The organism is Desulfoconvexum algidum, from assembly GCF_055382125.1.
In genome coordinates this window covers 6,750,309-6,865,651 of sequence record NZ_AP042394.1, presented here as the reverse complement: position 1 = coordinate 6,865,651, position 115,343 = coordinate 6,750,309, and the positions used below count along the sequence as shown (strand labels likewise).

Below are 115,343 nucleotides of genomic sequence, written 5' to 3'. Positions count from 1 at the left end.
AGCGTTTGGCCGATCCCGGGGACATGGCCGGGTCAAACCAGGCCCTGGTGAAAATAGAGGATCACACCCGGTTCAAAATCTGTTTTGATATTCCACAGTCTGAAGTATCGTCGATCAAACCCGGGATGGACATTGTGACAAAATCAGATCCAAATATGGATCTGTCTATTTCCCGGGTCCATCCTTCCTTGAATCAAGACAGAACCCTGACCGTGGAGTGCGACACTGATGGAAATCCGAGACTCTGGGCCGGAAGCACTTTACGGGTGGCCGTTGTACTCAAGACATTTAAGGATCAGATTCTGGTATCTGAAAACAGTCTGGTGCCCCTCCCGGACGGTGGACATGCCGTATTCATAGTTGAAAACCATCTTACAAAAGCCGTGCCTGTTACTGTTTTTGTAAGGGATAACGGATGGGTTGCAGTTAACGGGGTGGAACCGGGCACCCAGGTGATAGAAAATACCTATCTGGGGTGGAATCGCCTGGCTGCCGGCCAATTGGTTGAGGTGCTGCCATGAGCCTACCTCAATTATCTCTGAAGTATCCCTACCTTGTCCTGGCCCTTGTTCTGATTCTAGTGGTCATGGGTACCCTGGCCTATGTGATAGTCCCAACGGATCTCTTTCCTGAAACCGTGCCGCCCCAGGTGGCTATTATCACCGTTGCGCCTGGTGTTTCGGCCAAGGATATCGCAGATAAGGTCACCCGAAATATTGAAAAAGAACTGGGAAGTCTGGCCGGATTGAAGCGCATCTCATCGGTTTCCCGGGATGAGGTATCGGCCATCACTGCGGAATTTTTATTCAGCAAACCCATGGGAGAAGCTGTCATTGATGTACAAAATGCGGTGGCCCGGGTCAAGGGAATCCTGCCCTCGGATATCCGGGAACCTTTGCTGTACCGAATCACCGACGCCACCCGGCCCTTGGTAACATTGGCCCTAAGTCCCGGGCCGAACAGCCTTAAAACCCTGTCCGACATCAGGCTTTTGGCAAAAAACGATCTCAGGGACGAAATTATGGCCGTCCCCGGCGTTGGGGATGTCCAGGTATTTGGCGGGCACACACCTGAAATTGAAATTCGGGTGGACCGTGACGCCCTGAGCCGGCACAATATGAACATTGCCGATGTTATTTCCGGGCTGGCCCGGCAGAATGTGGCCGCCCCCGGCGGCATCGTTTACGGGGCCCGGCAGGAATACCTGCTCAAAGTTTCCGGAGAGTTATCCGGATTACAGGCCCTTAAAGAAATGCCCCTTGCTGTTGATTCCGGCAGCCAGATCCTTTTAAGGGATGTGGCACAGGTCCGGGCCGGCGAATCAGACCCGAGAAGCCGTTACCACGGGAATTCAAAAGAAGCCGTGGCCCTTAACGTGCTGCGGCCGGAAAAGGGACATACCATCAAAACCCTTGCCGCATTGAAACGAGCCCTTCCCGGCATCAAAGCCGATTACCCGGATATCTTGTTTGAGATTACCGATGACCAGCAACCCCTCATAGACCTCAATGTCCGGGGCATGCGTTCTTCCCTGTGGCAGGCCATGTTCCTGACCATTCTTCTCATCTTTGTTTTTCTGGCAGATCTGAGGGCAGCGGCCGTTGTCGGTGCGGCCATACCACTTTCTTTCCTGGCAGCTCTCATCGTTCTCTGGATAAGTCCCTACACCTTAAACATGGTCACTTTGTCCGGATTAATCGTGGCCGTAGGAATGGTTGTGGATGCCTCCGTGGTGGTTCTGGAAAATATCCACCGCCATCATAAACAAAATAATTACACAGATGCCGTAAAGGCTGCATTAACCGGTGCCGGCCAGGTAGCTATGCCCATCACCGCAGGCATGCTGACCACGGTGGCAGTCCTGGTACCGGTAATTTTCACAACAGGATATACCGGACGGACCATGCGTCCTTTAAATATCACCATTGTTTCGACACTGGTGGCCTCCCTTATCGTTTCTCTCACTGTAATTCCCATACTGGCTGCCCGATTTTTCAAGGGACCGGACAAGGTTTCAAATCGGGTCCGTTATCTGCTTAGCCCTGTTCAAAAGGGAGTGAATTTTTTGACCACTGGCTACGAAAGGCTGGTCACACTGGCCCTTAAGTATCGGTGGGTAACCGCGATTATTCTTCTGGTTTTCATGATCTTCAGTCTCCGGGTGGTGAAACCGTTACTAGGCGGGGAACAAATGCCGCCAATGGATACCGGGATTGTCACCATTCAATTTGACACAGACTCCTCAGCCAGGCCCGAAGAGGTGAACGCAACGCTTTCGCAGATTGAAGCCATCTTGAACCAGCATCCTGCCGTATTGACCATCTCCTCGGTGGTGGGGTCTGAACCCGGAGCCGTCAGTTTCGGCGGCGGGAAGGCAACGTCTCAGTCGGCAAATATTACGGTCCGGCTGACCCCGAGAACCCAACGGATTGAAACCATTTGGGAAATTGAGGCACAATGGCGGGAACAGCTGAGCAAATTGACCGGGCTGCGGACTTTTCGGGTCTCGGAATACGGTGCCACACCCGTCTCCACCACAAAGGCACCCTTTAATGCCATTCTTTCCGGGCCTGATCCCGTTGTATTAAACAATCTGGCTGACAAGGCCATGGATTTGCTCGATGGAACCCCGGGACTCATGGATTTGCGTCGATCCTGGTATCTTGATAAAATTGAACAAAAAATAATCGTCGATCCGCATTTAGCCGTATATTACGGAACTTCTCCTGCTGAAGTAGCCAGCTTTTTGCGCATGGCAGTGCAGGGGATTGTGGCCACCACCATGCGCCTGGACGGATTCTACGATCTCCCGGTTCGGGTTCGATACCGGTCGGATCAAGTTGACGATCTCGGACGATTGGAAGAACTCTCCGTGCCCACCCGGTCAGGTCCGGTCCGACTGGGAAACATGGCAAAAATTATCACCCTTCGAACCCAACCCTTCATAACCCGGGAAAATCAACGAACCACCATGGATATTACGGCGGGAAATTACGGGTTGACCATTGCCCAGGCCACAGCTGCAGCAAAAAAACGTCTGGCTTCCTTGTCGCTTCCCAAGGGGTATACACTGGACATTGCAGGGACTGCCAAGGATATGCAGGAAACCCAGGTCAGCCTTGGAAATGCCCTGGTGGTGGGCTTGGCACTGCTGTTTATTTTGCTGATGGCCATGTTCAAATCCCTGGCCCATCCAATAACCATACTCCTCTCCATCCCCCTGGCTGCGGCAGGCGGCATATGGGGTCTTCTTTTATTTGACAAACCGTTTTGCATGCCTGCCCTGATGGGATTCATTCTTCTGGGGGGAACCATTGTAAACAACGCCATCCTGATGCTTGATTTCATCATAGAAGCCCGGAAAGAAGGCCTGGGGAAAGATGAGGCCATTTTGCAGTCTGTCCGGTTGCGGTTGCGGCCTATCCTGATCACGGCTGTTTCCACAATGGTGGGATTTTCCCCACTAATTTTTGAGACCGCCGTGGGCCTGGAGCGAATGAGTCCCTTAGGAATAGCTGCCGCCTCTGGGCTTCTGGTCGGCACAATTGTGACATTGGTGGCTGTGCCGGTTATCTACTCACTGTTGGATTCCCTGAAAATCTGGCTGGCCCAAATCTGGAACAGGCAAAAGATAGCCTCAGGCACCAGCGCCCTTTTGCTTATTTTCGCTGTGTTCTGTGCGCCTGCCAAAGTGCAGGCTACAATTTTTTCAGATTCCTTATCCCTGGATGAAGCGGTTCATATTGCACTGGAACATAATCCAGAACTTGAAACCGCACGGGCCGAAATCGATTTGCTTCAAGGAGGGGTGATGCAAACCGAGGCTGCCGGAGGAATTCACATGAATCTGATAGGACAGACAGGGTGGTCGGAAAACAAGCATGCCCAGGTTTTAGGGTTAAGTTCAATGGAACAAGGATTTGCCAATGTACGGTACCAGGGAACACTTTCGGCGAGCTGGCTGTTAACTGATTTTGGGAAAACCAAGGCCCGGTTACGGTCTGCATTGACCCTGCACGAGGCAGGCCTCGCCCTGGAACACAGGAAACAGCAGGAAATCGTATTTGCGGTTTCATTGCAATTTCTTAAAACCATGACCATCCGAGATCTGTTGGAGGCAACCTGTGGCACCCGGGACAGTCTGCAGGCATTTGCCCAGTCAATCCGTTCACAGATTGCAAAGGGACGGGCACCGGAGGTGGATGCTTTGAAAATCAATATCCGGCTTGCTGAAGTGGAAAGTCAATTGGCAGAGTTAGAAAGAAATTTACAGGTTTCACGGTCGGCCCTGGCAAGATTGATGGGAGTCGAGGAGGAATTACCTGCCCTTGCCGCCTCACCCATGGCCGACATTGAGGCTCCAGAGCCCGAGACTCCGAAACCCGAAGCCCCGGGTATTCCAGACATGAAAAATCGTCTGGACATAAAGGCCCAGGAGTTGGTGGTCCAAGCTGGCCAAGAAAAAATTTTAGCCGCTGAACGGGAGTTTTTGCCCAGGGTGGAATTGTTCGCCAATGCCGGCCTTTACGGCGCAACAAACCCTGAAACAGGAACCGGAGAGGTGGATGATGATCCGTGGAAAAACGATGTTTCCGGTGGAATTCGAATCACCCTGCCGCTGCTGGATAATGGTCTGCGTACGAGTAACCTTGCCATATCCCGGGCCGAATTTGAAAAAAACCGGGCCGTGCTGCGGTCCAAACGGTTAGCCGCAAGACAAGAAATCATCGTTGCCCGGGCCAGTGTCACTAGCGCCCGTGTAAAAATAAACCTCACTCAAAAAACGATTACCCATGCCCGAAAGGTTGTTCAAATTGAACAACTCAAATACCGGATTGGACGGGGAACAAGCGCCGAAGTCCTGGAGGCTGAAACCGCTTTGCTAAATGCCAAAAGTCTTTTCAGGCAGGCCAATCGGGAACTTTCCATCGCCCTCCTGGCGGAGCGCCTTGCCCTGGGGGAAAAAACTTAAACTTCTGAATGATGCATCCAGTCCCACAAAAACTCTATTTTTCCACACATTTTCATCACAATAAACCTTTAATTGTTCCCTATGCTATTGTAGAATGAAATGGATTTTTACTTTCTGTTAGAGACTATTTTCAAATTAAAAAAATATAAAGGAGGCAGGTCATGGTTGGAAGCATTGGAAGTACAAACAATCTTATCAGTATGATTTCGACAAATTACCAGCAGAGCCAGGCAGGTTCAACCGCGTCACAAGGAGTTGGCGCCCCGCCACCGCCTCCACCGCCGGAAAATTCAGACGATCAGTCAGTGGATCCCCTTGGCGTTTTTTCCACGGTGGATTCAGATTCAGACAGTTCCATATCCGAAGATGAATACAATACCTTAACAGAAGGTATACTGGAAGTGACCGGCAGCCAATTAACCAGCAGTTTTGTTGACTTTGATACAGATGGAGATGGTCAGTTGAACGGTTCTGAGCTGAAATCTGTTCTTGATGAAGCCGGATTTGCCCCTCCCCCACCTCCCCAGCAGGTAGTGGACGCCTATGAAGCACAGAGTGGAGGAGATTCCACCTACCAGGTTGAAGGTGAAGATATGATGGCACAACTTTTAGAATACCTGGAAACGCGGTCAAGCGATTTTGATATAACCGCTTAAAAAATCAGCATAACTCTAACCGGATCACTTGTAACAAGGATCCGGTTAGACAAGAGCAGGGACAATTCCTAGGATAAAACCATCTTGTACCCGAACCCATAGGCAGATTGTATAACCTTCTTCCCTGGAAGATGAACAGCGATTTTTTTCCTTAAATTTTTGATGTGAAAATCTATGGTACGTTCATACCCATCAAAATTGTATCCCTGGACATTTTCAATCAATTGCGCCCTGGAAAAAACCCGGTTGGGGCTCCCTATTAGAAGAGAAAGTATCTCAAATTCACTGGGTGTCAGGTTCAACTCATTTCCCTTCACCACTGCGATGTGGGATGTTTTGTTTAATTGGATGGGACCGGCGGATAACACCTCATCATTTGAAGTGTTATGGAGGGTTCTGCGAAGCACGGCATTTACCCTGACAACCACTTCCCTGGGGCTGAAGGGTTTACATATATAATCATCGGCACCCAGTTCAAATCCTATAATCCGGTCAACTTCCTCCACCCTTGCCGTTATCATTATAATGGGAACCTCTGAAAATTTCCTGACTTCCCTGCAGATTGTTTTCCCGTCCACATAAGGAATCATGATATCCAGAAGGATCATGGAAGGGGTTTCTTTTTTGACAAAATCAACCACTTTATCACCACGATCCAGCAAAGAGACCTGATACCCCTCCCGGATAAGATAATCTCTCAGGATCTGGGCAATCTCCGGTTCATCTTCGACAATCAGCAAATGTTCATTGGACATAATTCATCCTTAAATTAATTTTCATGTAAAGGGAGTTCAATTTTTATCTTTAAGCCGCCTAAAGGGGAGGGAAATGCCTCAATGGTTCCCCTATGATGGATGATGATCTGTTTGGCAATGCTTAATCCAAGGCCGCTTCCTCCCGTGGCCCGGTTTCTGGACTGCTCCACCCGGTAAAGACGATCAAAAATATATTGCAAGGAATTGTCCGGTACCCCAGGTGTTGAATCTTCAACATAAAGTGTCAGCCGGTTTCCTTTTATGGTATGGCTAATTTTTAATGTGCCCGGCGAATCCGTATATCGAAGTGAATTTTCAATCAGATTGCTGAAGACACGGCTTAAAAGCCTCGTATCCCCTTTAATGTCCAGCCGGTTTTCTTTTTCCCAGTCTGTTTGAATCTTTAACTGCTGCTGCTCAAGACGGATAAGAAAGTTATCAAGACATCGGGTGATGAGTTCAAAAATGTTGACAGGTTTCAGGTTAACAGACAGATTTTTTGAATCGGCCAATGAAATCAGGTGCAAATCATTAACCAGGTTTCCCAATCCCAAAATATCCCCATGTAAAGAATCCAAAAGGGCCGGTGTCATCACACGAATCCCATCCTGGAGCGCTTCTACCTTGCTTCTGATGACTGCAACCGGCGTCCGTAATTCATGGGAGATATCTGAAATCCAATTTTTTCTCAACGTCTCATACTGCTTAAGCGTTTGTGCCATGAGATTAAAATCATTGGCGAGCCCTCCAAGTTCATCGGTTGAACGAACCATTATCTTTGTATTAAAATCAAAATTTCGCATGGCTTTTGTGCCCTCGACAAGGTCCCGGATAGGCGCCAAAAGATGCCTTGACATGATATAGGAAAGAAAAATGGCCAGGATAAAGATGCCCGCGCCTATGGTATAAAAGGAATTGGTTTGCCTTTCAAGAAACTCAAGCTCAAGGGGCTTATTCATTTCAGACCGGTTTTTCAATCCCAGCCACCCAATGGTCTGATGTGTGGTCTGGGTGGAAAGAACAATGGGCTGGTAGGTAAATTTATCATGGGACTTATAATCATCGCCTGCCACATATTGCTTGTCTGCGTCAAAGAGGCACAGGCGGCTGTTAAGCGTATCAGGATTCATGGGTTTGGGACCGTTCGAAAATGAGGGACCGGGCAATCGATTCAAAGGGGGCGGTTCATTTTTTCTTAGCGGATGATCAAACATAGGGGGGTGATTAAGATCCGGCCCCATGTGGCTGGGGCGTAACTGAAATAAAAGATCTCTCCAGGCAGTGTTGTTGTGACGAAAATCATCCCACCCATTATTTTGCTGATAATTTTGTTTTAGCGACCCCACTATTTTTGTCAGTTTATCAAACTCTGTATTGTTCACAAAATTCATAAAATTATTCCGGATGTTAATTTTGGCAACACCGACAACCAGAAACAAAATTAAAAAAGAAGTAATGATAAATGCGATAAAAAATTTATACTTGAGTTTCATCTATTAATTTTTTCCCCTGGCATTCATAATTGGCGTTATTCAATGAATAATCAACATCATTTTATAGGACCGTATCCTCACTTACCTCTATATTATTAAACAAAAACAAAACAGGTTCAAGCTTTCCCGTGCATTCCTCTATTTTTCCACATATTTTGATCTTCTGGTTCACATAATCAGAGGGTACTATATCTCTAAATTAGGAACAACCTAAAGAGGAACCGTAACATGTATATGATTCAGGATATAAAAAAGCTCGGCCCAATGATGCAAGAAATAAAAGGATTTATCCTATTGACGGCAATTTTGATGATTCTGCTGGTTTTGGCCATGGTCATTACCTCTTCCTTGATGAATGCAATTGGAATGTATCTTCTCTTTTGAAGTACCCACGAGAGCAGGGACATCAGAACAGTTTTTTCAGCAATTGGACACAGACAATGACGGACAGATTTCCAGGGAGAACTTCCCCGAGGCACCAGGAAAGGAAAATGAAAAAAATGAAAAAAACAGATGAAATGTGGACTGGATTCGAAAGACGCCGATTTAGTTATACGGCGTATTCACCGGAAAGACGGGGAGGTGCAAATGGACACAAAAATGAACCACAATGCGTTATCAAGAGAATTAGCGAAACTACTTTAAAAAAATATGTTGACAGCCTTTTGGAAGAAGCGAAAAAAAAGGAGATAACGGCGTCGGAAGTTTTATCTAAGCTACCGGCATCGGTATGGCTGCCCTTTCAGTGAATAGTACACTAATTCATCCAATAGTTCTATGGGTTCATCCTCAGCTTTAGCACCGATTAGGCGGATTATTTCAGAGGCTATTTGATTATTGAAAGGAACCTTATAAAAATTAAAAATTGATTGACATAAGTCCTCTTTGTTTTCAAAGGACCAAGTAGCATTGAAGATTTCGAAATCATGAATTATTAAACCACTATCTTTGATCGTTTTCTGCGCATTTATTAACGCCTGATTCTCGCTGCTAACCAATGAAAATGCTCGTTGGATTTCTCCTTTGATCGTCGGTTCAATAATTATTATTTCACCTTCTGCTTTCAGTATTCTGATCGCTTCAGCAATAGCAGGTTCACTTTTTTGATGATGAAGGGATAGCGTAAAGATAACAAGATCAAAAGAAGCGTCTGAGAAAGAGAGGTTTTCACCAGAAGCTATTTGGAATGTCACTCCCGGTATATTATCTTTAGCTTCTCTGATTTTTTTAAAATCAGGTTCTACAGCTATTAATTTTTTGGGTTTGTTAGCTAAAAAAGAGGTTATGCGACCGTTTCCACATCCAACTTCAAGTACAATTTTATTGCTAAGACAGGTGAACTGTAAAATTTTATCTGCAATGATTTTGCCACTATTATCTTTCATTTCATCCCTTAAAAAAATGCCGGTGATATTAATTCAGAATATGGACTATTCCAGGTTATTTATTGAACAATAAGCGTATAAAAAAAAACGAGTAAATGCAAATTAATTGCATCAAAGTTTTTTTTCAAAACCGCCAACCATAATAGATAATACCCAGTATTCATCCTCAGGAGAAAGGATAAATTTGAAAAGAATCAAATCCGATGTACCTTTCGATTCATGGTTTTTAAAAACTGGGAAAACATGCTAAAAAAAATTATAGGTCCTGGCAATCTTTGTCCCATCATTTCTAAATAATTCTGGCCTATAATAACAGGTGTCCAAGAATTGCTGCTGATCGGCTTGGCAGCTTGACTTCCCAGTCAAATTCACATATGAATATGGCTTAGATTTGAACAACATTGGGATATAATTGGCAGGTGCAGCTTCTGTTCCCTTGAGCCTGAGCGAATCCCATGAATATATCCGTTCCAGATGGTAAGGATAATAAAATGAAGATAAATTTTTGCAGCTGTTGCGGTGCACCCATGGAAAAAAAAATCCCCCCTGATGATGACCATCCGAGGTATGTCTGCACCCAATGTAGCCATGTACACTATGAAAACCCCAAAATGGTGGTGGGGTGTCTTCCTATTTTTAAAGACCAAGTATTGATGTGCAAGCGAAATATTGAACCCCGAAAGGGAAAGTGGACCCTGCCGGCCGGGTACCTTGAAAACAAGGAATCTGTCCAGGACGGAGCTCTTCGGGAAACCCTGGAGGAGACAAGGGCCCATGTCAAGATCATTGACACCTATCGATTATTTAATATCGTATTTGTGGATCAGATCTATCTGATATTCCGGGCCCAGATGGAAGATGACCTCTTTGGCCCCACCAGCGAAAGTACAGAGGTGAAATTGTTCAAGGAAGCCGATATCCCCTGGGATGAAATAGCCTTTGAGGTTATCCGACAGACCCTGGTTGATTTTTTCCAGGACCGAAAACAAGGGGCCTATCCATTCAAAATCAAAGATCTGAAACCAAGCCGCTTACAAGATCTCAGGTAATATATCAAACCGGTCAAAGGGGGGCATAATACAGGCCCCGGAAAACAGTTCTTTCGCAAGTGATAGCATTTGCCGGGACTGTTGGATGCCGGTGGCAACCGGGTCGTTGGCGGCTGCCATTTCCCTTTGAAGGGCAGCGGGCACGGCAATGCCTGCCACCTTGTTGTGGAGAAAGCTGGCATGCCTATGGGAAAGCAGGGGTAAAATTCCCATGATGATGGGGATATTGATATGGTTTAGACCCTCCTTAAGTCGCTGGGCGGTTTCCCTGTCGTATACCGGCTGGGTGACGATAAACCTTGCCCCGGCAGCAGCTTTCCTTTCAATTCGATGGATTTCATTTTCAAGCCCGTCCACCTCCGGCCGAAAATCCAGTACAGCACCTGTACAAAGATCTGCCTGTGATGCCATCTGGATAAGCTCAAAGACATTCAAATCATTGATGGTGGTAGTTTTGTTTTCTTTGTTCCGGGCAGAAGGGTCTCCGGTGACAGCAATAATGGTATCAAGCTCCAAAGCCTTGGCACCCCACAGTTCTGCCTGAAGTCCCAATCGGTTATGATCGCGGACCGTGAAATGGAGAATGGCAGGTTTTCCGGTTTTTTCCTGGAGCAAATGGGAAAAAACCATGGCAGACATCCTCGGGTTTGCAACCGGGTTTGACGCCACGCTGAATCCGTCAAAGGCAAGTCGGGTAAGCGCATCCAGCTTGTCCAGAAGTGCCTGACCATCCGCTCCGGCCGGCGGGACCACTTCCAATGTGATTTTAAACTTATTTTTGCTGGAAATTAAAAATGACATAATTTTCCTTTCTTAAATTTAATTAGGATATATTTAGTATGCCCAAAATTTGTTTTCGGGTCAAATAGTATTCGAAGCAAAAGAGGGAGATTGCCATTGTTTTTTTAATTATTTTATTCTTGTGATAAAATTTGTCTAATGATATTGGTTTAATTATTAGATAAACCTTTCTTGATATAAAACAACGATTTCGAATACAAAATAATGGGATTTTTCAACGGTTACTAAGGTTAGGGTTGAACCATCTCTATCAGACAATAGTATCTAGCTTACAGGGGGTAATTTTGGGCTTAAGCTATCGGATGCGTCTTGTTATCGTTTGCATCAGCATTTTTGTGATGGTCGGACTAGGATTTTTATTCAAACGTTTATTGCGCCCTGATTCTTTTGGTGTTTACGGTCCTTATCGGGCAGACGCCATTAATGAAGCACTTGAGGTGCCCATTCGTCACGGTACCAATGATTCTTGTTTTAAATGTCATCCCTTTGAAGCCAAAATTCACAAAGCCGGCCTTCACAAGACCATTTCCTGTGAATTTTGCCACGGGACCTATGCAGATCATGTGGAAGGGGATAAAAAAACAGGCACCCTGCCGGTAAAAACCGGAGACCAGATCACCACCCTTTGTCTGCGGTGCCACAACACTGAAATCAAGGCAAGGTCGGAAGCGGTCATCAAGACCGTTGCCATGCCGGATCATCTCAGGGACCAGCAGGTTAAACTCACCCACACTTGCAATCAATGCCACCATGTTCATGCGCCGCTCAAGTATATCAACCGGGCGAAACAGATCACAGGGCTTATGGAGAAAGGATAATGAAGATAAATGATCCCTCCCCGGACATGAAAAAAAGATCCTTTTTGAAAAATGTACTCAACGGCACCATTGCCGGTTCCCTCTACCTGGTCTATCCCATGGGAGCCGGCAGTCTTGAGACACTGGAACAGATTCCGGGTATAGGGGACGGGGCCTATGATATTCACGCCCAGGAGTTTACCTTTATCGTCGACATTACCCAGTGTATCGGATGCGGGTCCTGCTGTGTGGCAGACAAACGCGAATACAATGTGCCCGACGGCAACTATCGCACCTGGGTGGAACGGTATGTCAAGGGCTTTTCTGATCAGATTTATGTGGACTGCCCCAACGGGGGGCTGGACGGTTACCAGACACCTAGGTCTGATATCAAGGAAGAGATTCGGGACACCTTTTTTGTGCCCAAGCTGTGCAATATGTGCAAGGACGCCCCCTGTGTGCAGGTGTGTCCTGTCGGCGCCACCTTTATCACCCCGGACGGGTTTGTTCTGGTGGATGAAAAACGATGTGTGGGATGTGCCTATTGTATCCAGGCCTGTCCCTATTCCGTCCGGTTTATAAATCCTGTTACCCGGGTGGTGGAGAAATGTACCTGGTGCTATCATCGGGTCAGAAAGGGACTGCTGCCAGCCTGCGTTGAGGTGTGCCCCACCGGTGCCCGCAAATTCGGCAGCCTTAAGGATGAAACCTCAGAGGTTTATAAAATTCTCAAAGGACCGGGCGTTCTGACCGTTCTGAGAAAAGAGATGGGCACCTGGCCCGCATTGTACTACAAGGGTGCCAGAATGGAGGTGGTCTGATGAATACCTTGCTTGCATCCACCGGAATGGTTTCCGATTCAATGGGTCCGGCAAACATGCTGCTGTCCAATTTTGTATTCCCCAATGACTTCCATGTCCACTGGAGCATGATGATTGTTTTGTACCCCTACATCACAGGGCTTGTGGACGGTGCCTTTATCATAGCCGCCCTGTATTATCTTTTTGATGTAAAAAGCCTGCGTCCCGTGGCAAGGTTTTCTCTCTTGTTTGCCCTGGCATTCCTTGCCATTGCCACCCTTCCGTTGCTCCTCCATCTGGGACATCCCGAGCGAAATCTGAACATGCTGCTGACCCCAAACCCCAGTTCGGCCATGGCAGGATTTGGTTATATTTATGCCGTGTCCATGGGGGTTCTGGTCTTTATAATTCTCTTTGTTTATCGTCCAGTGCTGGTGGAACTTCGGTCTACCTCCAAGGGCTGGCTCCAGATGCTGTACCGGGCCATCACCTTTGACAGCATTGATCTGTCCGATGATGCCTTAAAATTAGATGCCAAGATAATCCGGTTTCTAGTGGCGATAGGTATTCCCATTGCCGCTATTCTCCACGGATATGTGGGCTTTATCTTCGGCGGGGTCAAGGCCGTTCCCACCTGGTCCACCCCTCTTATGCCGGTAATTTTTCTTTTTTCAGCCTGTGTCTCAGGGATATCCGCCATCATCCTTGCCTATATTATCATTCGCAAATTTAAATCCCTTTCCATTGATAATGGGTGCATCATCACCATGATCAAAACCCTCACCGGTTTTTTTATTCTGGCATTCTCCTTTGAAATGCTGGAGGTCTTTTCCCATTCTTACTTAAAATCAGGCTACCATCACATGGTGGAGGGCCTTTTAAACGGGGTCCTGGCAAATTCTTTCTGGTTCTGGCAGGTCAAAATCGGGTCGGTTCTTCCCCTCTTGGTCCTGGGTGTTATGGGAATCTTTAAAATGAGATCCTATGTTTACAATTTTCTGGCTGCAGGGGTCTCGGCCATATTGCTGGTCCAGGTGCTGATCATGCGCTGGAATGTGGTCATCGGCGGTCAGCTCATGAGCAAGAGTGCAAGGGGATATACCGAATTCCATCCCCTGTGGTTTGATAAGGAGGGAATCATTGCCGTGATCGTTGTCATGGCCGTTCCCTTTGCCATCCTCTTTGTCCTCGGGAAAATATTTCCCTTTTGGGCAGACGACAAGGAGGGGTAAGTTTAAAATATAAGGGGTAACCACAGACCAAAAAAAAGGCAAAAAGACCGGGAAGGGAGGTGATTTGGGGCGTTATTTCAGAGGCGTTGCAGAAGAGCGGTGAGGGCCGTGGGGCTGCGACATACACCTAATATTTTTGGAGGAATGTGATCATGACTTTTTTAAGGTCATTCTTGGTGTTTACAATTTTGTGCATTTTTACGGCAGGGACGGCACTGGCATTGACCGAAGAGTCCTTTGACGTTAAAAATCCAAAAGTTCAGGAAATGAACAAAAAATGCATCACCTGTCATTTAAAGGAAAACAAATCCATCGTCATGCAATGGGAGAACTCTGCCCATGCAGCTGCCAAGGAAGGCCAGGTGGGGTGTTACAATTGCCATGCGGCCAACGAGGGTGATGAAATGGGGTACCAGCACGAAGGTGCCTTTATCAAGGCCATTCTTTCTCCCAATGACTGCGCCAAATGCCATGAACCTGAGGCAAAGGAGATGGCCATTTCCCACCATGCAACCGCCGGCGAAATCATGGCATCCCTGGACAATATGCTGGCCGAAGTGGTGGGCGGCATGCCCAACAACAAGGGGAATATGGCCAGCGGCTGCTGGCAGTGCCACGGGACAGTGGTTTCCCTGAAGCGGGACAAGGAGGGCAAACCCCTGCGGTCCAAAACAGATGCCCCCCAAATGGATTACAATACCTGGCCCAATTCCGGGATTGGCCGTATCAACCCCGACGGCAGCAAAGGGGTTTGTAATGCCTGCCATTCCAGGCATGATTTTAGTGCATCCCGTGCAAGACAACCGGAAAATTGCGGTAAATGTCATCTGGGTCCGGACCATCCCCAGAAAGAAATCTATGAAGAATCCAAACACGGCATTGCATACTACACCGCAGAAAAAGGCAACACCCCCAACGGCATGAATATCTACAAGGACGGTTCCTGGGTTTTAGGGGATGACTACCATACCGCCCCCACCTGTTCCACCTGCCACATGGGCGCTTTTGTCAAGCTCAACGGCGCTGTGGCTAAAAACAGCCATAACGTGGGGGACAGACTTTCCTGGAACCTGAGAGCCCCGGTTTCTTCCAAATTAAACCGGGTCACTTTTACCGATGGGTCGGTGACCGATGTCACCGGTGACATACCGCCCCGCCCAGGTCAGACGGCAATGAAAAAATCCTATGTCCGTAAAGGAGACAGGCTCAAAAAGCAGGTTGAAGAAAAAACAATTGCAAGTGTTGTTTCCTGGAAACAAAGACGGGAATCCATGCAGGAAGTCTGTAAATCCTGCCACGGCATCAACCATGTCAAAGATTTTTATTCCCAGTTCGATGACCTGGTAAATCTCTACAATGATAAATTTGGGAAACCAGGCCTTGAAATTGTCAAAATGCTGAAAAAAGACGGTATCTGGAAAAACAGCGGATTTCAGCACAAAATCGGTTATACCTGGTTTGAGATCTGGCACCACGAGGGCAGACGAACCCGGATGGCAGCGGCCATGTTTGCACCGGATTATACCCATTGGCACGGGTTGTATGAGGTCTCCCGAAATTTTTACCAGGAGTTCTTACCCGAGGTCCAGGAAATGGCAGACCATGCCGGTATGGGCGAAAAATATAAAACACACATTGCCGCCCTCCTGGCAAAACCCGAGCATCTATGGATAAAAACCGGAGGATCTGCCGAGACCATGAAGCTCATTGAAGAAGAAAATAAGCTGCGGTATAATCAATAAGCCAATAGATTATTTTGCAAAAGAAACAACACGTATCCCAGGCAGGAAGATTGTTACGGGTCTTCCTGCCTGGCTCATTTAAGCAAAGGATATTATGGGTAAAATATCGGGTATAATCGCTGTATGTTCAGCCCTGTTTTTCATGGCAGGTGTTTCAAGTGCACAGGAGCAGGATCAACTTTTCAACCAGGTTGAAAAATTGAAGATCCAACGGCAGGGATATGTGCTAGGGGGCCAATTGACAGAGGATCAGCAGGCGATAGCGGCCAAAAATCCTTTGGAGGCGGTTTCCAAAAAGGTGTTTAAATTCAGGGATAAAAACCTGAACATTGTGGCAGACAAGGAAACGCTTCGAGTGCTTGTCATGTTTGAGCAGTTTGAACGCTTATCCCAACATCAGGTTCAGGGCAAGGTCGGAGAATTGTTCATGGCCTATGAAGACCCAACAATATCCGCCCATGACAAGGTGGTCTACTGGGCCTGGGGCAAAAAGGAAAAATTTACTGCTGCCCAGTTTGACATGGCCAGGGAAAAAAAGAAACCGCTGGCCATTATTGCCACGGTGAAATTCAATTCCGAAATTAAGATCATGGATAAAAATGAAACCCAGGCCATTGGTGATGTCTATTATATTATTAGTTCAGATCCCCTGCTCAAGTTTTTCCATGATAGCTGATTTCCAGTGGCGACCCCGGGTCATTCCCCCCGAAAATGCAGACAAAAGAAACCGATATTTTATAAAATTTTGGTTGAGTTCTCTCGTTTTATTGCCTATGAATAGGTTTTATTTCCTAAAAAGAGAGGGTGGCGGGATGACATGTTTTTTGTCACGATTATTTCTGGTCCTGGGTATGATTTTGACCTTCATGGTTTCCCCTGCATCGGCACAAGATCCCCTCCCGGCTGAGTCGTCGAAAATCACCACTGACACTCCTTTAAACACAGGTGTGTTGCGGTTTGGTATCCATACTTCCAAAATTGGAAGTTTTGATCCGGCTTATGCGAGAGGATCAGAAGATTATACCTTTGCAGACATGGTCTATAATAGTCTTCTCCGATATGTTCCCGGGAGTTCCTCCCAGCTGGAGCCGGATATTGCCATAAAAATGCCGGAATTTGAAATCCAAAACAATAAACAGATCTGGACCATCCAACTGCGCCGGGGCATTTTTTTCCATGGGGGACCCTATAGCCCCCCCTATGAATTGACAGCTGAAGATGTGGTCTATTCCCTTGAAAAAGCAGCGAATCCTTTACGCAATCCAAATTTTGGCGGATATACAGGCATGAAATTTGAGATTCTGGGACCCCATACCCTTGAAATCATATTGGAAAAACCCATGTCACCCCTCTTTTTTTTCCCCCTCATTGCCAACCGGGAGGGGGGCTTTATTGTCAGCAAACAGGCCATTGAAAAAGGAGGGTATGATAATTTCAAACAACATCCTGTGGGAACCGGCCCTTTTATGTTCAGCCGTTACACTGCTGGAGACAAACTGGTCCTAACCGCCAATAAAAATTATTTTCGCGGGAAACCACAGCTTCAGGGAGTTGAAATTTATTTTATCCCGGACAATAAACGTCGGGAAGCCGCCTACAAAAATGGGCTGGTGGATGTGATATACGGGGTGGGGGATCCAGGATGGATTACAAAAATGAAAACCTGGCCGGATACGATTGTGGATGTGTTTGGCCCTGGGGTTACAGGATTGTTTCATTTTAATACGTCCATAAAGCCCATGGATGATATCCGGGTCAGGCAGGCAATTTGCCTTGCCCTGAACAGGGAGCTATTTCTGGCAGCCAGCAGTAAACAGCTGGTCAAAAAGGTCTATGCACCCATGTCCTCTGAGTTTTTGCCCGGTGGCCTTGCCAATGAAAAGATAGTCCACCTGGGGCTGGTAACCGGTACGAATCTTGAAAAAGCAAAAAAATTGCTGGCCCAGGCCGGATATGCCCAGGGTTTTTCCATGGATCTTGTGACATCGGAAAAACGACTTTACCGTAAGAGTTACGAAATTTTACAACGGCAGCTTGAAAAAATCGGTATCACGGTCAACCTCCAGGTAATGGCCCATTCCCAAATGCACCAGCAGATCCGCCAGAATCTGAACGCCATTGTGCTTTATTTTACATTCCGCCCCAATGCAGACGCTTATCTGAGGGGATTTTTTCACTCTGATTCCATTGTTAAAACCGGGATAAAACCCCATACCAATTTTTCCCATTACACCAAAATTGATAAGCTCCTTGACGATGCCCTCAAGGCCATTAGCCCCAAAACGCAGATCAACCTCTGGGAGCAGGCCCAGATCAGAATCCTCCATGACGTCATGGTCTATCCCCTGTTCAATATAAACCAGTGCACAGTTCGAAGAGACACGGTTGATTACGGACATCCTCTGATTTCAACCCTGGCAGGTTACCCCCTGTTTAATGAAAACACCCGGATTAAAGATTAAGGATAGGATTAGCCATGATTAAAATTGTTCTGGATCATTTCCCCTCCTGCACCAGCATTTTACTGACAGAGCCGGGCCGGGATAAGATTTTCTGATCATGAAATCTGTGCTTCCGCCAGCGCCGCCGGTTCGTAAAGTTCCTTGGCAGACGAAACTGTTCCCGTTTTTAAAATGGTTCCCCCTCGTCAACAGGATATCCCTGCGTGCAGATCTTGGGGCGGGCCTGACAGGTGCCTTCATTGTCCTGCCCCAGGGCGTTTCCTTTGCAATGATTGCGGGACTGCCCGCTGAATACGGTCTTTACACCGCCATTGTCCCCCCCATTATTGCCGCTCTTTTCGGATCTTCCCGCCATCTGATCAGCGGGCCGACCACAGCCCTTTCCATTATTGTCTTTGCAACTCTCAGCCCCCTTGTGGAACCCGGCTCTGCCAATTACATTACCCTGGTGCTGACATTAACTTTTCTTGCCGGTATTTTCCAACTGGCCTTCGGCCTTGCCAGGCTCGGCACGGTTCTCAATTTTGTTTCCCATTCCGTCATTGTCGGGTTCACTGCCGGCGCTGCCGTTCTCATTGCCACCGGCCAGATGAAATATGCACTGGGGATACATATCCCCAATGGATCTTCCCTGCTTGCCAGCTGGGCGATCATTCTTAAATCCTATGGCCAGATCAATGGATACGAGCTATCGGTCGCCCTGGTCACACTGGTCTGTGGTGTGGGATTAAAAGCGTACCGGTCCCGCTGGCCAAGCTTCTTAATTGCATTGATTGTCGGCAGCCTGTTCGCTTTTTTCATCCAGGGCAGCGACCATGGGATCAGAGTTCTGGGCTCCCTGCCCGGCCGTTTGCCCCCGCTTTCAATGCCGGACCTGACCCTTGACACCATTCGAATGCTGGGTCCTGGGGCACTGGCCATCGCACTTCTGGGACTCATTGAAGCCTCATCCATTGCAAGGGCCATCACCGTACAGTCAAAACAGCACATTGATGGAAACCAGGAGTTTATCGGACAGGGACTTTCAAATATCATCGGCTGTTTTTTTTCAGGATATGCCAGTTCCGGTTCCTTCACCCGATCCGGCGTTAATTACGAATCCGGGGCAGTGACCCCCCTATCCAGTATTTTTTCAGCATTTTTTTTAACGGCAATCGTCTTGCTCATTGCTCCGCTGACGGCCTGGCTGCCCTTGTCAGCAATGGGGGCTATTATCCTGGTTGTGGCATTCAAATTGATTGATGTTCGCCACATCCGGGAAATTCTAAAAAGCAGCCGATCCGAATCTCTGGTTCTTGCCGTGACTTTTTTGGGGACACTGTTGTTTGATCTTGATTTTGCTATTTACACCGGCATTCTTCTTTCCCTGGCCATATATCTGACCCGAATGTCACATCCTAGGATACAATCGCTTGTCCCGGACCCCAGTGGGCCCCGGCGCCGCATGAAGGATATCGCCGCAGGTGAGCTTCCCGAATGCCCCCAGTTAAAAATTATCCGCATCGACGGGTCCCTGTTTTTCGGCGCTGCCAATCATGTTTCGGAAATTTTTGAAGAAATTGACAGTGACGCACCAAAGGATCTTCTCATTGTGGGACCCGGGATCAGCTATATCGATGTCTCAGGTTCTATGATGCTGGTTCAGGAAGCACAAAGACGACGGTCCCTGAACAAAGATCTGTATCTGTGCCGCCTGAGCCGGGAAGTGCTCAATTTTCTAGAAACCGGTGGGTATCTCCGTGAGCTCCATGGGGAAAATATTTTCCAATCAAAACAGATCGCCATATCCCACATCGTTTCAAAACTGGATCCCGCTGTCTGCGATTCCTGTCCCTATAAAATTTTTAGCGAATGTCCCCGTGATTAATCTTCCATGTCTATTTCCATGGAATTAAACCAATATCCGCTCCCCGAAGCATGATCCAGTTGAATCTGAACCAATTCCACGTGACCCTGCTCAATTTCATAGAATTTTTTAAGGATTTCTTTCACCTGACCCGTGGAATTATCACAGGCTTTTTTATAAAATTGGCTGGTTTCAACTTCCAGGACCAGGGCCGCATTCAAGACCCGCTTGATATCCCCCAGCATATGTTCTGGAATTTTTTCCTTCATACGGCTGACATCCTCATCAACGGCTAAAGAAAGGGCGGGTGCCGGTGCTTTACGATCAATTTCCCTGGCCGAGGCCAACCGATCCAGGCTGTATTCTAAAAACTCCACATGGGATTGTTCATCAGCCGCCAGGTCCTTAAAAAGGTCTTTTCCCCTGGGATCATCAATGGTGTCCACAGCAGACAGGTAGAGATCTCGGATTTTTTTTTCATAGGTAAGCGCACTTTTAAAAATGTCTTGAGAATCCATATTTCCTCCGATATTACAGCGATTCCCGAAAACTTTGGGGATCCGCCAGATTTAAGAAAAACCATCTTCCCGATCATCAGAAAAGAGTAGTCTCATGGGGTAACAATCCTTTCAGGATGAGTGAATACAGCAAAATTGGTTCGCCGGATAAAGCCTGTAATAGTAATGCCCATTTCCTCGGCCAGCAAAACACTCTGGTGGGTGGGTGCCCCCCGGGATGCCAGAACGGGAATGGAAAGCCGCCTTGCCTTGTGCAAAATTTCCGAAGAGATCCTGCCCGTGCTGAGCAGCACAAGCTCCCTGGTATCTGCCTTAGCCATGAGCAGGGTGCCGATGAGTTTGTCCACGGCATTGTGGCGTCCAATATCATCAATGTGAAATTGGGGGATGGCACCCTTCACACTGATGGCTGCGGAATGGACCCCACCAGTATGGTTGTGAAGGTTAGAACAATTCTGGAGCCAGTGCATGGCCGCAATAATCTTTTCCCCGTCAATCCGAACCTGACTGTCAATGGGGTGCCGGGCGGAAAGCTCCATCATGGAGGTGTACATCACCCCTTTGCCGCACCCGGAGGTATAAACCCGCTGGCCGAGCAACTCGGGATCAACAAAGTTTTTTACCCGGACGTCCACCCGCCATTTTTTTTCGTCGCATTCATAGGCAAGAATATCATCTGCTTCTTTAATGAATCCTGAAGTAAAGAGGAATCCATAGGTATACGCTTTTAAATGGGAGGGAGTGCACATGAGAGTGGCAACTTCATGGCCATTGACCACAAAGGTCAAAGGAATTTCCACTGCCACAACCGTTTCTTCCTCAAACATCTGCTCTCGTTTATACCGGGTAATGGTATAAGGGATCATCTCTCCCAGTGGTGTCTCGGTGCTCACTCGTATTTCCCTCGTTTGTCTGATCCTCGTTTGCCGGATCCTCGTTTGCCGGATCCTCGTTTGCCGGATCTTTGATGAAGATTCAATTTACCACCCATTGAAGCCGTTTGCAATAACCTAGCCCGGTACCAAAATTTTATTTACTTTCAATTGCCCTGATACTTGTTTTACACAGGGCAGTATTCTTAATAGCTTTTGACGTTTTTTGTCGAATCAAGTAGGATGGTTTTTCTATGGCGAATAAAAAGGAAAAAACAATCAAACCAATGGGAAAAATTCATATCGCAGCCAGGGGAACGGGGTGGCTTTGTATTGAAAAGCCTGCCGGAATAAGTGTTCACAATGAGCCGGGCAACGATATTGTGTCCATTCTGGGTGCCCAGTTTCCCCACAATGATCCAAAAAAAAACCTGCTTCAGCCGGTCCACCGACTGGACAAGGACACCAGTGGCCTGCTGTTGCTGGCCACGGAATCCGAGGTGCTGACCCGTTTGTCCGCAATGTTTGCCCAGGGTGAGGTCAAAAAAAAATATCTGGCCCTGGTCCATGGAACCTTTGATATGAACGCTGAAACAACCTCTCTCTGGGACACCCCTTTGTCAAAGGAGGCCGGGGGCAGAAACAACCCCGCAGGCAAAGGAAAAAAAGTAACGGCCATGACCCGATACACGCTTCTGGAACACAGCCCCCACTATGCACTTTTGGAAATTGAACTTCTAACCGGGCGCAAGCACCAGATACGCCGCCACGCAAAACTTGCAGGACACCCCGTCACAGGGGACAGCCGCTACGGATCCCAGCGGTCCATCCAGTTTTTAAAGGAACGCTGTAATTACCACCGCCTGGGCCTCCATGCCTTCCAACTTTCATTCCAGGACGAATCTTCACAGGTTTCGATCACCTCGGATATGGTTCCCTTGGAAATGAACGCCCTATTGGAACAGGATCGGGCACAAGACCGGTGAAAACAAGGTCAGTGAGACCTAGGAATCGGCCATAATTTTCACATTGACCCGCCGGTTTCTCGGGCCGTCAAATTCACAAAAAAAAATTCCCTGCCAGGTGCCCAGGACCAGGGACCCATTTTCAAGGGGAATCATCTCCGAAGGGCCAAATAGGCTGACCTTAATATGGGCGGCGGAATTGCCTTCCATGTGCTTAAAATGATCATCCCAGGGGATCACACGGTTGATGGTGTTTAAGATGTCCTTTTCAACGGCAGGATCGGCATTTTCATTGATGGTGATTGCAGCGGTTGTGTGCAGGGAGCAGACATGGACCAGGCCGTTTTGGATCTTGGATTCTTCAACCACGCGACGCACCTGGGCGGTGATGTCGACCATCTGAGTTCTGGCATTGGTTTTTACAGAAATTTGCATTCGCCGATCCTTATGGGAAAACCGTGGGAGGAACAAAAGGGTTCCGTCCCACGGCAGATTAAAGCACTGGCTATTCTCTTACAAGAACTCTGGCAGCATTTACGATATTTTCAGGGGAGAACCCATACTTTTTGAGCACAGTTCCACCGGGTGCCGAGGCACCATATCGGTCAATACCGATGATCTCACCGTTCATTCCCACATATTTGTGCCATCCCATACTGACTCCGGCTTCAACGGCCAATCTTTTTGTCACATTGGAAGGCAGAATTCTTTCCCTGTAAGGGGCCGGTGCCCGATCAAACAATTCCCAGGAAGGCATGGAGATAACAGAGGCCGTAATATTATATTCTTCGTCCAGAATCCGGGCCGCTTCCACACAGATATGCACCTCAGATCCCGATGCCAGCAGCAGCAGATCTGCTTGTTTGCCCGTATCTTTGACGACATAAGCGCCATGGTTTAACTCTCCGTCCTTGTGGGATACATCCAGGATGGGCAGTTTCTGGCGGCTCAGGATCAAGGCGGTGGGAGAATTCATGGTGACCAGGGCCAGCTTCCAGGCAAGGGCAGTTTCATTGGCATCTGCCGGCCGGATCACGGTAAGGCCCGGAATCGCTCGCAGGGATGCCAGCTGTTCCACGGGCTGGTGGGTGGGACCATCTTCCCCCACGGCAATCGAGTCATGGGTAAATACATAGATAAGGGGCAATCTCATCAAACTTGCCACCCGGATAGCGCCCCGCATATAATCGGCAAAGACCAGGAATGTTCCGCCATAGGGCCGGATTCCTGAATGCAGATACATACCGGACATGATGGCGCCCATGGCATGCTCCCGCACACCAAACCGGATATTTCTACCCTCCCAGGCATCTCGTTGAAAAACAGAGGCATTGTTAAGATAGGTCTTGTTGGAGGGGGCAAGATCGGCAGATCCGCCCATGAGCACGGGCAAGGCATCGGCAATGGCATTTAAGACCTGTCCAGATGCTGCCCGGGTGGCGATGGGGCCGTCCTCGACTTTAAATACCGGGATGTTCAGATCCCATCCCTGGGTCAAAAATCCGGAAACGGCATCCACAAAGTGGCCTGCCTTTTCAGGGTAATTCGTTTTATACCCGTCAAAAATTTCCTGCCAGGAATCTTCAAACCCCTGGCCAAAGTGAATGGCTTTTCTACAGTTTTCCAATACCGCTTCGGGCACATAAAATGTTTTGTCCGAAGGAACCCCGTAAAATTCTTTGACCAGGCGGATCTCTTCGTCTCCCAGGGGGGAACCGTGGGCATCCGAGGTGTCCTGCTTGTTGGGGCTGCCATAGGCAATATGGGTGGAAACCTTGACCAGGGTGGGCCGTGCCACGTCATCCTTACCCGCCTGGATGGCTTTTTGAATCGCTTCCAGATCATTGCCGTCTGCCACTTCAACCACATGCCAGTTCATGGCCTCAAATTTTGTCCGGACATTTTCCGTAAAGGCAATATCAGTGGCACCTTCAATGGTGATGGCGTTGTCATCATAAATCAGGATCAACCGTCCAAGGCCCAGGTGACCGGCAAGGGAAACCGCTTCCATGGTCACGCCTTCCATGAGATCCCCGTCACCGCACATGGCATAGGTGTGGTGGTCGATCAACTCCCCGTCCTCCTCATTAAACCTTGCTGCCAGATGACGTTCGGCAATGGCCATGCCCACGGCATTGGCAACCCCCTGACCCAGGGGGCCTGTGGTGGTTTCAACCCCGGGGGTGTGCCCGTATTCGGGATGCCCCGGTGTTCTGGATTCCCACTGTCTGAAATTTTTCAAATCCTCAAGTTCCAGCCCATACCCGAATAAATATAAAAGGCTGTACAGCAGGGAAGAGGCATGCCCCCCGGACAATACAAACCGGTCTCTATCAATCCAGGAGGGATTTTTGGGATTCTGTTTCAAAAATCGTTTGAACAGCACATAGGCCGCAGGCGCTAGCCCCATGGGAGCACCCGGGTGGCCTGAATTTGCACGCTGAACAGTGTCCATGCAAAGGGTTCTAATGGTGCTGACGGTTAATTGGTCAATGTTTTCTCTGGCTTCTGCCATCTTAATTTTCTCCTGTTGTTTAATTTGGGTGTTACTTAATTTGGGTGTTACAAGGCTCTCATGGATTCGGGCTTTAAGCGTATATTTCCTTTAAGGGCCTGTGATATCAATTCAAGTGTTTGTTCTTTGTCCCGGGGCAACCTGGCCCGGATGGGCAAATAATTAGACGCATGGTTTGCATGGAAAAGCCCGTCGGTCAAATGGGTGGCAGCAATCATCTGCCCCAGCTCGGCCAGCATCTCTTCCGGGTTGATGAGGACAAAATCCCCTCGTTCATATTGGTCGTTGAGTTCGGTTCCGGGAACGAGCATCAGGCTCAATGCCCCTACAAAATCTGGATCCATGGCCGACAACACCCTTCCGGTTTCCCGGGCATGTATCATGGATCTCACTCTCCCCCCCAGGCCGACCAAAACGGTCACCGACAATTTGATCCCTGCGGCTTTGACCCGTCGGCCCATTTTAATCATTTTCTCCGCATTGGCCCCCTTGCAAACATCCTTGAGCACGGTGTCATCCCCGGACTCAAGTCCCATGTAAGCAATGTCCACCCCAAGGGCTTTTAATTCTTCAAGTTGTTCATCGGTTTTCATGCCAATCCCCTTGGTATTGGCGTAGAGTCCGACCCTTTCCACCCAGGGCAGGCGCTCTTTAATTCTTTCAAGAATAGGAACCAGTCGCCGCTGGGGGATGATCATGACATCCCCGTCGCAGAGAAACACACGATTCTGGTGACGGCAATTTTGCCTGGCAAATTCAATATCCTTAAAAATAATCTCATCTTTTTTGATGTTGAATCGTTTTTGCCGGAAGGTACCGCAGAAGGTGCATTTATTATGGGAACAGCCCAGGGTGACCTGCAGTAAAATACTGTTTGCCTCGCTGGGCGGGCGGATGATCATTCCTTCGTAGTGCATTTGGCAATCCCCTAAAAAGTCAAAACCTACTTTTAACAGGTATTGGTTGAAAATTCAATATCTTGATTCATTTTAAGGCGGAAGCAAGGTTGCAAGTTGCCCCTTTTTGAGCAACCCTTCGGATCTCTAAAACATCAGGGAAGGATCAAGGTCCGGTGCAGTTGATATAGCATTTGATAAAGATATGCGATTATGGCATTATGTACCAATGCTGGAAAAAAATTGTAAGATATCGGGTCAATCCATGTCCGTAATCCTCAATGACAGGATTAATTAACATGAAACAAGATGGTGGATTAATCAGGAACTGGCAACTTCATCACCTGACGTTACCAGATTTAGAAGGGTTCGAGGAACATTTTTTAGCGACTTTCCCCAACGCCTTGCTTGATCCTGGACCTCTGAAGTTCAGTGGTACGGTTATTGAAGATTCAGCAGGTAGATATAAACCTGGATGGCACATGATCTCATCTTATATCTGCTCAATTGATAGGGAAAGAGGGGTTATTGAAACAATGAATACCATTTACAAAGTTATTGATGAAGGCAATGATGAGCTGCCGGATATGGGTAACGATATTTTAAACGTTTTATACAAAGATCCCAAAAAATAATAAAGTGATTGCTTTATCAACCGTCCCTGTAAGCCCTTAATCAAAATGCGTTGACTTCTTTTCCCAGGGATTATATTTGAGCCCTATTTGTCATTGGGAGTGAAAGCCATTTATGGTGTAATAAAAAAATATCGGAATTAAATCTGTCCGATTCTGAGGAAAACAATGGATATTGAAACACTATTATACGAACGAAGCGAATCTAAATGTGAATTATGCGGTATGGCTGAAGGCTTGGGAGTGTATGAAGTTCCGCCCAGGTCAACAAAAAGTGCCGATGATAGCATTCTTGTTTGTGAAACCTGTCATGAACAAATTGAGGACCCAAAAAAAATGGAGGTTCCTCACTGGCGCTGCCTCAACGACAGCATGTGGAGCCAGGTACCTGGCGTCCAGGTGATGGCATGGCGACTGCTCACCCGACTGAAAGGCGAAGGGTGGCCCCAGGACCTGCTGGACATGCTCTACCTGGACGAAAAAACCCTGGCCTGGGCCCAGGCCACGGGTGAAGGGGAAGCCGCTGACCCGACACTCAAGTATGTGGATTGCAATGGGGTTGAACTTGCCGCTGGTGACACCATCACCGTGATCAAGGATTTAGATGTAAAAGGAACCTCTTTTACGGCAAAACGGGGGACTGCTGTCCGGGGAATTTCCCTGGTGACCGGTAACCATGAGCAGATTGAGGGCCGTGTGAAGGGCCAGCAAATCGTCATTTTAACCAAGTTTGTTAAAAAATCAAAATAAGATTAATAAGATAAACGAGATATGGAAAGACCATGACAGACACTCCCTTTGAAATGGGCCCCATACGGCCGGTGGATGAAGCAGACAGCCTTTTAATCCGTACCACCCGGGGCTGTCCCTGGAACCGTTGCTCCTTTTGCACCCTGTACAAGGGGATGACATTTTCCTTAAGATCGGTTGCTGATATTAAACAAGATATTCTGGCCGCCAAGAATTATTTTAACGGTCATCCCTTTGAAACCTGTTTTCTTCAGGACGGGGACAGTTTTGTCATGGGAACAAAGGACTTGGTTGCGGTGCTGGAATCCCTGAGAAAGGCCTTTCCGTCGCTCAAACGAATCTCAAGTTACGGCCGAGCCCAAACCATGGCCAAAAAAAATCCGGCTGACATGCGGGCGATTCGGGCGGCCGGGTTGAACAAACTTTATTGCGGTATGGAGTCCGGCTCTGCCCAGGTTTTAAAAAATGTCAAAAAGGGGATTACTCCAGAAACCATTATTCACTCCGCCCACATGGCAAAAGAGGCCGGCATGGAAATGACCCAGTTCATTATCCTGGGGCTGGGGGGAAGGGAACTGACCGAGGAGCATGCCATTGAAACCGCAAGGGTTCTCAATGAAATAAACCCCGATGATATCCGATTGCTGACCATTGGGGTGAAATCTGATTCCGATCTTGGCCTGCAAATGGCGGAGGGTCGCTTCACCCTGCCCTCGGAAGCTGAAATCATCAAAGAACAGCGGCTGCTCCTTGAAAATTTGGAAGGGATTGAAAGCCATTATGCCAACCATCACAGTGTGGACCTGCTCCTTGAGGTCAGGGGACAATTGCCCCGGGATAAGGCCAGACTCCTGGCTGTTCTGGACCGATTTCTGGGCCTTGACCCCAAAGATCAGATTAATTTTACCCTGGGCCGACGCCTGGGATATTATCAGCGACTCTCTGACATGGACAATGGGCTCACCTTTGATTTTGTTGAACGCCAGGCCCAAAAAATACGGGAGGGGGATGAGTCCTTTGAAGAAATTTTTCACCGCCTTAGAACACAGGTGATCTAAGAGAGGAGGAAAAGGACTTTTCGGTCTTGCCTAGGAGGCCATTAACTTTTTTTTAAGCCCGGACAGGCGCAGGGATGTTTTGTTGTTTTGAAAGGCAATTTCAAGGGCCCGGCTCGCCCCCACAATGATGACCAGGTGTTTGCCCCGGGTCATGGCGGTATACAATAAATTTCGCTGGAGCATGGGAAAATGGGCTGTTGTAAGCGCAATGATAACTGCGGCGTATTCAGACCCTTGGGATTTATGAACCGAGATGGTATAGGCCAGGGTCAGCTCGTCCAGTTCCAGAAGGTCATAGGAGACAATGCGGCCGTCATAGTCCACCAGCACGCGGCCCTCGGAACGGCTGATTTCGTGTACCAGACCGATATCCCCGTTAAACACATCTTTTTCATAATTATTTTTCAAATGCATCACCTTGTCCCCAGGTTTAAAGACAAGTCCCCGGTTCTCAATGCCCTCCTTGGCATCATTGAGAACAGCCTGGAGCCGCTGGTTCAGGTTGATGGTGCCGGCCTCACCCTTGTGCATGGGGGTGAGAACCTGGATTTCGTCGATGTGGGGAAAGGCTGCCGGAATCCTTTTTGAACACAGTTCCAATATGGTCTCTACCACCTTTTGGGGGGTCTGATTTTCAATAAAATAAAATTCAGACTTGTCCGGGGTTGCCGCCTTAAAATCAGGCATCTTCCCATTGCGAAGACTGTGGGCATGCATGACAATGGGGCTTTCCTTGGCCTGGCGGAAAATTTTGGTCAAAGAGAAAACCCGGACCCGTTCCGAGGCAATAATGTCGGACAGCACATTTCCCGGCCCCACAGACGGCAGTTGAAAGGTATCTCCCACAAGGATGAGACAGGCCATGGCCGGCATGGCTTCCACCAGGTGATACATGAGAAGGGTATCCACCATGGACGCCTCATCCACCACAAAAACATCCAGGTCCAGGGGATTGGTAAAATTTCTATCAAAACTTTGGCTCTCATGGTCAAATCCCAGAAGCTTGTGCAGGGTAAAGGCTTTTTTCCCGGTCACCTCGGACAGACGCCGGGCAGCCCGGCCCGTGGGAGCGGCCAGGACCACGGTCAGGTTCAGTTTTCGAAATACCGTGCAAAGGGCCCGGACCAGGGTGGTTTTCCCGGTGCCCGGTCCCCCGGTGATGACGGCAATCTTCTGCTGCAATATCTGGGTAACCACATCCAGCTGCTCCTGGGACAACTTGACGGCAAGGCTTGTCAATACCTCTTCCACGATCTGGGCTTCACTGATGTTGTAATCAATCACCTTCAAGGTTAAAAGGGCTTTGATCCGGGAGGCGATCCGACTTTCTGCCCTGAAAAGCCTGGCCAGATATACCTTTGTCCTATCCGCTTCATTGGGTTCCGGCGCTTGATCCGAATCCTGGGTGGCGTTTTTGTCGGGAAAAGATTTTTCATCGATCTCGCCATTGGGAACTGCATCGGGAACTATATTGGGCACTTCAACCACCACCTCTTTTGAAATTGTCAACGCCGTAAGAGGGGCTTCAAACAACTCCCTGCCCACCCCTCCCATCCGGGAGCAAGAAGCAAAGAGAAATGATTTCCGGGCATAGACATGGCCCTCCTGTTCCTCGATAAGCAATTGGCAGATCAGACAGGCCGCAAGCCTTTTCTTATCCTCCCGTTCAATGCCAAGCCCCTGGGCAATGATATCAGCAGTCTGGAAACCAAACCCCGGAAGATCCTTTGCAATGAGATAGGGATCTTTCGTAAGAACGTTCAGGGCCTCGGTCCCATAGGTTTTTAAAATAGGTCCGGCATGCAGAGCCCCCACCTGATTGTCCTGGAGAAACTGCATGACCCGCCGCACCGAGTGATGACGGTTCCAGGCCTTTTCGATAAGCCCCTGTTTGGCCTTGCCAATGCCATGGATGGTTAAAAGTTTGTCCGGTTGATTTTCAATGATTTCCAGGGTCTGCTCCTTAAAGGCGTCCACAATTTTAGTGGCAAGCCCCTTGCTGATACCTTGTATCATGCCGGACCCAAGATAACGCCTGATCCCGGCGAGGCTTGCCGGCAGGGTTACCTGGTAGGTGGCTGCTTCGAACTGATCCCCGTATTTAGGATGGGATATCCAGCGGCCGGTAAGACTCAGGCTTTCGCCTGGGGCCACCCCGGCCAGATGGCCGACCACGGTAATGGGATCATGGATACCGTCCACCCGGATTTTACAGACAGTATAATGATTTTCCGGATTTTGAAAGGTGAGGTGGGATAAAACCCCTTTGACGGTAATCATGAAGGCTTCAGGTGGGGGTTGATCCAACGAGCCGCTTCAAACAGATAATCTTCCCTTTTTTGTCCTTTACTCTGCAACGGCATAGGCTCGTTCAAACCCTTCGGTCATGAGACGTTCGCTGAATTGGTTCGCCTCTGTCAGCTTGGCAAACTTGCCGATTCTGACCCGGTAAAACTGACCCCGGTCATCCTCATAGGGGATGATATGGGCATTCAGATAGGTAGCGGCTAATTTTTTGCGATAGGTTTCCGCATTGGTTTTTACCTTAAACGCCCCCACCTGGACGGTGAAATTGCCCTGCCAATAATCAAGGGGTTTAAAGGTGATCGGCTCCTTGGTTTTCTTGGAATAAGCGGTTGCCTTTCCAAGGGCCGTTACCACTACCCGGGCCGTGCCCGGCCCCACCATCCCCAATTTTTTGGCACCGGTATAGGACATGTCAATGATTCGACCCCTGACAAAAGGCCCCCTGTCATTGACGCGCACGATAATTTCCTGGTGGGTGTCACGATTGTAGACCTTTACCCAGGTTCCCATGGGAAGGGTCTTGTGGGCGGCGGTCAGGGCATACATATTATAGGTTTCACCATTGGAGGTTTTTCTGCCGTGAAATTTTTTCCCATACCAGGAAGCAACCCCTTGTTCCACATACCCATGGGCACTGGCCATGGGGGTATACTGTTTGCCTTTTATGGTATAGGGTCTCTGGGTGGCAGGAGACTTGCTGCTTCCCGAGGATTTTACCGGCTGATTCTTTCCGTAATCATAGGGGGCGTCCAGTCGTTTGGAACATCCAAAGGTAAGGATCAGGGAAAAAATGAGCAGGAACACGCCAACTTCAATGGGGGACAGGGGGAATTGTTTTTTTGTCATATATCCAATGCTTTTTTTAATACATCTTCCATTTTATCGGTGAAGAAGACGTCCATATTGTCCTTTATATGGGCAGGCACATCTTCCATGTCTTTTTTATTCCACAGGGGTAAAATAAGGTTTTTTATCCCGGCCCTGTGGGCTGCAATCACTTTTTCCTTTACCCCGCCCACGGGCAGCACCTCACCCCTCAGGGTGATCTCACCGGTCATGGCAAGCCTGGGGCGTACCCGTTTGCCACAAATCAAAGAAACCAGGGCGGTGAGCATGGTAACACCTGCTGAAGGACCATCCTTGGGAATGGAGCCTTCGGGCACATGGATATGGATATCATGATTTTCAAAAAATGTCTCATCCACCTTTAATTTTTCACAATTGGCCCGGATAAAGCTTAGGGCGGTGCTGGCGGATTCCTTCATCACATCCCCCAGCTGACCGGTAAGGGTAAGCCCCTTGTTTCCGCGCATGGCAACCGCCTCAACAAAAAGGATTTCTCCGCCGAAAGGAGTCCAGGCAAGTCCGACAACCACCCCGGGACTCTTGATCCTCAAGGCAAGGTCCGGCATATTTTGAACCGGACCCAAATATTCTTTAATCGTATCCTGGCGGATCACCAGGGCACTCGCTTCTTCCTCGGCAATCTTGGCAGCCACCCCCCGGCAGATCGCCCCGATTTTTCGTTCCAGGTTTCGCAACCCTGCCTCCCGGGTATAACCGGAAATAATCTTTTTAACAGCCCCCGGGGTAAACCGTATCTGGTGGGTCAAAAGCCCGTTGGCCTCCCGCTGCCGGGGGATTAAATACCGGGTGGCAATTTTAAGTTTTTCATCTTCGGTGTACCCGTTGAGTTCCAGCACCTCCATTCTATCCCGCAGGGGGGCCGGAATGGTGTGGAGAACATTGGCCGTGGTGAGGAACATGACATCTGACAGGTCAAAGGGCACATCCAGATAATGATCGGTAAAGGAAAAATTTTGTTCCGGATCCAGAACTTCCAGGAGGGCTGAGGAGGGGTCTCCGTGGTAGGAGGAACTCACCTTGTCAATCTCGTCCAGCATAAAGACGGGATTATTCGTGCCCGCCTGTCTCAATCTCTGGATAATTCGCCCGGGAAGGGCTCCCACATAGGTTCTTCTATGGCCTCGAATTTCCGCTTCGTCCCGGACGCCGCCCAGGGCGATCCGGACAAATTCCCGGCCCAGGGCCTTGGCAATGGACCGGCCCAAAGAGGTTTTCCCCGTTCCAGGGGGGCCTGAAAAACAGAGAATAGGTCCCTTGGAATCTTTTTTTAATTTCCGGACAGCCAAATACTCCAGGATGCGTTTCTTCGGGTTTTTAAGACCATAATGGTCCTGGTTCAAGACCCGTCTCGCTTCGGAAATGTCTAGCCGGTCCCGGGATTTTTCATGCCAGGGCAAAGAGGTTAGCCAGTCCAGGTAGGTGGTAGCCACCACATATTCAGAGGAAGAAGGTTGCATGCGGGACAGGCGATGCAGCTCGCGTTCCGCCTCTTTTAGGGATTCCCCGGGCAGGTTCTTTTCTTCGATCAGGGCCTTATATTCCCGAAGTTCAATTCGTTCATCCTCGGTTTCTCCCAGTTCTTCTCGGATGGCTTTGAGCTGATGGCGAAGGTAATATTCCCGCTGGCGTTTGTCCATGTCTTCTTTGACCTGGTTTTGGATCTTGGATCCCATCTCAAGGATTTCAAGCTGATCATTGACCAGGCGGGTCACCTTTTTCAGGCGGAGGTTGACATCCAGCAGCTCAATGACCTTTTGTTTCTCCATTACCGGCGCATTGATGGTGGAGGCCACCATGTCTGCAAGTACATTGGGCTCCTGGAGGGACTTGATCATATGTCCCATCTCCGAGGGCAGACCCGGTGAAAGGGCAACAATTTTTTCATATTGTTCCACAATATTGGCCATGAGCGCCCGGTTCTCTTTGTTCCGATCGGCATTTCTGTTTTCCATGACCTCAATTTCCGCCTGCATATATTGCTTGCCCGGGAGAAATTTGACCGCCTTGAACCGATCCAGTCCCTGGATGAGCAGCTGGGCCTTCTCATCCTCCATCTTGGACATTCTTAAAATCATGGCCACGGTGCCGATGCGGTGGAGATCGTCTGTCCTGTGTTTTGAGTCCAGATCAGACCGTTTTGATAATAAAAGGCCCAGCATCCGGTTCCCGGCCATGGCTTCATCAATCAGCTCAATGGCCTCCTTTTGAATCAACACCAGGGGCAGCACCATCTTGGGAAACAAATTGGTGTCGACTATGGGTAGGATCGGAATTTTTTTGGGGATGCTGTCGGTTGTTATGTTGGCTGAGGGATGTCTCAGTTCATCCATTCTGATTCCTCTTGGAAGATTGGCTTAAATAAAACCTACTTAAATAAAATCTAGGGAAACATTGCTCTTTCGTTTTATATTCTTATTGAAAAGCTTTCCCAGGGTTAACTCCAGGAATCCGTTGGAAAATAAGGCGGACACCTTTTCAACATCAATGGCGCTTGGCAGATAAAGGACCCGCTCAAACAGGCCGAACTGAATTTCGGCAAGCCGAAAGGTGGCGGTTGGATCCGGGTGGTTGCATTTCCTGTTTCCGGAAATCTTAACGGCCTTGTTATTGACTTCTATAATGATATCTTCCTGGTTCACCCCTGCCATCTCCGCCTGGATAATAATCTTGTTTCTTGTTTCAAATATATCCATCTGGGGCTTCCAAACACGTTTTGAAAAACAGAACATGGGGTTTACCGATTGAAACATCTGCTCAAAGGACTTGTCTTCCGAGGCATGAATTTCAATATTATCCCCAAACCGTATTTCTATATGTTCCATAAAAAACACTCCTGATGACACTGTTATATCGATCATCTGACGAACCACAAAAATACCATCTGGGTGCCCGATTGTAAAGCGCAATCATAAAAATCCAGCAAAATGAATTATTTAGCAAAGACTGGGCCCACTCTGCTGGAAAAAGGTATCAAGGGATTCTCTTGTCAAGAATGGTTCTGATCACCTTGGAAAATTCGTGCAGGGAAAAAGGTTTCTGGATAAATCCGTGGCACCCCTGGCGCAAAAGATTTTCCAGTTTTTCATCCACGGCGTATCCTGTGGTAATAATAAATCTGGTATCGTTTTCGATTGCTTTTATCTGGGTAAATGCTTGTTTACCATCCATTACCGGCATGATCAGGTCCAGTACCACCAATGAAATTTGATCTTTATACACCTTGAACAATTCAACGGCCTCCAGTCCATTGTGCGCAATAATGGGGGTGTATCCCAGTTTTTCAAGAAAATTTTTCCCCACATTTAAAATCTCCTGTTCATCATCCACCAGCAATACGGTTTCAGACCCTTTGAGCATTTGATCCAAAGAAGGTGTTTCTTCCGGAAGATCTTTGATGGCCACCTCGTTGGAGGCGGGCAAAAACACCATAAATTCCGAGCCTTCTCCTCGTTCACTCCTAACCGTGATAAAACCGCCATGGTTTTTTACAATTCCGAAAACAGTTGAAAGACCCAGCCCTCGGCCTTTTTTGTCACTAATCCCCTTGGTGGAAAAAAAAGGATCAAAAATCTTTTTTTGAATTTTTGGATCCATGCCAATCCCGGTATCTTTAATTGATATTTTGATGTACCGGCCCGGAAGGACCTCAAAGGGATATCCATGGTCCTGTGTGATAAAAAGATTCTGGGTACTGATAAAAATATCACCTGCATCTGTCATTGCCTGGGAGGCATTGATAAGGAGGTTGAGGCAGACCTGTTCGAGCTGGGAATGATCCCCGTCCACCAGATGAAGATTTGCTTCAAGGGATTCATGGACACTGATATTTTTCAGGGAGGGCGTGAATATACCCAGGGCCATTTTCACCACCTGGTTGACATCCAATATGGCAACCTGATATTTCCCCCCCCTGGCAAATCCCAGCAGCCGGCCGGTCAGCTCTGCAGCCGTATCCACCAGTTTTTTAATTTGACGGGTGTGGGAGGCCATTTTTTCCACAGCTGTCATGTCGATCTGCATCAACGAGAGATGGCCCTGTATTCCCATTAAGATATTGTTAAAATCATGGGAAATCCCACCGGCCAGAACCCCGATGGCTTCCATTTTCTGGGCCTGCTGAAGCTGGATTTGGAGCGATTTTAATTCCGAAATATCGGTTACAACGATCACCCTGCCCTTTTCCGGATTCCCCGGATACAAAAGAGATGCGCGAATTCGGCAATCAAAGGCAGTGCCGTCTCGTCTGGAAAGCCGTGTTTCAACCATGCCAACATCGTATTTTTCCATGCCCATGGCAAGGAGTTTTCCCACGCGTTCATATTCCCTTTGGGCGGAGTACAAAATTCTGACATCTTTCCCCATAAGGGATCCGACTTCATACCCCAGCATCTCATAAAAATTCTCATTGGCCCAGCCAAGAACTCTATCCCTCATAATCCCGAAACCAGCAGGGGAAGATTCCAAGACAACCTTCATCTGGTCAAAGGACAATTCTGCTGTATCAAAAGAGTCAGGGGTGGTTTGTCCCAAAGATAATCCATGGGAGTCTGATAATGGCTCAGACCCTGGAAGATTGTTCTCAGCACTGCTTTTATGATATCCTTGCGCCATAAAAATTTTCCTGATTTGTTTTCATAAATTGACGGAAGTTTGACTAACTGCTAAGTATAGCAGACTTTTTCCATAATACTAAGGTCAAAATAAAAAAATGCACCCCAAAAAAAATCTGTTCGTTTTAATATCCTATTTTCCGGCCCTGGTCAGCGGATTTTTGCTGACCGCTTCTTTTCCCGATTGTAACCTGTATTTCCTTGCCTTTTTCGCCCTGGTACCCCTCATGGTTTCCATCCAATCCATGACCTCAAAACAATCCTTTTATGCCGGGTTTGTGGCGGGCTTTGGTCATTATATGACCCTGATCTATTGGATTGTCCCCACGGTGACGATTTACGGCGGGCTTCACCCCCTGCTGGGGATGTCAACCCTGGCCCTGCTATGCCTTTATCTTGCTCTCTATATCGGCGGCTTTGCCTGGTTGATGAAACGACTGGATCCCCCAAAAGTTTTCATGCCCATCATGGGTGCCTGTCTCTGGGTAGGGCTGGAATACATCAGAACTTATGCCCTTACCGGGTTCCCCTGGGGAGTTCTTGGCTACAGCCAGTATTCAAACCAAACTCTGGTCCAGATAGCGGATTTGACAGGAGTTCTGGGGATTTCTTTTCTAATTGTGCTGTGCAATCTTACCCTTGCACAGCTTGTTTTGTACCTGGCCCCGTCACTGGCGCCAAGCAAGATCTCCTGGCGGTCAATTTCAATTATTTTGTGTTATACCCTGGCACTTGTGGTGGCTTGTCTGGCCTATGGCAGGGTAAGGCTTCCGGAAATTGACCGCCTGATCCAGGCCGCCCCGAAACCAAATATTTGCGTTATCCAGGGAAATATAAGCCAGGATTTAAAATGGGACAAGACCTTTAAAAATAAAACCATTGAACGCTACGGCAACCTTTCCCTTGGGGTGGCCAAAACAAATCCAGACCTTATCATCTGGCCGGAAACAGCACTTCCTTTCTATTATGGTGCAGACACCCTTTATTCCAACAAAATAGATGTCTATGTAAGAAAGGCCAAAACCCATTTTCTCGTGGGCAGCCCCGCCTTTGAAAGGGGCAAGGAAAACCTGAAGTTTTATAACCGGGCCTATATGCTCAACCCCCTCTCCCTTGTGACGGGCACCTATGACAAGACCCATCTGGTCCCCTTTGGGGAGTATGTCCCATTGCAAGCCTATCTGGCCTTTCTGGGGAAGATCACCCAGCAGGCGGGAAATTTTAGCGCCGGAGACACAACATTTACCCCCCTGTCCTTCAAGGATCACCGAACAGGGGTGCTCATCTGTTTTGAAATCCTTTTTCCCTCCATTGCCCGGGCCTTTGTTAAAAACGGGGCAGATATCTTGACCACCATGACCAATGATGCCTGGTTCGGCGTAACCTCAGCCGCCAGGCAGCATTTTTCCATTGCCGTGCTCCGGGCGGTTGAAAACCGCAGAAGTGTTGTCCGGGCAGCCAACACCGGAATTTCCGGATTTATCGATCCTAGGGGGAGGATTATAGAAGAAACCGGACTCTTTACAACGGCAGCCATCACCCGGCCGGTACCAACCCTGAAAACCATATCTTTTTATACCCGGCACGGAGACCTGATCGGCATGGCGGCACTGGTTGCAATCTGCCTTGGTTTCATGGTAAAAGGAGTAAACAATATCTTTAGGAGAATCCAAAAATGAGTGCCGATTTAAAACAGACCATATCCGCCATCTACACCAAATCAGACCAGCTCAAGGAGTATCTTTGACCTCCCCATAAAAGAAAAGCGGTTCCGGGAACTGGAACATTTTATTGCCAGACCCGATTTTTGGGATGATGCAGACAAGGCCACGGAGCTGTTAAAAGAAAGGACCCTCCTGTCCAACCTCCTTGAAACCTGCCAAAGTATTTCCGACGATATTGAAGAAGCCGATCTGTTGCTGGAGATGGCCCAGGAAGAATCGGACAAGGAAAGCGAGCAGGAGGTGGCGGTTCTTGTGGCAGCCCTTGAAAAAAAAATAAAGAAATTTTCCGTGGAAATTACCCTGAACCATGAAGATGATGCACGGGATGCCCTGGTCACCATCAATGCCGGAGCCGGCGGTACCGATTCCCAGGATTGGGCTGAAATGCTGTTCAGGATGTACACACGCTGGATTGATAAAAAAGGGTACAAATTACAGATCATTGATTATCAACCCGGTGACGAAGCCGGCCTCAAAGGAGCAACCCTTCGTGTTGCAGGTGAAAACTGTTATGGATTTATGAAGGTGGAATCCGGTGTCCACCGCCTGGTTCGAATTTCTCCCTTCAATTCCAATGGAAAACGCCACACCTCCTTTGCCTCTGTTTTTGTCTATCCTGAAATCAAGGATGAAATTGTCATCGACATTGATGAAAGCGAGGTTCGGATTGATGTGTACCGTGCCAGCGGCGCCGGGGGCCAGCATGTGAACAAGACAAGCTCTGCGGTCCGCATCACCCATCTGCCCACGGGGGTTGTGGCCCAATGCCAGCAGGAATCCTCCCAGCACCGGAACAAGGAAATTGCCTATAAAGTCTTAAAATCACGTCTCTATCAATTGGAAAAGGACAAACAGACTCAAAAAATGCAGAATCTCCACGACGGAAAGGATGAAATTGCCTGGGGAAGCCAGATTCGTTCCTATGTACTCCACCCCTACCGCATGGTGAAAGACCATCGCATCGACCTTGAAATAGGGGATGTGGACAGGGTTTTGGACGGAGACCTGGATCCTTTTATCGAAGGGGTTCTATTATCTTGAACCCCATGGATCCTTTTGCTGTCATTGAAACCTATTATCCAAAGGAATCTGCCCTGTATGCGTTGCTGGTGGATCACAGTTGCCAAGTGGCCAAAAAAAGTCTTGAGATCGCCCGAAATCTTGCCCCGCTGTCACCTGACCTGGACTTTATTGAAAAAGCCGCCCTGCTCCATGATATCGGTATCTTCATGACCCGGGCCCACGCCATTGGCTGCGGAGGAAAATTCCCTTATATCTGCCACGGGTATCTGGGCCGGCAGATCCTGGATGAACAGGGGCTTGATCCCGCCTTTGGCCTTGTGGCGGAACGGCATACCGGGGCCGGCATCACCCTGGATAATATCATCCAAGGGGGTTTGCCCCTGCCCAAAAGGGATATGGTGCCAGTCAGCCTTGAAGAAAAAATCATCTGCTGTGCCGATAAATATTTTTCAAAAAGTCCTAAAGATCAGGACAGGATAATGACACCACAACTGATCATAGAGGAACTCTCCAGGATTAATCCAGCACATGGAAAACGGTTTGCCGGATGGGTTGAAGAATTTCATCTTTGATTCTCCAGGCCCATTGCGCATACAATCAGTTTAAAAATTGATCTGCCATTTGATTCCGTAATAAAGGATTTCGGATTCTTCGATTCCGTCCTCATCTTTCTTGTTGTCAATCACGCCGATTTCAGGGACAAAAAAGACCCCGGGAGCAAGGGTGACAGTTGACTGGACATAATAGGAATCCGCAGCATCTTTATTGCCTCCGGCCTGGTCAAGCTCCGCCTCGGTATACCCATATCCCAGCTCAAACGAGAAGGTTTCATTGAGCTTCATCCCCCCCACAAGGGCATATCCCAGGGAGTCGTTTTCGACAAAGGTGCTACCGTCAAAGGTGGGGTCATCATCCGCTGCACAATTATAATTGTAGGGCCCTGTGTTTTGGCCAAACCAGAAATCCGCACCCAAATAAAAAGAATCAAATTTAATCTGTCCCCCCACCGCAAGAATATAACTATCCACATTTTTGGAAATTTTTGTGGCGGTATCGGTTATCTCATAGGTCTGATACCCTCCCTGAAAATCCAGAAAGGCATTGTCCAGCACCAGGCGATAACTGGCCTCAAGTTTTGGAATAATGACTTCGGTGCTGTCTGCCACGCCTCCGTCCCAGGTGTCTGTATTCGGCTGTATGGCGGCAATCTGAAAACCGCCAAAGTTCAATCGGATCATGGGCTGGCGTTTGGCGTCCACATGGCCATAGGGGTCCAGGTTTGTATCACTGCCATAGACCTGATTGCAAACACTGCCACCATCACAGCAGTACCAGCCAACAAACCTAATTTTTTCATCTTTCCTCCCTATCCCTTTTTCATTTTTGCCCCGATATGCCGGATTAATCAAACAGACTCCTTTTAAATATGGAAGATGAATCCGATACCCTAATTACGACCCATAAGATTCTTCCTGAGATCGGCAGATAATTGATGTCAAACTGTTGAAATCTATTGGAAAAATGGCTTCCGATATAGGGGAGATATCCGTTGACCCCATTAATTTATCATATGGCGTTAAAGACTTCAATCGTCGATTTCATTCATCCCCGCCGTTCCGGCCCTTGTATAAACAAAAAAGGGCTGTTATTATAAAAAATGCGATGCTTGTATAATCGTGTTCGTTTAAAACCTATAAGAGGAAAGAGCTGTGCCCGTCGTCATAGAGAATTTAAGAAAATTTGTTGCCCCTGAAATTATCTTTGGGAACGGCTCCCGTTACCTGGCAGGAGAATATTGCAAAAAATTTTATATTGCAAAGCCCATGATTGTCACAGACCCTGGGGTAATGGCAGCCGGATGGACCGACCAGGTGGCCCAGACGCTCATTGACCATGACATCGCGTATATCACCTTTTCTCAAGTCAGTTCCAACCCCCGGGAAGAGGAAGCCATGATGGGGGCGGCAGCATATCTATCGGCCGGCTGTGATGGAATTATTGCCGTGGGAGGCGGATCCCCCATGGACTGTGCCAAGGGGATCGGCATTGTGGTTTCCAATGGGGGGCATATTCTCGATTATGAGGGCGTGGACCGAATCATGGACCCTCTTCCGCCCATGATTTTTATCCCCACCACTGCCGGTACCTCGGCGGATGTTTCCCAGTTCTGCATTATCAACAACACAACAAAAAAGGTAAAGATAGCCATTATCAGTAAAATTGTGATACCGGACATTGCATTAATCGATCCTGAAACCACCACCACCATGGACCCCTATCTTACCGCCTGTACCGGAATGGATGCCATGGCCCATGCAGTGGAAGCCTTTGTCTCAACTGCCAGTTCCAAAATCACCGACGTCCATGCCCTTGAGGCCATCCGCCTGTTAAAAACGAATCTGCCTCAAATTTTGAACGATCCCCATGATATGATTTTACGGGAAAATATCATGCTGGCCAGCATGCAAGCAGGCCTTGCCTTTTCCAATGCCGTTCTGGGGGCCGTGCATGCCATGGCCCACAGCCTGGGGGGTTTTTTAGACCTGCCCCATGGGGAATGTAACTCTCTTGTATTGGAACATGTGATGGCGTTTAATTATTCTGCCGTTCCCGAAAGGTTTAAGGTCATCGCCCAAAATCTGGGGCTGGATACAAGGGGATACAACCAGCGAGAACTTAAGGCGGCCTTGTTTAAAGAAATCAGGTCCCTGAGATATCAGTTGGGCATCTCCAAAAGTCTTGGCCAGGTCCATGTTAAACAGCAGGATATCTCCGACCTGTCTGAAAAGGCACTCAATGATGCCTGCCTTCTGACCAACCCCAGAAAAACCAATAAACGCGATATTGAAACCATTTATGAAGAAGCCCTCTGATAAAAGACCGATGGATACCGCCATTGCGAAGCTCATGGGCTTAGGGGAACGGTCCGTCCAAAAAAGCTATTACCCCCAGCTTCAAAAAAAAATCCGGGAACTTGAAATCAGTGAGCGTCGGTATCGGTTGCTGGCAGAGAACATCTCCGACGTGATCTGGATGCTGGATCTTAATTTGAACATCCGTTACATCAGCCCCTCCATTAAGCCCATATGCGGTTTTTCTCCAGAAGAGCTGGAAGGAACCCCTTTCACCTCCCTGTTGACACCGGACCATGCAACTGTATTTTCAGACCTGATATCAAAGGGGATCAATGAAATCTCCTGTTCTAACGAGTCTCCCCCTCCATCAATGGTGATAGAACTTTTGCAGGCCAATAAGGATGGCAGCACCACCTGGATAGAAGCAAAGGTCTCGTGTTTTTCCAGTAATGATGGATCTGAAAGACAGATCCTGGGGATTTCCCGGGATATCACAGACCGGAAACAGGTAGAAAAAGAAAAACGATACGTCCAGGAACAATTGGTTCAATCCCAGAAAATGGAGTCCATCGGCGCCCTTGCCGGAGGAATTGCCCATGATTTCAACAACCTTTTAACCATTATCAACGGATATGCCGGCCTGATCCTGGGCAAAACAAAAGAAGATCATCCCCTGTTTAAAAAGGTCTTTGCCATTTCCCATGCAGGAAAACGGGCCGCAGACCTGACCCGGCAACTATTGGCATTCAGTAGAAAACAGATATACACCCCCAAAATTTTGGATATTAATGCCACGGTCTCTTCCATGGACAATATGCTCCGCCGGTTGATTGGCGAAGATATTCATGTCCAAACCATTCTGGACAAAAATATCGGCACCATTTCCGCAGACCGGACCCAGATTGAACAAATATTTACCAACCTCATGGTCAATGCCAGGGATGCCTTGACAAGCAGCAGCAAAAAAGAGGTTAAAAAACGGATCACCATTGAAACCGGACAGACCGTTTTTCCCTTAAACGCAGCTAAACGAATGAACCTGGACAACCCGGGCCAGTATATTTTCTTTTCCGTATCCGACAATGGCATGGGAATGGACAGGGAACTCCAGAAGCGGATCTTTGAGCCTTTTTTTACCACAAAAGCCAAGGACAAGGGAACCGGTCTCGGACTTGCCATGATTTACGGCATTGTCAAACAAAACCAGGGCAATATCCAGGTCTATTCAGAACCAAACCAGGGGACCTCGTTTAAAATTTATTGGCCGGCTGCATCCCAGAAGACTGCACCGACAAAGAAAACAGCCCCCAGGGTTGAAAATCTGTCGGGAAATGAAAGGATTTTACTGGTTGAAGATGACACAGAGGTCTGTGCGTTTGCCGCCAATGCCCTCATGTCTCTGGGGTATGAAATCCACAAGGCCTTTAACGGCAAGGAGGCCCTGGAACTAATCCAGGCAGGGATTTTAAAAAAAGGGAATTCGTCATTTGATCTTGTGATTACAGATCTGATCATGCCGGAACTCAATGGAAAAGATTTTATTAAAAAAGCGATTGTGGTAATGCCGGATATAAAGGTGATCTATGTCTCCGGGTATACGGACAATCATATTGTCCACGATGGAATGCTTGAAGAAGGGGTTAATTTTCTGCAAAAACCTTACTCCCAACAGATGCTTGCCAGAATGGTCAAAAAATTATTGGACCGGCCTCTTCCGGAATAATCCAACTGCATTTTATTCAGGCGTTTTATTTTTTAATGCCGATGTTATCCAGAAAATGCCTTCGTTTCATCCGAAACAGGGCCTTGTTTTCTTCCACAAGATAGAAAACCCCTTTGTTCAACTCATCAAAACATTGATAAAGACCGGTATACTCCCCAAGGTCATTTATATCACAGACCCTTTCCACATCATCATTGAACCTGCGGCATACCTGTATCCAGTCCTCTTGTTCTGCCCCGGCCTTGACCTTTATTTCCTGTGGGTCTCGCTGAAAATCAGCCTGAATTGATTTCATATCTCGCCTCCAGTGTTAGGTGATTTATTTTTCCTGGAAGATTCTATAAAAGATCCCCCGAGTTTGTCCATAGGAAACTTAATCCTCCCCCCCCCCTATTTAAATACCATTTCAAGCACCTTGTCCAGATCCAATTTTAAAAAACCGGGGTGGATGCGGTCGCTTCTAACCGGTCTTAACTTTAATTTATTTGATTCTATTTTTCCCCAAATATTTGCATCAAAGAACTTTTCCTTGTATTCTCAAGTTAATACTAATAAATAGAATTAGTATGAAACCATCCATCCTTTTAGTAGATGACCATCCGATTTTTCTTAAAGGGCTCCGGTCTTTAATAGAGGATGAAACAGATATGGAAGTGATCGGCGAAGCCGGGGATGGACAGGCAGCCATAGAATTGCTCCAGACCCTTTCGCCCAGTGTCGTTGTCATGGATATCACCATGCCCGGAATCAATGGTATTGAAGCGACACGACAGATTCTGTCAGACTTTCCCAATACAAAAGTGATTGCCCTGTCCATTCATTCTGAAAAAAAATTTGTGGAAAGCATGCTTCAGGCAGGTGCCAGTGGCTATATCGTCAAAGAGAGTGTGCCCGAAGAACTGGTCAAGGGAATCCGTGCGGTAATGAACGGGCAAGCCTATCTGAGCCCTTCGATCACGGGTCTTGTGGTCTCCCAATTCAGGCAAAACTTATCCGGGAAGCAGACTTCCCGAAAAAACCATATTGAAATCATCGAAACAAAGCTGCACCCCCCCCTTGTGTCCGGGGATCATGTGCATCGTCAGCGGCTGACCCAACTGCTTGAAAAAAGCCGGCAGCTTCCCCTGCAAACTGTCATTGCACCGGCCGGCTACGGCAAGAGTGAGCTGGTCTGCTACTGGCTCAAAGATCATCCCTGGCCCAATGCCTGGATATCCCTGGATGCGGATGACAATGATCTGCATCGATTTCTAACCTATATCATTTATGCCGTGAGGATGCTTTTTCCCCAGGCCATGTCCGAATTTTTCAAATTTCTCAACACGACAACCTTGCCGCCCCTCCAGGTTCTGGCGGGGCGATTGATCAATGAACTGAATTTAATTGACCAGGATTTTATCCTGGTACTGGATAATTTCCATCTCATCCGGGGAAAAAAGATTCATGATCTGATGGTGGAAGTGTTGCGCCACCCGCCAAAACCGCTGCACCTGATCCTCATTAGCCGGTCAGACCCGTTCCTGCCCCTGGCAAAATTTCGTGCCCAGGGACAATTAGAAGAGCTCCGCCTTCAGGATCTGCGGTTTACAGAAACGGAAACCCAACGCTTTTTGGAAAAAAACACCGAGCTTCCATTGGAAAAAGAGATGATTGCTCAATTGACACTCAGAACCGAAGGATGGATCACGGCGTTGCGGCTGGCAAATCTTTCCATCCGCCACCGGCATGATTTTAACACCATTCTTTCTGAATTGAACGGAAGCCCGGAATACGTGATGGAATACCTTTTTCATGAGGTTTTTTCTTCCCAGCCCAAACAAATTCAGGACTGTCTCTTGAAAACCGCTATTCTGGATCGGTTCTGTGCCCCGTTGTGCGATGCGTTGCTCGGCATGGGGGCTGTTGAAACGCGCAGGGATGAGTTGGATTCCCAAACCTTTATCCAGCGATTGAAGCAGGACAATATGTTCATTTTCAACCTGGATACGCAAAACCATTGGTTTCGCTACCACCAATTGTTTCAGCAATTGCTGCAGCATCATTTAAGACAACGGAAGACGCCCGCGCAAATCGCAGCGCTCCACGCCCAGGCCGCTGACTGGTTTGCCCATGAGGGGTTGCCCGATGAAGCCATCACCCACGCCCTTGCCGCCGGGGATGCCGCTGCTGCCGCCGGGATAATTGAACAAAACCGGCATGCGGTTCTGGACAAGGATCAATGGCATACCCTTGAAAAGTGGCTGGATAGATTGCCCCATGACATGTTGCAGGAACGCCCCGGGCTTTTGCTGGGTCAGGCATGGATATGGCTCACCCGGGCACAGGTGGGGGAACTCCCCCCGATCCTCCAGCGTGTCAAATCACTTGTTGACCCGGCATCAGCAGGGCCTGAACTGCTGTGTGAGATCAACTTCTTCCAGGGGCTTGTCTGCTATTTTCAATGCAAGCCAGCGCAAAGCGCCCAATTTTTTAACACGGCTGTGAAACTGCTTCCCAAAACCGCCTTTATCGCATTGAGGTCCGAGGCGGAGTACTGGGAATGCCTGGCGCTTCATCTTAACGGCCAAAAAGAAGCGGCCCTGGAGACCCTGAATCAAAGAATCGGCCGCAAAAACTTGCAGCAAGGAATGCTGTTGTCACGACTACGGTTTGGCCTGTGCTTTATTCATATGCTGGATGGCCAATGGGACCAGACATTTGGGGAAGGGTTGAGAATGATCGCGGTGACCCGGTCACACCACCTCGCCTTTGCCGGGGCATGGGCGGAATATGTGCTGGGGAATGCCGGTTTCCAGACCTTTGAGCTAAAAACTGCCCACCATCATTTCAGCCAGGCGGTTCAACATCGATATATTAAGAATCACAGAGCCGCCATTGACGCCATGGCCGGCCTGGCCATGACCCAGCAGTTCATGGGCGCCCCGGAAACGGCAGCCGAAACCATGACCCTGGCAAAGGCCTATGCACACTGGACCAAAGATCCGGGGACTCTTGAAATTGTCGGTTCCTGCCAGGCACGGATCTCCCTGCTCCGGGGGGATCTGGATTCAGCCTCCCGCTGGCAGAAGATGACGGGCCAGATAGAAGGCCATCAAATGATGATCTTCTTTTTGGAAATCCCCCTTATCACGGAATGCCGGGTGCTCATTGCCGTTGGATCTGACGCGAGCCTTGCGGAAGCCGCAGAAAAGCTCGGGGCGCTTCACCAGAAAGCCATTGAATGGCAAAACACCTGCCAGCAGGTCGAGATCATGGTTCTCCAATCCCTGGCACAAAAGGGTCAGGACCGGGTTGAGCAAGCCCTCACAACCCTGGAAGCGGCCGTGACCCTTGCCGCTCCCGGCAAATGGATCCGGCCATTTATTGAACCTGGTCCGCCCATGGAAGAGATGCTCAGGCAGCTACAAACAAAAGAGGTGGCCCTGGACTTCATTGAACCCCTTTTGGCGGCCTTGGAGAAAAGTGCCTCCGGTGTCCCACCGGTCAGCCTGGCGAATCCGGCACCGCTGCCAAATGCCCTATCCTCGGCCATGCAAACCCTGACAGACCCATTGACCAAGCGGGAACTGGAAATCCTGGCCCTGCTGGCAAAACACCTCTACAACAGGGAAATTGCAGAAAAACTTTATATTTCACCGGAAACCGTTAAAACCCATTTGAAAAAAATATATGAAAAACTTGCGGTGGACAACAGGAGAAATGCCGTTTCCAAAGCCAGGGAACTGGGACTTGTCCCCCGTCAATAAAAGAATAGACCCCCTCCTTATTTTAGACCGCTTCGCCATTATGGCGCTGGTATGGTCATTTGGATGGTTGTCCCCTTGCCCTGGGCAGAAACAATGTCCACAGATCCACCAAAATCCTCAATCCGCTCCCTGACGCTGAACAATCCGAATTTTAAAGGTGAGTGGAGGGGAACACTTTCTTGATCAGAATCAAACCCCACCCCATCGTCGGTTACTGAAATTTTCAGTTTGTTTCCATGGCCTTCCATGGAAACAATTACCGTTGTTGCCCGGGCATGCTTGATTACGTTGGTGAGCAATTCACGGACGTTGCGGAACAGGATCGCTCTCAAATCATCATTCACCCAAAAGGATTTTTTGTCATCCATAAAAACAGTTTTCAGTCCCTGCTTCTTATGGACCTGTTCTTCGAGCCATTGGGCAATGGCTGCCGCAAGTCCAATTTCATTGAGCAGCGGAGAACTTAAGTCAAACACCAGATCTTTTGTGTCCCGTATGGTACCCAGCAGCGATTGGGACAATTCTTCCAGCAGGGTTGTCACCTGGCCTTCAGGGGCAAGCTTTTTTGCCTTTGCAACCTGGATGCGTGAAAAAGCCAGGGTCTGCCCAATATGATCATGCAGTTCGGCCGCAATGCGTCTTCTTTCCTTTTCCTCAGCAATGGTCAATTGGGACGCCAGGGCTTTGAGCCTTTCCTGGTACTGGTTTATTTTCTCGTCAGCTATCTTGCGTGCGGTGATGTTCCGGCCGATGCAATAGACCTGTTTTTTTTCAACCAGGGGGGTTGCCACCCACAATATATGAACAACAGAGCCCTCTTTATGAAGGTAGCGATTTTCAAATTCTTCCGTAATTTCACCGGCTGCAAGTCTCGTTAGCTGCGCATCAGTTTTCATGTGATCCTCCGGATGGATAAAGTCCAGGATGGGCCTGCGCATCAATTCTTTCCGGGGGTACCCAAGGGTTTTTTCCCAGGCAGGGTTCAGATAGGTAAACCGCCCTTCCATGGTGACAATGCAGATCAGGTCAGCAGACAGGTTGAGAATCCGATCTCGTTCTTCCTGTAGCCACTTCCTTTCAGAAATATCTTTAATGACCGAAACAAAAAACAAAGGAGTGCCAGTGCTGTCAAACAGCAGGGAAACAGTCAGGTGGACCCAGACGACATTCCCCTGTTTGCAGACATATCGTTTTTCCATGGAATAAACTTCCGCCTCTCCGTTTAACAGCTGGGCCACGTGATCCAGATCTGTTCCAAGATCATCCGGGTGGGTAATTTTCTGAAACGACAGCGCCAGTGTTTCCTGCCGTGGGTATCCGATGATGTTGCAAAACTTTTCATTCACCCGCAAAAAATCGCCATTAATCCCCACATGGGCAATGCCGACTGCGGCCTGTTCAAAGGTGGCCCGAAACCGCATCTCACTGTCGATGAGCAATTTTTGAGCCTTTTTTTGCTGGGTAATATCTCGATCGACACTCACAAAACCAATGATATTGCCCTGGTGGTCCATGACCCTGGAAATTGTTGTATGAATATCGATTGTGGCCCCATTTTTCCGGATCTGCCTGATTTCGCCCTGCCATTTGCCGATACCCCGAACAGCGGCCAACATCTCTTCTTTCTGGGTGTCCGGGCCTTCCATCTGCAGCACGTGGTTCAATGTCCTGCCGATGACCTCTTCGGCTTTCCAGCCGTAAATTTCATGGGCAGCCTCATTCCAGCTGATAATTTTGAAATCCAGATCGTGTGATACCACGGCATCGGAAACATTTTCCAGGAGTGTCGCATGGTAAAGCAGTTTGGCGGTTCGTTCACGCACCTGCTTTTTAAGTGTCCGGTTCCACAGGAAAAACACCAGCACAAGGGTCATTCCAGCGCCTGCAACCATTAGAAGCCACCTGACCACATCCCCAAACCGGATGCCGTGGTCATACCGCACGGAAAGATATTTACCGCGTATGGCCAGTTTTTCCGCCGGTGTTATGCTGTCCATGCCCTTGTCGATGATGCGGCTTAGCTGTGGCCAGTCTCTGCGGCTGCCAAAGGAAAAAATGTGATCCTCAAGATCCGTAGGGGCGGCTATGGCCAGGTTGACCAGGCCGTGCTGAAGGATCAGGTAGGATGCCAGCATCAGATTGCCCACATACCCGTCTGCTTTTCCAGTCGAAACAGCCACCATGGCATCCAGGTCCGTATCATAGGTTAACACATGAATCCCCGAATATTTGCGTTCAATTTCCTGCTGCACCACGGTTTTTCGGACCACCGCTATTTTTTTCCCGGCAAAGTCAACTAACCCACTGACCACACCCATCTTTTTTTGGGTAAAAATCATCCTGGGGGTATCGAAATACGCTTTGGAGAACGACATATACGTCGCCCGCTCCGGGGTCTTCATCATGCAGGGAATCATATCCACCGGTCCTTTGAGTGACTTTATCCCCTCAAGTCGTTGCGAAAAGGGTATCAATGGATCGATATAATCAAAGAGAATCCCGGTTCTTTGTGCAACCAGATTCAGATAATCGATTACAATCCCGGAAACCGCTTTTCCTTGATTGATAACAAAAGGAGGAAAGTTGCCGGAAGAAACGCTTACCCTGTGTTTTTTTGCGAGCCAGGACTGCTCTTCCTGAGTTAACGCTATTGTTTTTTGTTGTTTTGGAAGCGGAGCCCATTGATTATAGATAGCGGTCAGCTCTTTTTTCGAAATGGATGCCAGCCCCTTGTCTATAATCCCGGCCAATATGGGCCAGTCATCCCGGACACCCATCACCGCACGAATCGGCTGGTCCATGAAAATATGAACCGGTTGTATTCCGACAAGCTGGTTCGTTGAAATATAATAGGCATGCTGGGAATGGCCGATCATGTAATCCACCTTTCCCCCATACAACAATCCCATGGCTGCCAGCGGCGTGTCGGCCTTGACAATGCCTACACGATCTTTGAACGGTTCCAGCAGTTCCAGCGCCCACCCAGAGCTTTTCGATACAGAAACGATTTTTCCTTCCAGATCTTTCAGGCTGTTTATTTTGCTGTGTGTTTCACCATGGGCAAAAATAACCGGATAAATCGTATACACCGGTTGCGTCTCCAAAACATTGTAATATTTTCCCATGCCCTGGGCAAGGCCAAGCGTCCCCGCCACTTTTCGGGTCTGAAGCATTTTTTTGAGTTTGGTATAATCGTCGACAATAATGCCGAAATTTGTCCCCAGCCTTGAATTGAGAATATCCAGGATATCCTTTAAAATGCCGGAAATTGCGCCATTTTTATCGATGATCAGGGCGGGAGGTTGATCCGCAGCAAAAACAAATTTTTCATCAGAATGCGCTGACAGCCATCCTTTCTCTGCATCGGTAAGATGCACTGGGGCCAAAGTCTGTGCCTGCAGCTCTTTGGTTGTCTGTTCTGCGTTCTGAGCCTGGGCAGGGGAAATAAACAAAAAAAGCACACAGAAAATTATCAGGATGGCTGAAAAAATCCGACCCGACGGGATCTGCCAGCCGCCGGCAGACAAAACCTGCTTTAATGTGTGATTTTCGTTTTTAAACATGGGAGGCTAATTTTCAAGACGGCACGTCTGCCTGGCCTGTCTCTCCTTTGTCAAATATTAAATGGAAATGGATCCAAAAGGATCCTGTATGTTTAACCATATGCGTTTAAGCTGTAGGACAGGAACTGTCTTCTTGTCAAGAAAAGGTTCAGAAAAAAGAACCCTGCCCAAAAAAAAAGGTCACATCCCCCATTGTGGGGGATCATTTTCACACTGTTTTTTTTTGGGGGGGGGGGGGTGGGGCTCAAACAAAGTACAATATATCTGGGCAAATAACCCTTCCGGCAAAGCAAAGATAATCAACCGGATTGTTAATGGTTGATTTTTTGTTGCTTTGAATGTTTTATTCAATATGGGTGAATCGCAAGGATTTTGCAGACTTTGATCAACTGAATTTTTGATGAAATTGAAGAAAGTTTTTTCGAAATGAATATTTAAGCTTTTTGGTTGAAGATTTATGACCTTCTGTAACCGTCACCTGATAATTCATGACATCATCAGAAGAAATCATGGACATTTCATAATGACCAAATTCTTTGTTTTCGGTATTGTACAAGTAGCCCAGAGAAGCCGAAATCTCAAATCCCATGTCCGGGTGCAGGTAAGTTCAGGCCATTACTGTTTCAAAGCTCCAGTAATTTAACCCGCCGTTAACATCTTCATTCTTGTCATACGAACCAATGGGAATGATGATAGTCTCACTCGCATTAAGGTGAAAATTGCCGAAACTCCAGAAAAATGATGCCGGCACAATGCCGGGATCGCTGAATAATGTCCCATCATCTTCAATAGAGTCCTTTTCTTTCCCCAAAGAGCCCTCCGCAGAAAGGTCGGTGTAGGCCACCGGTAAAAACCCCCCGAAGGCAAAGCGTCCGGCGCCACTGCCACGGCAAAATCCCCGTAAAAGCCGGGCGTATAATGAGAACTGCCGCCGCGTCCTGTGACGTTGCAGCAACGGCAAGGGTTACCCCCGCAAGTACGCAACCCACAGCAGCCCACTTGCACGCCTTTCTTGCAAAATTAGATTTGTTCTAAATGATTGCCTCCTTTTAAAATGTTTATGCTCCTTGCCAAGATTTACCAGCGTGCTTTCGGCAAGAAACGTATTCTTCAGGCGTTATTTCTTTGCAGGCACATACGGATCAGGCGTGCCCGGCTTGATTAAGGGTTCTTTGGCCAACGACTCCTGATGCTCTACCAGAATCGGTCCACACCCCCAACGTATCCATAAGTTAGCTATCATCTCTCTGGTCAAGTTCAATGGATATTCTTCTTTAGGGTCATCATAGAGGTTGTAAAAGCGAACAAACGGGAACTCGTTCAGTATCCCACTACCCAGCCCTCCTTCAAGCGCCTTAAACATCATCTTATAGTTTTGCCACTTCACGCCGTGAATATCTTCACCGACATAGATCACAAAGCCGTCTCGACCGGACTCCTCTTGTTTCCCCAGGAAGAAATCCGTCATGTCTTTACTGTCGATGATACGATCTGTCGGCACCTTACCACCGGCAATGTTTGCAAATGTAGAGAACAGATCAAACTCGTGAACGATCTCGTTAGAGACCTTGCCTGCCGGAACTTTGCCAGGCCAGCGCACAATAAATGGCACCCGTAACGACCCTTCCATACCCGTGAAATAGGAACCACTCCATGGGCCGTTCCATCCCTGGAAAGTAGGGGTCATTTCGCCGCCGTTATCCGCGGTAAAAATAAAGATCGTATTGTCGGCAATACCCAACTCATCCATCTTATCCAGCAATTCACCGGTATAGGCATCGATCTGCATTAAAATGTCGCCCCAGTGGCCATTGCCACTCTTGCCTTTAAACTCAGCACTCGGTGTAACCGGCGCATGCGTCTGAGTGTAGGGCAGATACAGGAAGAACGGTTTGCCGGCTTTGGCCTGGCGTGCCATGTAATCTTTGGCAAGGTCGGTGACTTCACGGTCGATCTCTGGCCTTACCGACGAGTCGAAGACCTTCACCACTTCTGTCGGTGAGCCTTTTATGCCCGATAAAACATGCGTTTCCTTGATCATCGGAGTTTTGCCGGTCTCTTTCGCTATTTTCGCAAACTTCTGGAACATTTCATTCGTCGGCCACTCGCTCTCGTCGGTCGAATTGGGGATGCCATACCACTCATCGAAACCCTGATTGGTGGGATAGCGACCCTCCGCCTGGCCGAGGTTCCACTTGCCGAAATGGGCAGTGGCATAACCCACATCGCCCAGCATCTCAGCCATGGTGTATTCCCACTGGGTCAAGCCATAATTCACGGTTTGGAGCGGTACCGAACCGTTCCCCGTGCGTTTGGCATAACGGCCTGTCATTAGCGCTGCACGGCTGGGCGTGCACTGCGCCTCGACATTGAAATTCAACAGCCGCATCCCTTCAGTGGCCAGCTTGTCGATGCGCGGCGTGGCGCCACCCCGGACAATACCCCCGCCGTAGCACCCCAGTTCGCCGTAGCCGAAGTTGTCCATGTTAATCAGCACAATGTTGGGCTTATCGGCCTTTTTAGAAGCGGCCGTCGCATCCTGTGGTGTTGCCGCAACGGCAAGGGTTACCCCCGCAAGTACGCAGCCTACAGCGGCCCACTTGCACGCCTTTCTTGCAAAATTTGATTTTTTCTTCATGGTTTTCTCCTTTCTAAAGTGTTTATTTCCATTAAATACCCCAGTGCGCTTTCGGCAAGAAGCATCTCCTTCAGGCGCTGCAGCCCATCACCCCGTGCCAGCTCCGCCTTCAATTCTTCGATTGTGGTACCGAATTCCTCGGCCTTTTCGGCAATACGGTTGTCCACATCCCTTTGGTCCACTTCGATGCCTTCCTGCTTCGCGATCTGCTTGAGGATCAGCATCAGCCGAATCCGATCGCATGCCGCCTGCCAGGTCGTGCTTTCGAGGTCAACACCTTCTTCACCATCGACGGCAAGCTCATCCTTCACGAATCCGCCCGGTATATCAAAACTTACCAGTTCCAGAAGTCTGAGAGAAATTTGATCACGGGGATTCTTATCAGACTCACCGTTGAATAATGTATTCAAATCAGGCAGGTCAAACTCGGGCATTGGGTAAAAACGAACCATGGCGCTAAAGTCCCTGCCTTTATTGAACTGGATCTTTTCGACTTCGGCCTGACCCAGGACCTCGACCCCTGACTCCTTTACAGCCTCTCGGCCAAACCGCTGGGCAACCTGCCGGGTCAGCTGCTCGCTGATCTCTTTTTGAAACCGTTTTTCAATCACACGCTGCAGCACCTTCCCCGGCCGGAAACCAGGAAGTTGCGCCCTTCGATAGCCCGCCAGAATATCTTTATAATCATCAGCCAGTTCCGACCAGTCGGCACTGATCGCAAGGCAATAGAAGCCGTCATCGCTTGTATGTTGTTGCCACTTCATCGCTGTTTCTCCGGCTGCCAATGGTCCGCGGCCAGGGTATGGACATCCTTGGCCACTGTTTCCCCCAGACCGCGCACAATCCGTTGCACGGGCTGGTCGATGTGAGAAAAAAATCGTTTCCAGCCGCTGCACAAATAGTTCAAGCCGGGCTCGCCCACAGGGGTTTTAATGAAACGGTCCTTTGGGCACCCCCCGAAACAGGCAAACTCGTATTCACAGGTGCGGCAGTATTTCGGCAGCAACCCCTCTTTCATTTTTCCGAACCGCTCCTGCTGTTCGGAAAACGCCATCTGGGAAAGCGGTCTATCCTGAATGTTGCCGACCCGGTACTCCGGGTATACGAAGTGGTCACAGGCATAAACCGAGCCGTCGCGCTCAAGGGCAAGCCCTTTGCCGCACATGGGGCTCTGGGAGCAGAGCGGCGAGGTATGGCCCATCCAGGTCTCCACGGCCGCCTCAAAATAGTTCACATAGATGCTGCCAAGATCCTTCTTGAGCCATTCGTCAAAGATGCGACAGAGAAAATCACCCCAGCCATCCGGATCAACACACCACGCTTCCACGGCTGAGCCCTCGGAACCCGGTTTTGCCCGGGGCGAGCCAAGCATGGGCATGGAATCCAAGCCCCATCTTAACGGGGCTGTCTGCTGGAAACCGACCGGCTCGACAATGGGGATAAACTGCATTCTCTTTGAACCCACTTTGTCCCGCAGAAACCGGTACACGTCGACCGGAGATTTTGCAGTGACCCGATTGACGCAGCTCAAGGTTGCAAAATTGACCCTGTGCTTTTTCAGCAGTTTTACTGAACGCATGACACGGTCAAAGCTTCCCTGGCCTGATTTATCCTTGCGGTAGCTGTCATGCAGATGTTTGGGCCCGTCAATGGAAAGCCCGACCAGGAAGTTGTGCTCATGGAGAAACTCGCACCAGGCATCATCCAGGAGCATTCCGTTGGTTTGGAGATCGTTCTCACAGCGGACATGGGCCGGGCAGTATGTCTTCTCCAATGCCACAACTTTTTTGAAAAAATCCAGCCCGAGCAGGGTCGGCTCTCCTCCCTGCCAGGAAAAAACCACTTCCTTATAATTGTGGGATTCAAAATACTGGCGGATGAACGATTCAAGTATGTCATCGGTCATTTTCCAATTTTCAGGTTTTCCCAGCAGTTCCTGCTTGGAGATATAATAACAATAGTCGCAATCCAGGTTGCAAAGCGCACCCGTGGGTTTCACCATCACATGCATTCGCTGTACAGGCTGACCACGAAACAAATGACTGACCTGCATTTTTGAGTTCTCTATCATATCAATAATTTCCATTCGTTGAGACTGAAATTGGTTTACTTTTCACTCTTGAAATCTTATTTTCTCCCATCATTATGTTAATTCTGACCTTTGGGTGATCTTAAGAATCTGATGCTGTAACGTTTCTTTGTCACAGCCAGAAAATAGGTTCCGTCCAATACCATCATTGCAGCTGATTTTATCCGATCAAGGCTGAAAGCACATCGGTCTAAAAGTGTTAGAACGGATTGTAAATATTTTCTCCAATTGGATTCCGGCAGGGTCACTTCCGACCCTTCTCACCCAACCCGATTCTTATTCCTCAATTAAATTTACCGACGTGATGGACAGGTGCATGTCATAGAGCGTATTCAATAATCCGGATAGTTCTGCTTGATCCCGTATCCTGCCGACCAGGGTTGTTATGGGCGGTTGCCCTTTATTTTTGAGGATCGTGATCTGCATCTGTCCGAAAAGGTCGCTCAAATAAGTGCCAGCCTCCCCCTCAACCTGGATCTCATAGGTGGCAGGTCTCCTGAATTTAAAGTGCTGTTGACCATTCTGATCTGGCATAATAAGACTCCAATTCTTTTTTACCAAGAAGGTGTATTGACTTTATCCGTCAATTCTACCTGAATATATCCTTGCCCAATAGATTGCACATCCCCCCAAAAGGGGTAAAAAAGGAGGAATTTTGCAGCGAATGTGGGAAATGACGTCTCCTGTGGGGGGTGAAACCAAATTGGCGTTTCAATGGATGGGGGCAGGATTATCAGTGGCGGATGATGCCCAGGCTGAAGGCTTTTACAACCGCTTGTCTGCGGTTGTGGACATTCATTTTCTGGTAAATGTTTTTCAAGTGTGATTTTACGGTCTGAGCTGAAACAAATAGCTTGTCTGCAATTTCTTTGTTGGACAGCCGCTGGGTCAGAAGCTCTATAACCGCCAGCTCTCGATTGCTCAGGGGGTCCACCAAAGGATCCAGCAGGAGATTATTGGGGGGGGAGGGAAAAAGCGTCACAGCAGCAGGCGCCATGACATCGGCCCCATCTTCCCCTGGCACCTGTTTTTCATCCCTGAAAACCGCCAGAAGTTTATTAATATAGTCAAGACAAGTTTTTTCCGCTTGCAGGCGTTTGAGCAGGTCTGCCATTGGAGGGCCCAGATCCACAAAGGTGCGGATGAATCCGCCGGGTTCTCCCAGCGTCAGTGCCTGGTTCAGCTGTTTTAGTGCAGCCGCTTTTTTCCCCTGCTTGCACAAAAACACTGCCTGCAGCGCCAGAACCTGAACCAGAAAGCTTACATTGTGGGTTGACTCGCCAAATTTTTTCCACTCGTTCAATTGTTTCTCGGCTTCCTGATCATTTTCAGGCGTGTCCAGAGCAATGAGCGCCTTTATCAATGTGAGTTGTGGATAATAATCAAAATAAAACGGAGGAAACAGGTTAAAATTAACACCGGACATGAGTCGTTTAATTTCAGTTGTTCGTCCTTGACGAAGGGCCAGCTCAATTTGAAAACAATGACCCAGATCAATGGTTACGGGATTGTCCGATTCTATCCCCTGGGTGATGACCGAGTCTACCAGACGATCTGCTTCTTCTGCCTGCCCCTGTTCCAGATAGATCAGCGCCCTTGTGTAAGCGCTGATGCAGAAAAAAACGACTCTTACAACATAACGGTATTCCAAAACGATATCCAGATACGCTGTTGCCTTGTTAAAATTATCCTGACGATAATGGATACCCCCTAAAAGATGGAGGGCATTAACCATGGACTGTTTGTGGCGCTGGTTTTCGCTCAGCAGAAAGGCTTTAAACGCATTTTGCTCGGCGGCACGAAGATCCCCATCCATTTTGTGAACAAGGCACACACAAAGATACGGCACCCATGCACAAAATCTTTGAAACGTTGACGGCTGATTTAAGATATCATGGACAATCTGAATCGCGCCGGCAGAGTCGCCGGTCATTTGCAGGGACAATGAATTCCAAATCACGGCATAATGTTTCCAGGCACGGGCCTTGGAAGAAAGCAGTTCCAATGCCTTTTGGGAACTGACAATGGCAAGTTCCGGCTGACCAGAGAAAAACTGTAGTTCAGCCACCAGGGTAAAGTATTCACCTTGGGCCTGGGCATACGCCTCGGAATCGGTCGGGAGGCTTGAAAGAAGCGATTCTATACTGGGCAGGATCTCATTTATTTTTTGGAGGTTCCCGCAGAAATCATAATAAAGCCCTTTTGCCAGCAGCAATAAAGGCCGGGTGGCAACGATGTCCGGTGGGAGCTGTTGAATCCAGTGATTCAGTCGATGCCACTGATCGGTTTCGATCAGGTCATAGCGGTGCTGCTCTGTTAATTCTACAGCGTAGGGTATGTCATTGGCGGCAATGGCATGGGAAAGCGCCTCATCTATCAGATCATTTTTGGCAAACCATCTGCCGGCCCGAAGGTGAAACAAACAGATTTCCTTGGAATTGAATCTTTGCTTCAGCCGCCGCTGGAGAAGTTCCTGAAACAGATGATGATATCGAAACCAACGATTTTCCATGTCCAGGGAAATGACAAAGAGATTGTTCTTCCGGAGTTTGGCCAGCAGGGTGGTGCCGGCGGTCGGGCCCGGGTCCGATGGGGCGGCAGGTTCCATCAGTGCCGTGCACAAAGGCTCACAAAACCGGTCCAGGATCGCCGTTGCAACCAGCAGGTCCACCATCTTCGTCGACAATTGGGCCAGCGCCTCTGTGGCAAGATAATCCACGACGGCTGCAAACCCGCCTTCAAGACCTGCCAACAACCGGTCAATATCTCCTGAATATTTTATAGACTGGGACATGAGACGCATCCCCGCAGGCCAGCCTTCAAGCTTGTTCTGGATACGGGCGGCTGTTTTTTCTTCCACCGAAAGACCCATGTTTTTTAAAAAGACGCCTGTCTCCGCCACCGTAAACTGCAACTCTGAAATGCCGATTTCATTGATTTGCCCCTTTCCTCGAAGCGCACTGGTCAGCAGGACCGGGTCACGCCGGGTCAAAATCATCAGATGCAGCTGCCGGGGAGGGTAGGTCAGAAATGCCCCCATCAGTTCATGCACTTTTTTGTCACGTATCAGATGATAGTCATCCAGGACAAGAATGAAGGGTTCCTGAATTTTGTCCAGGTCATTTAAAAGGTAGCGGGCCACAACCGATATCGCCGGAAGCACCTGGGCCGACAGCAATGACTGGGTTTTCGTGCATGTTCCGGGAAACGCATTCTGGATGGCTGCCAGCAAATAGCTTAAAAATACGCCGGGGTCATTTTCATTTTCATCCAAAGACACCCATGCGGAGGGGCCATCCCACGCTTCCAGCCAAAGGCTTGCCATGGTAGTCTTGCCATAGCCTGCAGCCGAAGAAACAAGGGTCACCGGCCGGTGCCGTAATTCTTCCAGCCGTGCGACCATGTCAACTCTGGGCACAAGATCCGGGGAAATCTGAGGACGGTGCAGCTTGGTCCGCAAAATCGGGGTGGCGTCATCGGGTACCCAGCTCTCTTTTGCATCGTCCTTTAAAAAATCGGATGGAATAACACTAGAAATCGTTTTGCACAGGTACACCTTACCTTGCATCACTTGACGAATACCGGTTATGATCTCATCATTGACCCTTTTTTTGTGGAGATATCCCATGGCACCGGCTCTGAGCATTTGTGTGACCGAGTCCCTGCCAGTACGGCGAGACAGGACCATCACCTTTGTGTCCGGGCAGTCTCTGGCCATCTGTCTTATGGCCTCCGCCCCGTTTAAACCTGCCATGGTGGTATCGATGATCGCCACATCTGCAGACAGTTTCACGACATTCTCTGGTAACCGCTTTTCATCTCCCACCTCTCCGACCACACTCAGGTCTGCCTGGTCTTTAATAATCAGGCAAAGTTCTGTTACCAAGGAGGACTCACCAGCGATCAAAATGGAAATATTTTTCATGGCGGGGTTTACTCCAGTATCCCGAGGGGGATGGGCAACGACGTAAGAAAGACGGGTGTTTTGTCCTGGAATTGATACAACTCAAGGGGAAACATATACTGGCGCCTGATGTTGAACAGCTTGGAACCGCTGAAATAGGCCGTCCCCATAACCCCTTCCCAGGTCATGGTTTCAAGATGCCTGGCAATGATATCAGGATCAAAGCTCTGGGTCTCCACAATGGCCTTGGTGAGGCAGGGTACAAGATCGTACTGAGGCCAGATATTGCCGTCCCATTCATCCGCCCCCCATTTGGCCACAAACCGGTCATAGATATCTTTCTGTTTGGGTGTTTTGGCATCCGGTGGCACAAGCGTCATATAGGCATTTTCAGCATGGGGTCCGGCGATTTTAAGGACCTGTTCCGGATCAGGCCCCCATGTAAGGAGAATTGCCCCTTTATACCCCAATTCCCGGGCCTGCTTGCAGACGAGCGCCGAGCTTGTGGGATCGGTACCCCCGGTTTCGATCATATCAGGATTTTTAGCCAGAATCCGGGTGAGTATGGCACTAAAATCGGTTGATCCCCGTTCGAAGAAGGCGTCATCAATGATTTTAAGACTGCTGATATCGGCCATCATCCCGGATGCTGCAGACATTTGCCGGCCGGCAGCATCATCGGGGTTTATGCTGGCCAGGGTCTTGATGCCTTTTTTTTTCATCAAAGGGTATACCGCTGCATAGGTGCCATGGATGGAGGGGATATACCTGAAGACCAGGGGATTGTCAGGGTTGGTGACAGACTTTCCACCGCCGGCAGCATTCAGGGAAAGAATTTTATTTTCCTTCATCAGGGGGATGCAGGCCAGGGTCGGTCCTCCCCCCATGATGGACATAAACCTTACCTTGTCTGAATAAATTGCCCTGTTGGCGGCCTTGACCGCTTCGGCTGGTACGTACTTGTGATCATATTCAAGAAGATCCCATTTATAGGTCTTTCCCTTGATCTTGAATCCGCCATTGTCATTGATTTCTTCAGCCCCCAGACGGATCCCCCGGGCACTGGGGATCCCCCAGGGTGCAGCAGGTCCGCTGAGGGCGGTAATGGTGCAGAATTTGATTTTATCGGCTGCAAAGACCCCGGTTTGCCCCAGGGCAAAGAGAAACACCATCACCATAAAACAGATCTCAAATATCGACTTTATTTTTTCCATTTTCCTCACTGGTGAGAATTATTCAATCACAAGATAGATTTTTAAAAATAGAAACTTCATCCGTGACGATGAAATTATACTTAAAGCATAGACATACCACCACCCCCGACGGCAGGTCAACTCCTAATTTTTACCTAATTTTAAACGATAGTAAAAAAACTTTTTATCCGCCGAGGTAGGCTTTTTTGACATGTTCATTCCGGATAAGATCACGGGAATTTCCTTCCAGAATAATTTTACCTGTCTCAAGGACATAGCCCTTTTGGGAGATTTCAAGGCCCAATTTGGTGTTCTGCTCCACCAGCAGCACACTGACCCCTTGATGGTTGATCTCTTTTATGACCCCTGCTATTTGTCTGACCACCAACGGCGCAAGGCCCAGGGAGGGTTCATCCATCAATAATAATTTGGGGCTGCCCATGAGGGCCCGGCCGATGGCCAGCATCTGCTGTTCCCCGCCGCTAAGTGTATTGGCTTTTTGCTTTCTTCTGTCGGTCAGGAGGGGGAAACGGTCAAACATCCTTTTAATATCTGTTGAAATTGCTTTGTTTCCCCTCCTGAGATAGGCCCCCATTTCAAGATTCTCCCGGACAGTCATAAACGGGAACAGGCGTCTGTTTTCAAAAACAAAGGCAATACCGCTTTCTGCGATTTTTCTGGTGGACCATCCGTCGATCCTTTCCCGCCCAAACCAGACCTCTCCGGATGAAGGGGGTTTCAGTCCAAAAATGGTCTTTAAAATAGATGTTTTTCCACCGCCATTTGCGCCCACAAGGGAAACCACCTCTCCTTTGCCAACCCCCATGGACACGCCCCTGACCGCCTCGATCCGGTTATAATGGACCCGCAGATTTTTAACCCGTAATATTCCCATTAATCCTCCACCCCCAGATAGGCCTGGATGACCTGGGAATTTTTCTGTATCTGTGGGGGGGAACCCTGGGCGATCTTGTGCCCGAAGTTGAGCACCGAAATCCGGTCACAAAGGGCCATGACCACCCCCATGTCATGCTCCACCAAAAGAACGGTAATGTTCATTTCACGGATGGAACGGATCAGGTGCATCATGGTCTTTTTTTCTGTCGTATTCATGCCGCTGACGGGTTCATCCAGCATCAGGAGCTTGGGGTCTGCAGCAAGGGCGATCCCGATCCCCAATGCACGCTGGTGACCATGGGAAAGGTCTTTGCCAAGTTTTGCAGAATAATCTGTCAGCCCCACAAAATTAACGATAGCTGCGGCTTTTTCATCCATTTTATCTCGCTTTGCCCAGACAGAAGGAAAATTCATCAATTCCTTGATAATTCCTGGCCCAAAGGAAAGATGACATCCCATGAGCACATTTTCCATTACGGTAAAGCCCGGGAACAGGGTGTTGGACTGAAAGGTTCTCAGTATCCCTTTTTTTGCTATCTTGTTCACCCCAATCCCTGTGATATCCTCCCCACGAAAAACAACAGACCCCTTGGTGGGTTTTAAAATTCCACTCACAAGGTCGAATACCGTGGTTTTCCCTGCACCATTGGGGCCTATCAGTCCCATGATTTCACCTTCCGTCACCTCGAGATCAAGGTTGTTAACAGCCAAAAGCCCTCTGAAAAATTTAGTCAGGCCTGTCAGTTTTAACACTGGGCTGTTGATATCTTTCAAACCGATCTCCTTTTAACCAGGGATAAAATCCGTTCCGGCAGGGTGATTATCCCCCCGGGCAGAAACCGCAGAACAGCAATCAGGATAAGGCCAAAAAGGATTGGGATATATTCTTTGAAGGGCCGCAGTATCTCATCAAGACCCAGGAGGACAAAGCAGCCGAGAACAGGGCCCAGAAAAGATCCCATTCCTCCGACAACAGCATACATCACCATATATAAGGCGCTTATCATGGTAAAATCCCAGGGGCTGGCATAGGTATAATAATGGGCAGAGAAAGACCCTGCAATGCCTGCGAAAAAAGATCCCAGGGCAAAGGCCGTCACCTTATATCGTATAAGGCTTACCCCAACGGCTTCGGCAAGGAGGTCTGTCTGGGAAATTGCCCTGAGGGTCATGCCGAACCGGGACAGGTCTATGCGGCGCGCCATGGCCAGGGCTATCAGAAACAGAAAAAAGGCCAGGTAGTAAAAAGAAAGCTTTGTGGTAAAGGAGATGGTCCATCCGGCGATATGGAGGGCATCGGGTCTGGGAATACCCAAAAGTCCCTGGGGCCCTCCAAAAAGATCCTTCCACATCATCCAGATATGTCTGAAAACCTCTGTCAGGGCAAAGGTGGCCATGACAAAATAAACCCCCTTTATTCTCAGTATGGGAAAACCAATAATAACTGCCAGCAGGGCTGTCATCAAACCTGCCAGGGGCAGACACAGCCAAAAGCTTAATCCGAGCTCCATGGCCATCAGGGCTGAAAAATAAGCCCCCATCCCCATGAAACCTGCCTGGGCTGCATTGAAATATCCAGATAGAAGAACGATGCGAATCCCTAAGGTAAGGATACTCCAGATAAAAATATTGATGCAAATATGCAAAAAATAGGGATCAAGCAAAAGAGGCAACAAAAATCCCAAAAAAATAAAAACCAGGCTGACAGCAGGTTTGATGATTGATCTGCTAGGCATCATTGCCGAATAACCCCCTGGGCCTGATCATCAGAATGCCGATGAGGAGCAGGAAAACCACTACCATGGCCAGGTGTGCCCCGGCATATGTTGAGATCAGGCTTTCTGTCATCCCGATGATAAACCCGCCGATGACGGCACCGGGCAGGCTGCCCATCCCCCCCAGAATAATAACAATAAACGCTTTCATGATCGGTGCGGATCCCATGTACGGATTCACATAGAAAATGGGTCCCACCAATGCACCGCCGGCTGCTGCCAGAGCGCATCCAATGGCCATGGAAAGCGAAAAGATTAAATCGATATTAATCCCCTGGGCAGATGCTGCCTCCTGATCCTGGGCCACGGCCCTCATGGCTTTTCCCAATTTTGTTTTCCCTATGAACAGGTACAGGGCAGTGATGAAGAAAATACTTGCGACAACGGCAGCCAGTCTTTCCATGGAAAGAGAGATGCTTCCCAGTGACACCATGCCCGAAAAAGGAGAGGGAATCACTTTATCCGTGACACCGAAACAGATCAATGTTCCTGCCTGGAGGATCAGCATCAGACCCATGGAAACGAGGATGGTTGCCTGGAAATCCTCCCGAAAGGGCCGCAGAATGTATTTTTCCAGGATCACACCAAAAAGTCCCACCAATACCATGGACAGGAAAACGGCCGCAACATAACCCAGGGATTTTGATTCAATAAAAGGCAGGGGGTATTTGACGAAGAAAAACCATGTCCCAACCCCCCCCAGCATGAAAAATTCTCCGTGGGCAAAATTGACAATATGCATGATGCCGAAAATCAGGCATAACCCCGAAGCGATGAGAATAAGCACCAGGGACCCTGTCATACCGTTTACAAGTGCCTGAATGAACATCCTTTCCCCTTAACTTTTCGAAAGTATAATTTCCTTTGATTCCACTGATTAACTGCTTGAATTTATGGTCCTGGAAAAAACAATTCAAAGAATCGTCATGGGATCAAAGGGCATCCTACCCCAGGATAATCCCAAAATCAAACCAAAAGCGCTCTGTTTTTTAAATAATTTCCAGAAAGGAAAAATGGTTTTCCCCCTTTTTTACTCCATTTTGGGGGATGTTGAAGTTGGTTAAACCTTTTATAATCGCTTCAATGAAAAATCGCTGATGCTGCGCAAAAGTGGCATGCTTGAGTCGCCCCTTGAAAGTTTAACAACAAAAAAAACTAAGATGAATTTAGACGGGAGGAAAAATGAAAAAATTTAAGACACTATCTGCAGTGATCCTGGTCCTTGTCCTTTTCTTTGGCGTTACCCCATCTCCGGCAGAAACCGGCGCAGAAGAGGACTGGAAATTCGGAGCTGAGATTTATCTGTTTGGGGCTGGAATCGGAGGGCAGTCAGGCTCGGGCAGTAACCTGGATATCAATTTTGACGATATTTTAAGCGACCTTGAAATGGCCTTTATGGGGGCCGTTTCAGCGCGTAAGGGAAAGTGGTCGTTGATGACGGACCTTATTTACCTGGATGCGAAAGATTATAAGACCATCTCAGGGGTTAACACCTCTGTCGAGTTGAGTTCCTGGATTATAACTCCTTCTGTGGGGTATACGGTTCTGGAGTCGGAACAAGGCCGCCTGAATATCTTGCTGGGGGCCCGGTACCTTTATCTCGACACAGATTTGTCAGTGGGTGCAGACCAGTTTGCAGATTCCGGAAGTAATTGGGATGGAATCATTGGTATCCAGGGACAGGTGAACCTGAACAAAAACTGGTATCTGCCCTATTACCTGGACATCGGTACCGGGGATTCTGAAATGACCTGGCAGGCCAATGCGGGGGTCGGTTACCGGTTCAGCAAATGTGATGTGGTGGTTTCCTACCGGTATCTTGATTGGGAGTTTGATGACGGTGATGCCATTGACAATATGAATATCAGTGGTCCGATGATAGGGGTCAAGTTCTTTTTTTAATTTTAAATGCAGCGTTTCAGGAAAGAAGTAACCATCCATACATTAATTTTAAAGGAGTAGATTCATGAAAATTCAAAAGATTGGATTAACGATTATTGGCGTATTGTGTGCAGTGATGTTGGTGTCTTCCCTGGTGTATGCCGATACCCAAGGCGGGGTTAAGGTCGGTACCCTTACCATCAAGGCAATCCCCGGGACAGGCCACAATCTCATTGTTCATTCTTCTGTGCATCTGGATGCGGTTTTCACAGATGCTGCCGGAAACAAAGAGTACTACATTGGTGAAATGGGCATCGGGCTCGGGATTGATGTAAACTATAAGAAAATGGAAGAGCTGGGCTATGTAGTATTTTCACCCTCCTCGGATTACAAAACCGGGTCCTATGCACTCCAGGGTAAATACTTTGGTGCTGATGCATCGGCCACAGTGGTCGGCGGAGTCTCTGTTAAAGTGATGCTGGGCGGATCTGACAAAAGCTTTACCCTGCAGCCCCTGGCCCTGGGGGTGAATACAGGTGTTGGTGCAGCCGGGGGAATCGGATACCTTTTCCTTCAGAAGGACCCTAAAAAATAAGGTCAACCGGACATGGCCCGGTTCCTTCAAAGGTCCGGGCCTCTAAACAAACCAAAAAGGAAAGCCTCTCAAATGAACCAAACACGGTTTTATTTAATCAAAAATTTTGTTCGCCATCTCTCTTTGATGGTGTCATGCCCGGAAGGTTGACTTAAAGGATCTTAAGGGAATCGATGATTTACCCGGCCATTTTACCAAAGGAGATGCAAAATGCGAAACATACATTTTGTACTGTGTCTGGCATACTTCGCCATGACCATTTCAGGGTGTGCCAATTTCACTGCAGTGGACAAGCCTTTAGCCTCCTTGGCGCCGGATGATGCGAGCCGCATTGGCAGGCAAATGGCAGGTAACCGCTCCGGGAAACTGCTGGTCCTGGTGGCCTTTTCAGGGGGGGGCACCCGAGCCGCTTCCTTTGCCTATGGCGCCCTTAAAGCGCTTGCAGCAACCAAGATAACAACAAAGAAGGGGGAAAGATCCCTGGTGCATGAGATTGACGTGATCTCTTCGGTTTCAGGCGGGAGTTTTACCTCGGCGTATTACGGACTGCGGGGGGATCAGATTTTCAATGATTTTGAAGACCGCTTCCTCAAAAAAAATGTTGAGGGTGCTCTTATCGCCCGGGTTTTCAATCCGATCAACTGGATTCAACTTTTGAGTTCAAGTTATGGAAAGTCTGATCTGGCAGCCGAATACTACGACAAAATTATCTTTGACAAGGCGACGTTTTCAGATCTGAATCGGCCGGATGCCCCCCTCGTAATAATTAACAGCACCGATCTTACCACCGGTGTCCGCTTTGCCTTTACCCGGGGCATGTTTGATATTATCTGCGCAGACCTCGATCAGTACCCATTGTCCCGGGCCGTTGCCGCCTCATCAGCGGTGCCGGTTGTTTTCTCTCCCATTACCATCAAAAGCTATGCCGGCAGCTGCGGGTCAAAGCCGCCCCCATGGCTGGAAGCGGCAAAAAAAGACCCAGAAAGCACATTCAGAAAACTCGAGGCAGGCTCGCTTGAGGAATATTTCGATAAAAATAAGCGGCCCTGGATGCACCTGGTCGACGGCGGCATCTCAGACAACCTCGGATTACGGACCTATTACAACACAGTGAGTCTCATGGGGGGCCCTCAGAATGCCTTTGAGGCATTTGACCATCCCGACCTTGAGCAGATTCTCATCATCTCGGTGAACGCCCACGCCAGACCAAAGGCGGACTGGGCCTTGGGAAGGAATATGCCATCATTGGCAAATGTGATCGGCAGCATCAGTTCGACCCAGATTGATCGGTACAGTGCCGATACCCTCGACATCGTACACTATGCCTATAAGAAATGGACGGAACAGGTTTCTACCCCGGAGCACCCCTTAACGTTAAACTTTGTTGAAGTAAATTTTGAATCGGTAAAAGACGATGCCGAGCGTGAATTCCTTAACAACATCGGCACAAGCTTTGATCTCAAGGACGAGGAGGTCGACCACCTCATTTCAGCCGCTGGAAAAGTGCTGCAGGAATCCCCGGAGTTTCAGGCGTTTCTCAACCGCAACAGAGGCGGGGAGTCTGGGACTGGGTCGAACCAGGATAAATGAATGGGCCAAATGAATAGACTAAATGAATATACAATGATCCAGTCTACATTAAAAGGAGAAGAATCATGCCCCCGGCAAACGATCCGTTAAGCGCAAGCATCCTTGCTATTATGTATTTTGGTGATGTGGTGTTTGCCGTCAGCGGAGCCCTGAACGCGGCCCGGCGCCGCATGGATGTCATGGGCTTTGTGCTCATCGGGACCATTACCGGCATTGGCGGGGGGACCCTTCGGGATTTGCTCCTGGGCCGTACGGTCTGGTGGACCCAAAATCCCCTTGAGCTGCTGTTGTGTGTGGCAGCGGCACTTTTTACTTTCCTTTTTATCAAGGTCGATATCACCCAGGACAAGTGGATGGTCTGGTCCGATGCATTGGGCCTGGCCTGCTTTGGTGTCGTGGGATGCCATACCGCACTGGCCTTTGGCGCCCCGGTTTTTATTGCCGTGTTCCTCGGAATGGTGACGGCAACCGGCGGCGGGGTGATCCGGGATACCCTCACCCAGACCCAGCCCATGATTTTATGCGGTGAGGTCTATGCCACGGCTGCTTTGGCAGGATCACTGGGCTATGTATTGTTGGTGCACCTGGCGCTGCCCGAAGGAATCGCTGAGTTTACAGCGGTTTTGCTGGCCTTTTCTATCAGGGCTGCAGCCATTATTTTCAATATTCAAATGGGACCGCCCGGCGAGTTCATCCGCATTAAGGGTCGGAACAAACAAAAGAACAAATAAAAGGAGAAATAAAATGACTCAAAAAAAAGCATCAAAGAAGAGCACTGGAATCCAAGGTGATGTGCGACTGGTCATGTCTGAACCCAACGAACCTGTGGAAGGCCAGAAAGCTGTATTGTTTCCAAACGTCTCCATTTTTGACGGAACCAGCGAAATGCTTAAAAAAGAGATGCATGTCCTGGTTGTCGACAACAAAATCACAAAAATATCTAAAGAACCGATAAAGGCGGAGCCGGGGACCACCGTCCTGAAAACCACACCGGGCCAGGTATTGATGCCGGGACTCATCGACGCTCACTACCACTTGAACGCCTCCAGGATTAGCCAGCGCGACCTCATGGGTCAACATGAATCATATATGTATGCCATGACGATAGCAGAGTGCGAGAACAATCTCATGCAGGGCGTCACGACTGTAAGAGATATGGCCGGTCCCCTGTATGGCATCCAGAAAGCTATTGATGAAGATGATCTGAAAGGCCCGCGAATTTATGTCTGCGGCCCGATGATTTCCCAGATTGGTGGACATGGTGACTTCCGATCAAAAGGTCAATTAGCTAATGACAAAGTAGCTATGAGCGGTACCACTGCTGTCACAACCGGAGCTGACGGTGTAATGGCGGAGGCACGGGAAGCAATGCGTCTGGGCGCCAGTTTCATAAAAATCGCAATAAGTGGGGGCTATGCTTCACCGTCTGATCCCTTATTAGGATGTCAATTCAGCTTGGCTGAAATGGAGGCCGCTGTTGAAGTTGCCACGGATTATGGAACATATGTTGCTGCCCATGGTTATTCTGTTGAAGCGGTTAACCGCGCACTGGATGCAGGAGTCATGTCCATCGAGCATGGACACCTCATTGACGAAGCCACCATGGAACGTATGGCTAAAATGGGAGCCTGGCTCAGCACGCAGCCCTTCACCGATCGCTCTCATCCCTGGTTCAGCGATATACAGAACGAGAAGATGTCTCAGGTAGCAGACGGATGCGATCTGCTGTTTGAAACCGCAAAAAAAATCCCGGAATTGAATGTCGCGTGGGGATCTGACCTATTCTTCTCAAGAGACGAAACCGACCAGCATGTTGCCGAACAGCTCTGCAATCGAATGCAGCGGTGGTACACACCCGCACAAGCACTTAAGCTGGCCACCGGCAACGCTGGTAGATGCTGCAAGCTTGCCGGAAGGTGCGACCCCTATCCCGGCAAACTGGGAGTAATCGAGGAAGACGCATACGCCGACATGCTGCTCGTTCAAGGAAACCCCCTGGAAAAACTCGAAGTCATCGGGGACAGGGACAACCTCAAAATCATCATGAAGGACGGCAAGATCTACAAGAACACGCTTTAAAAAAGTAAATGGAATGTCTGTCAAACTAACATCAAAAAAAGAGATTAAAAAAATGAAAAAACAATTAAGAGCACTTCTAACTGGATTCTTTACTGAGACCAACACATATGTTGCCGAAGGGACCATTGCTTCGTTCACACGTACACCAGGAGATGACATTCTCAAGCAGAATCGCGGGGTGAACAGCACCTTAGGCGCTTATATCAATTATTGTGAAGAGCACGACGTTGAAATGGTCAACGGCGCTTCATATCTGGGTAATCCAGCAGGGCTTCTAAAAAACGAAGACTATCAGACAATGAAAGCTGACATTATGGATGGCGCAAAGAAAGCCGGTCCCATCGACTTGCTTATGCTCTATTTTCATGGAGCAGCTTGTGTTGACGGTGTTGCTGATCCAGAGCTGGATATTACCAATGGTTTGAAAGAGATTCTCGGTGATGACATCACCATCTTGGCCCTTGCAATGGATCTTCATGGCAAATGCAGTGATGAATTAAACAAAACAGTTGACCTTCTGTCTTCAGTGCACATGTATCCCCACATTGATTATTTTAACCGTGCTACTGAACTTATGTCCTATCTACCGAAAGTTTTAGATGGCAGTATCAAAGTTACCCGTCACGTTGAGTTCCTGCCACTTATCTTTGGTCCAACCACAACAATGAATGGCATCGGAGCGGGCATACTTTCAAAACTCACTGAAATTAACGCAAGGCCAGATATCATGGATATCAGTTACATGCATGGGTTTCCCTATGCTGACCATAAGTTCACAGGGGGGTACATAATGGTAACCACCGACAACGATATGGCACTGGCAAAGAAGGAAGCAGTTGCCTTTGGTGAATGGATATGGGCACAGAGGGAAGAGTTGAACACACCTCAAATGACCACTGAACAAGCTGTGCAAGCTGTAATCCAGGAATTGCAGACGACTGAAGACTATAAGCCCCGCCCCAAAATAGATCTTGATAGACTGGCCACGGACGAAGCCTATCAAGATAAATTAGCAGAAGAAGCCATAGATACCTCCTTTGGATTTGTTCCTGACTGGACGAAAAAGCCTATCGTTGTCAACGATACTGCTGATAATCCCGGTGGTGGAACCGGCGGCGCCGACACACATGTGCTACGTAAGTTTTTAGAAGCAAACATTGAAAGATCAGCCTTCATCGGCATAACAGATCCAGTCGTAGCAAAGCAAGCCCAGGAAGCCGGCGTAGGATCAATAATCAAAGTAAGTCTTGGAGGAACGCCTGTTTCTGGAATCGAGCTCGATGGTGAGCCCATTGTAGCAAAGGCCTATGTAAAACAGATATCCGATGGCCGTGTGACTAACCGCATTGTTGTTGCAGGAACACGATGGGATGTAGGAATTTCTGCAACCCTTATTATCGGCGGAATGACCATAACTGTCACAACCTCGGCATGGCAATCCTTCGACAATTCTCTGGCACTCAATGGAGGAATTGATCCGAGGGATTACAAGTTGGTCATTGTAAAGAGTTCCGCACACTTCCGTGCTTATTACACTCCGATTGCCGACAAGATTTTCACAGCCGATGGTCCCGGTGGAACGACTACAATTGTAACAAATTTCACCCCCAAAAATCTCCGTGGTCCTATTTACCCCTGGGATCCTTCAACAAAATATCCGGGGTAATCGGCCGTCAGGTTGCGTGAAGGCCGTGGCATAAACGGTCTTCATCAAATGCAGGGGAAGAGATCAAAAAAAACTAAAACTAACTTCAGAAAAAAGGAGAACAAAATGGGAAACAGACATCCAAATCCACATTCCGACAACAAGGGGCCACATGCGTCTCTTATGAATGAACACTTAACACTCATCAAAAACATCAGCATCTTTGATGGAAGATCAGAAGACCTGATCAAAGGAAAAGATGTAGTTCTACTCGATAACACAATTGAAAAAATCATCCCGGCAGGAAGCAGTAATGAGGGTGAGTATGGAAAGGTTATCGATGGCAAACATGGATACCTTTCACCCGGCATTATCGACAATCATTTACATCTAATGATGGGCGTGTCACAGGCAGAGTTTTTCAATGGCCCTTTCCAGTATGTCACCTGTATGGCTGTTCGTGAGGCGGAAGACATGCTCATGCGCGGGGTTACTACCTGCCGTGATGTGGGTGGCAATGTCTTTGGATTAAGGAAAGCGATCAACACTGGAATGTTGCCCGGCCCCAGGATCTATGGATCGGGCGGTTTGATTTCACAGTATTCGGGCCATGTTGATTTTCGCAACCCTAATGATATGCCCAAGGAATGGGGTGGCCCCATTAGTACCGTGGAGCGTTCTGAAATGAATTGCGGTATTCTGGCCACAGGTGTCGACCAGGTGACGGCTGCTGCACGTCATAATCTCTACCTTGGTGCGGATTTTATAAAGATTGCCAACGGCGGGGGTGTCTCCTCCTTTACCGATCCGCTTTATGTTAATGAGTTCTTTGAGGAAGAAACCAGAGCCGCGGTAAGGGTAGCCGAAGACTACGGCACCTATGTGGCAACCCATGTGTTTAATCCTGTCGGTATCAAAAGAGCACTCAATGCAGGGGTCAAGACCATTGAGCATGCCCACCTCATCGATGAAGAAGCCATGGAATTGCTCGTAGGAAAAGAGGCCATCCTCTCTCCACAGGTGTATGTTTTCGCAATGTTGAAGCCTCTCTACACCGATGCGGTTCGCGCTGGAAAACTTAAGACAGCCCTTGATGGTATGGACAATATGTTCAAGCTGGCCAAGAAATACAAGGCCAAGATCGTGTATGGCACGGACCTGCTTTTCGATTACGAAGGAAGGAAGGACCAGCTCAAAGACCTCACGCTCAGAAAGCCGTGGTTCACCTCCGGGGAAATCATGATCCAGGCCACCGGAAACGCCGGCGATTGTGTAGCGCTTTCCGGGAAGCGAAATATATACGGAAAACTCGGCGTAATTGAAGAAGGCGCCATGGCCGATGTTCTGATCTATAACCAGAATCCCATTGAAGACGTGGCCGTTGTTGAAAATCACGAAAACACCCTGAAGCTGATCATCAAAGACGGGAAGATTTTTAAGAACACCTTATAAACAAAGGAACGCACATGAGCGAACAAGAACAGATCCCCGAAATTGAATTTGGTGAGGCCTGTAATTTTATCATCAAACTTGGCAAGACCGCCCACAGCTATGGGTCAACAGCAGGTCGGCTTGAGGTCTACCTGACCCGGATGACAGCAGCACTTGGGTTCCAGGGGGCCTTCCGTATTTCCGTTTCAGAAATGTTCTGTGCCTTCCAGGAAAAGGAAGACCAGCCCCAGCAAATGCGTATGGAAATAATGCCCGGGGCTGGCCTTGACCTTTCCAAGCTGGCCCTGGTGGGGGAACTGGTTGACGAGATTGAAGCCAAAAAGGTTTCTTTTGCCCAGGCATCGGCCCGTCTGGATGAGATCAGCAAAACAAAGGTCCCCTGGGGCATCGCTGCAAGTGCCCTGGGGTATGCCTTTGTTGGTGCCGGGATTGCCGTGCTCTTCTCCCTTACCTGGTGGGATCTCTTTTTTTCAATCCTGTTCAGCCTGGTGGTCTACGGCATGGTCCTGGCTTCCAGCAGTTTTGGACAACGGACAGCCCAATGGCTTCCCCTATCAACCTCCTTTGTGGTGGCGGCCCTGGCGGCTGTCACAAAAAGTTTCCTGCCCCAGCTGAACCTGGTGATGGTGATTCTGGCGGCCATTGTTGTGCTCCTGCCCGGGTACACCATCAGCCTGGGGCTCATCGAACTTGTGGGCCGCCATGTGCTCAGCGGAACGGCCAACCTCATGTCAGGGATGGTATATCTTGCCAAGCAGATTGCCGGTGCCTGGCTGGGGGCATCCCTTGTCATGGCCCTTGTGCCCAGCCCCGGTGCCGCCCCTGGCATGCCGGTTAATCCCCACTGGCTCTGGCTGTTTATGCCGCTGCTTATTTTTGGGCTGTGTGTGGTGTTTCAGACCGCAAGGCGGGATCTTTTCTGGGCAGCCTTTGGGTGCGCCCTGGCCTATGGGGGAATTCTGCTGGGAAGTGCCATCACAGGGGGAAACCTGGGCAATCTTCTGGGCACCATCATTGCGGTGGTCTTTGCCAACCTCTGGGCCCGTAAGACACGGCGTCCCACATCCATTGTACTGCTGCCGGCCATCATTTTACTGGTGAGCGGTAGCATTGGATTCCGGGGACTGGCAGCCATGACCACAGGCCAGATCGCCACAGGAGAGCAGCAGTTTTTTCAGATGTTTGTGGTGGCCCTGACCATTGCGGCAGGATTGCTCATTGGAAACACCATCATCCAGCCCAAGGTCACACTTTGATCAATCACACCTTGAACAAGGAAACCGCCAACAGGTTTAATGACGCGGTCTGGGGGAATATGCCATGAAATTTAAAAATATTCTGATAATTCTGTTCATTGGAATCCTTGTTTTTTTTGAGGTCCCATCAGCAACGGCACAAGATTCCCATGACCTGCAACAGGTCATCGGGCGCCAGCAAAAACAGCTGGCAGAGCAGCAGAATCAAATTGATGCCCAGCAGCGCCAACTGGATCTCCAGCAGAAGATGCTCAAGGAAATGCAGGAAAAACTCCAGGGGCTGACCACGGGTCCCGGAGTTTCCCCGGCCGTAACCGCCAGGGAAAAACCAGCGGCTAAACCCCCTGTAAAAACAGAAATAAAATCCTTGGAAACCGCCGCTGCCAGAAGGACAGATACCCGGACGGCCCGGAGGGATAAAAACCACCCCCATGAAGAATGGAAAGGTTCCTTTGGAATGCAAGGGATTAATACCCGGTTCAAGATCGGCGGGTTTGCAGAACTGGACGTGATCCACGACACCGATGCCATTGCAAGCAAGGGGCAGTTTGTCACCTCAACCATCCCGACCGGGGATGATGGTAAAAAAACACAGGGGGCAGATGGTCAAACCAGCTTCAGTGTCAGTCCGACCCGATTGTTCCTTGAGATCCGGACCCCTCTTCAGGAGGGGCGGTTGAGCACATTTCTATCCATGGATTTTTATGGGGATGCCCTTTCTGGCCCAAAAAGATTTTATGACCTTTTCCGCCACCTATGGCCAGGGGGTTGGCAGTGATTTTAACGACCAGCCCTCCGATGCCGTTTTTGACCCGGCCGGTAACAGTATTGATCTCATCCCGGTGTTTGGCTGGTTTCTAAGCTATGAACACTGGTGGAGCGACAGGTTCAATTCCACCCTGGTCTATGGGGCACTTGAGGCGGACAATCAATCGGCGCAATTGGCGGATGCCTTTAAAAGCTCCCAATATGCCAGTGCAAATCTTGTCTGGACGCCCGATGAGCACTGGCTGCTGGGCATTGAGGGCCTTTGGGGGAAACGCGAAGACAAGGACGGTGCAACGGGAACCGATTTTCGCACCCAGTTTACTACACGGTTTATCTTTTAACGATTAAAAAAAACTGCTGAAAAGACAGGCGGTCATATCCCCCATTGTGGGGGATCATTTTCACACGGTTTGGGGGATTTTTTTCTGGGTTCAAACAAAGTACAACATATTTGGGCAAATAACCCTGCCGGCAAAGCAAAGATAATCAACCGGCCAGGCATGGACCTCTAAACAAACCAAAAAGGAAACCTTCTCAAATGAACAAGACACGGTTGTATTTAATGAAAAATTTTGTTCGCCATCTCGCTTTGATGGTATTTTCCCTGATATTTTTATTGGGCGCCATTCCCGGCGTAAACGCGGATGAGGCAGATGCAAAGCGAATTCTCAGGGCCATGTCCGATTACATGGCAGCACAAAATTCTCTGTCCTTTGAATTTGATGCCATTTTGGAGGTGGTTACCCAAGAGGATCAAAAGCTTGCCCTGGCAAGTTCCGGCAGCCTCACCCTTAATCGGCCCGGCAAGATCCATGTTGCGCGTTCCGGAGGGTTTGCCGATGTCGAGATGTTTTTTGACGGGAAAACCCTGACCCTGGTGGGTAAAAACCTGAATCTTTATACCCAGCTGGATGTGCCCGGCACCCTTGACCACCTGGTGGATGAATTAAAGGACACCTACAACAGACCCCTGCCTGCTGCGGATTTGCTGTTGTCCGACGCCTATACCGCGCTGATGCTGGATGTCGTCGACATAAAGGATCTTGGCAGCGGTGTGATCGGCGGCATTGAATGCGACACCTTTGCGTTTCGAACCAATGAGGTGGATTGGCAAATCTGGATCGCCCAGGGAGATCGCCCCTACCCCTGCCGGTATGTGATCACCTCAAAGGGTATCAGCAGCGGCCCCCAATACAGTGTTCAGATAAGGGACTGGAAGAGCGGCAAAGAGGTGGCCAAAACCGATTTTCACTTTAAAAATCCCACCCATGCCCAAAAGGTTGACTTAAAGGATCTTAAGGGGACCGATGATTTACCCAGCCATTTTACAAAAGGAGATGCAAAATGAAATTATTTAAGATATTGGGGATTGTTCTGATTCTTGGAATCATGATTACCTTGGGATCTGGACTTGGAGAGCGATTTTCAGTCCCCGGAGTCCAGGTGTTGGTACCCGACGCCCAGGCCAGGGTGGGGCGGCCTCTGACCCCGGTCAGTGTTGCCGGTGTTGCCCGCCGCACGGTGCGGCGCTGTGCCGTAGGGGTATATGACTGCAGGCTTTCCAGCCCCACATCCTTGGACAGTCTGGTCGTCCAGTTGTGAGTGCTGCCTCACCCGGAAAGGGGTCCCAAAGACCTATAAAGCGTCTCCTCTTTTGGATCGCCGGCGTTTTTTTCCAGGCAGGCCTTATCGGTTTAACCGTTCTGCTTGTATGGGCCTTTACGTCACGAAGCATGCCGGCATTGAAAATCTGGCACACAAATTTTTTGTCCCAGGAGTTCATCGCCGGTGATGCAAATTCCCAGACGACACTCCAGGACTACCTCGACCAGGAAGATCGACTTTTTTTAGAACTCAAGGAAACAATTTATGACCAGGTGAAGACCACAGAAGGCCTGAAATTCTGCCGTTACCGAGATGGCGGGCCCCAGGACCCTGAAAGCTTTAAGACCCGATGGAACCGAACCTTTGAGCTTGTACCCGACCACATTAAGGGAGGTGTTCTGCTGCTCCACGGTCTAACCGACTCTCCCTACAGCCTGAGCCGGATCGGTGAAATTTTTCATGCCAAAGGGTTCTATGTTCTAGGGCTCAGACTGCCCGGTCACGGGACGATTCCCAGTGCCCTGACAACGGTGCACTGGGAGGATTGGGTGGCAGCAAGCCGAATCGGGGCAGGCCACGTCCGTGAACGGATCAAACCGGATCAGCCGTTTGTGATTGCGGGTTACTCCAATGGCGGTGCCCTGGCGGTCAAGTATTCCCTGGACGCATTATCCGATCCAACACTTCCTGCTCCGGACCAGCTGCTGCTTTTCTCTCCTGAAATCGGTGTCCCGGAGGTTGCCTTCATTGCCAACGCACACAAACTTTTTAGTTTTCTGCCCTTCTTTGAAAAATCCAAGTGGCTCTCCATTGAGCCCGAGTACGACCCCTTTAAATATAACTCGTTCCCGAAAAATGCGGCCCAGCAGGCATATGAAATGACAAAAATGCTCAAGAACGGTATAGAAGACGCCCGGACTGCCGGAAATTTTGCCGATTTTCCACCTGTTTTGACATTTCTGTCGTGGATTGACGCCACGGTGAACACCTCGGCGACCCTCCACAGGCTTTACGGTCAACTCGAAAACAAGGGCAGCGAACTGGTTGTGTTTGACATGAACCGTTCCGATACGCTTGAGGCCTTTATCCCGGCAGCAAAACGAGAACAGCTGTTACTCCTTGAAGCCAACGCCAAGCTGCCCTACGGGCTTACCGTCATCACCAATGCCGACCGAAAAAATCCCGGCATGATCCAGCGATCCAAGGCGTCCGGATCAAGTAAAACAGACGCCACACCATTGCCCTTTTCATGGCCGCCCGGTGTCTATTCTCTGACACACGTGGCCGTTCCCTTTTCTCCAGATGACCCTGTCTATGGCGGCAACAAGATCGTCGGCAGCTTTTATCACGGGATTCCCTTGGGCCGGCTTGAGCCAAGGGGGGAAACCCATCTTCTGACCGCACCGTTGGACAAGCTCATGCGGCTTCGCTACAACCCTTTTTTCGGGTACCTGGAGCAGCGGATCGGGATGGAAATTGACCAGACATTTTTTAAGGATAAAAATGGAGAAGCTAAGGAGGATTAGGATTTATTACAATCAGTATTCCAACAGCAGCGGTATCGGTTTTGCCATTAGCGACTTTCTTTAGGCATAAACAATAATGATAGTGGCCCTGACCATTTTATACAATGATCAGGGCATGATTACAGGAGGGTTCATATGAAAAGAAGATGGAAATGGATAGGCACCGGTATTTGCATGACGTTGATGTTGATGGCAGGCAGCGCTTTTTGCAGTGATGTGTACGTGTATCCGGCAAAGGGACAAAATCAGCAGCAGATAGATACAGATAAGAGTGAATGTTATTTGTGGGCCAAACAGCAGACCGGTTTTGATCCCACAGCTCAAGCCCCCCCCCAGCAAACCCAGTCTCAGTCCGGGGGGGGCGTTCAAGGAGCTGCACGGGGCGCTCTGCTGGGGGTTGCCGTTGGTGCCATTGCGGGTGATGCCGGTAAAGGGGCTGCCATTGGCGCTACGTCCGGCGGATTAATCGGGGGGATGCGGCAGCGGGATCAGAATGCTCAGCAGCAGGCGGCTCAACAGAATCAGGCAGCCAATTATCACCAGCAGCAGAATGATTTTAATCGTGCCTACCAGGGATGCCTTGAAGGACGAGGGTATTCGGTAAAATAGCAGAAGTCAGATTTGTTTGATAATTTAAATACCCAAAAAGGAGAAAAAGATGCGTAACCATTTGATGATAGTCCTATTGGCTGCAGGTCTATCATTCCCCTGTTTTGCCCATGCCGGTTCCATTGACGGCTCTTCCCCTTGTTTGTGCGCGATAACAAAGGTAATTGAATGCAATTCACAGGGTGAATGTGCTGAGACAAGTCCAGAAGAGGTGAATATTCCAACTTTTATCAAAGTTGATTTTAAGGCTAAAACCTTAAGTGGCGTGGATATCTCCGATTCAAGGACTACCCCCATCAAGCACTTCGAGCAGGGTGATGGACACTTGATGTTGCAGGGTGCTGAAAATAAAAGGGGGTGGAGTACCATCGTGAACCAGGAAACGGGTAAACTGTCAAGTTCAGTCTCGGGAGAGGGATATGGATTCCTGTTGTTCGGAACCTGCACGGTTCTCCCATGATGGATAATAATGATTTAATTTTTTATAACCGTTCGGTAAAAAAAAGGAGAAAAAGATGAAACACATGTTATCGATAGTCGTATTATTGGCAATACTCATGGCATCAACTGTTGCGGTTTATGCCCAGGAGCCTTTCACTGTGGTTGACGGAGCAGCCGTCGCAGTAGCAACCGTTGTGAGCGTTGATGAAAAAACCAGGGCGATTGCCCTTGTCGGACCGGAAGGGGATCATTGGGAAATCACAGCCGGCCCCGAGGTGCGCAATTTTGCCCAGATCAAACGGGGGGATCGGATTATTGCATCCTATTACCAGGGATTTGCCATCGATATCGGTCCTGCGGGAAGCGGTGTAAAAGACCGTTTGGATGCCCTGGAAATGGACCGGGCCAAAAAAGGGGAAAAACCCGGTGTGAGAATTACCCAAGCCACCGCAGCGGTCGGTGTCGTGAAAGCCATTAATACCAAAGAGCGTACTATTGTCCTCGAAGGGGTTAAAAATACCCTCACACTTGAGGTGGCCGAAGATGTCGATATCTCCAAAATCAAAGTGGGCGGAAAGGCAGAGGCTGTTTATTTCGAGTCCTATGCCGTCAATTTAGTTCCGGCCCCCAAGGTGTCGGGTACCATCACTCTGGACAGCACCTCCGTGGCAATCGGGATCGGTGTCACCTGGGGCCATGGGGTGTTGACCATGAACGATGGCAGCACGCATAAATTCAAAGTCAATGGTCTGTCGGTTGTTGATGTGGGTATGTCCAGTATCAGTGCAACGGGTGAGGTTTTTAACCTTGTTGAGACAAGTGATCTGAACGGTGATTTCAGTACAGGTGAGATAGGAGTGACCGTCATCGGCGGTGGTTCTGCATCGGCGATGAAGAACAATAAGGGGGTTGTGATCCAGCTCAAATCCAAACAGAAAGGACTTAAATTTACACTGGCGCCCGGTGGGATGAAAATCAGATTGGTAGAATAGAATTACGGAGAACTTAACCAGTGGAAAATGAAACCCGTCTCCAGGAGTTAGGGCAAGTGCTGTCCCAGGATGGACCCAACGAGACTTTCACTGATATTCCCCGGCTCCGGGAGCTGGGCGATGCCATGACCCTGCACGGTACACAAATGGTGACGTCCCTGGCCTTGCTCGTCATTGGGCTTCTGGCTGCCAAATGGATTGACAAGACCCTGCGCAAGGGTCTGCAGCACCTGATGCCAAACGCACCCTTTGTCCTGACTTTTTGCAGCATTGTGCATATTATTCTGGTTGCTCTGGTGATTCTTGCCGCAGCAGTGGAATTTGGTGCTAAACCGCTTAACATGATCCGGCTGGTCACCATCATTTCATTGGTGGTGACTGGCTTGAACATTTTTTTTAGGCCCTTTCTCCCCACCATGCCCTTCAAGGCCGGCAACACTGTCAAAATCGGTAATCTGTTAGGTAAGGTAGAGGCTGTTACCTTCCTTAACACGCGAATGAAAACCTTTGATGGGAAAACATTTTTTGTTCCCAACCGGCAAATTCTAAACGATATCGTTATAAATTACCATTTCAGCACAACCCGAAAGATTAAAGTCAACGTGGGCATCCGCTATGACCAGGATCTGCTCAAGGCCAAACGGGTTCTGGAAGCGGTGATGATCGAGGATGCCCGGGTGAAAACCAAACCAAGTCCCGTGGTCTATGCCCTCAATCTGGCCAGCAGCTCTGTGGATCTGGGGGGTCGCTGCTGGGTGGACAACAAGGATTTCTGGGTGACCCGCTGTGACCTGGTTGAAAAAATCAAGCTGCGCTTTGACACAGAGGGAATCCAATTTGCCTTCCCCCAACTGGATCTTCACATCAATGATGAGGCATCCCGGACACATGGATCCGGTTGCCTGGACAATGAGGGTATGACAGGCCTTGCCCCTCGCGGAACAGAAGATCTATAAAATATCTGACAGGAGGTTTCAATGGAAGTTGCCGACGGAATGAACTTCATCGAAAACAGATGGGTAGAAAAACCCAGAGGATTTCGGGTCAGGTTTCACCGGCAGACCGAAGCCGGAATCGAAGCCGGTCTCTCACCGCCACTCGAATCAGCCCCGCTGAACTCGGATGTCACTGCCTGGCGCTATGCCTGGAAGTTGTGGCAGGCCGCTCTGGCCGCTGCGGAAACAGGGGACCCAGTTGTCCTTTACAACATTACCGTGGTGGACGACCAGGATCGTCCGTTTCGATTCTATGGCAGCGGCAATTTTGAAATCTACAACCCGAAGCAAATCCATGGCAAAGGCGCTTAAAAAACAGTCATCCTTTATAGTGTGTAACCATATCCCCCATTGTGGGGGATCATTTTCACACGGTTTGGGTGATTTTTTTTTAGGTTCAAATATTTTATACTCTATTTAAACTAAAATCCTACCGGCAAACCCGGAAGGATCATCCTATCAATCCATAGCAGAAAAAAGGAGACATCAGAATGAAAATACACCGTTTAATGACGCTTGTCATCTCTGGACTGATGGCGGCCAGCTTGGCTGTTCCGGCCTACGCCATGCAGGGAAAGAGCCTTTACGAACAGACAGAAGGTGTACCCAAACAATCGGCCAAAGATTTCAAGGCGGCACCTGACACCATTAAAACCCGTTTTGGAACACTGAACTTTCCCGGCGGCTATCCCACCGAGGAAACCGTACAGAAGGTGTACGACGAACTGGACCTGCAACGTGCAACTCAATTGTATCTCGACATGTACCCGGCGCTCTCCATGCGTGGCATGCTGATCGGTACAGTGCGTGACTACGGTTCACGAAACAGTTCACAAATCTCAGTTACCGCAAATCGGCTGGATTCAAACGCCATGTTCCTGACCGGCAACACAGAAAGCATCTATGCCATGCTGGCATTTGATACCAAAGTCGATGGACCGACGGTCTTCGAGGCCCCCCCCGGCCTGATGGGCCCGGTGAATGACGCCAATTTCCTGTTCCTTTTCGACATTGGCCCGACGGGTAAGGATAAAGGTAAAGGCGGAAAATATCTGATGCTTCCGCCCGATTATGAAGGTGACGTTCCGGATGGATATTTTGTATTTAAATCCCCAACCTACCGTAACTTCTCTTTTGTTCGCGCCAATGCCGACGTGGTGGGGAAAGGTGAAAAGGCGATGGCGTTTTTCCGGAAATATTGTAAAGTCTACCCGCTGAATAATCCTACGCGTGAAAACAAATTCACCAATGTGACCGGTGTGCCGATCAATACGCTCGTGCCGGAAGATGCTGCGGCATTTGAATGGATGCACGACATCATTAACTACGAACCCGCAAACGCCTTTGGAAAAGAAAAGCTCGGACGCCTCGCCTCTATTGGCATTGTACAAGGCAAGCCGTTCAATCCCGATGCCCGCATGAAAAAGATATATGATCAGGCGGCAAAAGATGCCGTGGCCATGTCCCGGGTAATTGCCTTTGACAGCCGTCAGGAGATTGCCAAGGTCTATCCAGACCGTATGTGGGAAAGCCCGTTCATAGGCGACAGTTCCAGCTTTGATCCAACCGGCTACTTCAACCTCGAAGCACGAACGACCTTCCACTTTACGGCCGACGGCATTACGCCCTCCATGGCAGCCCAGATGCCCGACGGACTCGGCTCACGGTATCAGACCACCTACAAAGATGCCGATGGTAATTTCTTTGATGGCGACAAGGTCTACAAACTGAATATGCCGGCCGGTGTTCCGGTTAAGCTGTTCTGGGCGGTAACCGTCTACGATACATGGACCCGCTGCGTGGTTCAGACCATGCCCTACCCAAGTATCAGCAGCCAGCAGGACCCTGCGCCGCAAACCAATGCGGATGGCTCCATCGATATTTACTTTGCAACGAAACACCCCAAAGGGGTCGCCAAACAGAACTGGGTAAAAACCGTTCCAGGTCAAGGCTTTTTTGTCTACATGCGTTACTACGGCCCGCTCAAGGCGTTCAATGACCACAGCTGGATCCCCAATGATGTGGAACTGGTGAAGTAAGCCTTCCAAGATAAATAAACGGCGGGGCGGGTTGGAACTGGCCTCGTCAAAAAAAACAGGAGATAAGAGGATGAAAATAAAACGATTAACCACCATGGCGGTTACCGGATTGATGGTGGCCGGCCTGACAACTGCAGCATGGGCTGCTTCACCGAAAATGATCACCCAACAGCCTGTTATGAAAATGACGATACCGATTCCGGAGAACATCACCACGCCAGCAACGGTTGAATCGGCCATAGGGACTCTGGAATTCTTTGATGGGATCCCAACGCTTAAGACAAAAGATGCCGTGTACGATTATGTCGACCGTGCACGTGCAGTGCAGATATATATTACTATGATGCCCGCAGTATCCACCTACAGCCTGCGCCAGGGCAGTAAGGACGTGGGTATGGGAGATGCTCATCAGGTGGTACTCTGGGAGCAGATGGGCGACTCCAAGTCCCAGGTACTGACCTATAACAACACCTCGCTCTATAACTGGAGCTTTCTCGACCTTGAAAAAGACGGCCCAACTGTAATTGAAGTTCCGCCGGATCAACTGGGCATTCTTGATGATGGCAATATGCGCTATCTCAGCGATATGGGCGCAGCTGGTCCGGACAAGGGCAAGGGCGGAAAATACCTGGTGCTGCCTCCTGGTTATGAAGGGGATGTTCCGGATGGGTATTTTGTCGTTAAATCCACGAGCTATGTGGTGTGGAATTTTATGCGTGGTTATGTCAGGAATGTGAACGACCCAGCTGATGTCAAAAAGGCTGCCGATAACATCAAGAACAACCTGAAAGTCTATCCGCTTGCGAAAAAAGACAATCCGCCGAAAATGCAGTTCAAAAACATGACGGGTGTATATTACAATACGATTCCGCCCAATGATTTTACCTACTTTGAACGGCTCAATGAAATCATCCAGAAAGAACCCATTGATTTTATCGACCCGGAAATTCGTGGAATGATTGCCACTTTTGGAATCATTAAAGGCAAACCCTTTAATCCAGATGCGCGCATGGAAAAATTGCTCACCGAAGCCGTTGATATCGGTAATGCCTACGCACGCGCCAATACCGTGTATCCCCGTGATCCCGGACATTATTTTTACCCGGAAACAGACAGTGAGTGGGTCATGGCATTTCCTGACAAAGATGCTTTCTTTCTCAAAGATGGCATCCGTCGAATCGATGCTCGACTTTGGATGCATTACAACGCGGTGTGCGTCACTCCGGCTATGGCAGGTATTAAACCGGGTGTGGGTTCGGACTACGGTATTGCCGGATTAGATTCGAAACACCAGCCTTTAGATGGCGCAAAAACCTACAAACTCAACCTGCCGCCCAATGTTCCGGTAAAAGACAATTGGTCAGTGACAATTTATGATCCTCAGACGCGCAGTATGCTTCAGAGCGACCAACCCTTTGCCGGGCTAAATAGTTTAAGCGGAGAGGTCAAAGCCAACAAAGATGGTTCTTATGATATCTACTTTGCTCCAAAAGCACCGGCAGGCAAGGAGAGCAACTGGATCCAGACCATTCCAGGAAAGAGTTGGTTCATTCTATTGCGTATGTACGGCCCACTAGAGCCCTGGCTGGACAAGACCTGGCGGCCGAGTGAGCTGGAGTTGGTGAAGTAATTTGCTCAAAACGAATAAATGGCGGGGAGAGAACTCTCCTCGCTGAAAACAAAGGGAGATGAAACCATGAAAATAAAATCATTAACGATCATGGCCATTACCGGATTGATGGTGGCCAGCCTCACAACTGCAGTATGGGCTGCACCGAAAAAATACAAAATGACCACCCAAACTCCGGAAGGGGTTCTTATTCCGGATCAGGTGGAAACCCGCCTGGGCACGCTGAAATTTTTTGATGGCGTCCCCACTGCAGAAACCGCTCAAAAGATATGGGATCAGCAAGATTTTTCACGTGCTGTGGAGTGTATGATTATGAACACACCTGCTGCCTCATTGGTCGGCTTCCGCAGAGGTATCAGAGAATATGGCCCGGACAATGAAACGGCTATTTGGTGGAAAGAACGTTTAGACTCTAAAGGTTTATTGCTAACAGGAAATACGACGGTGATCTATCTGTTTATGTGGTTGGATACACATAACGGACCTGTTGTTCTTGAAACACCACCCAATGTTTTGGCTATTGTCGATGACTTCTGGTTTCAATATGTAGGCGATGTCGGAAATGCTGGCCCTGACCGCGGTAAAGGGGGTAAATACCTGTTGTTACCTCCGGGATACGAAGGTGCTATTCCTGAAGGATACTTTGTTTTAAAATCGCCAACATATGGTAACTGGTTTGCCCTGCGCGCATTTGCGGTTGATGGGTCTTATGATCAGGGTATTGAAAATATTGAAACGAAATTAAACGTGTATCCATTGGCTGAGAGAAATAATCCCAAGCCGGTTCAATTGCATAACCTGTCCAATAAATACATCAACACCCTGCACTCTCAGGATATCACCATTTTTGAAGAAATAAACGAAGTGGTGCAGGAAGAAAATCCTGAAGCATGGGATATTGAAGTATTGGGTATGTTGGCTTCTATTGGTATTAAAAAAGGTCAGCCGTTTGCTCCCGATGCCCGAATGAAAAAAATTCTTTCTGAAGCAGCAGTGGTCGGTTCAGCCACCCAACGCGCTATTTTATTTCGCAACCGTGCCGATGATGTCGTTATCTGGCCGGGAAGTAAAAGCTGGGAATTGGGTTTTGAAGGTGGCAGCCATGAATTTGAACGGGATGGCGTTCGTTTAATTAATGCCCGTGTGCGATTCCATTATTATGCGACTGGCATTACGCCGGTAATGGTTAAGCCTCCGGTTGGTGCGGGGTCTCAATATGTAATTGGCTTACGCGATGCGGATGGTGAAATTTTAAACGGCGCAAATAATTATAAAGTGCATGTGCCTGCCAATGCACCCGTAAAACGCTTCTGGGAAGTTACCGTGTATGACAACCAAACGCGTTGTATGCTGCAAACCGATCAGCGTTTGCCGGGCGTTACCAGCATTCAAAAAGATGTCGTTCAAAATGCAGATGGGTCTTATGACATCTATTTTGGTCCTGAAAAACCAAAAGGCAATGTCAATTGGGTGCAGACTATTCCGAACAAAGGTTGGAACATGCTTTGGCGTGTATACAGTCCTACACAAGCTTGGTACGACAAAACATGGCGGCCGAGTGAAATAGAATTGGTAAGATGAGAAAGAATGGAGTGGTGGAGAACAGGGATCTTATTCGGTCCCGCGCTCCAGCACTCCGTAAATCCAGCACCAAAGGAAAACAAAATATGAAAACAAAATATTTATTACAACTTGCGATAATCGCAATGATGGCTGCCAGTCTGGTCACTCCAACCTGGGCCAAATCGCCCAAAATGAAAATGACCACCGACATCCCGGAAGCGTTTACCGCGCCGGATAAAATCCAGACATCCATCGGAGCCCTGAAATATTTTGACGGCGTTCCCACAAAAGAAAGCACGAAAGCAATTTACGACTACCTTGACACCTCACGTGCCGTAAACGTCTACTTGAATTCAATTCCAGCCCTGTCCGTCAATGCCCTTCGTGAAGGGCAGGCAGCGGTCGGCGCAGACACCAGCAATAAAATCTGCATCTGGGACAGCCTGATGGATTCAACAACGGTTTTGCTGACCGGCAACACCTCCACCATGTATGCTGTGGGTTTTTTGGACCTGCTCAAGGACGGTCCCACCGTTATCGACCTGCCGCCGGGAATGCTCGGCATTCTGGATGACATGGCCTTTCAGTACATGACCGATCTGGGTGTGGCCGGACCGGATAAAGGTAAGGGCGGAAAATTTCTTGTCCTGCCCCCAGGGTATAAAGGAAAGGTGCCCGAGGGTTACTTTGTGGTTCCTTCCAAGACCAGTGGCGTCTGGGTCTTCATGCGCGGCTATCTCGACAAGAACATGCCTATAGCAAAAGCCATTCCAGCGGCCTCCAAAAATATCCGCAACACCCTGAAGGTCTATCCTTTGTCCACAAAAGCCAATCCGCCGGCCATGGAATTTATCAATGTGTCCGGCAAAAAAATGCAGGTGATTCTTCCCAATGATTACACGGCATTTGAAAAACTGCATGCCCTGATTCAGGGAGAACCCGACGATTATCTGGGACCGGAAGCCAAAGGCATGATGGCTGCCATTGGTATTGAAAAGGGCAAACCCTTCAATCCCGACGCCCGCATGAAAAAAATTTTGACAGATGCCATGGCCATTGCCAATGGCGCTGCCCGTGCCATCAGCTATTTTCCCCGTGATCCCGGTAATTTAACCTTTAAGGACAGTGAGGCCTGGGTGACGGCCTATGCCGACAAAGACACCACCTTTACCCGCAATGGGGCCTATCGCCTGGATCCGAGAGTGCTCTTCCACTTTGGTTATATCTGTGTATCTCCTGCCATGGCCATGACCGTTGCCGGCAAGGGCTCTGACTATTCCATGGGAATGCTCGATTCCAATGGCGACATATTTGACGGTTCCAAGACCTATAAACTCCACGTACCGCCGAACCCCCCGGCAAAGGATTTCTGGGCCATCACCATGTATGACACCCAGACACGTTCACAATTGCAGACCGATCAGCAGTTCCCTACCCTTGGAAGTCAGGATGAAGGAATTAAAACCAATGCCGACGGATCAATGGATATTTACTTTTCCCCCAAAGCCCCGAAGGGCATGGAAGGTAACTGGCTCCAGACCATTCCCGGAAAAAGCTGGTTCATTGCCCTGCGTATCTATGGGCCCGAACAGCCCTGGATTGACCAGACCTGGCGACCGGGTGAGCTTGAGCTGGTAAAATAATTCATTCGGGATAAATAAGCGGCGGGGCAGGATAGAACTTGCCCCGCCAAATGAAAATGGAGACGTATCCATGAAAATAAAACCATTATTGATGTTTGCCGTTGCCGGATTAATGGTAACCGGTCTTGCGGTATCGGTTCACGCTGAGACTGAAGCGCAGACCCAAAACCTGTTTATGTCTGCCGGCAAGAAACAAACCAACAAAGATTTCAAACCGGCGCCGGATAAAATAGAGACGAATTTCGGTACGTTGAAGTTTGATCTCGAGGCGTATCCCACCGAAGAAACGGTAAAGAAGATTTACCATGAGATGGACTTGCAGCGTGCCACACAAGCCTACATGGACTTTATGCCGGCACTGTCTGTGTACGGTATCATCAAGGGGCAGATTCGGGATTTTGGGTTTAAGACCTCATCCGATATAGGCGTGCACCCAAGCCCCGGACTGACACCCACTGAGCTTTACCTGACGGGTAACAACAGCACGGTATACGCGGTTGCTTCACTCGACCTGAAGGTAGACGGCCCCACAGTGGTAGAAGCTCCGCCGGGTATGCTAGGCACCGTGAATGATGCAGCCTTTAAATTCTTGACCGATATTGGTGTGGTCGGGCCCGATAAAGGTAAAGGCGGCAAGTTCCTGTTTCTGCCGCCAGGTTTTGATGGCACAACCCCTGATGGCTATTTTGTGATCAAGTCACCGAGCTACCGAATTTGGGCAATGTTGCGCGGCTGGGGTGATGTCGGTGTAGGCGATAAAGCAACCGAATGGTTTAAAGAAAATTTGAAAGTTTACCCGCTCGCAACGGGACCTCGCCAGGGTAAGTACACGAATACGGCAGGTACCGGTCTCAATTCGTTGGCTGCGGAAGATGGTTCTGCGTTTGAAATGCTGAATGAAATTATTCAATACGAACCCAAAGAACTGTTTGGCCCCGAACAATTGGGCCGCCTGGCGACATTGGGCATTATTCAAGGAAAACCCTTTAATCCGGATAAACGCATGAAGCGTATTCTGGATCAGGGTGCTAAGCAGGGCGCAGCCATGTCACGCGCGATCGTGTTTGCCTCGCGTGATCCTGAGATCCGATACTGGCCAAAACGGCATTGGGAAAAAATGTTCCTGCACAATACGACTTTTGAACGTGATGGTGTGGCAGATATTGATGCACGCACTTTGTGGCATTACGCCGCTATTGTAGTTTCTCCTGCCCTGATCTCTACCACGCCGGGTGCGGGTACTGCATATCTTACTTGCATTCGTGATAATAAAGGCGCGTATCTTGATGGTAGCAAAACGTATAAATTACGTGTTGGAGCCAAACCGCCAGTTAAAAATTTCTGGGCGGTAACGGCCTACGATCCCACTACCCGCAGCCTGCTGGATCCCGGGAAACACAAGAACGTTTCGATAGGCAGTCGTGAAAAGCCGGTAGCCAATGCTGATGGCTCTGTTGATGTCTTCTTCGGCCCCAAAGCTCCCCAGGGAAAAGAGAAGAACTGGGTACCTACAAATCCTGATAAGGGCTTTTTTCTGGTGTTCCGTTTCTACGGACCCACGGAAGGTTATATTGAGAAGACATGGGTGCTCAATGATCTTGAGCTGGTCGAGTAAAGCGTCCCGGACAAATAAATGAAGATGCGCATTCACCATACTTTATATTTTTATAAGCGGGTCCTGGAAAAAGTGATTGCCAAGTTTTTCAAGGAGGATCTTCTGACACAGGCGGCGGCGCTTGCCTTTTATATGATTTTCTCTTTACCATCGATGTTACTCATTATTCTTTGGATTGCGGCTCGTTTTAATGGGGAAGTTGTGGTGCGTGAGGCGATCTCGCTTGAGATCGGTGACCTGGTAGGCCAAAGGGGAGCACAGCAAATGATAGCGACGGCTGAACAGATAAATATTCATGAGCCGAATTGGTGGGCCAGTGCCATGGGAATCGCGTTGCTGCTATTCACAGCCACTACGGTAATGGTCTCGGTGGAAATTAGCCTGAACCGAATCTTTGAGGTGCAGCCTGAGGCGCAAGGTTTCGGAATTGGTCGGATGCTGCGTGATCGATGTATTTGTTTTTGTTTGATGATCGCCTTCTCATTTCTTTTGCTCGTTTCGGTGGGACTGCAGACGATAATCACCAAGTTCGGTAATTATTCGGTGATATGGCTGGGTGGAATATCAACATACATGGTTGTTTTTCAATCATTTTTTGTTGAGCTGGCTCTCACCACCTTATTGTTTGCATTGCTTTTCAGATATTTACCCAACACGAAACTGCAATGGAAGGATATCTGGTCAGGTGCCCTGGTGACAGCGATTTTGCTAGCAGCAGGTAAATACCTGATCGGGTATTTCCTGGACGGCCGCACGGTTGCCAATCTTTATCAAGCGGCAGGCAATGTTTTGTTGGTGATGCTCTGGATATATTATGCATCGGCCATTTTTCTGTTTGGCGCAACCTTCACATTTGTCCGTGCAAAAATGGTGTGCGATGAGACGGCAATTAACTGAGCGGGCAGTAATGGCGTTGAGTTGATGAGAGGAAATAAGAATTTTAAAACAAAAAGGAGAACATTATGAAAGAAAAAACAGTCAAAGATGAGTTAGGAAACCAATTGAAAAAATGGCAGACCAAAATGGATGAGGCCAAGGTACAGATGCACCTCGGCATGAAAGAGACAGAAGATAAAATAAAGCCCCATGTTGAGAAACTTGATAAAGAATTAAATGAGGCAAAAGTCAAATTAGACGCGTTTGAACAAAGCTCTGAAGGCGCATGGGAAGAATTGAAAGCGGGCGTGGAAAGCTCTATTGACGTCATGAAAATGGCCTTTGAGAGCGCGGAAAAACATTTCACCAAAGATAAAAAGTAAACCATCCGTTTTTGTTATGGAAATTTGCAACATCAGCAGTTGCAAAGGATGTATTTGCTATTGCTGATGTTGTCGAGAATTTGAGGTAATTTCAGGTGAGCAAAACGAGCAGCCCATTTCATCACCTCAAGATGGAGATTGAATCAATGATAACAGTATCCAGTGATGCAGAGGATCTCAAGACATTGCAGCGCGAAGCAGATGAATTGAGAAAAAGCCGGGAAAAGATAAGTTCAACTGGTAAGAGTGACGCTCAACCCCAGCAAGAACACGAAAAAGAACCGTGTGAAAAAGAATCTTCAGCGGAAAGTGTGCTGCTTGATCTCGCAGACCAGGCAGAACTATACATCAACGAAACAGAGGAAACGGTGCAGAAGCATCCGATGATATCTTTAGCAGCAGCATTTGTTCTCGGTGTGGTTGTCGGTCAACTTTTTTCCCGCAGATAGGAGGAACAATGAAACATATGGTACAAAGCCTGAAAGTTTTTTGGCGCTCAGAGCGGTTGATCCGGCAGAATGATTTGCGACTTGCCACACAGAAAATCCTTTTCCTTGCACTTGCAGGTCTGGTGGTCGTCTTTGGTCTTGTAATGTTGAGTCTTTCGGTGTTTTTCGCATTGGTACCGCATCTTGGCCAGGCCATGGCTGCAGCGACCGTTGGTGGAGCAGATATTCTAATTGCTGCGATACTGGTGTTCTATGCACGAGCAATCAAACCGGCCCAGGAAGTTAAAATGGTAAGAGAGGTTCGGGACATGGCGATAACCGATATCGAAGAAGAACTTGCCCGTACTGGGGCGGAACTGGCTGCCTTGAGAGATGACCTCCGCAAGTTTATCCGTAATCCAATGGACACACTGTTGCCTGCGGCAATGGGTCCAATACTGAGTGCAGTTATCAAAGGGGTAGGATCTTCGAAAAAACATGCAGATAAACCCGATTCTTCATGAGTCATCTTGTGTGCCGCCAGGGAAAAAGGAGAACAAAAATGATAGCGAATAGTGACGAAAAAAAAGCTGAAAAGCATCCCGTAAAAGAACAGTTGAAAAAAGAAATCGCCCAATGGCAGACAAAAATGGATGAAGCAAAATTACAGCTGCATCTGGGTGCCAAGGAGGTCCAGGATGAGATTCAACCCCACGTTGAGATATTGGCGCAGGAATTAATCCAGGCAAAAAAACAATTGCAGGCGTTTGAAAATGCCGCTGAAGATGCATGGCAGGATATCAATGAGGGGATAAAAGCCTCTTTTCATGTCATGCAGACCTCTTTTGAAAATGCACAGAAACATTTTAAATAAACGGTCACATCAGGAGTTTGGTTTATGGCACAGGACTGATGAAGCAGGAGAAAATTTATGGATTTAGTTTACCTGATTCGCCACCCGGAGCAAGGCAGGCGTTTAAAGCAGATCATACAGATACTGATGCACTACCGGCTGGGCAACTGGCTCAAGGAGATTCCGTTCCAGGCCCTGGGGGATCTTATGGTGGATCCCAAAACAAAGGCCCTTCGGGAAAAACCCTTTCCCGAACGATTGCGCCTGGCCATCACCGAACTGGGACCCACTTTTATAAAACTGGGCCAGGTGCTCAGCACACGCTCGGATTTTGTGGGGCCGGATATCGCCATTGAGCTCAGTAAACTCCAGGCCGACACACCGGCTGATCCCCCGGAGGTAATTCAACGTATCATCCAAGAGGAGCTGGGCCATGGGCCGGAGTCTCTTTTTGCGCAGTTTGAAGCGACTGCATTCTCCTCAGCATCCATCGGCCAAGTGCACAGGGCACGCTTGAAGGATGGACAGGATGTCGTGGTAAAAGTCCAGCACCATGCCATCCAGGAAAAAATTCACATTGACCTGGAACTGTTACTAGAACTTGCCAAACTCCTTCAAGAGTATGTGGCAGATGCAAGGCCCTATCAGCCCGTGGCAACCGTTCGCGAGTTCCGCCGCACACTTTTACGCGAGTTGGATTTTTTCAGTGAACGCCGTAACATCGAGCAGTTTACCAATAACTTTGCCCAGGATACGACCATCCACGTCCCGTTGGTTCACAGGTTGTTGTGCAGCCGCCGTGTGCTGACCATGGAGTTTTTAAAGGGAATCCCCGGATCCAAACCCGAACAGTTTGCCGATTCAGGTGTCGATCTGAATGATTTTTCCAAAACAGCCGCCAATGTTTTTTTGAAAATGATCTTCCGTGATGGATTTTATCATGCAGATCCCCACCCGGGAAATTTCATGCTGCTGGAGGGGGTGTTTTAGGGCTGCTGGACTGCGGCATGGTCGGTCGGATTGACCCTGCCCTGAGGGAGGTGTTTGAGGATCTGCTCCTTCTTTTACTCCAGGGGGATGCCGAAGGTCTTACCGATGTATTGCTCGAAATAGGCTCCCCGCCGGAAGATATCGACCGGATTGCGTTTCGTTCGGATGTCAGCGATCTGCTCGTCGAATATGGTACCCAGTCCCTTGATGAGTTTGAACTGGGCGGGGCATTGGATCAGCTCACGGATATCATCCGGAGACACCGGGTGTTGATGCCGCCTGCGGCCTCTTTGCTGATCAAGACCCTGGTCATGCTCGAAGGGACATCCCGGCTGCTGAGCCCCAGTTTCAGCCTGGCTGAGCTGCTCGAGCCGTTCAAGGAACAATTGATCCGGGAACGGCTGGATCCGCGACGCTGGTTGGTTCGGCTGCAAAGATCTGTAAGGGACATCAACCGCCTGGCAAAAAATGGCCCCCGCAACATTGCGGATATTCTGGACCGTCTTCAGGCGGGCAAACTGAAAATAAAGCATGAACATAAGCACTTAAGGCTGATTGCCAACCGAATGGTGGCAGGGCTGTTGATTGCATCCCTGTTCATGGGCTCCAGCATGTTCATGAACCCTACGGCATCCCAGATGTCTTTGATGTCAAAAATTGGCGCTGCCGGCTGTTTAACAGCACTGGGTCTCGGGAGCTGGCTGCTCTGGAGAATCAGAAAAGAATTATAAGGAGACATACATGAAACGAAACACAACCGTGATGATATTTTCAGCACTGATGCTTATTGTCGGCGGGCTTATCTCTCCTGGCGCATATGCGGACGAAGGCGGGGCGAGTTTCTGGCTTCCAGGGCAATACGGAAGCCTGGCAGCGGTTCCGGCTGAACCGGGCTGGTCCCTTCCCCTGATCTACTTCCATAGCGCTGCAGATGCCAACGGCAGCAAGAGCTTTGAATCCGGTGGGAGAATTAAGGTAGGTTTAGATGTTGACATCGACTTAATACTCGCCGTTCCAACCTATGTTTTTAAAACGCCTGTTCTCAACGGCCAAGCGACCGTCAGCATTGCCGGTGTTTACGGAAAGGCTAATGTTGATTTTGATGACACACTGACAGGTCCGGGCGGGGGCATCCTGTCCGACAGGGAGAGCGATTCACTCACCGCTTTCGGGGATCTGTATCCCTCATTTTCCCTGCGCTGGAACCAGGGCAGCCACAACACCCTGGCCTACACCATGCTGGGAGTACCCGTCGGCAGTTATGAAGCGGAACGCCTGGCCAATATCGGTACCAACCATTGGGCGGCGGACATTGGCGGCGGCTATACCTACTTCAATATGAAAACCGGCCGGGAATTTTCGGCTGTGGCGGGCCTTACCTACAATTTTGAAAACCCTGACACCGATTACCAAAATGGCATTGACGCCCACCTGGATTTGGGGGCATCCCAGTTCCTGTCTGAACAGCTGCATATCGGCCTGGTTGGGTATGTTTATTACCAGCTCACAGGTGACAGCGGCTCGGGCGCAAGACTGGGCGACTTCAAATCCCGGGTCAACGGGATTGGGCCCCAGGTGGGATACTTTTTTATGGTGGGTAAAAAACAGGTCTATCTGAACCTGAAAGGATATTGGGAGTTCGGTGCAAAAAACCGACCGGAGGGGTGGAACTCCTGGCTGACCCTGTCTATACCCCTGGGTGGAGACAGCAAATAATTTAAATTTAGGGAGGAGAAAAAATGAAAAAATTAAAAACCCGATCCATTGGCGTCATCTTGGGGGTGTTGGTTGTTCTGTTTCTTGGCATCACCCAGTCTGCCGCAGGATCTGACTTGGAAGAGGATTGGGAATTTGGTGCGGAAATTTACCTGTGGGGAGCTGGGATTGGCGGTCAGTCGGGCACGGGCAGCAGCCTGGATATCGACTTTGATGATATTTTTGGAGACCTTGAAATGGCCTTTATGGGCGCCGTTGCTGCGCGCAAGGGAAAGTGGGCGGTGATGACGGATCTCATTTACCTGGATATGAAAGATGAAGAGACCATCTCCGGAAATAATATCAGTGTGGAGTTGAGCTCCTGGATCATCACCCCCTCGGTGGGATATAATGTTCTGGAATCAGAACAGGTCCGCCTGAATGTCTTGTTAGGGGTGCGCTACCTTTACCTGAAGACAGAGCTTGGGGTTGACGGAGAGCGGTATAGCGATTCCGGTGATAACTGGGATGGAATCATCGGTATTCAAGGGCAGGTGATGCTGAATGAACGATGGTATCTGCCCTATTACCTGGACATCGGCACCGGGGATTCGGATATGACCTGGCAGGGTAATCTGGGGGTCGGCTACCGGTTCAGCAAATGTGATGTGGTGGTTTCCTACCGGTATCTTGATTGGGATTTTGACGACGGCAAAGCCATTGATAATATGAATATCAGTGGCCCGATGATAGGGGTTAAATTCTTTTTTTAAAAAAGGGTCTAATATTATTCTTTTATATTTGAAACAGAGGTGCTTTCATGACAGAAACTATTTTTCCGGATGCCGTTAATCCGAAAGTTACGGCCGGAAAAGGGGTTAGGACGATGATTCGTCCAAAGATTAAAACCCGATTTTTTATCTGTATCAGCCGGCTGGCTGCCATGGGTATTTTCCTGGCTTTTTTCGGTTGTGCCGGCAAGCCCTTATTGAGACCTGTGCCGCCGGAACTGACCTCACAGGTGGGGATAGAAGGTATCCCCGAGGCCCGTTTCTGGGGGGATGAATGGCCGACTTTCTCTTTGGAAAAATTTGAAACCTTTACCGATACGGATTTCAAGACCCATTATTCAGGTGTCTACGAGAAAAGCCACCATTACCTGGCCATCTCGGGGGGCGGTGCAAACGGCGCTTTTGGGGCCGGGCTATTTGCGGGGTGGACAGCATCCGGGACCCGGCCTGAGTTCGTCATGGTGACCGGGGTCAGTACCGGCGCCCTCACAGCCCCCTTTGTCTTCCTCGGACCGGACTATGATGACAAACTCAGACAAGTCTACACCACCACTTCGACCAAAGACATCATGGAAGAACGAAATTTTTTCGCCTATATTGGTGGTGACTCCATGGCGGATACCAAGCCGCTCAAGTTATTGCTGTCCAAGTACATTACGAACAGCATGGTGAGCGCGATCGCCAAGGAGCACCAACGCGGCCGCCGCCTGTTCATCGGTACGGTCAATCTAAATGCCGGCCGGTCCATGATCTGGAATATAGGTGCCATCGCCTCAAGTGATTATCCTGAAAAACTGGCGCTTATCCATGACATTCTTCAGGCTTCGGCAGCCATACCGGTTGCTTTCCCGCCGGTGGTCATAGATGTAGAGATCAACGGCGGTCAATATGAGGAGCTGCACGTTGATGGCGGTACAGGATCCCAGGTTTTTGTATATCCGGCTGCTGTGGATTGGAAATCGATCACTAAAAAACTCAAGGTAAAAGGTAAACCAAGGGTTTATGTGATAAGAAATTCTTTTCTGGAGACAGATTACCAGAATACAATCCGTCATCTGGTGCCCATTGCCGGCCGTTCCATAAATTCGCTGATCCGAACACAGGGTATCGGTGATCTTTATCAGATATATGCCTTGTGTGAACGTGATAATAATGATTTCAACCTGGCGTATATCCCGGCTGAATTTAACGAAAAGCCCCTGGAAGCATTTGACCCGGTTTACATGGGCAAACTTTTTGATTTCGGATACCAGATGGCAGTTAAGGGGTATCCCTGGGCAAAATTTCCACCGGGTTTTGTAGTGGGAGACTAATATTGGATAGTGTGTGTATTCATCATTTGTCAGCAAGAAAAACAAGTTATCTCTTTAACATTTAACAAAAAAGGAAATTTCAATGAAACCATTTAAATGCAGCCAGGCGTTCGTCATGTTACTCGTTATAGCCATGACTTTATTTTCAGTGTGCCAACACGCCCTGGCCCAGGACCACCAGGAACTTGCAAAAGCATCACAGAACCCGGTGTCCAGCCTGATCAGTGTTCCCTTTGAAAATATTTTCAACTTCAATTCAGGGCCGGAGGACGAAACCGACTATATCCTGAACATCAAGCCTGTTTATCCGGTTGGCATCAGTAAAAACTGGAATTTAATCAACCGGGCCATTGTCCCTGTCATTAGCCAGGGGGAGCGTTACCAGGGGCAGGACCGCCAGTTCGGTCTTGGGGATATCTCCTACCAGGGATTTTTAACCCCCGCTAAACCCGGCAAGGCCATCTGGGGGGTCGGCCCGATGATCACCCTGCCCACGGGCAGTGACGATCGGCTGACCTCGGACAAATGGTCTGCGGGTCCGGCATTTGTGGCACTTGCCATGCCCGGAAAGTGGGTGGTGGGCGGTCTTCTCTACAACATCTGGTCCTTTGCAGGTGACGATGATGCCTCAGACGTCAATACCATGGGATTCCAGTATTTTATCAACTACAACATGGCCGATGGATGGTATCTGACCATGACACCCACCATCACCGCCAACTGGGAAGCCGACAGCAGCAATACCTGGACGGTGCCCTTTGGCGGAGGTGTCGGCAGGGTGTTCAACATCGGTAAACAACCGGTAAATGCAGCACTCCGCGCCTACTACAACGTGGAAAAGCCTGACAATGCCTCGGACTGGAGCCTGAATTTTCAGATCGTATTTTTGTTTCCAAAATAAGAGTGCTCGGCCATTTGTTACAGCCTATGTATAAAAAACAGCATATTTTGCGGGGGATTTTATGAAGCACCTTACCACTTTGATGACCGGCAGGCTCTTGCTGTTCATGGTTCTGGTGATGTCAGGACTCCTGCCGGCCAATGCAGCTGCCGGATCCAGCTCCAGCAAAGACGACACACCGCAGAAGACGGCCCAATTTTTGAATATTGCGGATATCATTCCCGGTTCAACAGCATTGGCCATTCGCTTTCTTGCGTTTGAAAAACAGATTGCCCGACTGCCTGTTTCAGACATCCAAAGCACCGACATAGATGCTGAACTCGAAAGGATAGAAGCAGAAATAAAGTACGCGAAAATTAACAAAAATACCAGTTTTAGCCGGCTCATGGAGACCCGGCAGTCAATTAATGAACAAAAAAAACAATTTGAATTGACCTATACCCCCCTTGACAAGGCCGTTGATGATCTTGCCCGGTGGAGAACCGAGTGGATGGCTGAAAAAACTGTCTGGGAAAACTGGCGGTCCCTGGCAGTGGATGAAACACAACTTGATGTACTCACTGCTCTTGTTGACAAGGCAAATGAAACGGTCAACAGGGCAGTTTCAATTGTTCACGAACACCTTGCTATAATGCTCGCGGCACAGCAGCAGGTGGGTGCCGGGCTGGTTAAAATAAGTGTCATGGAATCTAAAATAACGACTCTTATAGATGAAAAGCGACAAACAGCACTCCTGAAGGCATCGCCTCCCATGTTCACCTTGCAATACCTTTCTCAATTTGGGAAAGGTGAACTCAGGTATGCCGTCCAGCAGGGGGTGTCAGATATTCATTGGCCTGACAGATATTTTTTTTCCAAACATGGCTGGATCATTACCCTCCAGGCCATTGTGTCAATTTTCCTGATGGCTGTGGTCATAAGGTACCGGGCGACCATTGAAGCGTCTTCGCGCTGGCGCTTTCTGGCAGCAAGACCCTGGGCCTTTGGTTTGTTTTCAGGCTTCATGATTACCCTGATGATCTATGAATATCAATCTGCCCCGGCCAGCTGGTCTCTCATCACGAGAATCATCGGCGTACTCTCATTTATACGACTTGTGGGAAGCCTGGTGGAAACAGACTGGATAAAACGTTCCATGTTTGGGGTGACCCTGGTCCTGCTGGTAACCAAATTTTTGGATTTGATGAATTGCCCCCTGCCGATTTTTCGATTATACATCCTGCTGACGTCACTGACCGGCCTTGTCTTCTGTTTGCGCTGGTCAAGAAAAACCCTCCAGGATGATTTCCCGGACTACACCAGGTGGATTTTCCATATATCCGCCGCCTGTTTGACCATTATCGCCATTGCCGAAGTATGGGGAAAAGAAGCCATTGGGCTCTATCTGTTCCTGGCCCTTGTTCGAACGCTGTCAATATCGCTTGTTTTTTTATTGTTCATTTACATCCTCCACGGCGGTTTGGAATGGGTTTTTCAAACCGCTTTTTTTAAACGCCTGAAATTTTTTGAAAAGGATCATCCCAAAAAAATTTCCACCCGCATACAGCAGTTCATTGATGCTGTGATTATATTGATGGTTCTCCTTCCGAGCATGCTTGTTATCTGGGACATCAGCAACGACTTGGGGGCTGCCGAAAAACTGTTGCTGACATCAGGGTTCAGTCTTGGATCTCTTCGAATCAGTTTGGGATTGCTGGTTGTTACAGCCGGTATCCTTTATCTGTCGTTTCTGATTTCATGGATTATTCAGGAACTTTTGATCAACGAATTTATACTCAAGCGTCAAATAAAACGAGGGGTGAGGCTGTCCATCGCCCGCCTGCTTCATTATGCCATCCTGATTACAGGCTTTCTCATGGCGCTGTCAGCCTTCGGCTTTGAGGTGACAAAACTGACCATAATAATCAGCGCGCTCGGTGTCGGAATCGGCTTTGGGCTGCAGAGCATTGTGAATAATTTTATCAGCGGCCTTATTTTGCTGTTTGAACAGCCTGTCAGTGTTGGAGATTCCATTGAATTGGCTGGAACCTGGTCTGAAATAAAGAGCATTGGATTAAGGTCCACGATCGTTCAGACAGCTGACAACGCAGATGTGATTATTCCCAATTCAGACTTGATCACCAACCAGGTCACCAACTGGACCCTGAGAAATCGTTATGTAAGGATCAGAATCCCGGTTGGAGTGGCCTATGGTTCGGATGTGCCCCTGGTGATGAAAACCTTGACCGATTGTGCCGGGGCAAACACCAACGTGGCAAAATTTTTCCCCCCCCAGGTATTGTTTCTGAACTTTGGAGAGAGTTCCCTTGATTTTGAACTTCGGGTCTGGGTCCTTGATGCCGATCAGAGGCTTCAGGTCCAAAGTGAGCTTCATCAGGAGATTGACCGGCGTTTTCGGGAGGCCTCCATTGAAATTGCCTTTCCCCAGCGGGATCTTCGTGTACGGTCCATGGATGAATCGGTGGGTCTGGGGTCTTAAATTTATGGAAAGAAAACAGGGAAAGACTATGCCAAACAGATTGAGTATCTTTAAAAGGAGCGTGGGGTATGCCAGAGAATAAGCCAACAAAAAGAATCTTCCTTGACTCTCAGGTTACCTATCGTATCAAAATCCAGGGCTGCCTTGAAGACATCTGGTCTGACCGCCTGGCTGACATGAAAATCACCATGAACGTTCAGATCGACCAGGATTCGGTGACCACCCTTGTGGGACGGGTAAAAGATCAGTCGGAATTGATTGGGGTACTCAACAGTCTTTATGAGCTGCGCATGCCGATAGTATCATTGAAAATAATACCCGAAAAAGAGGACCGGGGGGGAAATGAATGGAATCTTCATCAAAATTTCAAAATATAGTGATAACCATTGCAGGCATACTCGCCATTTTACTGGTGATGCGGTATGCTCAGGATATCGTGGTCCCGTTTCTATTGTCTTTGTTCATTGCCATCATCATGTCCGGTCCCGTAGACTTTCTCCATAAACGTGGGGCTTCTATAACCGTTGCCGTGTGTAGTGTAGTGGTTCTGACCATCCTGCTGGAAGTGATGTTCACATTGATACTGGGAAATACGGCTGCCCAATTCAGTGATGCATTGCCGGTTTATCAGGAACGCCTCAGCAGCACGCAAGACCAGATTGAGGCATGGCTGATGAGTCGGAAGATCAATATATCGAATACCGGTATCATGGATGCCCTGGACCCTAAACTTGCTTTGGGCTTTGCCAATTCCATCATGGTCCAAGTTGGAGACTTACTGAGCAATATGGCCTTGATTTCCTTTACCGTCCTCTTCCTTTTGCTGGAAGCCTGGAGTTTTCCTGCCAAGCTAAAAGCCATGAAAGGGGTCCAGGCAGGTGAGGTGTTGGCAAAATTTGCCATTGTCATCGAGAGTACCAAACAATATATTGCCATGAAAACCCTTGCCAGCCTGGCAACAGGAATATTGGTAGGGCTCGGGCTGGCCTGGGTTGGCCTGGATTTTGTTATGCTTTGGGTTTTCTTAACCTTTGCCCTTAATTTTGTACCCAATATCGGATCCATTATCGCTGCAGTTCCCGCCGTATTGCTGGCTCTTCTGCAGTTATCCCCCTTTGATGCCCTTATTGTTATCGGCATTTATCTGGGGGCCAATACGCTCATCGGCAGTATTATCGAACCGGGACTTATGGGGCGAAGGGTCGGCTTGTCCACCCTGGTGGTTTTCCTGTCACTTGTTTTCTGGGGATGGGTTCTGGGGCCGGTGGGCATGCTCCTTTCAGTTCCCCTTACCATGGTTATCAAGTTTGCAGCCCAGTCCAGTGAAAACAGTCAATGGCTGGCCGTCCTTCTGGGGTCTGAACCACAAGAAAACAACACCAATCCAAACCCCAAAAGCCCTAGTAACAATGAAAAAATATAGCCAAAAGGCTAAACCGTTTTTATAATGATTAAGGGTCAACGCATGGTTTCTGAATCTCCAAATATACCGCTGCTGCGCACCAAACTTTACCGGCCGCCGATACCCGTCGATCATGTGCCCCGGCTTGAACTGCTGGAGCGCCTGGGTAAACACCCTGACCGGCCCCTGGTAGTGGTTTCAGCACCGGCGGGGTATGGAAAAAGTACGGTGGTCAGTTACTGGCTCGAAGGGTGCGGTAAACAAAATGCATGGTTGTCCCTGGACAAAAATGATGATGACCTGCACCCGTTCCTTGCCTATCTTCTCGCCACAATACGGACGATGTTTCCCGATGCTGTCAAGGAAACCATGGCCCTGATCAATGTGAGAAATCTGCCCCCGGAGGCCCTTTTATCAACTACTCTGGTCAACGAAATAGAGAAGATTGATCAGAAATTTATTGTTGTGCTGGATGATATACATACGATAACCAATAAAGCGGTCAATGCGTTTATCGGTCTGTTAATACACCATCCACCGCCATCAATGCAGTTGGTTCTGGTCGGCCGAAGAGATCCGGTTTTACCCATTTCATCCCTGCGCGCCAGGGGAATGCTCACCGAACTGCGAATGCAGGATTTGCGATTCACTGGGGATGAGATCGTCCAATATTTACAGGCTGCGACAAAATATGAAATTGAAGATGAGATTACCGAGGCACTGGCCAAAAAGACCGAAGGCTGGGTGACCGGGCTGCGCCTGGCGGTCCTGGCGATGCACGGGCAGGAGAATCCCGGACAAAAACTGCTGGAGCTGAAGGGCACCACGCGTTACGTGGTTGATTACCTTGTCAGTGAGGTGCTGGATCAACAGCCGGCCGGTCTAGGCCGGTTCCTAATAGCCATCTCAATTCTTGATCGATTCTGCGCTCCCTTGTGCGATGCCTTGTGCAAGACAGATCCCTTATTGGCCGAGGCCGGCATGGATGGAAGAGAAGTGATTGGCTGGCTGCAGAAAAACAACCTGTTTGTTATTCCCCTGGATACCGAAAATAAGTGGTTCAGGTACCACCATCTGTTTCAACAACTTCTTCAACGACAATTCCATGGAGATAGGATTCGTGAGAAGACAGCTGAGCTCCATGGCCGGGCCGGCGACTGGTTCGAGTCCCGGGGATTTTTGGAGGAAGCGCTTACACATGCGATACAGGGCGGACATGATGAGAAAGCCGCAGATCTCGTGGAAAAATACCGGATCAACCTACTGAACGATGACAAGTGGTATATCCTGGAAAAATGGTTTAGGCTGATTCCAAAAGCGGTTCGTGAAACCAGACCTGCCCTTCTGCTGGCAAATGCATGGAGTGCCTATGAGCGGTTTCAGTTTGAACGGCTTGCCCTGGTCGTTGAAAAGGTAACATCCCTTGTGAAACCGGAAAGTACCGATCCTTCCCTGTTGGGAGAATTGTCCCTGTTGAAGGGTGAACTCCACTACTGGTCGGGAGAAGGGGCTTTGAGCCTTAAGTGTTTCGAGGCAGCGCGCAAACAACTGCAGGAGAAGCAGGGTCTGGTGAGGGGGCTGCTGGAGCTGCAGTACCACCTTGCCCTGTGTATGGCAGGAGATACTGAAAAGGCAATCAACGGTCTGGATGCCCGCATTAGTGAGACAGGGGATCTGGGAGGAATCTATCTTTCGCGCCTGGTGGCAGGGCTCTACTTCGTATACTATCTTTCAGGTGATCTGCTTCGCGGCCGGTTGGAGGCAAAGCGGCTGCAAAGGGTCGCTGCCCACAGCAATATCATTTACACGGAGACCTGGGGTGCTTATATGATGGCTTGCACCCACTTTCAGGCAAATGAGCTGGAGCCGGCGCTGGCGTACTTCACCTGGGTAGTACAACAGCGATATATTATGCATGCCCGTGCAGCAGTCGATTCGATTGCAGGGCTGGCACTGACACAGCAACTCCTTAAACAGCATGACGCAGCATCCCTATCCCTGACCCTGCTGGAAACATTTGCCATGGATCTTGGCGATGCTCAATACGTGAGCATTGCCCATTCCTGCCGGGCACGAGTCGCATTGCTGGGCAAGGATATGACAGCGGCGCTCGAATGGGCACGGACCGCCGATGAGAAGACAGCACCGGCCGGGCTGTTTATGTGGCTGGAAGTCCCCACCATCACCCAGGCACGGGTTTTGATCGCAGACGGTGCTTCGGAGAATATTAAGAAGGCACTTGTTCTGCTTGATCAAGTTCAGCAATACAGCGAGAATTGCCACTTTGTGAACCAGGTAATCGAATGCACGCTTCTGCAGTCTGCGGCCCTTGATAAAACGGGGCACAGGGACAAGGCTCTCACAGCCCTGAACAAGGCGGTTGCCCTGTCTGAATCCACGGGATGGATTCGCCCCTTTGTTGAGGCGGGTCCGTCCATTACCGGTTTACTCAACCAATTGCAGAAGCAAAAAGCTGCTGAAGGATTTATCCAACGGCTGCTGGCTGCCCGCAAACATCATCAATCCGCTGTGGGCGGCAAATTCACCACACAGTCGATTAAATCATCTCCTCAAATCAGCAAATCAGCCCCGCCATCACAACCGCTGGTGGAGCCACTGGTGGAGCCACTGACCCATCGTGAGCTCGATGTACTGGCATTGCTCTCCCAACGCCTGCAAAACAAGGAAATTGCCGAACATTTATCGATATCTTCGGTAACGGTGAAATCCCACCTGAGAAGCGTCTACCAGAAACTCCAGGTTCTCAAACGTCGGGAAGCAGTGCTAAAGGCCACCAGATTAGGAATTTTACCTTTAAAATAAGTTAGACACCCATACCTGGACCCCTTCCACCGACCTTATAATTTTCCGGAAAAAAGATCGGTATCCGCTACTTTTACGCCATTTTTACGCCATTTGGATGGATGCGCACTGCCCCCATTGTAAATATACTAAAGTCGAATACTGAGCGTAATTATCTCTCAAAATAAAAAAGGATACTGAGCAATGCCGGATACAAAAGACGGACAATATTTACGGCCATGGTCCCAGGCATTCTATCGAATTCAAATCGAGGGGCTGCTGGAGGAAAGCTGGTCCGACTGCTTTGCGGGCATGGGGATAACCTACCGGAGGAGAACGGATCAATCGGTGATCACATGCCTGACCGGGCGCCTCATGGATCAATCCGAACTGATGGGTGTGCTGAATGGCCTGGCTGAGATGCACTTTCCGATTCTGATGATCGAGAATATTTCTGAAAAAAGTGAAGCAAATTTAAATCATAAAAAATAACAAAGAGCAAACCTGAAAAGAATGGAGGATAAAAATGAAACCGAAACTGTTTATATCAAGTGCACTTGTTCTATGCATGGTCCTGAGTCTGGCAGACTCCCTGTCTGCGGCACCGCCAACGATGAAAATGACCACCAAAATCCCCGCATCGATCACCATTGCGGACAAGGTGGAAACCCGATTGGGTACCTTAACCTTTGAGGATGGTTTCCCAACTGAAGAGACTGCGCAGAAGATCTACGATCAGCTTGATTTTCAGCGTGCCGTTGAAAGTGTCATGATGACCACACCGGCAGGCTCCCTTACCGGGTTTCGTAATGGGATCAGACAATATGGGCCGGACAACCAGACTGCGATCATCTGGCCGCGTATGGACTCCAAGGTGCAGTTGCTGACGCCGAACACCACGGTGATCTATCTGTTTCTCTGGCTGGATTTGAAAGAAGGACCCATGGTCATGGAAGCGCCGCCGAATGTGCTGGGTCTGATTGATGATTTCTGGTTCCGCTATGTAACGGACTTCGGACTGGCCGGCCCTGACAAGGGCAAAGGCGGGAAATACGTGATTCTGCCTCCAGGCTATAAAGGCGAGGTTCCGGACGGATATCATGTAACCCAATCCCAGACGTATGGAAACTGGCTGCTGATTCGCGGGTTCCTTCAAGATGGGGACGCGGCCCCCGGATTACAAAGCATTAAGGATCACTTCAAGCTGTACCCGCTGGGTAAAACAGCCAGCGCTTCGAAGGTGAGGTATCACGACATTTCGATGAAATTTCTGAATACCATCCATGCTTCGGATGTCAGCTACTTCAACGAAATTAACAAGGTGGTTCAGGAAGAGCCGAGCGAATCCCAAAGTCCCGAAATTCTGGGCATGCTGGCCTCCATCGGCATCGAAAAAGGCAAGCCGTTCAACCCCGATGCCCGTATGCAGAAAATTTTGAAAGAAGCGGCGGATGTCGGTTCAGCAGCGGCCCGGGTGGTGCTGTATCGGAACCGTGATGCTGAAGCAAAGGTCTATCCCGGCAGTGGATGGGAACACCCCTGGATCGGCGGAAGTCATACGTTTACCCGAAACGGAGCCCGGCTGATCGATGCGCGCACGCGCTTCCACATGTATGCCACCGGCATCACCCCGGCCATGGTCACACCAAAGGTAGGCAGTGGCACGCAGTACATTGCCGGAATGCGTGATTCAAAAGGGCAGCCCCTTGATGGCAGCAAAACCTACAAGGTGCACCTGCCTCCCAACGTGCCCGCTAACCAGTTCTGGGCGTTTACGCTCTACAACGTGCAGACACGTTCCATGCTGCAGACCGACCAGCGCTTCCCTGAAATCACCAGTGCTGAAGGGAAAGTGCAGAAAAATGCCGATGGCTCCTACGACGTTTACTTTGGTCCCAAAGCACCAACGGGCAAAAAGAGTAACTGGGTTCAGACCGTTCCCAGCATGGGCTGGCACATGCTTTTTCGACTCTATGGGCCGGAGCAGGCCTGGTTTGACAAGACCTGGCGACCAAGTGAGATTGAGCTGGTGAAGTAACAATAATTGACGAAAGGAGAAATAAAATGAAAACGAAACAACTTATTAGAGTACTGGTAATCGGTCTTATGGTGGCCGGTCTGATGAACAACGCCTGGGCACAGCAAACCGAAGCGGAATTTCAGAAATTAATGCCCATCACTGGTCCGGTTAAAACCATGGGCGGAACCTTCCAGCTCGACCACAGCTACCCGGCGCCGGGTGAAGCTGAAAAAATCTATGATCTCATGGATCACCAGCGGGCTACACAGCTCTATCTTTGGGGATTGCCCTTTGTGGGGATGACACGCTGGCATCAGGGCTATGTAGATAATTATAAAAACTACGACTACAACAAACTTGTCTCAGTTACGACGTTTAACGAGCGACGTGGCATTCTTACGGCCAATGAAACCACCGATTACCTCTTCGGCTTTGGAAATACACTCGAAGGGGCTGTAACCCTGGAAATCCCTCCGGGTCCCCTGGTTGGAATGCTGGTTGATATGTGGCAGCAAAGTCCGGGTGATGTGGGTATCTTCGGACCAAATTCAGGTAAGGGAGGGACTGTTGTGCTTGTTGGCCCTAACACCCCGGCAAACAAAGTTCCGGAGAGAGCTGATGGTGTTAGAGTGCTTAACGTGGAAACCGACCAGTTCATGATGGTTTTCAGGCTGGCAGGAAAACCCGACGAGGTGAAGAGGATGCGGAAAAATCTGAACCTCTACAGCTACGGGGAGAAACCAAAACCAGTGGAAATTATCCCTGGTGAAGATAAGGTTACATTTGAAGTTCAGCCTCGTGGTCTGGCTTACTGGAAAGTACTTCATGAAGCAATTAACAGGGAAGTGGTTCAGGAAAAAGATCTTTTCTTTATGTATTGGCTGAGACAACTGGGGATTGAAAAAGATAAGTCATTCGCCCCAACCGATCGTCAGATAAAGATTCTGGAAGATGCCGTTCGCACAGGTGAACTTATGGCCAAGAGTCTGGTTTACAGCGAGCGAATGAAAGGGGTTTTGCGCCAGAATGATTGGCGAATGATCCTTGGCGGAGTATGGGGGGATGGCATCAAATATACCACACGTATGAAATACTTCGAGACCTTCGATCCGCGTGCCCGTTACACGTATGAGGCAATTACCACTTCCCCGGCAATGACCATGCCCCAGATAGGTAAGGCGCAGTTGTATATCGGTAAGTTCGAAGACGAGAAAGGTGAACGTCTGAAGGGCAAGAATAATTATGTGATCCGAGTAGAAAAGGATGTGCCGGCGAACCTGTTCTGGTCGGTTGTTATATACGACACAGACAGTCGCTGCCTGATCAATAACCGTGATGGAGCAGCCGGCGGTAAGGCCACTGTAGGCAGCAAGGTCGAGGGACTCAGAACAAATGCCGATGGCTCATTTTATGTGCTGCTGGGACCTGATGCTCCACCAAAGGGATGGGAAGCCAATCACGTGCAAACGCTTCCTGGACGAGGCTGGTTTCCTTACATGCGTATGTATGGTGCCACGGAGAAAGCGTTCAACGACGAGTATAAATTCCCGACCATCAACAAGGTTAAGAAATTCTCAGAATACATTAAATAGAAAAGTCGAAGCGGGTGCTGTTCGTGCCCGCTTTGCAGGGCTTTCTACAGAAAGGAGAATATCGACATGAAAACACTTGTATCCCAGGCCCTGGTCGTACTCGTAGTTGTCAGCCTGACAACATCTGCCTGGGCCGTTGGCAACAAGTCCGGTGACGGGCCGTTAACCCAAAAATCAATTCAACAATTTTACGATGAACTTGACTACCAGCGGGCCGTGCAGGCCTATCTCTGGTCTATACCGTCGATGTATATGTACTCGCTGCGCAAGTCCCTGGTCGACACCTTTGGTGCTAGGCCAAACAAGAACGTCCCGCTCTGGGCAGACCTGATGGACAATGAAACCGTCATGCTCACACCCAACAGTCAGGTTGTTTACGTATTTAACTATCTGGATTTAAAAACCGATGGTCCGACCGTGCTTGAGGCACCGCCCAAGCTGGCAGCCATGCTGGACAGCATGTGGGATCAGCCGATCATTGATATCGGAGCGACCGGGCCCGACAAGGGAAAGGGTGGAAAATTTTTGGTTCTGCCCCCGGAATACAAAGGCGATGTCCCGGAAGGGTATTTTGTTGCCCGATCCCCCACCTACGGCGTGATGGTGTTTCTGCGCGGCTATATCGAGAACGGTTCAACGGCGAATGCCGTTGCACGAATGAAGCAAACCCGCATCTATCCCCTTGCGCAAAAGGATAATCCGCCCGGGACGACCTTTCTCAATGTTTCCGGCAAACCGGTGGATACCTTGTTCCCCACCGACGAGCGTCTCTTCACAAATCTGGCCGACCTGGTGCAACAGGAGCCGGTGGCTGAAAAGGACAAGATCATTTACGGCATGCTGGCCACTATAGGGATCAAGAAAGGGGAACCCTTTAACCCTGATGCGCGTATGCAGGGGATTCTGAAAAAAGCCGCCAAGACGGCTCATGGAATTGTGCAGTCGCTTTTCCTGGCACCACGGGATCCGAAAGCCTGGTATTACCCGGGCAAGACCTGGACCCTGCCATTTCAAACGCCGAACGCTTTTTTTGAAGTGGAAGACCGTGTCCTGCTGGATGAGCGCACACAGTTTTTCTACAGCGCCTTTGGAACCTCTGCCGGAATGGTCAAGGCCTTTGTCGGTAAGGGATCAAAATATATCAACAGTTATACAGATAAAAACCGCAAGTTTTTACATGGTGAAAACACCTATCGCCTGGTATTGCCACCGAATGTGCCTGTTAAGGATTTCTGGTCCTTAACCATTTACGACACTGAAACCCGTGCAATGCTCAAAAATGGTACTCGATTCCCCAATATAGATTCATACAAAAAATTGAAAACCAATGGAGATGGGTCCATTGATTTGTACTTTGGCCCTGAAGCCCCGAAGGACTATGAAACCAACTGGGTGAAAACCGTTCCTGGCAAAGACTGGTTTGCTATGATGCGGTTTTATGGTCCGGAACAGCCTTACTTTGACAAATCATGGCAGCTTAACGATTTTGAAAAAATCGAATAGATAAAAGGAAAATATGAAAATGAAAACAAAATTACTTGTTAATCTGATCATGACCGGACTTGTGGCAGTCTGCATGGCAGCACCCGTGTATGCTGAGTCTGCAGCAGAAACGAGAAACCTGTTCAAGGCTGCGGGTCCGAAACAGACGGCCAAAGATTTTAAACCTGCCCCTGACAAGATTAAGACAAACTTTGGCACACTGAAGTTTGAAGGCGGCGCATTTCCCGACAAGGCCTCAACCCAGCGGATCTACGATGAGCTGGATCTTCAGCGGGCCACCCAGGCCTACATGGATTTTCTGCCATCGCTCTCGCTCTATGGTATTATAAAATCCCAGGTTCGTGACTTCAAGTTCAAATCCAGTTCCGATTTCGCAGTGATGGCCGACTTCATGAAACCGAGTGAAAATTACCTGACCGGGAACGACGTGACGGTCTACGCCTTTGCCACCCTTGACCTTAAGGTGGATGGGGCCACCGTCATGGAGATTCCGTCCGGCATGTATGGTAATGCCAATGACGCTATTTTCAAATACCTCACCGACTTCGGCCCCACCGGACCCGACAAGGGTAAAGGGGGCAAGTACCTGTTCCTGCCGCCAGGCTACAAAGGCAAGGTCCCCCAGGGCTACTTCGTGATTCATTCCGCTGGTTACCGGATCTGGGCCATGATGCGTGGCTTCGGCGAAGTAGGCAACGGCAACCAGGCAGTGAACTGGTTCAAAGAACGGCTGAAAGTCTATCCGCTGGCAAGCGGTCCCCGGGACAACACGGTCGTCAATGCTTCCGGTATGGGCGCTAACACACTTACTCCGGAAGATGCATCCGCCTTTACCATGCTCAATGAGATCATTCAGTATGAACCGGCAGAGTTGTTCAGTGCCGAGCAACTGGGTCGTCTGGCATCCCTGGGCCTTGAAAAGGGCAAACCCTTTAACCCAGATGCCCGTATGACCGGAATATTCAACCAGGCAGCCAAACAGGGCGTCGCCATGTCCCGGGCCATTGTTTATGCTTCCCGTGATAAGGAGATCAACTACTGGTCCAACCGGCACTGGGAAAAGATGTTCATTCGCAATACTGAATTTGTTAACAACGGCCATAACGACATCGATGCCCGCACCCTATGGCACTACCAGGCCATTTGTGTTTCACCCAACCTGCTCTCCACAACACCTGGTGTGGGCACGGCCTATCTGACCAGCTTCCGGGACAAAGAAGGTAACTACCTTCTCGGGGACAAGACCTATCGGCTCACCGTGCCGGCCAATCCTCCGGTCAAACGCTTCTGGGCGGTCACTGCCTACGATCCCATGAGCCGCAGTCTGCTGGATTCCGGTGGCAACATCACCGTCAGCAGTACCCGAGGGGTGGATACCAACCCGGATGGTTCGGTGGATATCTATTTCGGACAGAAGGCCCCCAGGGGTAAGGAGAAGAATTTCATCAAGACCGATCCCAAGAAAGGCTTCTTTGTGGTCTTCCGTTTTTATGGTCCCCTCAAAGGTTACATAGAAAAGACATGGACACTGAATGATTTTGAGTTGATGGAATAAATTGAATGGCCCGGATAAACCAGAATTTCATTATTGTACTCGACGTTATCCCCCACAAAGGGGGATAACGTCCCCCCTTTGTGGGGGATGTCTTTTTACACAAAATCTTATACTATAAACACAAAATAAAGCCAAAAGACTAAACTTTTTTAGAATGATTAGGGACAAGCAGCATAATTTTTCTTCGAACCAAACTGTATCGCCCCCTGTAAACCCATAATCATGTGCATCGGTCTAAGTTGCTGGAGCGACTGGACAAGAATAGCCACAAATCATTGAACCTGATTTCTGCTCCAGCAGGTTACGCAGATGAAACGCGGAACCTGTTTGAAAAAACGTTTAACTTCAATCAAAAGGAGGAGTATCATGAGAAAAGCAATCACCTGTATAACCATTTTACTCATTGCGTTGTGCCTGCCGATGGCGGGTATGGCCAAGGATGCCCCAGTCAAGGCGCAGGTCGACCGCACTGAGCTGCCGGTCAAAGAGCCCTGGTATCCGCCCATCACGACCCTGGATGCGCGCGACGCCAAGGCGCCGCCCATGTTCGCGGTCGAGGCGCCGAAGGACGCGCCCAACGTGGTGATCATCCTACTGGACGACCTCGGATTCGGCGGCACCAGTGCCACCGGCGGCGTAATTCCAACACCTCACTTTAACAAGCTCGCCGACCAGGGCCTGCTTTACAATCAGTTCCACACCACGGCGCTGTGTTCGCCGACGCGGCAAGCGCTCATAACCGGCCGCAATCACCACTCGGCCAACCAAGCCAAGATTTCCGAGGTGGCCACCTCCTTTCCCGGTGCCACCGGGATGCTGCCCAATGACGTCGCCACCGTTGCCGAGATGCTCCGGCTCAACGGCTACAGCACGGCCGCCTACGGTAAGCACCATGAAACCGCGGTCTGGGAAATCAGTCCCTCGGGTCCGTTCACGCGCTGGCCGAACTTTATCGGTTACGATGAATTCTACGGCTTCATGGGCGGGGAAACCAATCAATGGACACCGAGCATTTATCATAACTTGAACATGATTGAGCCCCCGGATGATCCCGACTACCACTTCATGAACGACATGGCCACCAAGGCCATCGAGTGGATGCGCTTCCAGCAGGCGCTTACCCCGGACAAGCCGTTCTTCGTCTATTTTGCGCCCGGCGCGGTCCACGCGCCGCATCACGTACCGCAGTCCTACATCGACAAGTATAAAGGCAAGTTCGACGAGGGCTGGGATGTGATCCGCGAACGGATCTTCGAGCAGCAGAAGAAGCTCGGCGTCATTCCCAAGGACACCAAGCTGGCCAAGAAGCCCGACGACATCAAGGACTGGAAGGATCTTTCGGCCAAGGAGCAAAAACTCTTTGCCCGTCAGGCCGAAGTATTTGCCGGCTTCCTCGACATGACCGACCACGAGACAGGCCGTTTCATCCAGGCGATCGAGGATATGGGCGAGCTCGACAACACGCTCATCTTCTACATTGCCGGCGACAACGGGACCAGCGCCGAGGGCGGCATGAACGGACTCTTCAACGAATACACCTACTTCAACGCCGAGCCAAAAGGTTCGGACATCGATGTCATGATGAAGCACTACGACGATTGGGGTGGGCCGACCACCTATCCGCACATGGCGGCCGGTTGGGCGGTCTGTTTCGATTCGCCCTTCACCTGGACCAAGCAGGTGGCCTCCAACTATGGCGGCACCCGTAACGCCATGGCCGTCCGCTGGCCCAAGCGGATTAAGGCCAAGGGCGAGGTGCGCAATCAGTGGCACCACGTGATCGACGTGGTCCCCACCATTCTCGAGGCGGCCGGACTGCCGGAACCGCGCATTGTCAACGGTACGCCGCAGCGTCCCATCGAAGGGACGAGCATGGTCTACACCTGGGACTATCCCAAGGCGCCCAGCCGGCACCAGATCCAGTACTTCGAGATGTTCGGCAACCGCGGCATCTACTACGACGGCTGGTTCGCCGGGACCATCCACCTGAAGCCGTGGGGCAAGGTTGAGAACAAGCTCGTCGATGACACCTGGGAGCTCTACCACGTCGCGGAAGACTTCAGCATGTCCGAGGACCTTGCGGCGAAGCACCCTGATATGCTCAAGAAGCTGCAGCAGGCTTTCCTCGGCGAGGCGGTGAAGTACAAGGTACTTCCCATCGACGACCGGCGCCTGGAACTGTTCAATCCCAAACTCGCCGGCCGACCCGACTTGATGTTCGGCCGCAAGACCCTCGTCCTTTACGAGGGCATGACCGGATTGCTCGAGAACGACTTCATCAATGTCAAGGCCACATCCTTCGAGATCGTTGCCGACATCGAGACCGGCGACAAACCGGCCAACGGCGTGATCGTGTCGCAGGGCGGTCGCTTCGGCGGCTGGAGTCTGTATGTGAAGGACGGAACACCAATCTACACCTACAACTACCTCGGCCTCGAATACTCCACCGCCACATCGAGCGAAAAGCTGCCCAAGGGCAAAGCCACCGTGAAGATGGATTTTGCTCACGATGGTGGAAAAAATCGAAGTGCGGGCGGGACGGTGACGCTCTCCGTCAACGGAAAATCCGTCGGTTCCGTCAAGGTGCCGGCCACTCAGTTCGCGCTCTTCTCCGCGGACGAGACCGCCAGCGTCGGCATGGACCTCGAGACGCCCGTGGTGAAGGACTACACCCTCAAGACAAGCAACTTCACCAGCAAGATCAACAAGGTGATTATCAATTTGAAAGATTAAATTAATAACACCCGGGGCAGCCGGAGTCCGGCTGCCCCGGGTCTCGTCACCAATAGACAAAAAGGTCAGGATGAAGGCATTAAAACCAATCCCGACGGATCGGTGGATATTTACTTTTCTCCAAAAGCCCCGAAAGGCATGGAGGACAACTGGCTCCAGACCATTCCCGGAAAAATCTGGTTCATTGCCCTGCGTATCTATGGACCCGAACAGCCCTGGATCGACCAGACCTGGCGGCCGGGTTAGATCAAGCCGGTGAAGTAACGATAAATATAACTCAGGGTTAGCGGGGATCGGAACTCTCCGCCGCTCCGTTATCCTGAAATTAAAAACAGGAGAGTAAACATGAACATAAAATTATTAACGACGCTTAAGGAGTACTCAATGAAACGCATTATTCTCGCTGTATTCACCTTCGTCTTCGCCTTGACTATCGTCAGTCTCGCGACAGCCCAGGGCATTGATCCACTTCCATCCTGGAACGATGGCAAGTCCAAGCAGTCCATCATAAAGTTTGTAGAAAGGGTGACGAAGCAAGGCTCGCCTGACTTCGTGCGGCCAGAGGAACGCATAGCCACTTTTGATCAGGATGGTACTTTATGGTGTGAACAACCTGTTGTTCAGTTTGAGTTCGTTGTTTATCAAATCAAGAAAATGGCTCCTGCACATCCTGAATGGAAAAATCAATTGCCCTATAAAGCGATTCTTGAGGGTGATAAGAAATATTTGATAAATGACTTAATGAATAATCATGGCGCAGGATTAATGAAATTATTCATAGCTACGCATACTGGTATGCCTATCGAGAAATTTAATTTGGAGGTAAAAGAATTCTTTAATGCTTCTCGTCATCCAAAGTTTAATAAAAAGTATACCAAGACAATTTATCAACCGATGCTGGAACTTTTGCAATACTTGCGTGAGAATGATTTTAAAACATACATATGTTCTGGTGGCGGCAATGATTTCATGCGCGTAATTGCAGAGAATACCTATGGCATCGTTCCCGAGAATGTAATTGGCAGTTTCGCAATGAATACCTTTAAACAGGTTGATGGTTCATGGAAGGTTGTTAAAGACGATAAAAACTTTTTCATTAATGATAAAGACACCAAACCAGCAGCCATTGAACAACGCATCGGTCGTATTCCGATCTTTGTTGCAGGAAACATTCGAAGCGGAGGAGATATTGGTCAGCTTACCTACAGTATGACGAATGCATTGCCAAATTTTCAATTGCTGATCAATCATGATGATAACAAACGAGAATTTGCTTACGCAGAAAAAAATAATGCGTCATTGATTGCCGCTAAAGAAGGTGGTTGGCATGTTGTAAGCATTAGAAATGACTGGTTGAAAATATTTCCTTTCGATAATTGAAACTTTTCGACTATCTCGACCAAATGCGCGGCGTACAGGCCTTTATGGACAATCATATCACCATCGGAAAATCTAAAAAACAGAGTACACATCTAAAGGAGAAACATCATGACCGCATCAAACGAACAGTATGACCTCGTCATCACTGGCGGACGGGTAATGGATCCCGAAACAAAACTGGATGCCATTCGCAATGTAGGTATTAACGGAGACAAAATAGCCGTAGTAACTAAAGATGACATCAAGGGAAAAGAGACCATTGATGCCAAAGGCTTGGTTGTAGCACCAGGATTTTTGGATATGCACCATCACAATACAGGAACACCTTTTGGCGAAAAACTGGCCATGCGCGATGGCGTAACAACTCCCATGGAATTAGAGGTTGGTGTTACCAGAGTAAAAGAAGTTTATGCGGATCGTGAAGGGAAATGCAGGTTAAACTATGGATATTCAAGCAGTACAATGGCTGCCAGAGAAATTATTCTGAATCCGGAATACAAGAGCGTTTTCACTGGCGAATTCCTTTTTGATCTTGTGGCGGATGGAAAAGATGCCAAAACTTCAATGCAGTGGTCAAAAGGCCATATGACGAGCGAGCAGGATAAGGAATTCG

At 49.1% G+C, this 115,343-nt stretch carries 98 protein-coding genes (2 of these 98 cut by a window edge); 70 read left to right on the top strand and 28 right to left on the bottom strand.

Annotated features, from left to right (window positions below; all coding sequences use genetic code 11):
* The 3 genes from ACZ45G_RS30915 to ACZ45G_RS30905 all read left to right on the top strand — a co-directional run.
* A protein-coding gene (locus ACZ45G_RS30915) for an efflux RND transporter periplasmic adaptor subunit (RefSeq protein WP_464174494.1) crosses the window boundary here: on the top strand, nucleotides 1–521 show its 3' end. The gene continues 643 nt to the left of window position 1, outside the view; the window shows 521 of its 1,164 coding nt (coding positions 644–1,164); its start codon lies beyond the left edge, outside the window; the stop codon is at nucleotides 519–521.
* Nucleotides 518–4,972 (top strand): efflux RND transporter permease subunit, encoded by a 4,455-nt coding sequence (locus ACZ45G_RS30910; protein WP_464174492.1) that lies wholly within the window; start codon nucleotides 518–520, stop codon nucleotides 4,970–4,972. The genes ACZ45G_RS30915 and ACZ45G_RS30910 overlap by 4 nt, the downstream gene beginning before the upstream one ends.
* A 161-nt stretch (nucleotides 4,973–5,133) precedes the next feature.
* A complete protein-coding gene (locus tag ACZ45G_RS30905; protein ID WP_464174491.1) occupies nucleotides 5,134–5,628 on the top strand; it encodes an EF-hand domain-containing protein in 495 nt (164 codons plus the stop codon).
* Nucleotides 5,629–5,696: 68 nt separating this feature from the next.
* Here the strand turns inward: ACZ45G_RS30905 and ACZ45G_RS30900 are convergent, their stop codons facing one another.
* Nucleotides 5,697–6,383: a response regulator gene (locus ACZ45G_RS30900; protein WP_464174490.1), complete on the bottom strand. Its 687-nt coding sequence runs from the start codon at nucleotides 6,381–6,383 to the stop codon at nucleotides 5,697–5,699.
* 14 nt (nucleotides 6,384–6,397) lie between these two features.
* Nucleotides 6,398–7,876 carry an ATP-binding protein gene (locus ACZ45G_RS30895; RefSeq protein ID WP_464174488.1) on the bottom strand — a complete coding sequence of 493 codons (1,479 nt, stop codon included), beginning with the start codon at nucleotides 7,874–7,876 and terminating at the stop codon, nucleotides 6,398–6,400.
* A gap of 228 nt (nucleotides 7,877–8,104) precedes the next feature.
* Between ACZ45G_RS30895 and ACZ45G_RS30890 the strand changes: the two genes are divergently transcribed.
* Both ACZ45G_RS30890 and ACZ45G_RS30885 read left to right on the top strand, forming a co-directional pair.
* Nucleotides 8,105–8,260 carry a hypothetical protein gene (locus ACZ45G_RS30890; protein ID WP_464174487.1) on the top strand — a complete coding sequence of 52 codons (156 nt, stop codon included), beginning with the start codon at nucleotides 8,105–8,107 and terminating at the stop codon, nucleotides 8,258–8,260.
* A 107-nt stretch (nucleotides 8,261–8,367) separates the two neighbouring features.
* Entirely contained in the window at nucleotides 8,368–8,625 is a 258-nt protein-coding gene (locus ACZ45G_RS30885) for a hypothetical protein (protein ID WP_464174486.1), read from the top strand.
* On the opposite strand, the gene ACZ45G_RS30880 is transcribed toward ACZ45G_RS30885, so the two are convergent.
* Nucleotides 8,593–9,279: a class I SAM-dependent methyltransferase gene (locus ACZ45G_RS30880; RefSeq protein WP_464180059.1), complete on the bottom strand. Its 687-nt coding sequence runs from the start codon at nucleotides 9,277–9,279 to the stop codon at nucleotides 8,593–8,595. The genes ACZ45G_RS30885 and ACZ45G_RS30880 overlap by 33 nt on opposite strands.
* A gap of 473 nt (nucleotides 9,280–9,752) precedes the next feature.
* Between ACZ45G_RS30880 and ACZ45G_RS30875 the strand changes: the two genes are divergently transcribed.
* Nucleotides 9,753–10,310 (top strand): NUDIX hydrolase, encoded by a 558-nt coding sequence (locus tag ACZ45G_RS30875; RefSeq protein ID WP_464174485.1) that lies wholly within the window; start codon nucleotides 9,753–9,755, stop codon nucleotides 10,308–10,310.
* Here the strand turns inward: ACZ45G_RS30875 and ACZ45G_RS30870 are convergent.
* Nucleotides 10,293–11,111 carry a methylenetetrahydrofolate reductase gene (locus ACZ45G_RS30870; protein ID WP_464174484.1) on the bottom strand — a complete coding sequence of 273 codons (819 nt, stop codon included), beginning with the start codon at nucleotides 11,109–11,111 and terminating at the stop codon, nucleotides 10,293–10,295. The genes ACZ45G_RS30875 and ACZ45G_RS30870 overlap by 18 nt on opposite strands.
* Nucleotides 11,112–11,395: 284 nt before the next feature.
* On the opposite strand from ACZ45G_RS30870, the gene ACZ45G_RS30865 reads away from it, so the two are divergent.
* The 7 genes from ACZ45G_RS30865 to ACZ45G_RS30835 all read left to right on the top strand — a co-directional run bounded on the left by ACZ45G_RS30865 (nucleotide 11,396) and on the right by ACZ45G_RS30835 (nucleotide 20,011).
* The gene (locus tag ACZ45G_RS30865) at nucleotides 11,396–11,929 is read left to right on the top strand and encodes a hypothetical protein (RefSeq protein WP_464174483.1); all 534 of its coding nucleotides are present in this window, start codon (nucleotides 11,396–11,398) and stop codon (nucleotides 11,927–11,929) included.
* Nucleotides 11,929–12,729 carry a 4Fe-4S dicluster domain-containing protein gene (locus ACZ45G_RS30860; protein WP_464174482.1) on the top strand — a complete coding sequence of 267 codons (801 nt, stop codon included), beginning with the start codon at nucleotides 11,929–11,931 and terminating at the stop codon, nucleotides 12,727–12,729. The genes ACZ45G_RS30865 and ACZ45G_RS30860 overlap by 1 nt, the downstream gene beginning before the upstream one ends.
* Nucleotides 12,729–13,940 carry an NrfD/PsrC family molybdoenzyme membrane anchor subunit gene (nrfD, locus tag ACZ45G_RS30855; protein ID WP_464174481.1) on the top strand — a complete coding sequence of 404 codons (1,212 nt, stop codon included), beginning with the start codon at nucleotides 12,729–12,731 and terminating at the stop codon, nucleotides 13,938–13,940. Before ACZ45G_RS30860 ends, nrfD begins: the two co-directional genes overlap by 1 nt.
* Nucleotides 13,941–14,092: 152 nt before the next feature.
* Nucleotides 14,093–15,682, top strand: a complete 1,590-nt coding sequence (locus tag ACZ45G_RS30850) for a multiheme c-type cytochrome (RefSeq protein WP_464174480.1) — start codon at nucleotides 14,093–14,095, stop codon at nucleotides 15,680–15,682.
* Nucleotides 15,683–15,776: 94 nt separating this feature from the next.
* Complete coding sequence (locus ACZ45G_RS30845; RefSeq protein ID WP_464174479.1) at nucleotides 15,777–16,358, top strand: hypothetical protein; 582 nt, start codon at nucleotides 15,777–15,779, stop codon at nucleotides 16,356–16,358.
* A 148-nt stretch (nucleotides 16,359–16,506) separates the two neighbouring features.
* A complete protein-coding gene (locus ACZ45G_RS30840; RefSeq protein WP_464174477.1) occupies nucleotides 16,507–18,144 on the top strand; it encodes an ABC transporter substrate-binding protein in 1,638 nt (545 codons plus the stop codon).
* Nucleotides 18,145–18,241: 97 nt separating this feature from the next.
* Nucleotides 18,242–20,011, top strand: coding sequence for a SulP family inorganic anion transporter (locus ACZ45G_RS30835; protein WP_464174476.1), 1,770 nt, complete (start codon nucleotides 18,242–18,244; stop codon nucleotides 20,009–20,011).
* Here ACZ45G_RS30835 and ACZ45G_RS30830 read toward each other — a convergent pair.
* Nucleotides 20,008–20,508 (bottom strand): ferritin-like domain-containing protein, encoded by a 501-nt coding sequence (locus ACZ45G_RS30830; protein ID WP_464174475.1) that lies wholly within the window; start codon nucleotides 20,506–20,508, stop codon nucleotides 20,008–20,010. The two genes, ACZ45G_RS30835 and ACZ45G_RS30830, sit on opposite strands and share 4 nt — an antisense overlap.
* 92 nt (nucleotides 20,509–20,600) lie before the next feature.
* Nucleotides 20,601–21,401, bottom strand: coding sequence for a formate dehydrogenase accessory sulfurtransferase FdhD (gene fdhD, locus ACZ45G_RS30825; protein WP_464174474.1), 801 nt, complete (start codon nucleotides 21,399–21,401; stop codon nucleotides 20,601–20,603).
* Nucleotides 21,402–21,634: 233 nt separating this feature from the next.
* On the opposite strand from fdhD, the gene ACZ45G_RS30820 reads away from it, so the two are divergent.
* Nucleotides 21,635–22,366: an RluA family pseudouridine synthase gene (locus ACZ45G_RS30820; RefSeq protein WP_464174473.1), complete on the top strand. Its 732-nt coding sequence runs from the start codon at nucleotides 21,635–21,637 to the stop codon at nucleotides 22,364–22,366.
* A gap of 18 nt (nucleotides 22,367–22,384) precedes the next feature.
* Here ACZ45G_RS30820 and ACZ45G_RS30815 read toward each other — a convergent pair whose 3' ends face one another.
* From ACZ45G_RS30815 to ACZ45G_RS30805, 3 genes are all read right to left on the bottom strand, one after another.
* Nucleotides 22,385–22,780 (bottom strand): secondary thiamine-phosphate synthase enzyme YjbQ, encoded by a 396-nt coding sequence (locus ACZ45G_RS30815; RefSeq protein ID WP_464174472.1) that lies wholly within the window; start codon nucleotides 22,778–22,780, stop codon nucleotides 22,385–22,387.
* Nucleotides 22,781–22,850: 70 nt separating this feature from the next.
* The gene (gene tkt, locus ACZ45G_RS30810) at nucleotides 22,851–24,860 is read right to left on the bottom strand and encodes a transketolase (protein WP_464174470.1); all 2,010 of its coding nucleotides are present in this window, start codon (nucleotides 24,858–24,860) and stop codon (nucleotides 22,851–22,853) included.
* Between the two features lie 47 nt (nucleotides 24,861–24,907).
* Nucleotides 24,908–25,777, bottom strand: coding sequence for a radical SAM protein (locus ACZ45G_RS30805; RefSeq protein ID WP_464174469.1), 870 nt, complete (start codon nucleotides 25,775–25,777; stop codon nucleotides 24,908–24,910).
* A 278-nt stretch (nucleotides 25,778–26,055) separates the two neighbouring features.
* On the opposite strand from ACZ45G_RS30805, the gene ACZ45G_RS30800 reads away from it, so the two are divergent.
* The 3 genes from ACZ45G_RS30800 to ACZ45G_RS30790 all read left to right on the top strand — a co-directional run bounded on the left by ACZ45G_RS30800 (nucleotide 26,056) and on the right by ACZ45G_RS30790 (nucleotide 28,196).
* Nucleotides 26,056–26,391, top strand: coding sequence for a hypothetical protein (locus ACZ45G_RS30800; protein WP_464174468.1), 336 nt, complete (start codon nucleotides 26,056–26,058; stop codon nucleotides 26,389–26,391).
* 165 nt (nucleotides 26,392–26,556) lie between these two features.
* Nucleotides 26,557–27,138, top strand: coding sequence for a PhnA domain-containing protein (locus ACZ45G_RS30795; RefSeq protein ID WP_464174466.1), 582 nt, complete (start codon nucleotides 26,557–26,559; stop codon nucleotides 27,136–27,138).
* Nucleotides 27,139–27,170: 32 nt separating this feature from the next.
* The gene (locus ACZ45G_RS30790; protein WP_464174465.1) at nucleotides 27,171–28,196 is read left to right on the top strand and encodes a B12-binding domain-containing radical SAM protein; all 1,026 of its coding nucleotides are present in this window, start codon (nucleotides 27,171–27,173) and stop codon (nucleotides 28,194–28,196) included.
* Between the two features lie 30 nt (nucleotides 28,197–28,226).
* Here ACZ45G_RS30790 and recD2 read toward each other — a convergent pair whose 3' ends face one another.
* The 5 genes from recD2 to ACZ45G_RS30765 all read right to left on the bottom strand — a co-directional run bounded on the left by recD2 (nucleotide 28,227) and on the right by ACZ45G_RS30765 (nucleotide 35,981).
* Nucleotides 28,227–30,503, bottom strand: a complete 2,277-nt coding sequence (recD2, locus tag ACZ45G_RS30785; protein WP_464174464.1) for an SF1B family DNA helicase RecD2 — start codon at nucleotides 30,501–30,503, stop codon at nucleotides 28,227–28,229.
* A gap of 39 nt (nucleotides 30,504–30,542) precedes the next feature.
* Nucleotides 30,543–31,349: a septal ring lytic transglycosylase RlpA family protein gene (locus tag ACZ45G_RS30780; RefSeq protein WP_464174463.1), complete on the bottom strand. Its 807-nt coding sequence runs from the start codon at nucleotides 31,347–31,349 to the stop codon at nucleotides 30,543–30,545.
* Entirely contained in the window at nucleotides 31,346–33,700 is a 2,355-nt protein-coding gene (lon, locus tag ACZ45G_RS30775) for an endopeptidase La (RefSeq protein WP_464174462.1), read from the bottom strand. The genes ACZ45G_RS30780 and lon overlap by 4 nt, the downstream gene beginning before the upstream one ends.
* Nucleotides 33,701–33,739: 39 nt before the next feature.
* Entirely contained in the window at nucleotides 33,740–34,192 is a 453-nt protein-coding gene (locus tag ACZ45G_RS30770) for an Hsp20/alpha crystallin family protein (protein ID WP_464174461.1), read from the bottom strand.
* A 148-nt stretch (nucleotides 34,193–34,340) separates the two neighbouring features.
* Complete coding sequence (locus ACZ45G_RS30765) at nucleotides 34,341–35,981, bottom strand: hybrid sensor histidine kinase/response regulator (protein ID WP_464174460.1); 1,641 nt, start codon at nucleotides 35,979–35,981, stop codon at nucleotides 34,341–34,343.
* A gap of 97 nt (nucleotides 35,982–36,078) precedes the next feature.
* On the opposite strand from ACZ45G_RS30765, the gene lnt reads away from it, so the two are divergent.
* From lnt to ACZ45G_RS30750, 3 genes are all read left to right on the top strand, one after another.
* Entirely contained in the window at nucleotides 36,079–37,659 is a 1,581-nt protein-coding gene (gene lnt / locus ACZ45G_RS30760) for an apolipoprotein N-acyltransferase (protein ID WP_464174459.1), read from the top strand.
* Nucleotides 37,656–38,745, top strand: a protein-coding gene (gene prfB, locus ACZ45G_RS30755; RefSeq protein WP_464174458.1) for a peptide chain release factor 2 whose coding sequence is annotated in 2 segments (ribosomal slippage) — nucleotides 37,656–37,724 and nucleotides 37,726–38,745 — 1,089 coding nt in all. Because the reading frame shifts where the segments join, the coding sequence is not laid out codon by codon here. Before lnt ends, prfB begins: the two co-directional genes overlap by 4 nt.
* A 5-nt stretch (nucleotides 38,746–38,750) precedes the next feature.
* Nucleotides 38,751–39,299 (top strand): HD domain-containing protein, encoded by a 549-nt coding sequence (locus ACZ45G_RS30750; protein ID WP_464180057.1) that lies wholly within the window; start codon nucleotides 38,751–38,753, stop codon nucleotides 39,297–39,299.
* A 30-nt stretch (nucleotides 39,300–39,329) separates the two neighbouring features.
* Here the strand turns inward: ACZ45G_RS30750 and ACZ45G_RS30745 are convergent, their stop codons facing one another.
* The gene (locus ACZ45G_RS30745) at nucleotides 39,330–40,136 is read right to left on the bottom strand and encodes a hypothetical protein (protein WP_464174457.1); all 807 of its coding nucleotides are present in this window, start codon (nucleotides 40,134–40,136) and stop codon (nucleotides 39,330–39,332) included.
* Nucleotides 40,137–40,436: 300 nt separating this feature from the next.
* Between ACZ45G_RS30745 and ercA the strand changes: the two genes are divergently transcribed.
* Together ercA and ACZ45G_RS30735 are read left to right on the top strand one after the other, a co-directional pair.
* Complete coding sequence (gene ercA, locus ACZ45G_RS30740; protein ID WP_464174456.1) at nucleotides 40,437–41,600, top strand: alcohol dehydrogenase-like regulatory protein ErcA; 1,164 nt, start codon at nucleotides 40,437–40,439, stop codon at nucleotides 41,598–41,600.
* Nucleotides 41,584–43,305 (top strand): PAS domain S-box protein, encoded by a 1,722-nt coding sequence (locus ACZ45G_RS30735; RefSeq protein ID WP_464174455.1) that lies wholly within the window; start codon nucleotides 41,584–41,586, stop codon nucleotides 43,303–43,305. The genes ercA and ACZ45G_RS30735 overlap by 17 nt, the downstream gene beginning before the upstream one ends.
* 25 nt (nucleotides 43,306–43,330) lie before the next feature.
* Here ACZ45G_RS30735 and ACZ45G_RS30730 read toward each other — a convergent pair whose 3' ends face one another.
* Nucleotides 43,331–43,600, bottom strand: a complete 270-nt coding sequence (locus ACZ45G_RS30730; protein WP_464174454.1) for a hypothetical protein — start codon at nucleotides 43,598–43,600, stop codon at nucleotides 43,331–43,333.
* A gap of 271 nt (nucleotides 43,601–43,871) precedes the next feature.
* Between ACZ45G_RS30730 and ACZ45G_RS30725 the strand changes: the two genes are divergently transcribed.
* Complete coding sequence (locus ACZ45G_RS30725) at nucleotides 43,872–47,051, top strand: response regulator (protein ID WP_464174453.1); 3,180 nt, start codon at nucleotides 43,872–43,874, stop codon at nucleotides 47,049–47,051.
* Nucleotides 47,052–47,089: 38 nt separating this feature from the next.
* Here the strand turns inward: ACZ45G_RS30725 and ACZ45G_RS30720 are convergent, their stop codons facing one another.
* The 12 genes from ACZ45G_RS30720 to ACZ45G_RS30665 all read right to left on the bottom strand — a co-directional run bounded on the left by ACZ45G_RS30720 (nucleotide 47,090) and on the right by ACZ45G_RS30665 (nucleotide 63,939).
* On the bottom strand, nucleotides 47,090–50,614 hold the full coding sequence (locus ACZ45G_RS30720; RefSeq protein WP_464174452.1) for a PAS domain S-box protein: 3,525 nt from the start codon (nucleotides 50,612–50,614) through the stop codon (nucleotides 47,090–47,092).
* Nucleotides 50,615–51,221: 607 nt separating this feature from the next.
* Entirely contained in the window at nucleotides 51,222–51,575 is a 354-nt protein-coding gene (locus ACZ45G_RS30715; RefSeq protein ID WP_464174451.1) for a transporter, read from the bottom strand.
* Nucleotides 51,576–51,731: 156 nt separating this feature from the next.
* Nucleotides 51,732–53,252, bottom strand: coding sequence for an arylsulfatase (locus ACZ45G_RS30710; protein WP_464174450.1), 1,521 nt, complete (start codon nucleotides 53,250–53,252; stop codon nucleotides 51,732–51,734).
* A complete protein-coding gene (locus ACZ45G_RS30705; protein ID WP_464174449.1) occupies nucleotides 53,249–54,016 on the bottom strand; it encodes a trigger factor in 768 nt (255 codons plus the stop codon). The genes ACZ45G_RS30710 and ACZ45G_RS30705 overlap by 4 nt, the downstream gene beginning before the upstream one ends.
* On the bottom strand, nucleotides 54,013–55,323 hold the full coding sequence (locus tag ACZ45G_RS30700; protein WP_464174448.1) for an anaerobic sulfatase maturase: 1,311 nt from the start codon (nucleotides 55,321–55,323) through the stop codon (nucleotides 54,013–54,015). The genes ACZ45G_RS30705 and ACZ45G_RS30700 overlap by 4 nt, the downstream gene beginning before the upstream one ends.
* A gap of 294 nt (nucleotides 55,324–55,617) precedes the next feature.
* Nucleotides 55,618–55,875 (bottom strand): hypothetical protein, encoded by a 258-nt coding sequence (locus ACZ45G_RS30695; protein WP_464174447.1) that lies wholly within the window; start codon nucleotides 55,873–55,875, stop codon nucleotides 55,618–55,620.
* A 199-nt stretch (nucleotides 55,876–56,074) separates the two neighbouring features.
* Nucleotides 56,075–59,266 carry a LuxR C-terminal-related transcriptional regulator gene (locus tag ACZ45G_RS30690; protein WP_464174446.1) on the bottom strand — a complete coding sequence of 1,064 codons (3,192 nt, stop codon included), beginning with the start codon at nucleotides 59,264–59,266 and terminating at the stop codon, nucleotides 56,075–56,077.
* A gap of 8 nt (nucleotides 59,267–59,274) precedes the next feature.
* Nucleotides 59,275–60,459: an ABC transporter substrate-binding protein gene (locus ACZ45G_RS30685; protein ID WP_464174445.1), complete on the bottom strand. Its 1,185-nt coding sequence runs from the start codon at nucleotides 60,457–60,459 to the stop codon at nucleotides 59,275–59,277.
* Nucleotides 60,460–60,622: 163 nt separating this feature from the next.
* Complete coding sequence (locus tag ACZ45G_RS30680) at nucleotides 60,623–61,333, bottom strand: ABC transporter ATP-binding protein (RefSeq protein ID WP_464174444.1); 711 nt, start codon at nucleotides 61,331–61,333, stop codon at nucleotides 60,623–60,625.
* Nucleotides 61,333–62,109: an ABC transporter ATP-binding protein gene (locus tag ACZ45G_RS30675; RefSeq protein ID WP_464174442.1), complete on the bottom strand. Its 777-nt coding sequence runs from the start codon at nucleotides 62,107–62,109 to the stop codon at nucleotides 61,333–61,335. Before ACZ45G_RS30675 ends, ACZ45G_RS30680 begins: the two co-directional genes overlap by 1 nt.
* On the bottom strand, nucleotides 62,106–63,074 hold the full coding sequence (locus tag ACZ45G_RS30670; protein ID WP_464174441.1) for a branched-chain amino acid ABC transporter permease: 969 nt from the start codon (nucleotides 63,072–63,074) through the stop codon (nucleotides 62,106–62,108). The genes ACZ45G_RS30675 and ACZ45G_RS30670 overlap by 4 nt, the downstream gene beginning before the upstream one ends.
* The gene (locus tag ACZ45G_RS30665; protein WP_464174439.1) at nucleotides 63,064–63,939 is read right to left on the bottom strand and encodes a branched-chain amino acid ABC transporter permease; all 876 of its coding nucleotides are present in this window, start codon (nucleotides 63,937–63,939) and stop codon (nucleotides 63,064–63,066) included. Before ACZ45G_RS30665 ends, ACZ45G_RS30670 begins: the two co-directional genes overlap by 11 nt.
* 353 nt (nucleotides 63,940–64,292) lie before the next feature.
* On the opposite strand from ACZ45G_RS30665, the gene ACZ45G_RS30660 reads away from it, so the two are divergent.
* From ACZ45G_RS30660 to ACZ45G_RS30430, 47 genes are all read left to right on the top strand, one after another.
* Entirely contained in the window at nucleotides 64,293–65,012 is a 720-nt protein-coding gene (locus ACZ45G_RS30660) for a hypothetical protein (RefSeq protein WP_464174438.1), read from the top strand.
* Nucleotides 65,013–65,076: 64 nt separating this feature from the next.
* A complete protein-coding gene (locus tag ACZ45G_RS30655; RefSeq protein WP_464174437.1) occupies nucleotides 65,077–65,586 on the top strand; it encodes a DUF992 domain-containing protein in 510 nt (169 codons plus the stop codon).
* A 210-nt stretch (nucleotides 65,587–65,796) separates the two neighbouring features.
* Complete coding sequence (locus ACZ45G_RS30650) at nucleotides 65,797–67,176, top strand: patatin-like phospholipase family protein (protein ID WP_464174436.1); 1,380 nt, start codon at nucleotides 65,797–65,799, stop codon at nucleotides 67,174–67,176.
* 65 nt (nucleotides 67,177–67,241) lie between these two features.
* On the top strand, nucleotides 67,242–67,907 hold the full coding sequence (locus ACZ45G_RS30645) for a trimeric intracellular cation channel family protein (RefSeq protein ID WP_464174435.1): 666 nt from the start codon (nucleotides 67,242–67,244) through the stop codon (nucleotides 67,905–67,907).
* Nucleotides 67,908–67,920: 13 nt separating this feature from the next.
* Complete coding sequence (locus ACZ45G_RS30640) at nucleotides 67,921–69,255, top strand: metal-dependent hydrolase family protein (RefSeq protein ID WP_464174434.1); 1,335 nt, start codon at nucleotides 67,921–67,923, stop codon at nucleotides 69,253–69,255.
* A gap of 13 nt (nucleotides 69,256–69,268) precedes the next feature.
* A complete protein-coding gene (locus ACZ45G_RS30635; RefSeq protein WP_464174433.1) occupies nucleotides 69,269–70,921 on the top strand; it encodes a M81 family metallopeptidase in 1,653 nt (550 codons plus the stop codon).
* A 105-nt stretch (nucleotides 70,922–71,026) separates the two neighbouring features.
* Complete coding sequence (locus tag ACZ45G_RS30630; protein WP_464174432.1) at nucleotides 71,027–72,352, top strand: metal-dependent hydrolase family protein; 1,326 nt, start codon at nucleotides 71,027–71,029, stop codon at nucleotides 72,350–72,352.
* A 14-nt stretch (nucleotides 72,353–72,366) separates the two neighbouring features.
* A complete protein-coding gene (locus ACZ45G_RS30625; protein WP_464174431.1) occupies nucleotides 72,367–73,608 on the top strand; it encodes a threonine/serine exporter family protein in 1,242 nt (413 codons plus the stop codon).
* A gap of 64 nt (nucleotides 73,609–73,672) precedes the next feature.
* On the top strand, nucleotides 73,673–74,386 hold the full coding sequence (locus ACZ45G_RS30620) for a hypothetical protein (RefSeq protein ID WP_464174430.1): 714 nt from the start codon (nucleotides 73,673–73,675) through the stop codon (nucleotides 74,384–74,386).
* Nucleotides 74,346–74,717 carry a hypothetical protein gene (locus ACZ45G_RS30615; RefSeq protein WP_464174429.1) on the top strand — a complete coding sequence of 124 codons (372 nt, stop codon included), beginning with the start codon at nucleotides 74,346–74,348 and terminating at the stop codon, nucleotides 74,715–74,717. The genes ACZ45G_RS30620 and ACZ45G_RS30615 overlap by 41 nt, the downstream gene beginning before the upstream one ends.
* 197 nt (nucleotides 74,718–74,914) lie before the next feature.
* Complete coding sequence (locus ACZ45G_RS30610) at nucleotides 74,915–75,724, top strand: DUF2092 domain-containing protein (protein WP_464174428.1); 810 nt, start codon at nucleotides 74,915–74,917, stop codon at nucleotides 75,722–75,724.
* Nucleotides 75,721–75,978 (top strand): hypothetical protein, encoded by a 258-nt coding sequence (locus tag ACZ45G_RS30605; protein ID WP_464174427.1) that lies wholly within the window; start codon nucleotides 75,721–75,723, stop codon nucleotides 75,976–75,978. Before ACZ45G_RS30610 ends, ACZ45G_RS30605 begins: the two co-directional genes overlap by 4 nt.
* Entirely contained in the window at nucleotides 75,975–77,507 is a 1,533-nt protein-coding gene (locus ACZ45G_RS30600) for an alpha/beta hydrolase (protein ID WP_464174426.1), read from the top strand. The genes ACZ45G_RS30605 and ACZ45G_RS30600 overlap by 4 nt, the downstream gene beginning before the upstream one ends.
* A 135-nt stretch (nucleotides 77,508–77,642) precedes the next feature.
* On the top strand, nucleotides 77,643–78,116 hold the full coding sequence (locus ACZ45G_RS30595; RefSeq protein ID WP_464174425.1) for a glycine zipper family protein: 474 nt from the start codon (nucleotides 77,643–77,645) through the stop codon (nucleotides 78,114–78,116).
* A gap of 49 nt (nucleotides 78,117–78,165) precedes the next feature.
* Nucleotides 78,166–78,576 carry a hypothetical protein gene (locus tag ACZ45G_RS30590; RefSeq protein WP_464174424.1) on the top strand — a complete coding sequence of 137 codons (411 nt, stop codon included), beginning with the start codon at nucleotides 78,166–78,168 and terminating at the stop codon, nucleotides 78,574–78,576.
* 55 nt (nucleotides 78,577–78,631) lie between these two features.
* Nucleotides 78,632–79,549 (top strand): hypothetical protein, encoded by a 918-nt coding sequence (locus ACZ45G_RS30585; RefSeq protein WP_464174423.1) that lies wholly within the window; start codon nucleotides 78,632–78,634, stop codon nucleotides 79,547–79,549.
* A gap of 20 nt (nucleotides 79,550–79,569) precedes the next feature.
* Nucleotides 79,570–80,505 (top strand): mechanosensitive ion channel family protein, encoded by a 936-nt coding sequence (locus ACZ45G_RS30580; protein ID WP_464174422.1) that lies wholly within the window; start codon nucleotides 79,570–79,572, stop codon nucleotides 80,503–80,505.
* Between the two features lie 21 nt (nucleotides 80,506–80,526).
* The gene (locus ACZ45G_RS30575) at nucleotides 80,527–80,856 is read left to right on the top strand and encodes a hypothetical protein (RefSeq protein WP_464174421.1); all 330 of its coding nucleotides are present in this window, start codon (nucleotides 80,527–80,529) and stop codon (nucleotides 80,854–80,856) included.
* Nucleotides 80,857–81,035: 179 nt separating this feature from the next.
* Nucleotides 81,036–82,583: a DUF1254 domain-containing protein gene (locus tag ACZ45G_RS30570; protein WP_464174420.1), complete on the top strand. Its 1,548-nt coding sequence runs from the start codon at nucleotides 81,036–81,038 to the stop codon at nucleotides 82,581–82,583.
* 70 nt (nucleotides 82,584–82,653) lie between these two features.
* Nucleotides 82,654–84,213, top strand: a complete 1,560-nt coding sequence (locus ACZ45G_RS30565) for a DUF1254 domain-containing protein (protein ID WP_464174419.1) — start codon at nucleotides 82,654–82,656, stop codon at nucleotides 84,211–84,213.
* Nucleotides 84,214–84,279: 66 nt separating this feature from the next.
* A complete protein-coding gene (locus tag ACZ45G_RS30560; RefSeq protein WP_464174418.1) occupies nucleotides 84,280–85,794 on the top strand; it encodes a DUF1254 domain-containing protein in 1,515 nt (504 codons plus the stop codon).
* Between the two features lie 86 nt (nucleotides 85,795–85,880).
* On the top strand, nucleotides 85,881–87,419 hold the full coding sequence (locus ACZ45G_RS30555; RefSeq protein ID WP_464174417.1) for a DUF1254 domain-containing protein: 1,539 nt from the start codon (nucleotides 85,881–85,883) through the stop codon (nucleotides 87,417–87,419).
* 70 nt (nucleotides 87,420–87,489) lie between these two features.
* Nucleotides 87,490–89,034 carry a DUF1254 domain-containing protein gene (locus tag ACZ45G_RS30550; RefSeq protein WP_464174416.1) on the top strand — a complete coding sequence of 515 codons (1,545 nt, stop codon included), beginning with the start codon at nucleotides 87,490–87,492 and terminating at the stop codon, nucleotides 89,032–89,034.
* Between the two features lie 18 nt (nucleotides 89,035–89,052).
* Nucleotides 89,053–89,931, top strand: coding sequence for a YihY/virulence factor BrkB family protein (locus ACZ45G_RS30545; protein ID WP_464174415.1), 879 nt, complete (start codon nucleotides 89,053–89,055; stop codon nucleotides 89,929–89,931).
* Between the two features lie 65 nt (nucleotides 89,932–89,996).
* Nucleotides 89,997–90,293: a sll1863 family stress response protein gene (locus ACZ45G_RS30540; RefSeq protein ID WP_464174414.1), complete on the top strand. Its 297-nt coding sequence runs from the start codon at nucleotides 89,997–89,999 to the stop codon at nucleotides 90,291–90,293.
* A 146-nt stretch (nucleotides 90,294–90,439) separates the two neighbouring features.
* A complete protein-coding gene (locus tag ACZ45G_RS30535) occupies nucleotides 90,440–90,742 on the top strand; it encodes a hypothetical protein (protein WP_464174413.1) in 303 nt (100 codons plus the stop codon).
* 8 nt (nucleotides 90,743–90,750) lie between these two features.
* Nucleotides 90,751–91,245 carry a phage holin family protein gene (locus tag ACZ45G_RS30530; RefSeq protein ID WP_464174412.1) on the top strand — a complete coding sequence of 165 codons (495 nt, stop codon included), beginning with the start codon at nucleotides 90,751–90,753 and terminating at the stop codon, nucleotides 91,243–91,245.
* Between the two features lie 38 nt (nucleotides 91,246–91,283).
* A complete protein-coding gene (locus ACZ45G_RS30525) occupies nucleotides 91,284–91,595 on the top strand; it encodes a sll1863 family stress response protein (RefSeq protein WP_464174411.1) in 312 nt (103 codons plus the stop codon).
* Between the two features lie 57 nt (nucleotides 91,596–91,652).
* Nucleotides 91,653–92,564 carry an ABC1 kinase family protein gene (locus tag ACZ45G_RS30520; protein ID WP_464174410.1) on the top strand — a complete coding sequence of 304 codons (912 nt, stop codon included), beginning with the start codon at nucleotides 91,653–91,655 and terminating at the stop codon, nucleotides 92,562–92,564.
* A 17-nt stretch (nucleotides 92,565–92,581) separates the two neighbouring features.
* A complete protein-coding gene (locus tag ACZ45G_RS30515; protein WP_464174409.1) occupies nucleotides 92,582–93,295 on the top strand; it encodes a hypothetical protein in 714 nt (237 codons plus the stop codon).
* Between the two features lie 10 nt (nucleotides 93,296–93,305).
* The gene (locus ACZ45G_RS30510; protein ID WP_464174408.1) at nucleotides 93,306–94,280 is read left to right on the top strand and encodes a SphA family protein; all 975 of its coding nucleotides are present in this window, start codon (nucleotides 93,306–93,308) and stop codon (nucleotides 94,278–94,280) included.
* Nucleotides 94,281–94,303: 23 nt separating this feature from the next.
* A complete protein-coding gene (locus ACZ45G_RS30505) occupies nucleotides 94,304–95,032 on the top strand; it encodes an outer membrane beta-barrel protein (RefSeq protein ID WP_464174407.1) in 729 nt (242 codons plus the stop codon).
* Between the two features lie 47 nt (nucleotides 95,033–95,079).
* On the top strand, nucleotides 95,080–96,363 hold the full coding sequence (locus tag ACZ45G_RS30500) for a patatin-like phospholipase family protein (RefSeq protein WP_464174406.1): 1,284 nt from the start codon (nucleotides 95,080–95,082) through the stop codon (nucleotides 96,361–96,363).
* A gap of 82 nt (nucleotides 96,364–96,445) precedes the next feature.
* Nucleotides 96,446–97,264 carry a transporter family protein gene (locus tag ACZ45G_RS30495; protein ID WP_464174405.1) on the top strand — a complete coding sequence of 273 codons (819 nt, stop codon included), beginning with the start codon at nucleotides 96,446–96,448 and terminating at the stop codon, nucleotides 97,262–97,264.
* 61 nt (nucleotides 97,265–97,325) lie between these two features.
* Nucleotides 97,326–99,743, top strand: coding sequence for a mechanosensitive ion channel family protein (locus ACZ45G_RS30490; RefSeq protein ID WP_464174404.1), 2,418 nt, complete (start codon nucleotides 97,326–97,328; stop codon nucleotides 99,741–99,743).
* Nucleotides 99,744–99,811: 68 nt separating this feature from the next.
* Nucleotides 99,812–100,120, top strand: coding sequence for a hypothetical protein (locus tag ACZ45G_RS30485; protein WP_464174403.1), 309 nt, complete (start codon nucleotides 99,812–99,814; stop codon nucleotides 100,118–100,120).
* Entirely contained in the window at nucleotides 100,090–101,166 is a 1,077-nt protein-coding gene (locus tag ACZ45G_RS30480) for an AI-2E family transporter (protein ID WP_464174402.1), read from the top strand. The genes ACZ45G_RS30485 and ACZ45G_RS30480 overlap by 31 nt, the downstream gene beginning before the upstream one ends.
* A gap of 42 nt (nucleotides 101,167–101,208) precedes the next feature.
* Complete coding sequence (locus ACZ45G_RS30475) at nucleotides 101,209–103,968, top strand: LuxR C-terminal-related transcriptional regulator (RefSeq protein ID WP_464174401.1); 2,760 nt, start codon at nucleotides 101,209–101,211, stop codon at nucleotides 103,966–103,968.
* A gap of 183 nt (nucleotides 103,969–104,151) precedes the next feature.
* On the top strand, nucleotides 104,152–104,439 hold the full coding sequence (locus ACZ45G_RS30470) for a hypothetical protein (RefSeq protein ID WP_464174399.1): 288 nt from the start codon (nucleotides 104,152–104,154) through the stop codon (nucleotides 104,437–104,439).
* Between the two features lie 34 nt (nucleotides 104,440–104,473).
* Nucleotides 104,474–105,985: a DUF1254 domain-containing protein gene (locus ACZ45G_RS30465; protein ID WP_464174398.1), complete on the top strand. Its 1,512-nt coding sequence runs from the start codon at nucleotides 104,474–104,476 to the stop codon at nucleotides 105,983–105,985.
* A 26-nt stretch (nucleotides 105,986–106,011) separates the two neighbouring features.
* Nucleotides 106,012–107,559 carry a DUF1214 domain-containing protein gene (locus tag ACZ45G_RS30460; RefSeq protein ID WP_464174397.1) on the top strand — a complete coding sequence of 516 codons (1,548 nt, stop codon included), beginning with the start codon at nucleotides 106,012–106,014 and terminating at the stop codon, nucleotides 107,557–107,559.
* 66 nt (nucleotides 107,560–107,625) lie between these two features.
* Nucleotides 107,626–109,062: a DUF1254 domain-containing protein gene (locus ACZ45G_RS30455; protein WP_464174396.1), complete on the top strand. Its 1,437-nt coding sequence runs from the start codon at nucleotides 107,626–107,628 to the stop codon at nucleotides 109,060–109,062.
* Between the two features lie 19 nt (nucleotides 109,063–109,081).
* Complete coding sequence (locus ACZ45G_RS30450; RefSeq protein ID WP_464174395.1) at nucleotides 109,082–110,617, top strand: DUF1254 domain-containing protein; 1,536 nt, start codon at nucleotides 109,082–109,084, stop codon at nucleotides 110,615–110,617.
* A gap of 366 nt (nucleotides 110,618–110,983) precedes the next feature.
* Nucleotides 110,984–113,350 (top strand): arylsulfatase, encoded by a 2,367-nt coding sequence (locus tag ACZ45G_RS30445; RefSeq protein ID WP_464174394.1) that lies wholly within the window; start codon nucleotides 110,984–110,986, stop codon nucleotides 113,348–113,350.
* A complete protein-coding gene (locus ACZ45G_RS30440; RefSeq protein WP_464180055.1) occupies nucleotides 113,351–113,596 on the top strand; it encodes a DUF1214 domain-containing protein in 246 nt (81 codons plus the stop codon).
* A 138-nt stretch (nucleotides 113,597–113,734) separates the two neighbouring features.
* Nucleotides 113,735–114,730, top strand: coding sequence for an HAD family hydrolase (locus ACZ45G_RS30435; protein WP_464174393.1), 996 nt, complete (start codon nucleotides 113,735–113,737; stop codon nucleotides 114,728–114,730).
* A gap of 108 nt (nucleotides 114,731–114,838) precedes the next feature.
* Nucleotides 114,839–115,343, top strand: the 5' end (the start) of a protein-coding gene (locus ACZ45G_RS30430) for an amidohydrolase family protein (protein WP_464174392.1). Its footprint extends 1,007 nt past the window's final position; only the first 505 of its 1,512 coding nucleotides appear in the window; it begins with the start codon at nucleotides 114,839–114,841; its stop codon lies off the right edge, out of view.

Coding starts and splice junctions, on each gene's coding strand:
- ACZ45G_RS30470 (WP_464174399.1), top strand. CDS start 104,152: ATGCCGGATACAAAAGACGGACAATATTTACGGCCATGGTCCCAGGCA.
- ACZ45G_RS30705 (WP_464174449.1), bottom strand. CDS start 54,016: ATGAAGTGGCAACAACATACAAGCGATGACGGCTTCTATTGCCTTGCG.
- ACZ45G_RS30835 (WP_464174476.1), top strand. CDS start 18,242: ATGAAATCTGTGCTTCCGCCAGCGCCGCCGGTTCGTAAAGTTCCTTGG.
- ACZ45G_RS30655 (WP_464174437.1), top strand. CDS start 65,077: ATGAAAATTCAAAAGATTGGATTAACGATTATTGGCGTATTGTGTGCA.
- ACZ45G_RS30710 (WP_464174450.1), bottom strand. CDS start 53,252: ATGAAGAAAAAATCAAATTTTGCAAGAAAGGCGTGCAAGTGGGCCGCT.
- ACZ45G_RS30875 (WP_464174485.1), top strand. CDS start 9,753: ATGAAGATAAATTTTTGCAGCTGTTGCGGTGCACCCATGGAAAAAAAA.
- ACZ45G_RS30540 (WP_464174414.1), top strand. CDS start 89,997: ATGAAAGAAAAAACAGTCAAAGATGAGTTAGGAAACCAATTGAAAAAA.
- ACZ45G_RS30870 (WP_464174484.1), bottom strand. CDS start 11,111: ATGTCATTTTTAATTTCCAGCAAAAATAAGTTTAAAATCACATTGGAA.
- ACZ45G_RS30795 (WP_464174466.1), top strand. CDS start 26,557: ATGGATATTGAAACACTATTATACGAACGAAGCGAATCTAAATGTGAA.
- lon (WP_464174462.1), bottom strand. CDS start 33,700: ATGGATGAACTGAGACATCCCTCAGCCAACATAACAACCGACAGCATC.
- tkt (WP_464174470.1), bottom strand. CDS start 24,860: ATGGCAGAAGCCAGAGAAAACATTGACCAATTAACCGTCAGCACCATT.
- ACZ45G_RS30475 (WP_464174401.1), top strand. CDS start 101,209: ATGGTTTCTGAATCTCCAAATATACCGCTGCTGCGCACCAAACTTTAC.
- ACZ45G_RS30750 (WP_464180057.1), top strand. CDS start 38,751: ATGGATCCTTTTGCTGTCATTGAAACCTATTATCCAAAGGAATCTGCC.
- ACZ45G_RS30815 (WP_464174472.1), bottom strand. CDS start 22,780: ATGCAAATTTCTGTAAAAACCAATGCCAGAACTCAGATGGTCGACATC.
- ACZ45G_RS30725 (WP_464174453.1), top strand. CDS start 43,872: ATGAAACCATCCATCCTTTTAGTAGATGACCATCCGATTTTTCTTAAA.
- ACZ45G_RS30660 (WP_464174438.1), top strand. CDS start 64,293: ATGAAAAAATTTAAGACACTATCTGCAGTGATCCTGGTCCTTGTCCTT.
- ACZ45G_RS30505 (WP_464174407.1), top strand. CDS start 94,304: ATGAAAAAATTAAAAACCCGATCCATTGGCGTCATCTTGGGGGTGTTG.
- ACZ45G_RS30570 (WP_464174420.1), top strand. CDS start 81,036: ATGAAAATACACCGTTTAATGACGCTTGTCATCTCTGGACTGATGGCG.
- ACZ45G_RS30650 (WP_464174436.1), top strand. CDS start 65,797: ATGCGAAACATACATTTTGTACTGTGTCTGGCATACTTCGCCATGACC.
- ACZ45G_RS30845 (WP_464174479.1), top strand. CDS start 15,777: ATGGGTAAAATATCGGGTATAATCGCTGTATGTTCAGCCCTGTTTTTC.
- ACZ45G_RS30445 (WP_464174394.1), top strand. CDS start 110,984: ATGAGAAAAGCAATCACCTGTATAACCATTTTACTCATTGCGTTGTGC.
- ACZ45G_RS30585 (WP_464174423.1), top strand. CDS start 78,632: ATGAAACACATGTTATCGATAGTCGTATTATTGGCAATACTCATGGCA.
- ACZ45G_RS30455 (WP_464174396.1), top strand. CDS start 107,626: ATGAAAACACTTGTATCCCAGGCCCTGGTCGTACTCGTAGTTGTCAGC.
- ACZ45G_RS30645 (WP_464174435.1), top strand. CDS start 67,242: ATGCCCCCGGCAAACGATCCGTTAAGCGCAAGCATCCTTGCTATTATG.
- ACZ45G_RS30640 (WP_464174434.1), top strand. CDS start 67,921: ATGACTCAAAAAAAAGCATCAAAGAAGAGCACTGGAATCCAAGGTGAT.
- ACZ45G_RS30495 (WP_464174405.1), top strand. CDS start 96,446: ATGAAACCATTTAAATGCAGCCAGGCGTTCGTCATGTTACTCGTTATA.
- ACZ45G_RS30530 (WP_464174412.1), top strand. CDS start 90,751: ATGAAACATATGGTACAAAGCCTGAAAGTTTTTTGGCGCTCAGAGCGG.
- ACZ45G_RS30595 (WP_464174425.1), top strand. CDS start 77,643: ATGAAAAGAAGATGGAAATGGATAGGCACCGGTATTTGCATGACGTTG.
- ACZ45G_RS30720 (WP_464174452.1), bottom strand. CDS start 50,614: ATGTTTAAAAACGAAAATCACACATTAAAGCAGGTTTTGTCTGCCGGC.
- ACZ45G_RS30690 (WP_464174446.1), bottom strand. CDS start 59,266: ATGAAAAATATTTCCATTTTGATCGCTGGTGAGTCCTCCTTGGTAACA.
- ACZ45G_RS30635 (WP_464174433.1), top strand. CDS start 69,269: ATGTCTGTCAAACTAACATCAAAAAAAGAGATTAAAAAAATGAAAAAA.
- ACZ45G_RS30615 (WP_464174429.1), top strand. CDS start 74,346: ATGACCTTTTCCGCCACCTATGGCCAGGGGGTTGGCAGTGATTTTAAC.
- ACZ45G_RS30670 (WP_464174441.1), bottom strand. CDS start 63,074: ATGATGCCTAGCAGATCAATCATCAAACCTGCTGTCAGCCTGGTTTTT.
- ACZ45G_RS30780 (WP_464174463.1), bottom strand. CDS start 31,349: ATGACAAAAAAACAATTCCCCCTGTCCCCCATTGAAGTTGGCGTGTTC.
- ACZ45G_RS30895 (WP_464174488.1), bottom strand. CDS start 7,876: ATGAAACTCAAGTATAAATTTTTTATCGCATTTATCATTACTTCTTTT.
- ACZ45G_RS30610 (WP_464174428.1), top strand. CDS start 74,915: ATGAACAAGACACGGTTGTATTTAATGAAAAATTTTGTTCGCCATCTC.
- ACZ45G_RS30460 (WP_464174397.1), top strand. CDS start 106,012: ATGAAAACGAAACAACTTATTAGAGTACTGGTAATCGGTCTTATGGTG.
- nrfD (WP_464174481.1), top strand. CDS start 12,729: ATGAATACCTTGCTTGCATCCACCGGAATGGTTTCCGATTCAATGGGT.
- ACZ45G_RS30605 (WP_464174427.1), top strand. CDS start 75,721: ATGAAATTATTTAAGATATTGGGGATTGTTCTGATTCTTGGAATCATG.
- ACZ45G_RS30490 (WP_464174404.1), top strand. CDS start 97,326: ATGAAGCACCTTACCACTTTGATGACCGGCAGGCTCTTGCTGTTCATG.
- ACZ45G_RS30890 (WP_464174487.1), top strand. CDS start 8,105: ATGTATATGATTCAGGATATAAAAAAGCTCGGCCCAATGATGCAAGAA.
- ACZ45G_RS30625 (WP_464174431.1), top strand. CDS start 72,367: ATGAGCGAACAAGAACAGATCCCCGAAATTGAATTTGGTGAGGCCTGT.
- ACZ45G_RS30555 (WP_464174417.1), top strand. CDS start 85,881: ATGAAAACAAAATATTTATTACAACTTGCGATAATCGCAATGATGGCT.
- ACZ45G_RS30790 (WP_464174465.1), top strand. CDS start 27,171: ATGACAGACACTCCCTTTGAAATGGGCCCCATACGGCCGGTGGATGAA.
- ACZ45G_RS30860 (WP_464174482.1), top strand. CDS start 11,929: ATGAAGATAAATGATCCCTCCCCGGACATGAAAAAAAGATCCTTTTTG.
- ACZ45G_RS30830 (WP_464174475.1), bottom strand. CDS start 20,508: ATGGATTCTCAAGACATTTTTAAAAGTGCGCTTACCTATGAAAAAAAA.
- ACZ45G_RS30700 (WP_464174448.1), bottom strand. CDS start 55,323: ATGATAGAGAACTCAAAAATGCAGGTCAGTCATTTGTTTCGTGGTCAG.
- ACZ45G_RS30905 (WP_464174491.1), top strand. CDS start 5,134: ATGGTTGGAAGCATTGGAAGTACAAACAATCTTATCAGTATGATTTCG.
- ACZ45G_RS30515 (WP_464174409.1), top strand. CDS start 92,582: ATGGTCGGTCGGATTGACCCTGCCCTGAGGGAGGTGTTTGAGGATCTG.
- ACZ45G_RS30730 (WP_464174454.1), bottom strand. CDS start 43,600: ATGAAATCAATTCAGGCTGATTTTCAGCGAGACCCACAGGAAATAAAG.
- ACZ45G_RS30820 (WP_464174473.1), top strand. CDS start 21,635: ATGGCGAATAAAAAGGAAAAAACAATCAAACCAATGGGAAAAATTCAT.
- ACZ45G_RS30770 (WP_464174461.1), bottom strand. CDS start 34,192: ATGGAACATATAGAAATACGGTTTGGGGATAATATTGAAATTCATGCC.
- ACZ45G_RS30525 (WP_464174411.1), top strand. CDS start 91,284: ATGATAGCGAATAGTGACGAAAAAAAAGCTGAAAAGCATCCCGTAAAA.
- ACZ45G_RS30450 (WP_464174395.1), top strand. CDS start 109,082: ATGAAAACAAAATTACTTGTTAATCTGATCATGACCGGACTTGTGGCA.
- ACZ45G_RS30620 (WP_464174430.1), top strand. CDS start 73,673: ATGAAATTTAAAAATATTCTGATAATTCTGTTCATTGGAATCCTTGTT.
- ACZ45G_RS30575 (WP_464174421.1), top strand. CDS start 80,527: ATGGAAGTTGCCGACGGAATGAACTTCATCGAAAACAGATGGGTAGAA.
- ACZ45G_RS30435 (WP_464174393.1), top strand. CDS start 113,735: ATGAAACGCATTATTCTCGCTGTATTCACCTTCGTCTTCGCCTTGACT.
- ACZ45G_RS30805 (WP_464174469.1), bottom strand. CDS start 25,777: ATGCACTACGAAGGAATGATCATCCGCCCGCCCAGCGAGGCAAACAGT.
- ACZ45G_RS30500 (WP_464174406.1), top strand. CDS start 95,080: ATGACAGAAACTATTTTTCCGGATGCCGTTAATCCGAAAGTTACGGCC.
- ACZ45G_RS30480 (WP_464174402.1), top strand. CDS start 100,090: ATGGAATCTTCATCAAAATTTCAAAATATAGTGATAACCATTGCAGGC.
- ACZ45G_RS30685 (WP_464174445.1), bottom strand. CDS start 60,459: ATGGAAAAAATAAAGTCGATATTTGAGATCTGTTTTATGGTGATGGTG.
- ACZ45G_RS30565 (WP_464174419.1), top strand. CDS start 82,654: ATGAAAATAAAACGATTAACCACCATGGCGGTTACCGGATTGATGGTG.
- ACZ45G_RS30545 (WP_464174415.1), top strand. CDS start 89,053: ATGAAGATGCGCATTCACCATACTTTATATTTTTATAAGCGGGTCCTG.
- ACZ45G_RS30590 (WP_464174424.1), top strand. CDS start 78,166: ATGCGTAACCATTTGATGATAGTCCTATTGGCTGCAGGTCTATCATTC.
- ACZ45G_RS30680 (WP_464174444.1), bottom strand. CDS start 61,333: ATGGGAATATTACGGGTTAAAAATCTGCGGGTCCATTATAACCGGATC.
- ACZ45G_RS30550 (WP_464174416.1), top strand. CDS start 87,490: ATGAAAATAAAACCATTATTGATGTTTGCCGTTGCCGGATTAATGGTA.
- ACZ45G_RS30520 (WP_464174410.1), top strand. CDS start 91,653: ATGGATTTAGTTTACCTGATTCGCCACCCGGAGCAAGGCAGGCGTTTA.
- ACZ45G_RS30910 (WP_464174492.1), top strand. CDS start 518: ATGAGCCTACCTCAATTATCTCTGAAGTATCCCTACCTTGTCCTGGCC.
- ACZ45G_RS30665 (WP_464174439.1), bottom strand. CDS start 63,939: ATGTTCATTCAGGCACTTGTAAACGGTATGACAGGGTCCCTGGTGCTT.
- ACZ45G_RS30510 (WP_464174408.1), top strand. CDS start 93,306: ATGAAACGAAACACAACCGTGATGATATTTTCAGCACTGATGCTTATT.
- lnt (WP_464174459.1), top strand. CDS start 36,079: ATGCACCCCAAAAAAAATCTGTTCGTTTTAATATCCTATTTTCCGGCC.
- ACZ45G_RS30885 (WP_464174486.1), top strand. CDS start 8,368: ATGAAAAAAATGAAAAAAACAGATGAAATGTGGACTGGATTCGAAAGA.
- ACZ45G_RS30560 (WP_464174418.1), top strand. CDS start 84,280: ATGAAAATAAAATCATTAACGATCATGGCCATTACCGGATTGATGGTG.
- ACZ45G_RS30465 (WP_464174398.1), top strand. CDS start 104,474: ATGAAACCGAAACTGTTTATATCAAGTGCACTTGTTCTATGCATGGTC.
- ACZ45G_RS30535 (WP_464174413.1), top strand. CDS start 90,440: ATGATAACAGTATCCAGTGATGCAGAGGATCTCAAGACATTGCAGCGC.
- ACZ45G_RS30800 (WP_464174468.1), top strand. CDS start 26,056: ATGAAACAAGATGGTGGATTAATCAGGAACTGGCAACTTCATCACCTG.
- ACZ45G_RS30850 (WP_464174480.1), top strand. CDS start 14,093: ATGACTTTTTTAAGGTCATTCTTGGTGTTTACAATTTTGTGCATTTTT.
- ACZ45G_RS30485 (WP_464174403.1), top strand. CDS start 99,812: ATGCCAGAGAATAAGCCAACAAAAAGAATCTTCCTTGACTCTCAGGTT.
- ACZ45G_RS30765 (WP_464174460.1), bottom strand. CDS start 35,981: ATGGCGCAAGGATATCATAAAAGCAGTGCTGAGAACAATCTTCCAGGG.
- ACZ45G_RS30630 (WP_464174432.1), top strand. CDS start 71,027: ATGGGAAACAGACATCCAAATCCACATTCCGACAACAAGGGGCCACAT.
- ACZ45G_RS30695 (WP_464174447.1), bottom strand. CDS start 55,875: ATGCCAGATCAGAATGGTCAACAGCACTTTAAATTCAGGAGACCTGCC.
- ACZ45G_RS30900 (WP_464174490.1), bottom strand. CDS start 6,383: ATGTCCAATGAACATTTGCTGATTGTCGAAGATGAACCGGAGATTGCC.
- ACZ45G_RS30735 (WP_464174455.1), top strand. CDS start 41,584: ATGAAGAAGCCCTCTGATAAAAGACCGATGGATACCGCCATTGCGAAG.